Annotated in this window: 88 protein-coding genes and 1 tRNA gene (2 of these 89 only partly in view); 33 read left to right on the top strand and 56 right to left on the bottom strand. The window is 39.3% G+C overall.

What is annotated here, in order from left to right; translation table 11 throughout:
- A protein-coding gene (locus UABAM_RS09635; protein WP_151967791.1) for an alpha-amylase family glycosyl hydrolase crosses the window boundary here: on the top strand, nucleotides 1-849 show its final stretch. It extends 1371 nt beyond the left edge of the window; the window shows 849 of its 2220 coding nt (coding positions 1372-2220); its start codon lies off the left edge, out of view; the stop codon is at nucleotides 847-849.
- A gap of 552 nt (nucleotides 850-1401) precedes the next feature.
- Here UABAM_RS09635 and UABAM_RS09630 read toward each other — a convergent pair.
- The 8 genes from UABAM_RS09630 to UABAM_RS09595 form a co-directional block, all read right to left on the bottom strand.
- Entirely contained in the window at nucleotides 1402-2538 is a 1137-nt protein-coding gene (locus UABAM_RS09630) for a GNAT family N-acetyltransferase (RefSeq protein ID WP_151967790.1), read from the bottom strand.
- Complete coding sequence (locus UABAM_RS09625; RefSeq protein ID WP_151967789.1) at nucleotides 2532-4079, bottom strand: hypothetical protein; 1548 nt, start codon at nucleotides 4077-4079, stop codon at nucleotides 2532-2534. The genes UABAM_RS09630 and UABAM_RS09625 overlap by 7 nt, the downstream gene beginning before the upstream one ends.
- An 11-nt stretch (nucleotides 4080-4090) precedes the next feature.
- Complete coding sequence (locus UABAM_RS09620) at nucleotides 4091-4522, bottom strand: ExbD/TolR family protein (RefSeq protein ID WP_151967788.1); 432 nt, start codon at nucleotides 4520-4522, stop codon at nucleotides 4091-4093.
- A complete protein-coding gene (locus UABAM_RS09615) occupies nucleotides 4506-5237 on the bottom strand; it encodes a MotA/TolQ/ExbB proton channel family protein (protein ID WP_151967787.1) in 732 nt (243 codons plus the stop codon). Before UABAM_RS09615 ends, UABAM_RS09620 begins: the two co-directional genes overlap by 17 nt.
- A gap of 113 nt (nucleotides 5238-5350) precedes the next feature.
- On the bottom strand, nucleotides 5351-6178 hold the full coding sequence (locus UABAM_RS09610; protein ID WP_151967786.1) for a hypothetical protein: 828 nt from the start codon (nucleotides 6176-6178) through the stop codon (nucleotides 5351-5353).
- Complete coding sequence (locus tag UABAM_RS09605) at nucleotides 6178-7269, bottom strand: coiled-coil domain-containing protein (protein WP_151967785.1); 1092 nt, start codon at nucleotides 7267-7269, stop codon at nucleotides 6178-6180. Before UABAM_RS09605 ends, UABAM_RS09610 begins: the two co-directional genes overlap by 1 nt.
- Before the next feature lie 82 nt (nucleotides 7270-7351).
- Nucleotides 7352-8191 carry a tetratricopeptide repeat protein gene (locus tag UABAM_RS09600; protein WP_151967784.1) on the bottom strand — a complete coding sequence of 280 codons (840 nt, stop codon included), beginning with the start codon at nucleotides 8189-8191 and terminating at the stop codon, nucleotides 7352-7354.
- 405 nt (nucleotides 8192-8596) lie between these two features.
- The gene (locus tag UABAM_RS09595) at nucleotides 8597-9325 is read right to left on the bottom strand and encodes a TrmH family RNA methyltransferase (protein ID WP_173013228.1); all 729 of its coding nucleotides are present in this window, start codon (nucleotides 9323-9325) and stop codon (nucleotides 8597-8599) included.
- 251 nt (nucleotides 9326-9576) lie between these two features.
- Between UABAM_RS09595 and UABAM_RS09590 the strand changes: the two genes are divergently transcribed.
- The 5 genes from UABAM_RS09590 to UABAM_RS09570 all read left to right on the top strand — a co-directional run bounded on the left by UABAM_RS09590 (nucleotide 9577) and on the right by UABAM_RS09570 (nucleotide 14404).
- Nucleotides 9577-9885 (top strand): DNA-binding transcriptional response regulator, encoded by a 309-nt coding sequence (locus UABAM_RS09590; RefSeq protein WP_151967782.1) that lies wholly within the window; start codon nucleotides 9577-9579, stop codon nucleotides 9883-9885.
- Between the two features lie 115 nt (nucleotides 9886-10000).
- On the top strand, nucleotides 10001-10387 hold the full coding sequence (locus UABAM_RS09585; protein WP_151967781.1) for a hypothetical protein: 387 nt from the start codon (nucleotides 10001-10003) through the stop codon (nucleotides 10385-10387).
- Nucleotides 10388-10400: 13 nt separating this feature from the next.
- Entirely contained in the window at nucleotides 10401-12326 is a 1926-nt protein-coding gene (locus UABAM_RS09580; protein ID WP_151967780.1) for a CBS domain-containing protein, read from the top strand.
- Nucleotides 12327-12332: 6 nt separating this feature from the next.
- On the top strand, nucleotides 12333-13271 hold the full coding sequence (locus UABAM_RS09575) for a succinylglutamate desuccinylase/aspartoacylase domain-containing protein (RefSeq protein WP_151967779.1): 939 nt from the start codon (nucleotides 12333-12335) through the stop codon (nucleotides 13269-13271).
- Between the two features lie 137 nt (nucleotides 13272-13408).
- Nucleotides 13409-14404, top strand: coding sequence for an FHA domain-containing protein (locus tag UABAM_RS09570; RefSeq protein WP_151967778.1), 996 nt, complete (start codon nucleotides 13409-13411; stop codon nucleotides 14402-14404).
- On the opposite strand, the gene UABAM_RS09565 is transcribed toward UABAM_RS09570, so the two are convergent.
- The 12 genes from UABAM_RS09565 to UABAM_RS09510 all read right to left on the bottom strand — a co-directional run bounded on the left by UABAM_RS09565 (nucleotide 14399) and on the right by UABAM_RS09510 (nucleotide 33611).
- Nucleotides 14399-15076, bottom strand: a complete 678-nt coding sequence (locus UABAM_RS09565; protein WP_151967777.1) for a hypothetical protein — start codon at nucleotides 15074-15076, stop codon at nucleotides 14399-14401. The two genes, UABAM_RS09570 and UABAM_RS09565, sit on opposite strands and share 6 nt — an antisense overlap.
- A gap of 220 nt (nucleotides 15077-15296) precedes the next feature.
- Nucleotides 15297-16445 (bottom strand): methionine adenosyltransferase, encoded by a 1149-nt coding sequence (gene metK / locus UABAM_RS09560; protein WP_151967776.1) that lies wholly within the window; start codon nucleotides 16443-16445, stop codon nucleotides 15297-15299.
- Between the two features lie 13 nt (nucleotides 16446-16458).
- Entirely contained in the window at nucleotides 16459-17724 is a 1266-nt protein-coding gene (locus UABAM_RS09555; RefSeq protein ID WP_151967775.1) for a 3-deoxy-D-manno-octulosonic acid transferase, read from the bottom strand.
- A gap of 6 nt (nucleotides 17725-17730) precedes the next feature.
- Nucleotides 17731-19935, bottom strand: a complete 2205-nt coding sequence (locus UABAM_RS09550) for a hypothetical protein (protein ID WP_151967774.1) — start codon at nucleotides 19933-19935, stop codon at nucleotides 17731-17733.
- Nucleotides 19936-19951: 16 nt separating this feature from the next.
- Complete coding sequence (locus UABAM_RS09545) at nucleotides 19952-21787, bottom strand: tetratricopeptide repeat protein (protein ID WP_151967773.1); 1836 nt, start codon at nucleotides 21785-21787, stop codon at nucleotides 19952-19954.
- A gap of 3 nt (nucleotides 21788-21790) precedes the next feature.
- A complete protein-coding gene (locus UABAM_RS09540; RefSeq protein ID WP_151967772.1) occupies nucleotides 21791-23278 on the bottom strand; it encodes a hypothetical protein in 1488 nt (495 codons plus the stop codon).
- Nucleotides 23279-23325: 47 nt separating this feature from the next.
- Nucleotides 23326-24114, bottom strand: a complete 789-nt coding sequence (locus UABAM_RS09535) for a hypothetical protein (RefSeq protein ID WP_151967771.1) — start codon at nucleotides 24112-24114, stop codon at nucleotides 23326-23328.
- 534 nt (nucleotides 24115-24648) lie between these two features.
- The gene (locus UABAM_RS09530; RefSeq protein ID WP_151967770.1) at nucleotides 24649-26037 is read right to left on the bottom strand and encodes a serine/threonine protein kinase; all 1389 of its coding nucleotides are present in this window, start codon (nucleotides 26035-26037) and stop codon (nucleotides 24649-24651) included.
- Between the two features lie 7 nt (nucleotides 26038-26044).
- On the bottom strand, nucleotides 26045-28393 hold the full coding sequence (locus UABAM_RS09525; protein ID WP_151967769.1) for a serine/threonine-protein kinase: 2349 nt from the start codon (nucleotides 28391-28393) through the stop codon (nucleotides 26045-26047).
- 5 nt (nucleotides 28394-28398) lie between these two features.
- The gene (gene polA, locus UABAM_RS09520; RefSeq protein ID WP_173013227.1) at nucleotides 28399-31062 is read right to left on the bottom strand and encodes a DNA polymerase I; all 2664 of its coding nucleotides are present in this window, start codon (nucleotides 31060-31062) and stop codon (nucleotides 28399-28401) included.
- A gap of 5 nt (nucleotides 31063-31067) precedes the next feature.
- Nucleotides 31068-32447 (bottom strand): exodeoxyribonuclease VII large subunit, encoded by a 1380-nt coding sequence (gene xseA / locus UABAM_RS09515; protein WP_151967767.1) that lies wholly within the window; start codon nucleotides 32445-32447, stop codon nucleotides 31068-31070.
- Nucleotides 32448-32456: 9 nt separating this feature from the next.
- Nucleotides 32457-33611 (bottom strand): peptidylprolyl isomerase, encoded by a 1155-nt coding sequence (locus UABAM_RS09510; protein WP_151967766.1) that lies wholly within the window; start codon nucleotides 33609-33611, stop codon nucleotides 32457-32459.
- A gap of 143 nt (nucleotides 33612-33754) precedes the next feature.
- Here UABAM_RS09510 and UABAM_RS09505 point away from each other — a divergent pair, with 143 nt between their 5' ends.
- Both UABAM_RS09505 and ftsY read left to right on the top strand, forming a co-directional pair.
- On the top strand, nucleotides 33755-34996 hold the full coding sequence (locus tag UABAM_RS09505) for a leucine-rich repeat domain-containing protein (RefSeq protein ID WP_151967765.1): 1242 nt from the start codon (nucleotides 33755-33757) through the stop codon (nucleotides 34994-34996).
- Between the two features lie 240 nt (nucleotides 34997-35236).
- On the top strand, nucleotides 35237-36148 hold the full coding sequence (gene ftsY, locus UABAM_RS09500; protein WP_151967764.1) for a signal recognition particle-docking protein FtsY: 912 nt from the start codon (nucleotides 35237-35239) through the stop codon (nucleotides 36146-36148).
- Between the two features lie 72 nt (nucleotides 36149-36220).
- Here the strand turns inward: ftsY and UABAM_RS33920 are convergent, their stop codons facing one another.
- The 13 genes from UABAM_RS33920 to UABAM_RS09435 all read right to left on the bottom strand — a co-directional run bounded on the left by UABAM_RS33920 (nucleotide 36221) and on the right by UABAM_RS09435 (nucleotide 49476).
- Complete coding sequence (locus tag UABAM_RS33920; RefSeq protein ID WP_151967763.1) at nucleotides 36221-37450, bottom strand: GTP-binding protein; 1230 nt, start codon at nucleotides 37448-37450, stop codon at nucleotides 36221-36223.
- A 150-nt stretch (nucleotides 37451-37600) separates the two neighbouring features.
- Complete coding sequence (locus UABAM_RS09490) at nucleotides 37601-38431, bottom strand: glycosyltransferase family 2 protein (protein WP_151967762.1); 831 nt, start codon at nucleotides 38429-38431, stop codon at nucleotides 37601-37603.
- Nucleotides 38432-38445: 14 nt separating this feature from the next.
- Complete coding sequence (locus tag UABAM_RS09485; protein ID WP_151967761.1) at nucleotides 38446-38802, bottom strand: STAS domain-containing protein; 357 nt, start codon at nucleotides 38800-38802, stop codon at nucleotides 38446-38448.
- 198 nt (nucleotides 38803-39000) lie between these two features.
- Nucleotides 39001-40680 carry a PP2C family protein-serine/threonine phosphatase gene (locus tag UABAM_RS09480; protein ID WP_151967760.1) on the bottom strand — a complete coding sequence of 560 codons (1680 nt, stop codon included), beginning with the start codon at nucleotides 40678-40680 and terminating at the stop codon, nucleotides 39001-39003.
- A gap of 70 nt (nucleotides 40681-40750) precedes the next feature.
- A complete protein-coding gene (locus UABAM_RS09475; RefSeq protein WP_229759377.1) occupies nucleotides 40751-41041 on the bottom strand; it encodes a DNA-directed RNA polymerase subunit omega in 291 nt (96 codons plus the stop codon).
- 21 nt (nucleotides 41042-41062) lie between these two features.
- A complete protein-coding gene (gene gmk, locus UABAM_RS09470; protein ID WP_173013226.1) occupies nucleotides 41063-41626 on the bottom strand; it encodes a guanylate kinase in 564 nt (187 codons plus the stop codon).
- Between the two features lie 7 nt (nucleotides 41627-41633).
- On the bottom strand, nucleotides 41634-42506 hold the full coding sequence (locus UABAM_RS09465; protein WP_151967758.1) for a YicC/YloC family endoribonuclease: 873 nt from the start codon (nucleotides 42504-42506) through the stop codon (nucleotides 41634-41636).
- Nucleotides 42507-42639: 133 nt separating this feature from the next.
- Nucleotides 42640-42975 carry a preprotein translocase subunit SecG gene (gene secG / locus UABAM_RS09460; protein ID WP_151967757.1) on the bottom strand — a complete coding sequence of 112 codons (336 nt, stop codon included), beginning with the start codon at nucleotides 42973-42975 and terminating at the stop codon, nucleotides 42640-42642.
- A gap of 290 nt (nucleotides 42976-43265) precedes the next feature.
- The gene (gene tpiA, locus UABAM_RS09455) at nucleotides 43266-44039 is read right to left on the bottom strand and encodes a triose-phosphate isomerase (RefSeq protein WP_151967756.1); all 774 of its coding nucleotides are present in this window, start codon (nucleotides 44037-44039) and stop codon (nucleotides 43266-43268) included.
- A gap of 9 nt (nucleotides 44040-44048) precedes the next feature.
- Complete coding sequence (locus tag UABAM_RS09450; RefSeq protein ID WP_151967755.1) at nucleotides 44049-45113, bottom strand: type II secretion system minor pseudopilin; 1065 nt, start codon at nucleotides 45111-45113, stop codon at nucleotides 44049-44051.
- A 12-nt stretch (nucleotides 45114-45125) separates the two neighbouring features.
- Nucleotides 45126-46706 carry a nicotinate phosphoribosyltransferase gene (gene pncB, locus UABAM_RS09445; RefSeq protein ID WP_151967754.1) on the bottom strand — a complete coding sequence of 527 codons (1581 nt, stop codon included), beginning with the start codon at nucleotides 46704-46706 and terminating at the stop codon, nucleotides 45126-45128.
- Nucleotides 46706-48847: a GreA/GreB family elongation factor gene (locus UABAM_RS09440; RefSeq protein ID WP_151967753.1), complete on the bottom strand. Its 2142-nt coding sequence runs from the start codon at nucleotides 48845-48847 to the stop codon at nucleotides 46706-46708. Before UABAM_RS09440 ends, pncB begins: the two co-directional genes overlap by 1 nt.
- 17 nt (nucleotides 48848-48864) lie before the next feature.
- Nucleotides 48865-49476 (bottom strand): methyltransferase family protein, encoded by a 612-nt coding sequence (locus UABAM_RS09435; RefSeq protein ID WP_151967752.1) that lies wholly within the window; start codon nucleotides 49474-49476, stop codon nucleotides 48865-48867.
- A gap of 152 nt (nucleotides 49477-49628) precedes the next feature.
- Between UABAM_RS09435 and UABAM_RS09430 the strand changes: the two genes are divergently transcribed.
- The 5 genes from UABAM_RS09430 (at nucleotide 49629) to tatA (ending at nucleotide 54851) form a co-directional block, all read left to right on the top strand.
- Nucleotides 49629-50963, top strand: coding sequence for a hypothetical protein (locus UABAM_RS09430; RefSeq protein ID WP_151967751.1), 1335 nt, complete (start codon nucleotides 49629-49631; stop codon nucleotides 50961-50963).
- Complete coding sequence (locus tag UABAM_RS09425) at nucleotides 50960-51814, top strand: PIG-L deacetylase family protein (protein WP_151967750.1); 855 nt, start codon at nucleotides 50960-50962, stop codon at nucleotides 51812-51814. The genes UABAM_RS09430 and UABAM_RS09425 overlap by 4 nt, the downstream gene beginning before the upstream one ends.
- 13 nt (nucleotides 51815-51827) lie before the next feature.
- Nucleotides 51828-53063, top strand: a complete 1236-nt coding sequence (locus UABAM_RS09420) for a cation:proton antiporter (RefSeq protein WP_151967749.1) — start codon at nucleotides 51828-51830, stop codon at nucleotides 53061-53063.
- A gap of 144 nt (nucleotides 53064-53207) precedes the next feature.
- On the top strand, nucleotides 53208-54584 hold the full coding sequence (locus UABAM_RS09415) for a hypothetical protein (RefSeq protein WP_151967748.1): 1377 nt from the start codon (nucleotides 53208-53210) through the stop codon (nucleotides 54582-54584).
- Nucleotides 54585-54629: 45 nt separating this feature from the next.
- The gene (tatA, locus tag UABAM_RS09410; protein ID WP_151967747.1) at nucleotides 54630-54851 is read left to right on the top strand and encodes a twin-arginine translocase TatA/TatE family subunit; all 222 of its coding nucleotides are present in this window, start codon (nucleotides 54630-54632) and stop codon (nucleotides 54849-54851) included.
- On the opposite strand, the gene UABAM_RS09405 is transcribed toward tatA, so the two are convergent.
- A tRNA-Ile gene (locus UABAM_RS09405) sits at nucleotides 54833-54905 on the bottom strand. The genes tatA and UABAM_RS09405 overlap by 19 nt on opposite strands.
- A 203-nt stretch (nucleotides 54906-55108) precedes the next feature.
- Here UABAM_RS09405 and UABAM_RS09400 point away from each other — a divergent pair.
- From UABAM_RS09400 to UABAM_RS09375, 6 genes are all read left to right on the top strand, one after another.
- Entirely contained in the window at nucleotides 55109-56530 is a 1422-nt protein-coding gene (locus UABAM_RS09400; RefSeq protein ID WP_173013225.1) for a protein kinase domain-containing protein, read from the top strand.
- Between the two features lie 271 nt (nucleotides 56531-56801).
- Nucleotides 56802-58115, top strand: coding sequence for a 3-hydroxyacyl-CoA dehydrogenase family protein (locus UABAM_RS09395; protein ID WP_151967745.1), 1314 nt, complete (start codon nucleotides 56802-56804; stop codon nucleotides 58113-58115).
- Nucleotides 58116-58126: 11 nt separating this feature from the next.
- On the top strand, nucleotides 58127-59374 hold the full coding sequence (locus UABAM_RS09390; protein ID WP_151967744.1) for a thiolase C-terminal domain-containing protein: 1248 nt from the start codon (nucleotides 58127-58129) through the stop codon (nucleotides 59372-59374).
- Nucleotide 59375: 1 nt separating this feature from the next.
- The gene (locus UABAM_RS09385) at nucleotides 59376-60452 is read left to right on the top strand and encodes an Mrp/NBP35 family ATP-binding protein (RefSeq protein WP_151967743.1); all 1077 of its coding nucleotides are present in this window, start codon (nucleotides 59376-59378) and stop codon (nucleotides 60450-60452) included.
- A 10-nt stretch (nucleotides 60453-60462) separates the two neighbouring features.
- Nucleotides 60463-60801: a DUF971 domain-containing protein gene (locus UABAM_RS09380; protein ID WP_229759376.1), complete on the top strand. Its 339-nt coding sequence runs from the start codon at nucleotides 60463-60465 to the stop codon at nucleotides 60799-60801.
- A gap of 92 nt (nucleotides 60802-60893) precedes the next feature.
- A complete protein-coding gene (locus UABAM_RS09375) occupies nucleotides 60894-61634 on the top strand; it encodes a methyltransferase domain-containing protein (RefSeq protein ID WP_151967742.1) in 741 nt (246 codons plus the stop codon).
- An 86-nt stretch (nucleotides 61635-61720) separates the two neighbouring features.
- Here UABAM_RS09375 and recA read toward each other — a convergent pair whose 3' ends face one another.
- The 6 genes from recA to UABAM_RS09345 form a co-directional block, all read right to left on the bottom strand.
- Nucleotides 61721-62791, bottom strand: coding sequence for a recombinase RecA (recA, locus tag UABAM_RS09370; RefSeq protein WP_151967741.1), 1071 nt, complete (start codon nucleotides 62789-62791; stop codon nucleotides 61721-61723).
- A gap of 252 nt (nucleotides 62792-63043) precedes the next feature.
- Nucleotides 63044-63424: a response regulator gene (locus tag UABAM_RS09365; protein ID WP_151967740.1), complete on the bottom strand. Its 381-nt coding sequence runs from the start codon at nucleotides 63422-63424 to the stop codon at nucleotides 63044-63046.
- Nucleotides 63424-63780 (bottom strand): YraN family protein, encoded by a 357-nt coding sequence (locus UABAM_RS09360; protein WP_151967739.1) that lies wholly within the window; start codon nucleotides 63778-63780, stop codon nucleotides 63424-63426. The genes UABAM_RS09365 and UABAM_RS09360 overlap by 1 nt, the downstream gene beginning before the upstream one ends.
- Nucleotides 63781-63900: 120 nt before the next feature.
- Nucleotides 63901-64320: a 50S ribosomal protein L19 gene (gene rplS / locus UABAM_RS09355; protein WP_151967738.1), complete on the bottom strand. Its 420-nt coding sequence runs from the start codon at nucleotides 64318-64320 to the stop codon at nucleotides 63901-63903.
- Nucleotides 64307-65017 (bottom strand): tRNA (guanosine(37)-N1)-methyltransferase TrmD, encoded by a 711-nt coding sequence (gene trmD, locus UABAM_RS09350; RefSeq protein ID WP_151967737.1) that lies wholly within the window; start codon nucleotides 65015-65017, stop codon nucleotides 64307-64309. Before trmD ends, rplS begins: the two co-directional genes overlap by 14 nt.
- 99 nt (nucleotides 65018-65116) lie before the next feature.
- Nucleotides 65117-66412, bottom strand: a complete 1296-nt coding sequence (locus tag UABAM_RS09345) for a DUF3754 domain-containing protein (RefSeq protein WP_151967736.1) — start codon at nucleotides 66410-66412, stop codon at nucleotides 65117-65119.
- Between the two features lie 277 nt (nucleotides 66413-66689).
- Between UABAM_RS09345 and UABAM_RS09340 the strand changes: the two genes are divergently transcribed.
- The 6 genes from UABAM_RS09340 to UABAM_RS09315 all read left to right on the top strand — a co-directional run bounded on the left by UABAM_RS09340 (nucleotide 66690) and on the right by UABAM_RS09315 (nucleotide 75331).
- Nucleotides 66690-67859, top strand: a complete 1170-nt coding sequence (locus UABAM_RS09340) for a M24 family metallopeptidase (RefSeq protein WP_151967735.1) — start codon at nucleotides 66690-66692, stop codon at nucleotides 67857-67859.
- 102 nt (nucleotides 67860-67961) lie between these two features.
- On the top strand, nucleotides 67962-69560 hold the full coding sequence (locus UABAM_RS09335) for a leucine-rich repeat domain-containing protein (RefSeq protein WP_151967734.1): 1599 nt from the start codon (nucleotides 67962-67964) through the stop codon (nucleotides 69558-69560).
- Nucleotides 69561-69566: 6 nt separating this feature from the next.
- A complete protein-coding gene (locus UABAM_RS09330; protein ID WP_151967733.1) occupies nucleotides 69567-72473 on the top strand; it encodes a PAS domain S-box protein in 2907 nt (968 codons plus the stop codon).
- Nucleotides 72463-73281 (top strand): class I SAM-dependent methyltransferase, encoded by an 819-nt coding sequence (locus UABAM_RS09325; RefSeq protein WP_151967732.1) that lies wholly within the window; start codon nucleotides 72463-72465, stop codon nucleotides 73279-73281. The genes UABAM_RS09330 and UABAM_RS09325 overlap by 11 nt, the downstream gene beginning before the upstream one ends.
- A 99-nt stretch (nucleotides 73282-73380) precedes the next feature.
- Nucleotides 73381-73977: a TetR/AcrR family transcriptional regulator gene (locus UABAM_RS09320; protein ID WP_151967731.1), complete on the top strand. Its 597-nt coding sequence runs from the start codon at nucleotides 73381-73383 to the stop codon at nucleotides 73975-73977.
- Nucleotides 73978-74074: 97 nt separating this feature from the next.
- Nucleotides 74075-75331 carry a hydroxymethylglutaryl-CoA reductase, degradative gene (locus tag UABAM_RS09315; RefSeq protein WP_151967730.1) on the top strand — a complete coding sequence of 419 codons (1257 nt, stop codon included), beginning with the start codon at nucleotides 74075-74077 and terminating at the stop codon, nucleotides 75329-75331.
- A 204-nt stretch (nucleotides 75332-75535) separates the two neighbouring features.
- Here the strand turns inward: UABAM_RS09315 and UABAM_RS09310 are convergent, their stop codons facing one another.
- The 10 genes from UABAM_RS09310 to UABAM_RS09265 form a co-directional block, all read right to left on the bottom strand.
- Entirely contained in the window at nucleotides 75536-76318 is a 783-nt protein-coding gene (locus UABAM_RS09310; protein WP_151967729.1) for a SagB/ThcOx family dehydrogenase, read from the bottom strand.
- Nucleotides 76297-77529: a YcaO-like family protein gene (locus UABAM_RS09305; protein ID WP_173013224.1), complete on the bottom strand. Its 1233-nt coding sequence runs from the start codon at nucleotides 77527-77529 to the stop codon at nucleotides 76297-76299. Before UABAM_RS09305 ends, UABAM_RS09310 begins: the two co-directional genes overlap by 22 nt.
- Complete coding sequence (locus tag UABAM_RS09300) at nucleotides 77526-78347, bottom strand: TOMM precursor leader peptide-binding protein (RefSeq protein WP_151967727.1); 822 nt, start codon at nucleotides 78345-78347, stop codon at nucleotides 77526-77528. The genes UABAM_RS09305 and UABAM_RS09300 overlap by 4 nt, the downstream gene beginning before the upstream one ends.
- 10 nt (nucleotides 78348-78357) lie before the next feature.
- Nucleotides 78358-78675, bottom strand: a complete 318-nt coding sequence (locus UABAM_RS09295) for a hypothetical protein (RefSeq protein ID WP_151967726.1) — start codon at nucleotides 78673-78675, stop codon at nucleotides 78358-78360.
- 6 nt (nucleotides 78676-78681) lie between these two features.
- Nucleotides 78682-79323 carry an SRPBCC family protein gene (locus UABAM_RS09290; RefSeq protein ID WP_151967725.1) on the bottom strand — a complete coding sequence of 214 codons (642 nt, stop codon included), beginning with the start codon at nucleotides 79321-79323 and terminating at the stop codon, nucleotides 78682-78684.
- Between the two features lie 19 nt (nucleotides 79324-79342).
- Nucleotides 79343-80203 carry a hypothetical protein gene (locus tag UABAM_RS09285; protein ID WP_151967724.1) on the bottom strand — a complete coding sequence of 287 codons (861 nt, stop codon included), beginning with the start codon at nucleotides 80201-80203 and terminating at the stop codon, nucleotides 79343-79345.
- A gap of 84 nt (nucleotides 80204-80287) precedes the next feature.
- Entirely contained in the window at nucleotides 80288-82006 is a 1719-nt protein-coding gene (locus UABAM_RS09280) for a trypsin-like peptidase domain-containing protein (RefSeq protein WP_151967723.1), read from the bottom strand.
- A gap of 114 nt (nucleotides 82007-82120) precedes the next feature.
- Complete coding sequence (gene rfaE1 / locus UABAM_RS09275; RefSeq protein ID WP_151967722.1) at nucleotides 82121-83572, bottom strand: D-glycero-beta-D-manno-heptose-7-phosphate kinase; 1452 nt, start codon at nucleotides 83570-83572, stop codon at nucleotides 82121-82123.
- Between the two features lie 141 nt (nucleotides 83573-83713).
- Nucleotides 83714-84658 (bottom strand): alpha/beta hydrolase, encoded by a 945-nt coding sequence (locus tag UABAM_RS09270; RefSeq protein ID WP_151967721.1) that lies wholly within the window; start codon nucleotides 84656-84658, stop codon nucleotides 83714-83716.
- Between the two features lie 57 nt (nucleotides 84659-84715).
- Nucleotides 84716-86569, bottom strand: coding sequence for a serine/threonine-protein kinase (locus UABAM_RS09265; protein ID WP_151967720.1), 1854 nt, complete (start codon nucleotides 86567-86569; stop codon nucleotides 84716-84718).
- 168 nt (nucleotides 86570-86737) lie between these two features.
- Between UABAM_RS09265 and UABAM_RS09260 the strand changes: the two genes are divergently transcribed.
- Nucleotides 86738-87460 (top strand): arginyltransferase, encoded by a 723-nt coding sequence (locus UABAM_RS09260; RefSeq protein WP_151967719.1) that lies wholly within the window; start codon nucleotides 86738-86740, stop codon nucleotides 87458-87460.
- Entirely contained in the window at nucleotides 87441-87857 is a 417-nt protein-coding gene (locus UABAM_RS09255) for a hypothetical protein (RefSeq protein WP_151967718.1), read from the top strand. Before UABAM_RS09260 ends, UABAM_RS09255 begins: the two co-directional genes overlap by 20 nt.
- 87 nt (nucleotides 87858-87944) lie before the next feature.
- On the opposite strand, the gene UABAM_RS09250 is transcribed toward UABAM_RS09255, so the two are convergent.
- Both UABAM_RS09250 and UABAM_RS09245 read right to left on the bottom strand, forming a co-directional pair.
- Entirely contained in the window at nucleotides 87945-89522 is a 1578-nt protein-coding gene (locus UABAM_RS09250; RefSeq protein WP_151967717.1) for a coiled-coil domain-containing protein, read from the bottom strand.
- A gap of 259 nt (nucleotides 89523-89781) precedes the next feature.
- Nucleotides 89782-90060: a hypothetical protein gene (locus UABAM_RS09245; RefSeq protein WP_151967716.1), complete on the bottom strand. Its 279-nt coding sequence runs from the start codon at nucleotides 90058-90060 to the stop codon at nucleotides 89782-89784.
- A 164-nt stretch (nucleotides 90061-90224) separates the two neighbouring features.
- On the opposite strand from UABAM_RS09245, the gene UABAM_RS09240 reads away from it, so the two are divergent.
- Both UABAM_RS09240 and UABAM_RS09235 read left to right on the top strand, forming a co-directional pair.
- Nucleotides 90225-93335 carry a tetratricopeptide repeat protein gene (locus tag UABAM_RS09240; protein WP_151967715.1) on the top strand — a complete coding sequence of 1037 codons (3111 nt, stop codon included), beginning with the start codon at nucleotides 90225-90227 and terminating at the stop codon, nucleotides 93333-93335.
- Nucleotides 93336-93689: 354 nt separating this feature from the next.
- Nucleotides 93690-97556, top strand: a complete 3867-nt coding sequence (locus tag UABAM_RS09235) for a DUF11 domain-containing protein (protein ID WP_151967714.1) — start codon at nucleotides 93690-93692, stop codon at nucleotides 97554-97556.
- 10 nt (nucleotides 97557-97566) lie between these two features.
- Here the strand turns inward: UABAM_RS09235 and UABAM_RS09230 are convergent, their stop codons facing one another.
- Complete coding sequence (locus UABAM_RS09230) at nucleotides 97567-99066, bottom strand: RtcB family protein (RefSeq protein ID WP_151967713.1); 1500 nt, start codon at nucleotides 99064-99066, stop codon at nucleotides 97567-97569.
- A 19-nt stretch (nucleotides 99067-99085) separates the two neighbouring features.
- On the bottom strand, nucleotides 99086-99670 hold the full coding sequence (locus UABAM_RS09225; RefSeq protein ID WP_151967712.1) for a hypothetical protein: 585 nt from the start codon (nucleotides 99668-99670) through the stop codon (nucleotides 99086-99088).
- A 114-nt stretch (nucleotides 99671-99784) separates the two neighbouring features.
- Between UABAM_RS09225 and UABAM_RS09220 the strand changes: the two genes are divergently transcribed.
- From UABAM_RS09220 to UABAM_RS09210, 3 genes are all read left to right on the top strand, one after another.
- Nucleotides 99785-104827, top strand: coding sequence for an MG2 domain-containing protein (locus tag UABAM_RS09220; RefSeq protein WP_151967711.1), 5043 nt, complete (start codon nucleotides 99785-99787; stop codon nucleotides 104825-104827).
- A 153-nt stretch (nucleotides 104828-104980) separates the two neighbouring features.
- Nucleotides 104981-110101, top strand: coding sequence for a translocation/assembly module TamB domain-containing protein (locus UABAM_RS09215; protein ID WP_151967710.1), 5121 nt, complete (start codon nucleotides 104981-104983; stop codon nucleotides 110099-110101).
- A gap of 12 nt (nucleotides 110102-110113) precedes the next feature.
- The gene (locus UABAM_RS09210; RefSeq protein ID WP_151967709.1) at nucleotides 110114-112201 is read left to right on the top strand and encodes a BamA/OMP85 family outer membrane protein; all 2088 of its coding nucleotides are present in this window, start codon (nucleotides 110114-110116) and stop codon (nucleotides 112199-112201) included.
- A 332-nt stretch (nucleotides 112202-112533) separates the two neighbouring features.
- Here the strand turns inward: UABAM_RS09210 and UABAM_RS09205 are convergent, their stop codons facing one another.
- Nucleotides 112534-112998 (bottom strand): GNAT family N-acetyltransferase, encoded by a 465-nt coding sequence (locus UABAM_RS09205; RefSeq protein ID WP_151967708.1) that lies wholly within the window; start codon nucleotides 112996-112998, stop codon nucleotides 112534-112536.
- A complete protein-coding gene (locus UABAM_RS09200; RefSeq protein WP_151967707.1) occupies nucleotides 112995-114692 on the bottom strand; it encodes a hypothetical protein in 1698 nt (565 codons plus the stop codon). Before UABAM_RS09200 ends, UABAM_RS09205 begins: the two co-directional genes overlap by 4 nt.
- A 246-nt stretch (nucleotides 114693-114938) precedes the next feature.
- Here UABAM_RS09200 and UABAM_RS09195 point away from each other — a divergent pair, with 246 nt between their 5' ends.
- On the top strand, nucleotides 114939-115343 hold the start of the coding sequence (locus UABAM_RS09195; RefSeq protein ID WP_229759375.1) for an amino acid permease. The gene runs 1446 nt beyond the window's last position; 405 of the gene's 1851 nt are visible here — the first part of the coding sequence; the start codon lies at nucleotides 114939-114941; its stop codon lies off the right edge, out of view.

The following is a 115343-nucleotide window of genomic DNA, read 5'->3' as shown; positions in this document are numbered from 1 at the left end:
AGTCTGTTTAAAAGACTCATCGAAGGTCGTGGAGCGACATCAACCGCGGGAGAATCCGCTTCCTCTAAACCGTGGCGTTCTATCAATATGCTAACCTGTCATGACGGATATACTCTTCGCGATGTCGTCTACTTCAACGATGCCGACGGATCTCACAACTGTTGGGATAGTAATGGCGATGAGAACTTGCGTCGTGAACGCGAAAAGCTGATGATGGGGGTTTTATTAACCTCACAAGGTGTACCACTTATTCTACAAGGCGATGAGTTTGGCCGTACCAAATCTGGGGCACAAACACAAAGTGATGCACATAACACATATAACTACGAGTCGAAAAATGGCGCGAGTTATATCAATAATGTGAACTGGATTGACTGGAACCTCAAGGACGGCAATACCAATAAATCTCCTAATGGTCCACGTTATGGACGCGAGTTGTTTCATTGGACAAAGAATCTAATTTCACTGCGCAAAAAATGGACACATTTTCGCCGTGATCACTTTCCTACATACGCGGATAATTCACAAAAAGGTAGTAGCAACAACGCGAAGTATACCTACACTTGGGAAAATAAAGCGTTTAATACACCAACACAACTTTCTGTTGTCTGGTGGGGAAAACAAGGTGAACCAGATTTGATGCTCATTTACAATGAAAACTGGGAAGATTTCACCGTAGGTAACCTTGGCGATTGGTCGCAAGGTGACTGGAAAGTATTGGCTCGTTCGTGGTATGGAGAAAAATCCGACTTTGTGAACTTAGACAATTGGCAACAACAGCCAAATGTCGGAGGTAGTTTTACGGTAAAGGCGAGATCTATGGCGATTCTTGTTAGTGATAACGACTAAACCATAGTTGCCTGTTCTGTAAAAATAATATGACGCATCACTTGTTAACAAGACGAGTGGTGCGTTTTTTTGTAGTTATAGGTATTTGCCGTGTGTGATACCTCATTATGGCATTCTTTGGTATTCGATGGTGAGGGCATCGCACACCAGCGAATTTAAGGTTTTAGCTTCGCTGTAGGTATTCACTGGTGTGCGATGCCCTCACCATCAAATAAGTAGTTACAGCTTCGCTGTAAGCTACTATTCTCATGCCTCTCCCACAGGGAGAGGCGTAACACGTCCAATCCACTGTTATTGTTTTCTTTTATGCACGTCAACAAAAACCAAAATAAAGTACATCACCTACAAAGACTCGCAACTCAAGTGAATTTTGTTTTTTACAAAAGAGAAGCATTACGCCTCTCCCTGTGGGAGAGGCATGAGAATTAAGGCTTTTAGCGAAGCTAAAACCTTAAATTCGATGGTGAGGGCATCGCACACCAACGAATACCTATACCAAAATCATAATCGCGCTATTTGATGGTGAGGGCATCGCACACCAAAAGAACTACTTTAATTTTCGCAACGAAAAGGCGAGAGCTGGTTTAACTCATCTATATCGTCTTGCGCGTGCCGGTTGCCCTCGCTGACGATCGTTTCGATCACTTGTGAAAACGCCGGTTCTTTGATCCAGTGTGCGCTATGTGTGTAGTTGGGTAAAAAACCGCGAGGAATTTTGTGTTGACCTTGCGCTCCCGCTTCGTAAAGACGGATGTTATTGTTGATACAGTACTCAATCGACTGATAATAACAAAGTTCAAAATGCAAATCGTAGAATTTCTCCGTACACCCCCAATAGCGCCCATACATATGCTCTCCTGCGCGAAAATTTAGTGCCCCCGCCACATACTCCTCCTCTTTTTTTGCCATGAACAACACCACATTGTCTCTAAAGTTTGTGGCGATATCCTCAAAAAACGCGCGTGTTAAATATGGGTAGGCCCATTTTTTTCCTATGGTGGATAGGTAAAAAATGTACATGTGATCCCAATGGATCGGGAGTAGATCTTTGCCACTTAAGGCTTCGATCTCTACATGGTTTGCGACACGTCGTTCTCTTTTAATTTGGTTGCGTTTTTTTGCCTTGAGTTGCTGTAAAAAGTGCGAGAAACTTTCATAGTGATTATTTTGCCAGTGGTATTGGTACGTAAGTCGTGGAATGTAATCATGTTTTTCGAGAAAGTCGCTTTCTGCGGCAGTGATAAACAACCAGTGAATGGAACTTGCTTTGCGTTTGGCTTCACGCATTAGCAGGTCTAACATTGCCTGGGCAATTTCCTCAAAAGGCTCATCATTATGTACGAGAATTCTTTTTCCCGTAGCAGGAGTGAAGGGAATGGCAATGACAAACTTGGGGAAATAGTTCATGTTAAGCTGTTCGTATAGTCCAGCCCATTGCCAGTCGAATATATATTCACCTAGAGAGTTGAACTTGAGATATAATGGTATGGCACCAACAAGTTTACTACCGCGCTTGGCAATGATGTAATGTGGAATCCAACCGCTTTTTCCTCCTACACTTCCTGAAGTTTCTAGTGCTTGGAGAAATTCGTAGCGTGTGAAAGGATTGCTTGCTTCGACTAGGGCGTTCCACTCATTTTTTTGCGCAAGAGTAATTGAGTCAATTACCCTTGCTTTTACTTTTACCATCGTTCTTCAAAATCTTCCACACTAACGGTTCGTCCACCCTTTAGAACTAAACTACGGACGATTAAACTCCAATGTCCATGACGTGTTTTGCTGAAGTAGCTGTTACAGATGCGCACGTTTTTGGGATCATGACCGTGTTTTTTACATACGGTTGTCTCTTTCCATGCTAAGTACTTGGCAGTACTGTGCGGTAATAACATGAAGAAATTCAGCTTTCCGTCACTGTAATTATATACTCCTGCGCGTTTAACTTCGCGTGCGATTTTCGGTAGTATCTCAGGAGAAATGTCAATGGTTCTTTCGTTAAATTTACGAAAGTAGTTTTCATCCTTCATTTTTACATAGCGTCGCGATAAACTTCTCTCATCGAGATTTACTTTTATAAAATACGACATACTCGATGGATAGGCAATAAGTTGCATCTTGTGGAACCTGGTGACTTCTGGCATATCTTTGAGAAAACGATTGTCGAAAAAGTTTAGTGCGGGAACAACCGTGTCTCCCTTGGAGGTTGTCGAAAAGTTGCGTATGTATTTTTGATGTTCCTCAAGAGAATCAACACGTACTCTTTCGAGAAATTTCCATTGTTTATTGATGATTTCACGCTCTTTTTTACGACGATTTTTCTTAGACAAACGCTGTGCTTGTTCCAACATGCGTTTTTGTTGGAGAATTTCTTTTTCGAGCCTTGTTTTCTCCAAAGCTAACTTCTTGCGTTCTTCATCAAGAGTTTTTTGTATTTTCTCGCGATTTTCTTTTTCTTGTTCGCGCATTTTGTTTTTAACAGCTTTGGCTATTTTGCGTTTATAGTCTTCGAGGTTTTTGCGATTTTGTTCGCGCTCTTCTTTGGTCTTTTCGAGCTCTTCTTTTTGCTTTCTCGCTAACATGTCGAGTTGCTTTTTTCGATTTTGCAGTTTACGTTGTTCGTCGTTGACTTTTTTTTGCATTTCGTTCATTTTTTCGCGATTTTTTTGCTCTAAATTGGCGAGTTTTTCCTGCATTTTTTGTTCGTTTTTGCGCTCGACTTCTTGCATTTTCTTCGTAAATTCGCGTTGTTGTTGCTGTTCTTGCTTTTTTATTTCTTGCATTTTCTGGTTGATCTGCGTCAACTTTTTCATCAGTTCTTGGCTGATTTTTTGTTGTTCCGCCGTTTGTTGTTCTAACTCTTTGCGTTTTTGTATTTGTTCCTTGGTGAGTTCTTTTTTTATTTCGTCGATTTCTTTTTTCTTTTCCGCTTCGATTTTCTTGAGCTTATTGATTAGCTCATCACGTAATTTTTTCTCTAGATTTTCGCGATAGCGGATTAACTCTTCTTTGTCTTTTTTCTTTTGTAAATCGACTTGCTTTTTTTGCGGTTTTTCTTTTGGCTTTTCTTGTGGTTTTTCTTCTTTTTTCTTAATCGCTGCTTTGACAACAGCAGCAACATTTACTTTCACCTTCTTCTTTTCCCAAGGTAAAAAACACAGAACATAGTGAATGACACCGGAAACCGCTAAAAAAATAGCGTAGTATTTGATATTTGGTTGATGTAAGATTCTCATGTTTTCTCTCACTACGATTTACTATCTATTTCACATTGGACATTATCTGACAAACCCGCTTGGTCAAGATAGAGAAATACTTCCAGCAAATTACCACTAGAAGAACTCGCATCCGTACGTAACATAATAACAGGATTGTGATCTTTAGGTGTGTCTTTCTTCGCTTTTTTCAAAGAAGCGAGTAACTCTTTCATCGATATTTTTTTGTTATTGAAGTAAATGTTATTCTTTTTATCTATGGTTAAAACATATTCTTTGGTTTTTTTATCGGAACCTGCAGATTTCTGTTTGTCTACCTTTGCTGCTTTGATCTTCACACTATCTTTCTTTATGTTTGAGATGAGAATAAAGAAAATTAGCAATATAAAGAGTACATCCACCATCATTTCGGTGGACATGCCTGCTTGCTCTTGTGCTTGTCTGTGTCTACGCTTCTTTCTCATAAATCTTTACTTTTTCTTCTACCACTTCCGAAGAGGGAATACTTTGCGGTTGCGGTTCTTCTATAGAGGGAATTACTTCCTGTTCTTGGAATATAATCGGCTGTGATTTTTCTTGGTCCTCTAGTAAGTCTTTGACCCGTTGAATATTCTCATCAATATCATCTTCGAAACGATTGGAAATTTTGTTAAAGAAAAACAAAAATAAATACGACATCAAGAATAGAATAATTCCACCAATGGTGGTGTACATCGCCGTGGAAAGAGAAGATGCTAGTCCTTTGGGATCTTCACGTGCAAGTGTTTTAAAACTTTGGGAAATACCAACAACTGTTCCCATAAGCCCAAGTGTTCCGGCAATGCTAGAAATTAGACCAAGAATATCGAGAAATTGGCGACTCTCGTTTATTTTTTTATCAGCAAACATTTGCGTTTTTCTCTCGGCCAATTCTAAAGTCATGGCATTGTAATTCATCACAAACTGGCCAATTACTAGTAGCAAATTGTCTTGAGTGTTGCGACAAATCTCAGCAACTTTGGTTGCGGAAAATGGGTCGGCAAAAATCTGTTGAAGTTTCTTTTTTCTTCCAAATGATTTTTGCTTTTGGGTAATCCAATAACAAATTCTCTCTATTGTGATTGCTAGGCCGATAAAAGAAAGAAATATAATCGGCGACATCCACAGTAAGCCAGCCTCTTGAATGTAGGGGTATAACATAGTAGAAAAACCATTCTAAGTAAAATACTGTTTAGAGTGCACTTGTGTTAAACAAGCGCACTCTATAATTTTCCGAAATTAAGGAGTATAACAGTTTGCAAAATAACAGTACTTTAGTTGCGGTCAGGTGCATCCCACACGTCTTTTACATCAAACCAGTCGCCTGTAGACTGAACTTTTTTCATCATTTTTTCTAGTTCAGTAAGAGGCTTTTTCTTTTTTGCAGTTTTGGCGCGTGCTTTTTTGGGATTCATAATACGGTTGATACGATTTAATTCGTCTAGAGCCTTGACTCTTTCCGCTGTTTGCTTAGTTTGTCCTCTGTAGTAGTCTTTATCTTCTACAAGAGAACGAATCTTAAATTCATAAGATTTTGCAAGTTTTGCTAGCTCTAGGTCATAAGTCTCTTTAGTGAAAGCACCTCTCTTGTAAGAGTTTTTCAAAATTAGAAAACGCTTAATATAGGCTAACTTTACACGGCGTAAGTCGCTTTGGCTGGTGGCCAGTTTGTCGCGATTATCTCTAAGAAGCCCTTTATTCGCTTTTAAACGCTCTTCGTTTGTGCGCATTTCTGCTTCAGGACGATTTTCTAGAATATCATTATAATTTTTCGCTGCCTTTTCAAAAAGACGGCTGATTTCTTTGCTTTCATCCTCATTTACTTTTGGAAGAGAATCAAGAGCAGACTTTTTGTCGCTGTCTAGTGTTTCCGCAAATTCGCGAATGTCTTTTTCTTCTTTGAAATTTTCTTCGCTTGCCTCTTCGACATATGGCTCCATTGCTTCTTCATCGGTTTTCTCATCAGCTTTTTCTTCTGTAGCACCATTGTCTTCTTCTAGTCCTACTTCTTCAAAAACATCAGAAAGGTCTTCTTCTTGTGCCCAAGAGGTGCTAAGACCCACAAAGAAAACTAATAACATCATCAAAAATAGATTTCTCATTATTCATTCTCCTCTTCATCATCAGATTCTTCTTGTTCTGCAAAATGATCAATTGCATCATTCAAAGGTTGATTCGCTTGGAAAGGTGCTCTTTCAAGTTCGTCGACAACAGCAGATAGTATTCTACTGGTATCAGAAAATCTCGCCATATCACGGTTGATTTTTTCGTGTACTTTGGCAAATCCTTCTACTTGAGCGTATAAAGTGGCCAATTTTTTTGTGACATTCACAACTGCACGGCTACCATCGGTGATCCCTTCGTGTACCAATCTTTGTACGTGTAGAGAATCTGCTTGTAGGCGAATATTATCTAGTAAATAATTTTTCTCTGCTTCTAAATTCTCAATCAATGAGCTAAAAGATTGATGGAGAATAGAAAACATTTTAACTAGTGATCCAAGATTTTTTGTTAATGACTCATAGTTTTCTTGGTTACGCGAAAGCCCTTGCTTGTAACGTGCGTTTATATTGAATTTGCGGTAGGTACGGCGAAATGTACGTGTCAGTTTTTCTTTTTCTTTTGGATCAGTTGTTGACTTTATTTGTTTACTCAAGCGTATAAGCTGGTTATTTAGTTTTTTTTCTTCTTTTTTATGGCGATTAACTTGTTCCTTTAAGTCATTATTCTTGTATTCTAGTTCGCGATTGAATTTATTCAGTTTGCGATTTAGTTCGGTAAATACAGATAGTAGTACATCTTGAGAACTAGTTATTTTGTCCACATTCCATACAATTTTTTTTGCATACTTGGACATTTTGTGGGTAATTTTGGCTGCAAGTACTTTATTATTTGGGTTTTTCAAATAATTTGCCAAATCTGTTTTTAAATCGCTGTTTGCTTCTTCCAATGACTCGATAAGAGGGTTGTAACTATCCAAAGATTTCTCGATAGTTTCCACTTCTTTTTTGATAGACCATTGCTTGGGAATGACTCCAGAGCGTACATTGTTTAGTTTACCTAGCGCCTTTTCTTTCTCAAAATCTCTTTTTCTACGATCTAGTTCTTCACGAATCGTATCTTCTTGAGCAAATGCAGATGTAAGAGAGAGGCATAGAAGAATAGGCAGACATACATTCAACAAATACCGCATTTTAAACTCCTTAGTTTCGTAGTTAACGTAATTGATATTCTACTTTGCAATATTGATATGTCGGTTATGAACGAAATGATACTTAGTATTCACTGTCCAAAAACATATCATCCTCCAAAGTTTGAGCTAGCATCTCTCGGTCTTTAGGAGAAACGAGTTTTAGAACAGCTCTACATTTATCGTACTCTTCAGCCAGATAGTAAGCAATGGCCAAGCGTGCGTAGTCTTTCGAACTAATGCGTATTTTTGCTTTTTGACTGATTTTTATGTACAGTTCCATGTCATCGGCAGCCCGAGGATAGTCACCCATTTTATTGAGTACAACTGCACGGTTGTATACGACTAAACGATTGATAAAAGGGCTGTTTTTTGCAACAAAAACATGAGTGTTACTATTAAATGTGCGTAGTGCGTTGTTTAGAGATGGCAAAGAATCTGTGTGCAGTCCTGCTTTGATTTTGAACTGGCCATCTAAAGAGTAAGCCAAGAACTTTTCATATGGTGATATTTGCGAAAAGTTAGGGTCGGACATTACCTGCTCTAGCAAACCTCGCGCTTCGCCTTCTCTTCCCATTTTCGCCAGCTCGGCGCATTTGTAAATACGAGGTCTCAGGGCATTAGGTAGCAATTCGGTTGCTTTGGAAAAATCAGAAATTGCCGATTCACTCTTGTTTAGTTTGCTATTTACTAATCCTCTTTCAGTAAAAGCGTACGCGTCATCAGGATACTTGACAAGCCACTGAGTTTGGTATTGTAGTGCTCGCGAATAATCCCCTTTGGCATATGCAACTTTGCCCAGTTCGTGTTCATTTACACTAGACAAAGGCTTTTGTGGTGTTGTTGCATCGCCATTTGTAGAGTTGAGAAGAGTGCAACCTGTCAATAAGAATGCTACAATTATTGCAAGTACCAGGTGCTTCATATTACGTCCTTTCATCGATTTGTAACAAGGGGACCCCATACAATTTTATTATGTGGGGAGGAATCATTACTCGATGTGATTTTGTATAAACACAAATCGAAAAACTTGTACTCAAATTTTTGAGTAGTATTTTTAACTATTCCAAAAGCAGTTTGCCCCAACAGCCTTGTTACTGTGCAAAAATGGTTCCAAACTTTAAAAAAAATATGAAACGCTTTTAGTGTAGTAATCTGTCCTAGACTTAGTAGTTTGCTAAAAATGGTTTAATTTTACACGGACTAATTTTAGCTTTAAGAGTTAATTCTCTTTGGGAATACTACTATACCCTCATCCCACAATGTGGGATTGCTTCTCTAAATGATACTAAAAATAACTTCTCTTTGTTTGAAAAAAAATTTTTTACTGTCAACAATATAGGTATAATAATATTCCTCCGGCGATAGCTATATTAAGAGATTCAACGTTTTGCGTCGGTATTTGCACTTTGTGGTGCGCTTTTTTCTCAATGTTAGAACTTACGCCGTGTGCTTCACTTCCTAAAAAAACAGCCCTTTTCGTAGGTACTTCAATTTTCTTAGGGTCAGAACCTCCATCAACAGAGGTGACTATATAGGATACACCCATGTCCTCAAAACAGGACAATAAGTTGGGTATGGAAGAATAAAATACTGGTTGACGAAACAAAGATCCCATTGTAGAACGTACAATTTTGGGATTATATAACTCCACACTTTCCCCAATAAGAATCACTGCGTCCCAATTAAAAGCTTCTGCCGTTCGGATAATAGTTCCTACATTTCCTGGGTCAGATACGTTTTCTAAAACAACAAATTTTTCGCTTGTTCCCAATGCTAGTTCATGTCGTTTTTGTTTAGCACGTGCGATAATCGGTGATGGTGTTGTTGTTGTCGATAGCTTTGCTAATTTTTCTCTAGATATTGCTGTTGCGAGAACATTTTTTTGTTGAAAGTTATCCAACAACTTTTTTCCACGAGAGTTTTTTAAGAGTTCTTCGTTAAAATAAACTTGTTGTACTTTGTAATTTGAGGCAATTAGCTCTTCGCAAATACGAATACCTTCCACTAGAAATTCTTGTGATAATCGGCGGTATTTTTTTTGGTGCAGTTGCTTCAAATATTTTTCGTGTGTTTTTGTCAACATTATGTATAATGAATACTAAAATATATTGTGAGTTTTATCTGGAAAAATATTGCAATATTTTTTAAATTAAATCCTAGTGAAATTCTATAACAATGCGCTAGTAAAAGTCAAGTTATGATTTCCCATAATTTTGTGGAGTAAAATAGTTATAGTTTGTATACTGGAGTACATTTACAGTGAGCCAACTGCTTCTTTATAGTTCAGATAAAAACTCAGGAAATGCATTGTATAGGTTGTTAAACAAACACAACTTTGACTTGATTTTATTGCAAAAAACACAGGAATTGGTTGAACGAATTAGGTTTGGACAAGCGGATGTCGTTGTACTTGACCTCAATTCTATTGGATGCTTATACAGTGAACTTAGCAATTTTTTTGAAATGGCAGAGGATATACCGGTTGTCATTCTTACTCCATATGATTTGTGTGCTCAAGAAATTCAGAATATTCCGCAAAATGAACTGTGCTATTTTATGTCAAAACCAATATCGACAAAGCAATTAGAAGAATTGTTGACAAAACTTCTTCACTAAAAAGTTGTATTGTCAAAGCCCAAAAAATACATCAAAATTAATTTAGATTGAGTTGAAAACAAAACTACCAATAAAAGGGAGTACTCTAGTTGTCATGATTGTTAGAAATTTATTGATGCTTTTTATACTTGTTTGCCTAGCCGCTTGCTGCTTTAAACCCAATAAAAACATACAAGTAGCGGGGGTGTACGCGTATCCGGAGCAAGAGGATAATAAGGAAATTTATGAGCTTATTATTTCCCTAACATCTTCAAATTTCTTTGAGTATACGCAGGCTGCGAGAAAGTTAATTGCCCAAGGAGAAGAAGCTCTGCCAATGCTGTGCAAATACAAACATTTGACTAGAGAAGTTGATGGAATAAACCTACTTGTTTGCCCACCAACTATAAAAATTATATTGCAACAAAAAAGTACGGTATGGTTAGATGAAAAAAGGCAAATAGCTTCGCAAGAATTACAAAAATTCATTGAACAAGAATTAAAAAACAGAACAAAAAAATAGGTGAGGAAAAACAATGGGAGAGCAAGATGTTCGCAACGAAAATAATCCCAAACAACTACGTCATTTTATGAAACATGTCTTGGAGGATCTTCGAGCACTAGAAGAAATGCTCAATACTCCTGATTTTTTTGAGACAAACATCCGTAGGATTGGGGCAGAACAAGAACTTTTTCTGGTGGACAGTGCGTGGCGGCCTGCCCCTGTAGCTGAAAAAGTATTGGCTTCTGTTGAAGATGATCACTTTACAACAGAGTTAGCGAAATTCAACATAGAAGCGAACCTAGATCCCGCTATTTTCGGTGGCGATTGTTTGCGAAAAATGGAAGAACAACTCCTGGGTCTTCTAAACCATTTACGAGAAGTTACCGGTCCATTAGATACCGATTTCATAATGACCGGTATACTTCCTACACTAAGAAAGTCCGACTTGGGGCTTGAGAACATGACCCCTAATCCGAGATATTTTGCTCTGAATGATGCGATGAATCGTTTGCGAAAAAGCGAATATCAATTCCAAATGCGTGGTAAGGACGAATTAATTGTACGTCACGACTCCATTATGCTTGAAGCGTGCAACACGAGTTTTCAAGTGCATTTCCAAGTGGGCCCCGATGAATTTGCTAAATTATATAACTTTGCCCAAGCAATCACCGCTCCTATCCTTGCCGCAGCGACAAATTCTCCCATGTTATTTGGGCGTAGATTATGGAAAGAAACAAGAATAGCTGTTTTCCAACAAGCCGTAGATACGAGAAATCCAGGCTTGGAACTCAATAACCGCACGCCACGGGTTAGTTTCGGGGAAAAGTGGTTAGACTCTTCTGTCCTCGAAATTTTCAAAGATAATATTGCCCGCTTCCGCGTTTTATTGGGCGCAGAAGATATAGGCAAAGAAAAGCCATTTGAAAAATTAAAACAAGGTATACCACCGCGTCTCAAGGCATTGATGCTACACAACGGAACTATATATCGTTGGAATCGTCCCTGTTATGGTATTAGTGACAGTGGTAAGCCGCATTTACGCATAGAAAATCGTGTAATTCCATCCGGTCCAACAGTGATAGATGAAATTGCCAATGCTGCTTTTTTCTTCGGCCTGATGAGCGGGATAAGCGAAAAATACGATGACATTACCAAAGTAATGGATTTCGATGATGCCAAGGCAAATTTCCTTGGAGCATCGCGTTTGGGTTTAGATGCACAGTTTACCTGGATAGAAAATCGCATTATCCCGGCACAGAAGTTAATATGTGATGAGCTTTTGCCTCTTGCCAAAAGTGGTCTGGAAAAATACGGTGTAGCAGCGGAAGACATTGACCGCTACTTGGATGTGATTGACAAACGTGTTACAAAGGGAACAAATGGTGCTGAGTGGCTTCTTGCATCGCGGAATAAGTTACAAAATCAGGGAACACCTGATCAAATACTTGCTGCCGTTACTTCCGCCACGGTTAAAAATCAAAAAACCGAAACACCTGTCCACGAATGGCCTCTTGCAAGTATAGAAGACGCAGGGAAATGGAAAGATAACTACATGACGGTAGAACAGTTTATGACCACTGATATTTTTACTGTACATGAAGACGATCTTATCGAACTGGTGGCTAATTTAATGGACTGGCATTTCATTCGACATGTCATTGTCGAAAATGACGAAGGAGATGTCGTTGGAATTGTATCCTACCGAAGAATCTTACGTTTGCTCAGTCATCATGAGAGTGGCATAGATATTTATTCTTCTCCTGTTAGCTCAATCATGCAAAAAAACCTTATCACAGTTGCCCCTCAAACCTCTACGTTAGAAGCAATAGACTTACTACGTAAAAACGGTATTTCCTTTTTACCAGTAGTAAAGGACAAAAAGCCATTAGGTGTTGTCACTGAGAGAGACTTTGTGAATGTAGCTGGACAGCTTTTGGAACAAATATTACGGGATTAAGTTTTAATGAATAAGAAAATAGAATACGATACATCAAAACAATTCAATCGAGTGATAACTCATGTTAAGAGCGATAAAGAAGGCCCAATTGTCATTGCAATGTCTGGCCTTCATGGTAATGAACCTGCAGGAGTCATCGCATTAGAAAAATTTGGAAAACAGCTACAAAAAATTAACTTTAAAGGTGAATTTGTAGGTATTGCTGGCCACCTAAAAGCTCTATCTCTCAATAAGAGATACATCAATCGCGACTTAAATCGCATTTGGCATATGGAAAATGTCGAAAAAATTAGGGCAAAATCCATTGAGGAAATTACTTGTCCAGAGGAAAAAGAACAAAAAGAAATTATTGATGTTCTCGACAAAATACTACTTGATAAGAGTCGTAAAGCTATCTTTTTTGACCTTCACACTACATCAGCACAAGGTGCACCTTTCACACTGATTGCCAATGAGGCCGATAGCCGAGAATTAGTGGCCAACTTGCATGTGCCGAACATTTTAGGATTGGCAAAAAAGCTCAAAGGAACTTTCATATACTATGTATATTCGTTAGGGCATATGATTATCGCCTATGAAGCTGGGCAACACGAAGCATTTGACTCTATCGATAACAGTTCCGCTTTTTTGTGGATTATGATGAGTAATTTAGGACTCATTGATCCTGAAGAGGCTCATATCGCCAAATGGCAAGATATACTTGCAAAATCTAGTTACAACCTTCCTAAATATCTTACTATACACTATCACCACCATATCGAAGAACGCGATAAGTTTACCATGCTTCCAGGATACAGAACTTTTCAAGAAGTTGAAGAGGGCGAGATACTAGCAAAAGACATCAATGGACCGATTCGCGCTCCACTTTCTGGAAGAATATTATTTCCTTTGTACCAAGGTCAGGGAAATGATGGCTTCTTTATCGTAAAAACAGCCAAACAGTAAAGTCTATCTAAGGTTTAAGGTTTGTTTTAAATATCAAACAACAGTATGTATTAGAGTACAAAAGGAAGCGTGATTTTTACAGGTCAACAGGCGAATTCTCACAGATAGATTTCAACTAATGCTAATGGATTATCGAGATGGCAATATTTTTTAGGCTACCAACAAGTGGGTATCAACCACTCTTTCAAGAATCGCACATTACTGATATAAAAGTAGCCATTGTTTTTGCAAAGAGATTTAATGAAAGCGTCGCAGCTCTTTCAGAGGAGGAACGTGCTCAAGTTCCACATTCCATATCCTGTATTTATTATCAGGATACCGACTTTTTTATTGATTTAGAACACCCAACGATTACCAAAGAAGAGCAACGGCTTTCACCTCCTGAAAAAGACGAAAGTTTTCCGTGGCGTAAGTCTCCTCAACGTTTGATATTTTTAGCAGTACAAATATTTTATAGTCTGGCTGTGGGGCGTCTTCCTGCCTCTGAAATAAAGTTTCTACCCTCAAAACTTTTGTGTAATCTATCTGAGAGTAACATGATTCTTATCAAAGAATTTTTAACATATGGTTTGGCCCAGGATGTAGGAAATCGCTACCAAACGTTTGCTGAGTTTTCAGATGTGATGGATATTATTATAAAGAGGTTAGCAACACAAAATACAAGGCGAATTCCTACAACAAAAGTAAAAGCTCGCTACAGTTATGTTAGTAAACTAACACTATTTAATTTTAAGTCGTCTTTGGCAACTACAATAAATATCTGTGCTCCATGCGAAATTTTAATTGGCAGAATACTGGATATTGAAGAAAAGAAAATCGTAAAAAAAACAGATGTTGCGACTATTTATGAGAACTACTTTAATGAAGGACAAAAATCAGAATACTACATCGTCATTGATAACGACAATTGTATCTCACGAAAACATGTGCAAGTTCATATGGCAAAAGAACTCGAAAATTCGTCGATACAAGATTTAGGTAGTACTCATGGAACAATGATATTTACAGATAGTTCTTGTAGTCCTGTGGATGGTATGTCGATTCAAGGTTCGAAACGGTTGTTTATGATTCCGTACGATCAGTATTTTCAGATTGGTAATACGCGTATAAACATTTCTACAAAAAGATCATAGTAAGTTATTTATAGCCCATATAGCACCAAAGGCTAATCCAACCGTACCACCAAGCCCCAGAACGAGTATGAGCAAGTCCCAGAATACACTGGTTTCGATTACAGTTCCTCCATCTTCATCTTTATTTACTAATAAGCTACGTGCTATTTTCTCTGTCAATCCGAGTTGCTCTCCGGTTTGCCATTTTTGTGCCAAGCTCTTCTTTATTTGGGCCGTAGGGCTAATGTAATCGTTCCATACACTTCTCGAACCACCTCTGGTGTCTGAGGAGGCGCTTGTCGCACTTATTTTATCATCTTCGTAGCCATAGCCATATTTATCGGCAAGATTGTCATCTTCGTCTTCCTGAGCACCTTCGATTCCCATGCGAATTTTTGCTGTGAGACCAATGTCACTTGTCTCGCACATTTGCTTAATCTTATCTCGTCGAGATTTTTTTGTTTCAAGATCTCGTTTTATTTGCATTGTTAGACTTGCTTCTTGGGAGAGTTCTTGAAACATTTCACGCTGTTTTTGTACGTCTTCTTTTGAATTTTCTTTCTCTGGTGCAGCAGATTGATCTTTCTGTGGTGCACTAGATTGATCCTTCTCTGATGCAGTAGATTGAACTTTTTCTGGTGCAGCAGATTGATCGTCAAAAAACTGAAAAGGGTCTTTTTCTTTTGATTTCATTTCACATTTCCCCACCTAAACAAACTTTCAAGAAGACATGGTGATTGTTTCCAATCACCACGTTTGGATAATTACTAGCTTCCTTTTTTGCCTGCACCGCGTAGTCTCTTCTTACCACTACCACAACCAGGTCTTGCGCCATGGTTTGCTTTACTAATACGCTTACGGCGTCTACTTGTCTTTGGCATAATTTATTCCTTTCTATTATTATAGAAACTATCTAGCTGTTTTTCAAACTGTCAACTTTATCTGTTTTTTCCCAAGGAAGTTTCTCAGGATCCCCACCGAAGTGACCATACTTAGCTGTATGTAAAAATATGGGGTTTGTCAAACCAAGATTTGTGACAATATCTTTTGGCTTTAAAGAAAAATTCTTTTGTACAATTTCCGTTAGTTGTTGCTCCGCAACTTTACCTGTACCAAAAGTATCAACTTTAATAGAAACAGGGGCAGCTACTCCAATGGCATAGGCTAGTTGCACTTCACAACGATCTGCTAAGTCTGCTGCAACAATATTTTTCGCAACATATCTCGCCATGTACGCCGCTGAACGGTCTACCTTGGATGAATCTTTTCCTGAAAAAGCTCCACCGCCGTGACGTCCCATACCACCGTAAGTATCTACGATAATTTTGCGTCCGGTAAGGCCACAGTCACCATGAGGACCTCCCACTTCAAAAATCCCTGTAGGATTTATATGGTAAACAGTATTTTCTGTTAATAATTCCCCTGGGATAGTCGGCTTTATTACTTTTTCAATAATATCTTCGCGTAACTTTTCTTGCGAGATTCCTTTAGCGTGTTGTGTAGAAAGAACTATAGCATCGACAGAAATGGGCTTACCATCTTCGTAATTGATTGTTACCTGTGTCTTTCCATCAGGGCGCAAATATTCTAGCTCACCTGATTGTCTTACATCTGCTAATTTATTCGCTAGCTTACGAGCCAAACTCATTGGTAAAGGCATGAGTTCAGGTGTTTCTTTGCACGCATAACCAAACATCATACCTTGGTCACCCGCACCTTGTTCTTTGTCATCACCTTCATCTACACCCGCAGCGATATCTGCAGATTGTTTATCTAGAGTAACCATGACACCACAGCCTTTGTAGTCAAAACCAATATTCGGGTCTGTGTAGCCGATGTCTTTGATGGTATTGCGTACAACTTCCTGATAATTGATTTGTGCGTTTGTGGTAACTTCACCTGCAATTACTACTAATCCAGTAGTAACCATGGTTTCACATGCAACGCGTGAGTTTGGATCTTGTTCTAAAAGAGCATCTAATATGGCATCTGATATTTGATCTGCAACTTTATCAGGATGTCCCATAGTTACACACTCGGACGTAAAAAGATATTTAGTCATTCCTTTAGCTTTCTTACAAATCTAACAATTTTCTACAAAAAACCAGATTTTTTTCGACACTACCCTGTAGCTCTTTTACTTGGAGAGCAGCCTGGTTTCCCATATCTGTAATTACGGAAGGAGATTTTAGCAAATCCCACAGGGTTTTGTATAGTTCTTCTTCACATTTTATCTGCAATATAATTTTTTTTTCGACAAACAACTTAACATCAGGAAAGTTTTGCATATGTGGACCGCAAATAACCGCTTTTTTTTGAATGGAGGGTTCGATAAAATTTTGCCCACCGTGTTTTATTAGACTCCCACCGACAAATACCACATATGCTAACCCGTATAGGTTTACGAGCTGCCCCATTACGTCGCCAATGATGATTTGATTGGCGTTTAAGTTTTGTGTATGGAGGGAACTCAAAAATAACGCTTCTAAGCCAGACTCTTTGGCATAAGCGGCGACACGATCTTTTCTTTGTGGTTGACGCGGTACAATCAACAAACGCAGTTGTGGAAAATCATCTATCAATTTCTTATACGCTTGTACAATAAATTTTTCTTCCGGGTCATGAGTACTTCCACAAACAAGGAGGTGATGGTTTGTTTTGATACCACACTTCGTTCGTAATTCATCTAATTTTTTCTGTTCGGGAAGTTGTAACGAAATCGCATCGTATTTCAAATTTCCGGTAATAGAGATACGTTGTTCTTCTATACCAAGCTTTTGTAAACGCGAAGCATACAAAGAGCTTTGTACAGAAAAAATGTCAATGTTACGCGTCATTCGATAGAATAGCTTTCCCAGATAACTATATCTCGTAGAAGATTTCTCGGAAAATCGACCATTTACTAAAAGTACAGAACTGTTATACTTTTTAGCATAGTGCAAAAAATTTGGCCAAATTTCTAATTCCACCAAAACAATTAGTTGCGGAGACAACTTTCGTAAATAGCTTTTGACAGACCACGTAAAATCCAGAGGAAAAGAAGATATCGTATCTTCTTTGTATAGTTCCCTGGCAATCTTTAGGCCATTATTGGATGTTGAAGAAATAAAAAAACGTTTATTAGGATAGATTTCTTTTAGAGAGGCAATCAATCCCTGAACGGCTTTTATTTCTCCAACAGACACTCCGTGAATCCAGATATCAACAGATGGATATTTGCCAAATCCCAACCTGGTAAGTAGCGTTCTCCAATCTTTTCCTTGGATAAAAATTCGATATAGTATAAACGGAAATGCGCATATTAAAGCTGTCAAGTATACTAAATTCAGAAGATACGGCATTCGTGACTACTTAAAGGATTCCAAAAATTTCTTAAAGTTGTCCAGTTCTGCGTCGAGTATCTTCTTTGGTGCAACTAAACGGAAAAAATATGGACCTTTGTCTGTATCAATTAGGCCATTTACTGCAGCATAACCTGCTGTTGGTTCGCCGCTTTGCGCCATTGGCGAAGCTTTCACCACAAATGTTCCACTAAGATACAGTAGTGCCGCATTGTCTTTTTTGAGTTTGATCATTTCCTTTTTGTCAACCTTTTGGAATTGACCTTCCCAACGGCGTACATTTTGTGCTACGCGTTCGTCAAAGGAAGAAAACTGATCTGTCCCAAAATTAAAAACAGGTATATTGTACTCTGGGTACTTACGCAAACGAAATTGTGCTTTGCGCATACTAGATTTCGGAGGGACTTGCTCCCAACTTCCTGGGATCACCATTACATGCCCATCTACGTTTACATTTTGGCTCTGCCCACTGCTATGCGTTTCGCGTTCGTCACTTTGTTCACGCTCATCGCTTTGCTCACGACCATTGTTTTGAAATTCGGAAAAGGCGTCGTTATCTTCCATCAAACTGTCATCATCACTGTCATCGATGTCATCATCACCTTGGTTATGACCTCCGTGATTATGGGTCTCTCCGTGTTTATGATATGAATTCAAGAAAAGTTTGAAGTCTTCGAGGTTCGCATCGGCAATCTTTTTGGGAGCAGCTAGCCTAAAAAAGTAAGGGCCATTTGCTGTATCAATAAGAGCGTTTAAAACCACGTACCCAGGTTCCTTTTTTCCTTCTGCTTGGGGAAATGGCTTGACAAAAAAAGTTCCTTCGAGATACAACAGCGCAGAATTGGGAGCTGTTAACTCAATTTCTTTTTTTGCATCCACTTTGTCAAACTGCTTTTCCCAACGCGCAAAGTTTTCTTTTTTGCGCTCTGTTAGGCCAGAGAATTGATCTTTACCAAAATGAAAAACCACAACCGTATGCTGCGGGTTATCGCGGAGACGTAGTTCTGCTTTACGCATGTTGGAAGTTGGTGGTATTTTCTCCCATGAACCGGGGATACTCAATGCAAATTCACCAAAGTCGACTTCTCCCGAGCTTCCTGCTTGTTGTGTCGCTTTTGCTTGATACGAGTTCAAAAAAGAAACCATATTTGGTAATTGTTTGTCAATAACATCCTTTGGAGCTTCTAGACGAAAATAAAAAGGTCCTTTCTCCGAGGGAATCACTACGTTTAGTATACAGAAATTCTCTATCTCTTCTCCTTCTTCCGCGAACATATCTTTTTTCTTGAAAAAAGTACCGCGAAAATACAGGAGTGCGATGTTGTTTTTTTGGAGAGTAATCGGCTTTTCTTCTTCTAATTTTGTAAACTGCGAGCGCCACCTTTGGATGTTTTTGCTAACAATTTCTTCAGCATTAAAGTCCATCTTACCAAAATTGAAGGCAATCACGGTGTATTCGGTGTTGTCTTTCAACGAAAATTCGGCGACACGCATCTCTTTTTGCGGTTTAATTTCCAACCATGCATCGGGAACTGCTAAAGTAAACGGACCGAAATCAAAACGGTCTCCGACATTTTCATTTCCCGCAACCTCAATAGAAGTTGTGATTCCTTTTGCCGCAGCTTCGACCAACTCATCTTTGTCAGAGGCCGACAAATGCAAGTTCTTCTTCGCGGTGACTTCGCGATACGAATTTAAAAATTTCACGAAGTTGGATTGTTCTTTTTGCACTTCAGCAGCTGGTCCATCAATCCAAAAGTTTAAAGTTTCTGCTGATGTAGTGACGATGGCACTCAACACCGCATAGTTATAAAATTTGTTAAAACTTTTCGATTTTGCATATGGTCTTTTTAGCAAAGTACCGCTAATGGAGAACAGTGTGATTTTACCATCACATAGCGATGTTTGTTTTACTTTTTCTTTATCAACAATCGAGGTGAAACGCTTTTTAAGCTTTACGAAATAAGTCTCGCGTAATTTTTCCACGTCGGCTACTCGACCAAATGAATGACCCAAGATTCGCAAATTGTTTTTCGAATTTACAAACTCCAAAACATGAAGCGTTGTCATTTCTTGCCACTCACTAGGAATGTCCATCACGATGTTTGCGTATTCAAATTTCGACACCGTTGTTCCTTTTGAAGTCTCCTCTTGTTGTTTTGCACAAGCGGAAACGAAAAGTAATACAATACATAGTATCACTAGACGCATATAAACCCTTTCTGTGTTATTTAACTGTAGGCAGTTGTAAATCTACAGGTTTTAAAACCTTTGCTTTTTTATAGTGAACTTGGAATTTTTGCATTTGATTGGTTTTGTAGTATAGCACTGCCAATAGATAGTGTACTCTATAGTTGCTTTTATCTTGGCGATAGGCTTGCAATAAATATTGTTGAGATTTTTGATATCGAAGTTGCATTAAACAACCATAAGCATTGTTTAGCAACAACTTAGTACTTATGTTGTTATGTTCGATTGCTTTGTCATAAAAAAAACAAGCTTTTTTCCAGTTTTTGTCGTAAAAAAAACAGTGCCCTATTTTAGCATATATAGTGCCATAATCAAACGTCCATCTATTTTTATTTTTATTTTCATAACGCAAGAAGTTGTTAAAGTAATGCAGACCTTGTTTATAGCGTTTGTGCACAATGGCATTTTCTGCCAAAAGTAGCCATAACGGGACATAGTGTGGGATTATTTTTATGACCTCATTTGCGTAATAATTCATGCGGGGTATATCGCTTTTTATGTGATAAATCACCGCCAAGTTGTAATACAATAATACACGGTTATTTGCATTTGGTTTCAAAGCCAGGGCCTGTGAAAAGTAACTTAGGGCATATTGCGTATTTTTTCTGCGTAAATGATAAGAACCCTTAAAAATCTTTGCGCGATAGCTGCGGGGTTTTGTACACAATGTTTTCATCCACAGTGTTTCATTATTACGCCAATCATAGCAACGCCAAAAAGTAATCATCGCAAGTAGTATGGCGCTACAAATAACAATGGTGCGTCCGCGCGTTTCGACGACAAAAGAAATCATAAACGCGATGCCAATTCCTGAAACCAATAAAAACCTTTCCGCAAATATAACGGAGATCGGTACGATATGTAATACCGGCAAAAGTGGTATCAAAAACAAAAAAAACGCACAGGCACAACTTCGCTTTCTGTATGAACCATACCACAGAGAGTAGGTCATATATAAAACCACGATTGGAGTAACCACACTTGAAATATGAAAATCGACGATAGCAAAGTTGTAGTCGCAACTGAGTGACAGCGGGAAAATGCTTAGAGATATGTATTCAAAGAATAAACGACAAATATTTTGGTATTGGCTGTACAAATTGACAGAAGTCAAGAAACCTTCTGTTCCAGGCATGAGCACAGACCCTAATACGTTTAGACGTACGATCAAATAAACTATACACGCACAACATTGTATGAAAAATACATAGATGGCTTGTTGGTAACGGCGATGTTGCGCATACAAAATAATGATGACAAAAAGCGCCGGTGTTACAATTCCACTTTCCTTACATAAACAAGCGGCAAAAGTTGACACACCTCCAAAAATAGCATGAAGGCGTGACGACCTATAAACGGCTTTTAGTGAATAAAGGAGTGCGGAAATAACCATAATCGTGCACAGAATTTGACTGCGACTATATATGTTGATGACCGCTTCACTGTAACCTGGGTGGATGACAAAAATAATACAGGCTGTTAGAGCAGCTCGATGTGAAAAAAATTCTTTCAGCAATAGCAATAGCAAACAACCACAAGTACTCATTAGAAGTACATTTGTCAGATGATAGCCAAAGGCTTCTTCTCCCCATAATTTATAATCGATATAAAAGGTAGCAAAGGTAATGGGGCGGTAGTGGTCCACCAAACGGTGAGGCATGGGTTTGTAAAGTAGGGGCAAAATGTTTGGTAAATTTTTGCAGTTGGAAAAAATAACAGTATCGTCCAAGCAGAAGTCATTGGAAAAAGTTGGCAAGTATACCAACGCGACACACGCGCAAATTGCGATAAATGTAAGGATGTTTCGCTGCATAAGTTATTCTTTCCACCACAAGTATAGCAGTAGCAGAATACATACGCCCAATAAAATGGGTCGTATAATTAAGGTATATTTTAGAGAGAAGGAAGAGGGGATTTCAACAATGTCAGCCGTTGACAGCCCCACATTATTTGACTCTGTCTCGTTGATATGGTTGTAAAATTTTTGTTGGTCGTGTTGCACGGTAGTTTGGGATTCATCGACCAATGCACAATAAAAATTGTCGCGGTGTGGAAAAAGATAATCGAAATAATTCACCCAAAAAATGGGAAATGAAGGTAGTGTTGGCCAATTGCTTTCATGTAATGCAAAGCCAATATACAAATATTGCGGACTATATGTGATAATAGGTCCTTTTGCCGTTTGTAGCAGTGCTTCACCTTGGAAATTTTGCAGCGGAATGGCACGCTGTATACGAATATTTGGCAAAACCCAATCCCAAAGTGGGTGGGCGATAAAAAAAAGCTCTGGGGAGTTTTCTACAGGTTTTTTGTTCGCCCATGGAGGCTTTTGATTTAAAAAAACCGTGGTTTTCTTTTGGTTGTATTCGCAAGTGAAATAATCTGTGGGTTGATTATTTTCCACGGTAGCAATACCGGGAATTTTTGAGAATAGACGCGCGAAAATACGATGATTCTTGGGGATTTTCGTCAAAACCATTTTGGTCTTCGCAACGCGAAGGGTATTATCGAGAGAGAAATTATCTTTTTCCTGCACGGAAATACGTATTGTTTTGACTTGGGGAGAGTTTATCAAAAAAGATTGCGAAGTGATTTGTTGTGCGGCAATGAAAATTTTTTCTTGCCAGAGTACCGTTTTCTCGGTGAATGCTGTCACAAGTGTTTTTTGGTTACGAGTAGAAAAATTTTTGATCGCAAAAAAAACACGCCATTTACCGACGGCAATTTGTTGGGAATGAAAGTGAATGATTCCCAAATTGTTGGTTGTTGTGTTGCCTACGAAAATTTTCTTTCCTGGCCAATTTTCTATTTTTTGCGTACCGTCGGTAATGATGAATACATCGTCAAAAGCTGAAAAATCGATGTTTGAGAGCATTTGGTTTATATTCGCCGGAATATGAGTACATTTAGTTTGCGCAAGTTTTTTTGTAATCTCTTCGCGTGTACCTTCTATATATTGTTTTTGTGGAAATACAAGTACTTCTATGTGATCAAAGGTCGAAAAGCGTTGCAAAAGTTTTTGTGTGTGGCTTTTGCCTCTATCAAAAACGGTGGTGTTTTTTGTGGAAATTGTCATCATACTTGATGAACGGTCAAGTACAATGAGGTACTTGTTTCCCTTGACAAACCAAGCTGGATGAGCCAAAGTTATGACTAATAGTATGTATATAATGAGAGCCAGTAATGTGAATTTTTTGTATCCCGCTGTTTGCGAGGTCAAATTCCATAATTCTAGACTAGAAACCTTTTTCTGTGGTACACGCAACGATAACAAATGCCACAGAAAAAAAATTGTTCCCAGCAATAACCATAATCCAGGGGTAAATAAAAATCCAAACAGATATATTTCCTCTAAAAGTCCTCTAATTGCCGCAATATATTTTCTAGTTGAAAACTACTACGAGCAGATAGGTCAAAAGACAATAAGTAATCAATTAACTCTTCAACATGTTCACTTTTTTTCAAGTAACTTTGGTGAGAACGAACGAAACGCGCCACTTTATTAATGATATAACTTCCACCGCGTTTCTCTAAAGATTTCAGATGCCTAATATAGGCACGTACATCAACATCTTTGATTCGGTAAATATTTATCTTACGGCTTGTCGCAGGGAAAAACTGAAAATAAAAGCCACAACTAACCTTTATTTTATCGGTAAAGCGCGGAACAGCAATGGTATAATCAACACCTTTTTTCGTTGTGGTTTTGTTAAAGAGATGCGTTTCTATTCTTTCCCCGTTAGCGAAAAATTCGTATGCATATCTTGCACCATCAATAACGCGATAATCTTTCTCCACAAAAAAATTCTGCTTGCGAAGTTTTGTCAAACGTTCACACTTTATCAACATAGCGCCTATACCTGGTTGAATGACCACATCACAATCTACAGTTTCAAAAGTAGCAAATTTTATTTTTAGATTGAGTTCAACGCCTACGGAGAACAACGTTTTTCCTGTAATTTCTTTACGAAGCCTTTTGTCGATAATTTGGTAAGCATTGGCCTTAGATCCAAGGGAATCTTCAATGGAAAAACTTAAGCTCCGCACAGGCTTGTGTGGATGGAGAACATATTCGGTATCCGAAACCTTATCAGCGGCAACCCACGTAAACATCATTAACGCAATTATAATATATCTCATCACTGTCTCCTTTGTTGTGGTTATAGGTAATATTTCATTGTTGCTACATACCTAGACAGTAATGTGTTTTTTTTATTCAAAAAAAATTAAGAGATTCGTTTTCATATTGATGCCCTCACCATCGAATTTAAGGTTTTAGCTTCGCTAAAAGCCTTAATTCTCATGCCTCTCCCACGGGGAGAGGCGTAACACGTCTTAATTTGCATCCATTTGTGTTATGTTGTGCTGTCGCATACACAACCTTAATTGTACAAAGATAGTAACGCTATACTCTTGCCTCGCAAATCAAACGAATTTTGTTTTTTACAAAAGAGACGCATTACACCTCTCCCTGTGGGAGAGGTATGAGAATAGCAGGTTACAGCACCGCTGTAACTGCTAATTCGATGGTGAGGGCACCAATCGGAAAACGAATCTCTTTTCTTAACCAGAGCTGTGATCTGCGATGGTGAGGGCACCAATCGGAAAACGAATCATCTGCGATGGTGAGGGCACCAATCGAAAAACGAATCTCTTTTCTTAACTCACCCAAATCTAAGACCAATACAACCACTTGCGAATGCGAGTGACCACTCGTAATAGATAGAACCGACTCCACGCGATCACTACCTTGTCGCACACTCTTTCAAAAGCACTGCGTTTTTTGGCATCCAACAATAATTGTAAACTCTTTTGGCACGTCGCGCGAATGCTTGAATCGGATGCGGTATTTAAAATCTGTCGAATCGGCTCTACGGCTTCTGTTGAACCTAGTTTTCCCAAAGAAACAATTGTGGTATTAATGAGTGAAATATTGCTATGCTCTTCAGGATCAAGCATTATTTTTAATAGTGGCTTTAATGCACGTTTGTCGCGAAGCCTTCCGAGTAGTTTTGCGCCTTTGCGCCTTTGCCTTACCCTCTTTTTTTTGAGAAAAGATAGCACCTTCAAAAAATATAATTCATCGAGGGAAAGTTGTTTGGTAATACTTAGACCAAATGATGGATTAAAGGACGAAATATTGGATAAATGAGCAATTAAACGTTGCCGTAACTTTTCCAGCTCTTGTGCTAAAGCCGCTGCACTTGGATATCTCTTTTTGCGATCTTTCGCCAAACATTTTATAACGAGTTGCGATATGTCTTCGGGAATTTTATCGTCCACTTCGTGAGGCGGGCGCGGAGACTTTTCTTGTACCTGTACCATAAACTGTACACCACTACCCTCAAAGGGAAGTTTTCCCAACAGTATATAGTAAAACGTCATGCCAAAAGAATAGATATCGGAGTGGAAAGTTAGGTCTGTGCGTCCTTGAACTTGTTCTGGGCTCATAAATTCGAAAGTTCCCGCAATAGAACCTGAGTTCGAATTGACGTCAGCATGACATGCCAAACCCAAGTCGAGTAATTTGACAACATCATTTACACGATTTACCATGATATTGGATGGTTTTAAATCACGATGAATAATCCCTACAGCATGAACGGCTTCTAGTCCTCTAGCTACTTTTGCCATGATTGATACCAATTCAATATGCGAGAGCGCTTGAGTTGTTCCGTGTATTTCGTCGGTCATCTCTTTGAGATTTTGCCCATCGATGCACTCCATGACTAAAAAATAAAAGTGGTCAAGGATAAAGGCATCGCTGACTTCGACAACGTAAGGACTGTATATAGCCTGTAGAAAGGCCGCCTCTTGCAAAAAACGACTTTCTACTTTTTTGCGAAGTTCCTTAACATTTGGTGGAATCAGACGCTTGATTGCCACAACTTTCTGTTCTTGAGTATCATACGCCTTGTAGACCTCACTCATTCCGCCATGGCCAATTTTTTTTTCGACTTCATAGCGTTCATGAATGGTCGTACCTTCTATTTTTTTTGGCTTTACCATACTGTACAGAGTGTCAAATCCTCTGAATTCATCTTTGTTTATTTCGTGATCCATCACAGTCCTAACGTTGGAGGTAGTGCAAATGTTTGTTATATAATTTTTCAATTACGTCATTTTTTTTTGCAGCTTTGCGCAACATTTTTTCTGCTAGAGTAAAATTTTTTTCAAATAAATAGAAAAAACATATTTGCACGATATCAACTTTATATTTGTATTTTTTCTTATTTTTTACAATATGCCGTACGATTTTGTCCGCGGCAACATCTTTGATTTTAATTTGTTGCCCCGCTTCCAAGTAGTCATAGATGTTATTTTCAAATATACTCCACAAATCCCAGACATTCTTTATTATTTTTTTCTCAATGACATACATTTTGCGAATATTTTGGTAGCTTTTTGCTTGGGAATAGCTGTCTATTTCGCTCTCGAGATTCTTGAGATATAAGTAGGCTTCTTTGTAATACTTCTCTTGGGTGTACTCCTGCAATTCCGCAAAATGCGCGCCCCATATTTTTAGTAAACGGATTTCGGCATTCAATTTGTCAATATAATGGGCAAGCTCTTTGGATTTTGCGGTCTTATATAAGTTTACCGCTTTTTCTTTGGCAAGGTGAATATTATTTTTTTCTGTAGCGCGTATATGGATAATTTCACGAACGGATTTTTGTAAAGAAGGCCACCGTCTGTCATTTTGTACTAAGATGCGTATTTGATTCTGTGGTTTAAAATTTTCGGGATTTGGATTATCTACTAATAGTAAAGACCAACGCTTTTTTGTCACTTCCTGTATGTAGGCGTTTACCTTATCCTCTAACGCACGACGTTTTTCTATTCGGTCTTGCAATTCATCCACAAGCTTTTTGGCTTTTAATTTTACATCGGGACGTGTCTGCGGGCCTTGTATAAGCTGTTGTAGTATCTCAAAGGCTTTGTTGACCGGCATATTACCATTCGTTACTTCTCTTTTCGTCCTTTTTAATATCTTTAGGTCATTATTATTACGCTTTTTGTCGACTTTTTGTTGATTTTTGGGAAGCATGAACTTGGGAACGTTTTTTTTGGGTGTTGTTTTGTTATGCTTCACTTTCTTGTGTTGAGGTGCCTCTTTTTTTTGCGACATTTTATTCTTATTTTGATGTCGTTGGCGTCTTTTTTTACCGACAAGACTCAGTAATACCAGAACAACGATCGCAATGACAATGTAGCGTTTCTTTTTACTTTTTTCTCTAACAATATAGTCTTTTTCCGTTAGCCCCATGAGGTCATTATTCAGCTCTTCAACCGATACATAGCGCTTTTCTGGATTTTCTGCAACCATTTTTTGATAGATTTTATTTAGCTTTGGTGATAAATCTTTTTGCAAATCTGGAGAAGGATTATTGATGTGTTGTGTGATGATCTCTAAAGTCGTGTTTCCAGAGTAAGGTACTTGGCCTTTCAACATGTAATAAAATGTAATTCCCAATGAATAGATATCACTCATCTTCGTTGCCGCTTTACCAATACATTGTTCTGGAGACATGTAGTTTGGTGTACCAATAATTGCCCCACATTTCGTCAGGTAGTCACTTCCTCCCTCTTCTGACTTTGCTAGGCCAAAATCTGTCAGTTTGACTTGACCATCATTGCCAATCATGATGTTGTCGGGTTTGATGTCGCGGTGAATGATTTCTTTGTCATGCAGGCTTTTCAAACCTTTTACGCTCTCACGTAAATAATGTATGACGGTTTGTAAAGGTATACCTGTATTTTTGGGCACTTTTTGTTGCAAAGGAATGCCATCGACATACTCCATCACAATATAGTGATACTCTTCAAAGGTTCCCACATCGTGTATCTGGACTAGGTTGGGATGATTCAATTGCGCTGCGAGTTTCGCTTCGCGTTGAAATCTTTGGACTAATTTAGGGTTATTTGCCAAATGTGGGGCCAAAATTTTTATGGCAACTGGACGATTCAAACCTTTCTGCAAGGCTCGATATACTTCGCCCATGCCGCCGCTACCCAAGCAGTATTGGATACGATATTGATGTAAGTCGCAACCTGTCAGTTTTTGCATCGAAGCTGTTGTGGAATTTTTACGTTTGAAAAAAGGATAACGCAGTGGGAAAGTATAGAATTTTTCGCAAGAGGAACACTGGGCGCGCACCACCGGTTTTTCCATGCGACTTTCACTGTGACAATATGGGCAGTGTAGCACGCCGGATTTTAAATAAATCCCCGCCACCATTTCATGGGTCAAGTAGTTTTTATGAACAAAAACATCCGCAACAAAGTCTCGTTGGGTATCGACATCAACAAGACATTCACTCAGCATTTCTTCGGTGATGAATTTTTCGTTCATCAACAAACGTACAAAAAGTCGGTTGCGCTTTTCCATGTTAGGCGCAGGAGATTCATTGACATCCATATTGTTTACTTCGCATCTTTCCAATTAGGACCACTATGTGCTTCTACAATAAGAGGTACGTTTAGCGAAACAATGTTTTCCATGCTTTCCTTTAAAACATCAATCAATTGTTGTTCCTCTTGTCGTGCACATTCGACAACCAATTCGTCGTGTACTTGTAAAAGTAAATTCGCTTGCAACGCTTTTTCTCGTAAGTTTTTTTGTAACTCAATCATTGCAAGTTTGATGATGTCGGCAGCTGTCCCCTGAATGACCGTGTTGACCGCCAACCGTTCTCCCTGCTTCTGTCTGGTTTTGTTACGCGAGGTAATTTCCGGAATTTGTCTTAATCTACCAAAATATGTGCGTACATGTCCTAACTCTTTGGTTTTCTCGATAATCTTATCGCGAAAAATCTGAACGCGTGGCATTTTCTCAAAATATGACGCTATATAATTTCGTGCTTCTTTACGCGAAATATTTAGCTCTTGTGCTAAACGAAAATCTCCCATACCATATAACAAACCAAAGTTGATACTCTTCGCCGCACGTCTTAATTCGGCGGGAACTGATTCAATGGGAATGTCAAACACTTCACTTGCGGTGCGCAAATGGATATCTTCACCTTTAAGGAAAGCGTTTACCAGTGTTTCATCTTCGGAATAGTGTGCCATAATACGCAATTCAATCTGTGAGTAGTCAGCACTAATAAGCGTGTAGTCTTCCTTGGGAATAAACGCTGCGCGAATTTCTCTACCCATGTCGGTGCGAATAGGTATATTCTGCAAGTTGGGATTCGTAGATGATAATCGCCCTGTTGCCGTGACCACTTGGTTAAAACTAGTATGTACGCGATCTGTTTGGTGATGAACTAGTTTGGGAAGAGCATCGACATATGTTGATTTTAATTTGGTAACTTCACGATAATCTAGAAGTTTGATCGGTAGATCATAGCCCTTGTCTGCTAACTTTTCTAGTACGTCGTGTCCGGTACTGTAGGACTTTGTTTTGGACGTCTTTTTTAACGGAGGAATTTGTAACTTTTCAAAGAGAATGTAGCCGAGTTGTTGCGTACTCTTTATATTAAACTCTTGTCCTGCAAGCTCATATATTTCACTTTCAAGCGCATCTATGTCGCGTTGCATATTTTGTGACATGTTGTTTAATAATTCACAGTCAATGCGAATACCACATTTTTCCATTTCTGCCAAAACACGTACCAAGGGCAATTCAATTTTTTCACAAACTTCTTGTAAGTCGTTTTCCGTAACCTTTTGCTGCAAAACGTCGTAGAGTTGCCAACATATATCGGCGTCTTCGCTGGCATACTGTTTTGCTTTTTCGAGGTCTGCTTCGGCAAAACTAATTTGTTTCTTTCCCGAGCCACACACGCTTTCAAAGGAAATGGTTTGGTATTTTAGTAATTTCTCTGCTAGGTGATCAAGACCATGTCGGTTTTCGTTTGGTTCTAACAAGTAGGAGAGTATCATTGTGTCAAAACATATATTTGCGCACTGCCAACCGCGATTTGTCAAAACTGCGTAGTCAAACTTAACATTGTGCGCGCCTTTTTGAATCTCTGCATTGGCAAAAATGGGCTTGAGATGTTTTTCCACAACTTCTTGCCACGCTTTTTCTTGATGAATATGCGCTACCGGTACATAACAGGCATCGTTTTTTTGTGTGCAAAAAGAAATTCCCACGATGTTTGCATCTAGTGGTTCTAGCGAGTCAGTTTCAATGTCAAAGGCAAACATCTTGGATTTGCTAAGTTTTTTGCATAGTTCTTGTAGCTTCTTTTCATCGTCAATAAGTGCATAATCGACAGTACACTTATCAAGCTCTATGGGAATGTCTTTCAGAAGACGCTTAAAATTTAATCGCGTAAATATTTCCTGACAACGCGCGTTATCGATCCCCGAAAATTTAAATTTTTCCATAGAAAAGTCTATCGGGACATCCTGACAAATAGTGACGAGTTCGCGTAGCATTGCGATATTATCGCGGCTGTTTTCTAATCCTTCACGGTATGACTTACGTTTGATTTTATCGATATTTTCATATATACCGTCTAGAGATTGATATTCTTCTAACAGCTTCTTAGCACCCTTTTCGCCAATACCTGGTATGCCTGGTATGTTGTCTGAACTATCTCCCCATATGGTCAAAAGATCTATCACCTGATTTGGTTTACAGCCAAAGTAGCCTGGTATATCTTTTTCTTCGAGATACTCGCTCGTGCGTCCGGGGTCAAAGATGACCACATCGTTACCTTTTACCAATTGCAACATATCTTTATCCCCGGTAACGATGACTACTTGTACACTCTCCTTTTGTGCTTCACGTGCAAGTGTACCGATGATATCGTCTGATTCGTAGCCGCTTTTTTCAATTAGGGGAATATTGAAAGCGGAAACTACCTCTTTAATGAGAGGTATTTGTGGTCGTAAATCTTCGGGTGGCTCTTGTCTATTTGCTTTGTATTCACTATAAATTTCATTGCGAAAAGATGGTTCTACGGAATCGAAAGACACGGCAATATATTCGGGTTTTTCTTCATCGATAATTTTTTTTAGTGTATTGGTAAAACCGTACACAGCATTGTAGTCGATATGTTTAATTGCGTAATACGATCGAAAAATGTAAGCAAATGCATCTATAATAAAAAAACGTTTGTATAGGCTGTCCAATGCTGCTACTCCCTTGTATTTGATGAATTGTCCGTAATGCTCTTTGTTCCCGTTTTTTCCACACGAGAACGAATCCAGGTATTGGCAAGTCTTGTCCACATGTGTTCACCGGCATTGACATCATTTGCGTCTTGGAGTATCTTTCCTCCTTGGTTGTACGTTATACTATATCCGCGGCTGATTACCGATAGAGGAGACAGCGCTTCCAAATGTCCTGTCAGGTTTTGAAGGCGGCGTTGTTCCCATTCACATCTTTTATTCATGGCTCGTTCGATACGACCAGAGAATTCTTTAAAGCGTTGTGCGTAGAAATCTATTTTTTTTGAAGGCTCTTTCGCCATCAATTTTCCGTGCATTCTGGTCAGTTGATGTTGTTTTCGGCTTACATTACGCTCACATAGGCTCTTCATTTTTTGAAAGAGCATATGCAGACGTTGCTCTGAGTAGCGAACACGCTCCATGGGTTTCGTTAATGCACGGTGGCTACCCAAGCGCATTACATGGGCCCTTGCTTTGTCTAAACGATTATCCATCGCTTTTTTTAGGCGATTTTCCAAATAGCGCAGTTGATCTTTTAACAGGTCAAAGCGTGGTAAAACTAATTCGCCTGCCTCTGTAGGAGTTAAAGCTCTTTTATCGGCAACAAGATCGGATATGGTAAAGTCAACTTCATGGCCTACGGCAGAGATTACCGGTATTTTACTCTCATAAATTGCATAGGCTACGGGTTCTTCATTAAATGCCCACAAGTCTTCCGGACTACCACCACCGCGTCCGACAATCATGACATCGATTTTGAGTTGTGGCTCAGAATTGACGAAACGTATTGCGGCAGCAACTTGTTCTGCGGAGCCTTCTCCCTGAACACGAACCGGTATGACGTAAATCTCTACATGCGGATAACGACGTGCGATTACATTTAAAATATCTTTGACCGCCGCTCCCGTAGGGGATGTAACTACCGCTATTTTTCGTGGTAAGTATGGTAACTTTCTCTTGCGCTCAACAGAAAAAAGACCTTCTTTTTTCAAGCGTTGCTTTAATTTCTCGAAAGCAACTTGCAAAGCTCCCGATCCCCTAAGTTCTATTGTTTGGATGATCACTTGGTATTTGCTCTGTGGACCATAGATGGTCATGTCGGCACTTACTAAAACCTGCTGGCCGTTACGCAAAGCAAAATCTAAATTCTTCGCTGTATTGCGCCAAATAAGGGCACTAATCTGACTTTCTTCGTCTTTTAGTGTAAGGTAAGCGTGACCCGAAGAATGCGAGGTGTATCCCGATATTTCTCCGGTAAGCCATACGCGCCCCATTTGTTCTATGCGCGACTTAATGTGCTGGGTTAGTTCTGTAACAGTGTATGCTCGCTGTTCACTTTCTGGCATTATATCGTCCTAACGAAAGAATCTTGTTATTTTGGCATCTCCATACCACTTTTTGAGTATTTTTTCTTTTTTCATCGCTACATAACGCTCAATTGCTTTCTCACGCAATTCACTTGTGGGAAGATCTTTACCTTTTTTTACATCTGTTACTTTGATTAGGTGGTAACCGAATTCTGTTTTTATGGGACCTTTTATCTCATCTTTTTTTGACTTGTAAGCAACTTCTATGATTTCTTTAGCGAACATTCCCCAGCGCGGTACGAAACCCAGGTCTCCGTTCTTGTACTTTGTGGTTTCGTCATCTGAATATTTTTCCGCCATTTTTTCAAAGTTTCCCCCTGAGACGATTTTCTTTTTCATTTTGATCATTTTTTGATAAAGCTTTTTTTGTTCTTCGGCAGGGAGTTCCTTTTTGCTCACAGGGTCTATGGTGAAAAACAATATATGACTCAAGCGAATAATCCCCCCGGAAAGAGGAAAGGACTCTTTATCCATAATTTCTTGGATATCTTTGTTGCTTTTGTTTTGTATAATGTACTTACGCAGCATTGCATTTACTTTAACGCGTGTCTTGAAATTTTTCATTGTAATACTGTGATGTTTAAAAACATGCATGCGCGCTTTTCCATGCAAAGAAGATTTTTCTACAGCACTCCAAATTTTCAATATTTCTTTACGATCTTCTACGGAAAGGCGAAATTTTAAACTTAAGTTTTTTACCGCGGGACCATATTTGTCGTTTAGCTTTTTATCACCTTTGAGTATTTTACTTAAAGAGTCGAGAAAACTAATGGGATTACTAAGACCCCATTTGGCATACATTGTAAAAAAAGGTTTTTCCGCACGTTTTGCTTCTTCTACATATTCTTTAGGTACACACTTTACTTTTAATTTTGTTAATTTTGATTTTGTTAACCGCAGTGTAATCAACTCCTCTAAAGCGGCTAGCACAACGCGTTTTTGTAAACTATTGATCACTTCATACTCGGCAGATTTGTCACGCTTAACTTTTCCTTCGAGTAATTGATAGCGGTCATTGAGTAACTCCGCCAACTCATGACGCGATATTTTTAGAGAATCAATCGATGCCACAACTTTGGGAACATCTTCTGCCCACACACTACACATAAAGATCACAAGGGCCACAACATATTTCTTGTACATAATAAATTTCTCCTATATCCTATTTTAATTAGGATCTGTGTTGTTTTTATTGTAAAATCTGCATGAAAAAAAAGCAAACATAAAAGACAGTAAGAACGGCATGCCCTTACTTAGAAAATGATATAAAAACGCGAAAAATCAAAATGATAGACATAAAAAACGAAATAAAGAACCGTAGTTTACAAAAAATACAACCGCACACCAACTATAAAGCGTGTGTTTTTGACTTTGGTCAACCTTATAATAAAGACAAGGTCAGTATTTTAGACTTTGAGCTAAATAAACACAATGTGAGTCATTGTATTTTTGAAAATTGTAGTTTCCGTACACCTGCGTTTTTTGAGTCCCTCGATTTTAGTGAATTTCATCAATGTAATTTTGTCGAACTAACGATAAACCATAGTTGCGCCGGGGAAGAAGTACATTTCTACAACGGCTACATTGAAACGTTGAAAATAGTCGAGCATATCACGTATGTCCATGTTCTCGATAGCGTAGCGGAAAAGGACCCACTATTTTCTTCGGTAAATGTAAAAAATGTCTGTGTGGAAAATATTCCCAGACCCATTCCCACACCGCTGTATCATTTTCCGCAAATGCAAACACTCAAAATTCAAAATTCTGCGTGGATCGCCGATTATATCTTAAATGCGAAAACAAAATTTTTGGCATTTTGTGTAGAACGAAATCGTCCTTTTCCACCTAGTGGACAAATTATTGATATTTCCAAGTTTAAAAAATTACAACTTGTGGATGTCAGCAACAACCGTATTCAGCGTTTGCCAGCGGTCATGGGGTCTTTGTCGGAATTACGAGAGCTAAATGCCGGGGTGAATTTACTGAAAGAAATTCCACCGCAAATAGGGAATTTGACTAATTTACACACATTGTCTTTGTATAACAATCAAATATTTGAACTAACGCAACAAATTGGTAAACTTTGTTGTTTGCAAAACTTAAATCTACGCTACAATACGCTAGAAAACCTTCCAAGGGAGATAGGTCAACTACAACAGCTGACCTTTTTAGATATTAGCGAAAATCAAATTGTGACGCTTCCTCATGAAATAGGTGACCTCATAAACTTACGTACTTTTTATGCCAGAGAAAATGGTTTGACAACATTACCTGATTCCATGGAAAACTGGCAAAATGTTACGCATATCGATTTGTACCACAACAAAATAGAAGAACTACCATGGCAAATTTGTCATCTTAGTAACTTGTCCACGCTAAACCTCGAAGGAAATCCCATTAGCGATATGCCTTACGAAATCGATCATTTGTGCAATCTGCGCTATTTAAATTTAGTGAATACAAATGTCGATGAGCGAAAAGTACAACAATTGCGCAAACAACTTCCCGACTGTGACGTATTTTGTTAGAGCTCAATGTGTTGTAGATTTTTGCTTCTGCAGAAATGACACCTAGTGTATATTTTCATTTTTTTTTTGACTGTTTAAATTCCCTTTGTATGATTAGGCAAAAGACAATTATACCTGACGCATAATAAAAGTTAGAAATCATACAAAATGTGTTGTAGGGGCGGGTCTTGTGCCCGCCCGTCCCTCAAATACCGTTAGATAAACTATATCTAAACCCCCAATAAAAATTCTGGAGTAAACATGTTTTTCAAAAAATCTATCGATAAGATTAAGGCAGCTTTGGCGAAAACCAAAAAAATAGCCGAGTTGTTTCAAATCGGACGTAAAATAGACGAAGCGTTTCTCGAAGACCTTGAAGAGCGACTCATTATGGCTGATGTTGGTCTTGATACCACAAAGTACCTCATTGACGCCTTAAAGAGTTCCTACAAAGACAAAGAAATTAAAGAAAAAGATCAAATACTGACCTTTCTCAAAGAAAATTTAAAAGAACGTTTGACCCAAAAAGGCAATGAACTGAAGCTAAACGAAGACGGACCAACTGTGATATTGGTTATTGGAGTAAATGGTAGTGGTAAAACAACATCCATTGCCAAACTCGCGCATCATTTTGTACAACAAGACAAAAAAGTATTGCTGGGAGCAGGAGACACATTTCGCGCTGCGGCAATAGATCAATTAGAAATATGGGCTGAGCGTATTGGAATTGACATTGTAAAGCATAAAATGGGTTCTGATCCGGCAGCCGTGGCATTTGACGCTGTTCAAGCGGCTTTATCGCGGGAAAGTGATATTATTATCATCGATACCGCGGGACGATTGCATACGCAAAAGAATTTGATGAAAGAATTGCAAAAAATCCACAATGTTCTTAAGAAAAAAATTCCCGAGGCACCTCACGAAGTTTTGCTTATTTTGGATGCAACTATTGGACAAAATGCGATAACCCAAGCAGAACTCTTTAGTGCTGCGACACCTATTACTGGAATATTTTTGTCTAAGTTAGATGGTACGGCAAAAGGTGGTGTTGTGCTGGCGATTCAAAATCAATTGGATATTCCTGTCAAATTTATTGGCCTGGGGGAGAAATGCGAGGATATGGAGGCTTTTGATAGCGAACAATTTGTAGATGCGCTTCTTTCAAAGGATTGATTTGGCGATGTGATGCGATGTGAGGGCGGATTTTTCCGCCCAACCTTCGCAAATCATTCAATGATCGATTTGTTACTGCTCGTCCATCTTTTTTATTTTATCAAATCCAATTCTCTTCAAACGATCTTTTAATCCACCTCCATCGCTTGACGAATCTGACTTGGTTTTTTGATTGAGATTTAAGTGGCTACTTTTTGTGAGAGAGCCACGAAACAATGTCGTTGTTTGCTTAAACTTCTTTTTTGCTTGTGCTTTTGCTGCTTCAGAAAATAATTGATCTGCTTCGCTTTTTTCTTCAACTGGTACAGTGTTTGTATTGGTGTTTACGTTCGTATTGGTGTTTACGTTTGTGTTGGTGTTTACGTTTGTATTGGCGTTGACGTTATCAATACTTTCTGTTTCGTTAACAACATTGCTACTTCTGCGCAGACTAATTTTATCCGTCGCTGTAATGCTCTTCGTCTCTGCTTGACTCTCAGTTACAACTTCTTTTTTTACAGCGAAAGGCAAATTGGGTTTGGGCTTTTTTTCGCCAAACGTAGTTTGAAATTTGGGTTTTGCCGATGCGGTGTCACCCTCTTTTTTGAAAGAAAGTTGAAATTTCGTCTTACCAGGCATCTGGATACCTGAAGGTGTCGTTCCACCCATCTTTCGAGTTTTATCGTTTGTTTGGTGAACAGGTGTTACGTTACTTCTTGGGCGCTTTCTTTTGTTTTTTATGTTCTCTTCTGCTTTTTTCAAAGTTTTAGAGGCAATACATTTCAAAGTTTGGAAAACACCTTGTCCCTTTATTGCAATTGCTTCAAAATGGTCTGCTTGTAATTCGTAATTGATTGTTTGGTTCATGTACTCTACAGACATGATATTTGAAAGATCCCTTTTGTTATATTGCATAACAACGGGGATAGAGTTGGCATCAATTTCTAGTTCACGCAAATTTTCGTACAAGTTTTGCAGTGATTCCATGTTTTCTTGATTTTTTCCAACTTGGCTGTCTGCGACAAAAACAATACCGTCCACACAACGAAGTACTAACTTTCGAGTTGAATTGTAGTACACTTGGCCAGGAACTGTAAAAAGACGCAAACGTATTTTCAGTCCAGAGATTTCACCTAATTCTAGCGGCATGTAGTCAAAAAATAGAGTTCTGTCTTGGTCTGTTGCCAAAGAACTGAGCCGTCCCTTATTTGTATTGGGTGTTTTTTCGTGTATAATTTCTAGATTAGTTGTTTTACCAGATACCCCTGGACCGTAGTACACAACTTTTATACTAACTTCTCTACTCTTGAGATTAATTTCCATACTTGTCTCACCAAAGAAAAATTTGATTCGCGATTATACACGTTATATACATTTTAGCGAATTGGCGAAGAAATTTCAATTTTATTTTTATGAATAGGTGTGGACATTGAAATTTTACTTCTATTTCGACAATGTATCTGATCGCCCAAATTAAATTAGAGAACTAACTTCGCCAAGTATTTTCGTGTACTTTTCTTCTTGGTTTCCTCTTTTTTTTGCGCCTTGAATGAAGATTTCACATTTTTTGATAATGGCCAAGGCAATTGCTTTTTGTTGCTCGGGTGTTAATTTTTCGTTGTGCAAACACTTGTACAACGATTGAATGCGAAAGCGGTCCATACCCCAATATTTTTTAGACAGTTGGTCTTCATGACCACCGTTTTTGATGATTAAGGGTTCTTCTAAGTAGTAAAATGGATAGCGCAAGGCACCGCGAATCCATAGATCATAATCTTCGCAAGCTGGCAGATCTTCATCAAAGTTACCAACTACATCAAAAAATTCACGACGCATTATAATGGAGGAGGGGCTGACCGTACACATATCTAGGCATTTTTCAAAAATGTCACCCGAAAATTTTTGGTGTTTTTTTTTGGGGTTTACTCTTTTACCGTTGCGTATCCAAATTTCGTTTGTATGACAAAGCATGGCATCTTTGTTTTGTTTGAATACTTCTAATTGCAAGGTTATTTTTTTAGGTAACCAATAATCATCAGAATCGCAAAAAGCAATAAAATCACCTTTTGCTTCGCGGATTCCCACATTTCGTGCACAAGAAACGCCGTTGTTTTCTTGGGTAATTATTTTTAATTGATGTTTATATGTGGATAGTACTTGTGGTGTGTTGTCTGTAGAACCATCGTCAACTATTATGATTTCTATACGTTTATGTAACTGTTCTAACACAGCGGTTATACATTTTTCGAGAAATGACGCACGATTAAATGTTGGGATAATTACGGTTACCAAATTGTTTATCATAGATAATAATACAATTATAGATTATTACGAAAAAAGTTCGTTGCTTCATCAAGTGACTGTGCAGAGGGAAATATTTCAAGAAGCCCCAATACATCAAAAACATCATGAACCATAGTACTTGGACGCAGAAGAAGTATGTGCCCGTTGTTTTCTTGCGCAGTACCCACTACTCCGATAAATACACCAGCGCCCGCACTAGATATGTAAGACACTTGTTCTAGATTTACAATTAACTTGTAGAAACCTTTGGAAAAAAGATTTTTGATCGTCTTATCCATTTTTTCATATGTTTCGGCATCGAGGGTTCCCATAGCTTTTACATGTGCTATTCCTTCCCCGACTTGTTTTGCCTCGATGCGTAACTCGCCCATTTTAACCTGCCTTCTAAAGAATTGTATTTATTTTCTATATGTACTCTAGGGGTGCCATTATTCAATGGTATGGTGGTTAGACAATGAATAAATTTAGTTGGCGACACACCCTAGAAAGAATATATAATAATTTATTGAAATAAACAATACACTTTTCATTTTTTTAAGTAAATTTTCTTTTCAAAAAAATGTAAAGAATCAATGCTTTAAAGTAACTATGGTAATATCGTCGCTTTGCGGGGCATTTCTTCGCCATTTAGCGATACTGCCAACAATATGCTCGACAAATTTTTTCGATTCTAAATTACAACATTTACTAGCTAGTTGATAGAATTTATCATCTCCAAATTCTTCGTTTCTTGGACTCATTGCTTCCGGTATACCATCGGTAAATAGTACCAAGCGGTCTCCGCGGCTCAGTGTTGTGGTGATGGTTTGGATTTGTCGTGCAAAGATTTTTCCCTTATCCAAACCCAAAGCCAAGCCTTTAGTGTTGAGTAGTTCATGTGAGCCATCTTGTTTAATCAGAATTGCGGGGTTGTGGCCTGCGGAAGATAGTCTTAACTCTCCGGTATTTTTATTGAGAACACAATACATTGCTGTCACAAACATACCACGGCGAATATCTTGGGCAATGACTTTATTTACTTCTGTCATAACATCTGAAGGAGACAAACTGCGTTTGGATTCCATACGAATAAGTGACCGTGCCATTGTCATTACCATAGATCCTGGGATTCCTTTTCCAGATACATCGGCAATGGCAATTGCAACATGATCGTTGTCGATATCGATAAAGTCGTAGTAGTCCCCACCTACCTCTTTCGAGGGGTGATAAAATGCCGCAATGTCATAACCTGGTATATCGGGTATTTGTTTTGGCAGCAAATTGGATTGAATTTCTGTGGCAATTTGTAATTCATGTTCTCGCGCTTGGTTTTCCAATTCTGTGTTGTGCGCCATGCGCAGGTTTTGGGTCATCACATTAAATGTGTGTGCTAAAACGCCAATTTCATCTTTTGAAGTAGCATGTGTACGGTGTTCTAATTTACCACGAGCAACAATTTCAATATCCTTCATCAACTTGCGTACCGGTCCGGTGATGAGTGATGTGAGAAAAAAGGATAGACCTGTTCCCACAACAATAGCTAGTAGAGAAGCGAAAAGTATACTGACGAGTATTGCGCTTGCCGTGTTGTTGATTTCATATTCCGAAAGAGTAACATAGACCGTCATTTTGCCATTGAGGATTTGTTTTTTGTATGACCTAGTTCTGTATTCTCTTTTGTCTGATGTTTGCATGCGGCTATGGACGATGGTTATGTCGGTTTCAAAGAGGTCATCTCCACGCTTCTCATAGTAAGTTTCGTTGGTTCCTCCTGATATACCGTAGTCCGCTAAACTTCTAATCTTACCTTCATTATTACTTTTTAGTAATACACCGAGAATTTCCGTCGATTTTTTTCCATCACTGGTTTTTTCCATGTTTTCCAAGTACTTGGCAAATCGTACGCGTATTTCATCCTCATTGTCAGGATTTTTTTGTACTTCGTGTACATACTCTACGGCGATATTTTCTACGGCCTTTACTAGAGCAGCCCCCTTACGATTGATTTCTTCATTGAGGGAGTTTTTTGTTTTAAAATAGACAATGAATCCAGAGAACGCGCATATGAATACCGCGAGTGTACTAATCGCAATCGCAAATTTTGTGCTAAGTGAAAATCCCTTGACGCGCTGCGCTGTTTTGCCGGTTTCTTTCACTTTTTCTAGTATGACGGTACTGGGACGCTCAGGAACTTTTACTTTACTAGCAGAAGCCTTTACTTTACTGCGGGATAAGTTTTTTTTGCGAGAAGATGGTCTTTTTGGTCGCATAAACAATACCTTTCGCTTTTAAAATCGCGCTTAGGCAAAATCATAAACGCGATTGTTTTTGTAGCAATTCTTATTTCAAAGAAGGTAGTTGGAAATTATTTGATTTACCTTTGCTAAACAGATCTTTAACCGCATCTGTTCTTTTTTCTTCTACTTCGACTACATGAGAATCATCTGCTATTAACTGAATTTTTCCTTCCAGAATTTCTTTATACACGGTATCTCTTAGATTTTTAGACTCTACCTTCACAAGCGGTCTTGCTCCACTATTGAGTTGTTTGAGTCTTTTTTGAACGAGAACTGTTAAACGAAATACTCCACCTACTTTTTGATATAATTCTTCCATATCAAAACGTTCCATATGATCCCTTTCAACTGAAATTTAGGCATTTAGAATAATTTTTTTGATCGCTTCTATACTATTTTCTAAAGAGATATTTTCTACATAGAAATCGTATTCATTTTTCTTTTCCAATTCACGCAACATGTTGTTCATTCTTGTGTCAATGGATGTTTGCGTTTCACTACCACGTTCAATAAGACGTTTCTTAATTTCGTCTAGATTTGACAATCCAATAAAAATAGAAACAGTTTCAAAATCGCGGTTTTGTTGAATTTGTTTCGCTCCTTGGACATCTATTTCTACAAGACAATGTTGCTCTTTGCGAAATGCTTCTTCTATATTTTGTTTTAAAGTACCGTAGTAATGATCGTGTACTTTTGCATACTCTAAAAATTCGCCACACTCTATTTTTTTTACAAAGTCGTCGTGTGCTAAAAAATGATAGTGATGCCCATCAATCTCTCCGGCGCGTTTTGACCTTGTTGTTGCAGATACCGAGCGGCGAATGTTTGAGATTTTCGTGTAAATAGCTTCGCATATACTGGTTTTTCCCACACCTGAGGGACCAGATATTATGATAATTTTTGGAGTAAATTTTGACATCAAATACTCATTCAATATTTTGAATTTGTTCGCGTATTTTTTCCAAGTAAGTTTTAATTTCAACAACATTTTGTGAGCACTGAGCATTATTGGCTTTTGATGCAATGGTATTTGTTTCTCGCAACATTTCCTGTGTTAAAAATTCAAGTGTTTTACCTATGGGTTTCTCAGACAATATTTTATGCTCAAATTGATTTAAGTGACTGTGAAGACGCGATAATTCTTCGTTGATGTCTACTTTTTCGGAAAAAATAGCGAGTTCTTTCAGTACATCTTGGTCAGAAACACTAATATTTTCATTTTCTAAAAACTGTTGAATACGTACTTGTACTCTTTTTTTGAAATCTTCAATTACCTGAGGAGCACAAGCCTCTATTTTTTTTATTAGGTCGCGAATTTTTTGGGAAAAGCCCTGTAATTCTTTTACGAGCGATTGTCCTTCTTCTTCGCGCATACCGATGACTTGATTTAAGGCTTTATCCAACAATTCTTGGGTTTTCTGCCATAGTTCTTTCGAGATTGTTTTCTCTGTCTCTGGAGTAATGATCTCCGGTAGTGCTAGTAATGCTTCTATCTGAGGAGCTGGAATCTCAAGCTCTTTACACGTCTCCAAGAGAACTGTATAGTGTTTTTTTAAAATTTCACGATTTATTTTGGCGGAGGGCTCTTTTGTGTTTTTGAATTCGATGTTCAAATTTACTGTCCCCCGTGAGATTTTCGTTGCCACTATATTTTTAATATCTATCTCATGAGAATTGTATTCTTGCGGAATACGTGAAGAGAATTTAAAAAAACGACCATTTATCGTACGAACTTCTATTTCCAAGTTGTACTGATCGTTATTCCAACTAGCTCTTCCATAACCAGTCATGCTTTTCATATTATGTATTTCTTCAAGGGTCTAAATTATGTTAGGCGTATTCTCTAAACAAAGAACACGCCCAAAATATTTGTAATTCTCTATATCGAGAATGGTCAGGTTTGGGTGAATACACCTAATCATTTCAACAGAGTTACTTATCTTTTTTCTCTTCACTCTTATTTTGCTCGTTAGTGCCTTGCTGCGTATTTTCTTTTACATCTTTATTGTCAATCATTTCTTTACCATGATTGCGTATGTTTGGCATATTGAGTAAAACGGCCGATGCAATAAAAAAAGCAGCAACGTAAGTAATTAGTTTGTCTAATTGCTTTTGTGCACGTACCCCTAGCAAATCAGCGCCACCTGCTCCACCAAAAGCACTGGACAATCCACCTGATTCACCTTTACGAATAAGTATCAGCAGAATCAACACGATTCCACCACCATTAAATACTATTGTCGAAAGAGTCTGTATAATACCTGTCATGTGTTTTATTGTAGCACTTGCATATCGTGTTGCAGTACTTACAATCCTCCGTACGATTAATTCTCATTTGGATTATATTAAACTTACCCATTATCATAAAATCGATTACAAAGAATACAAACTATTGCTTTTGGTAGTTTTGTTGTTGATGTATAAACTCAACAGCCAATCCGTTTGAACGGGAATAGTAATTTGTGTCCTTTACAATTCATCTTGTTACGAAATCGATAATTAGGATTAAGCTTATAATACTATAATTTTTTATTATTTTTTTCAAGGCAAAAAAACATCTATGCTGAACAAATGCTAATAATTTCCGAAAATGAATCCGCCTTTAGACTTGCTCCACCGATTAGTGCGCCATCAATATCCGCCTGTGCAATCAAGTCCTTAATATTCTGAGGTTTTACACTTCCGCCGTATTGGATACGCACTGCTTGGGCAACATTATCCCCATAGTTTTGAGCGAGCATTTGACGAATAAAAGCATGCATGTCTTGGGCCATTTCAGGACTTGCCGTTTTCCCCGTACCAATCGCCCACACTGGTTCATAAGCAACAGTGCATGTTTCGACTTGCGAAGGAGACAAATCTTTAAGCCCCATGGTTAATTGTTCGGTGATGACTTCTTTTTCTTTACCACTTTCGCGTTCTTCTAGAGTTTCACCGATACATAAAATAGGGAGTAAACCTATTGCTAAGGCTTTGTGTATTTTTTTATTGATGTTTTCGTTTGTTTCTGAAAAAAGAGCGCGTCTTTCCGAGTGTCCTAAAACAACATAGGTGCAACCTACATCTTGTAGCATTTGCCCCGAAACTTCTCCGGTAAATGCCCCTTTGTCTTCCCAGTGCATGTTTTGTGCACCTAGTTTGATTTGCAAGTTTTTACGTTGCTCATTGCTTTTTATATAACTAGATACCGCAGACAAATAGACTGTCGGCGGGCAAACAGCGATATCCATTTCATGGTCATTGGTTTGTGCATAGATTGCTTCGATAAGTTGCTGTGCTTCTGTTGAACTGGTGTTCATTTTCCAATTTCCAGCGATAAATATCCGGCGCATTTTTGCTCCTTACTTTATTTCACAGTAAATGGTGTATACCTTTTTTTCCTGGCGATGGACTACCGCAACGAGTTGTTTGGTTACATTTTCGGTTTTTGCGGTTGCCGTAATTCGGAAATATTCAGACGACACTCCTATTTTGTCTTGAATTTCCCCAAAAACATTTTTTGTTACTTCTGAAACTTTTTGTGGTAACTCTGCCGTTTTTTTGAAGACATCTTCGCGATTTTTTCTTTTGGCAATAATCGCTTTGGCAATGTCAGGGGTCATTTTGTCGGACAGAGAAAGTAGTACCTGTTGCGAAGCCGTGTTTATATTGACTTTGCCCTGCGACCAAATTGTAATATAGTTGGCAAACCCCGTAACTTTACGCTTTTTTTTGTCTTCGCCGCCTAATAGAGTGGTTTGATCTATGCCTTTGGCAAATAAAAGTTCTTTCAAGGAATATATCGCCACTTTCGTAGGGTATTTTTCTTTCATTTTGCCTTTTTTTTCTTTTAACCATGCAACAATTCCATCGTGCATTGCTTCGGCAGTTTTACCATCTTTTTTACTAACGACTTTCAACAATTTGGTAAACACTTTTTTGTAGCTTACCTTCTTTTTATTGTTATTGTTCGGTTTTTTATTATTGTCGTTATTATTGTTGTTATTGTTATTTTGGTTGTTATTGTCTTTGTTCTCGGACTTTTTCTCTTTTTCTATCAGCTTGAGCAGAGGAAATTTGCGCTCTTCATCTATGATAAATCCTTCAACCGTTGTATCCCCTAGTTCAACTTCTAGCTTTTGTCCTTGTAATGCCCATGGATCAAAAATCGTATCGTAAGTTTTTTCTTTTTGAGAATTTTTATCCTGATTGTCATTGTCGGCGAGAGCATCAAGTTGTATGCGAGCAATTGCTCTATTCAAAAAAGAAATAAGCGCATAACGATTTTGTAAATCGTGTGCCTGGTTGTAGGCAACATATGCGTCAACTTTGCATGAATAGGCGAATTCACTCACGACAACCACTAAAATGGTGCATAGCATCAATACCATCACTAATGCAATACCTTTTTTAGCTTTTTTTATCATAGGTTTAACTCCTTATGTAATTTCAAGAATCGGAGCTTCTACTTCCCATAAATTGTGGAAAAAGGTATACAAATCATCACTTAAGGATACTTTGTAGGGGGTTGGGTTTAGTTGACGCAAATGATCAGGACGAAAGTGCGCAAGTTGCTCAAGAACGTATTGTCGTGACTCGTGGATGGAGGGTAGTTTTTTGACTAGTTTTCCATCCCAATAACATTCTTGCAATGACACTACTTGCTGTGGCGTCACATATACACGCTTAGCCGATTTAAAAGGGTGACGACAAAGAATTTTCTTACCTGGTTGCGGAACAATATCTTGCTCTTTTGTCATCAAATCCAACAAAGGGTAACCTTGTTTTCCGATGATACGATATACTTTTTTCCGCCCTGGTAAGGTTATCTTAGCAACATCTTGAGATAGTTTCATGCGCGGTATTCCCGACAATTCGACGAGTTTGTAAACACCTCCCAAAGCGGGTTGCGCCTGACAAGTAACAAGGTGCGTGCCAATACCAAAAGCGTCTATTTGGTGCTGCTGTTGTTGTAAAGATACGAGCGTGTTCTCATTGATATCGTTACTTGCAATGATCGTCAACTTCGGTAAACTTTCTCCGTGCTCTGTGAATCTTTTTCGCGTTTCCTTGGAGAGATATGCTAAATCTCCAGAATCTAAGCGAACTCCGATAGGCCTATAGCCGAAGTCAACGAGAGCAAGGGCCACAACGATAAAATTTAATACGCCAGAATGTAGAGTATCATAAGTATCGACAAGTGCTAAAAAATTGTGTGGATAGCTAATGGCGTATGCGATAAACGCCGCAAGCTCTCCTTCATGAGTTTTATAGCCTAGGCGTTCTTTTATTTCGATCACCCGCGCAACAAAATCAACTTTTTCTCCGTTACTATTTTGTAAATGACGTGTTTGAAGATCATCTAGTCCTGTAAAGGAAGAAATAAACGAATGTGCATTTGTTCCTTTTACAGGTATAGAGAATAGTTTTCCCGCAAGAACATTACTCGTTCCGTCAAATCCGCCCAAATAAGCATAGCGCGAAGCCGATATGCCTCCGTCAGGTCCTTGGGCGCGACGTAAACCAAATTCGAGTAAACTTTTGTCGTGGCCTGCCGCCAATCGAAAACGTGCGGCATTTGTCGCCATTAAACTTGCATAGTTTACCAAGTTGAGGAGCGTCGTTTCCATTAATTGTACAATGGCCAATGGACCTTCTACACGAAGTAGAGGTTCTCGCGGAAAAGCGAGACTCCCTTCGTGTAAGGCATAAATTTTTACTTTGGAACAATCAAGGGTTTTTAGCCACTCAAAAAACTGCGGATTCGGATTTTTTCCAAAAAAGTTTTGTTCTTTCAAATAAGCAATGTCATTGTCGGTGAAGCGGAAATTGGCTGTAAAGTTTAACACTTCTGCTAAGCCAGCAAAAATCGTAAATTCTCCTTTGAATGGATTCTTGCGGAAATGTAAGTCAAAAACCGCGGGCATATTCCATTTATTATGACACCAATAGCCATAAACCATGGTCAATTGGTATAAATCCGTCAAAAGAGGCCCAACAATTGTATTACTATTTGTCATTAGGATGCTTCTTTGTAAATTTCGGTAGATTCTATTTTGTATTTGCCCGTTGGCAGTTCAACTTCTTCACCTACGGTACAACCAATTAACGCTTCCGCAATAGGACTCATGTACGAAATAATTCCCTGATCCACTGCAACATCCCATGGACCGAGAATGGTATAGGACAGTTTTTTCTTGCCGTCACTTATGGTGACAATGGAGCCAATAGCAACTTCGTTCTTTGGTATGTTGTAATCGATAAATTGTACGCGCTTCATGTTGTTTTTCATATCATTGGCTTTATTTGTCAACTGCAACTGTAGTTCGCGTGCAGCATCCAATTCTGCGTTCTCACTGAGGTCACCAAACGAAAGCGCTTCTCCAATCGCTTTGGAATTTTCGGGGATTTTGTTTTCCATAAGATCACGATATTCGTCTTCGTATTTTTGTAGTCCCACTTTGGTTGTGTAAATCGGATCGACTTCGCTGAATAGTTTCGGAAAACGTTCCTTTAAAGTTAGACGTATGGTTTCGCGAAAGTTATTAGTAAGCCACGAGGCACTATCGGTATTGTTTAGTGTGTCTACCGCTTCTTCTTCCTCAACTTCCTTGGAAATTTTATTGGCCATGTTTAGGGTAAAAAACTTTGCTGTTTTTTCTATGTCCCACTCGCCCATAAACTGTAAGGATGTTGTTGTTTGGACCAAAATATTGTAAAGTTCTATCAAAGAAGGAACTTTTTTGCCTTTGGGAAAACGCTTACTTGCAATTTGTTTGGTAAACCACAACAATGCGTCGGGGTAGGACAGTCTGTAGTTCATGATACTTTTGGTGATGGTATCAACATAGTCCGGTAATTTCTTGGTTTTTTTGAGGTGCTTTAGCATTGTGTCGCGTGCGAGATCTTGTCCTATTTGGAAAATTTTCCCGATGTGCTCTTCCCAGTCAGGAGTTTGTGCGATAAAGTGTGTAAGTGTTTCTTGTGCAAGAGAAGCGATACGTATTTGTGAAAAAGTTACGGAGGGCTCTTCTTTGAATATTTCTTCGATGGTTGGTAAGTCTTGTGGTAACTCTGCACCTTCTTTTACAAGTTCAGCGATGACCATAAAGTTTTCTAACGCGATGAGGTTGTCTTTGCCAATAAATTCACGACAATTTTTGGCAAGCTCTCCGGCAAAAAAAGTTACGCGTTGTTTTTGCGATGAGTTTTTTAGGTATTCCAATATGAAGTTTGCTTGATTTTCTTTTTCTTGTCCTGCAAATTCTTTTTGAATCTCTTCTTCCCAGTCAATCGCGGTTTCACGTAATTCATATTTTCCTTGCCCACTTCCAATAATTTCAATATATGGATCGGTAATCATCTTTTTACGCGTTTTAGGCCACCACTTACTCCATTGTTTATCGTCGATGACAGCAGGACATAAGTATTTCTTTAAATCTTTTGCCCCCAAAGGACGATCGACAAATTTTAGAAGACGGTATACCAAATTCATTGGTTTTTCTTCCGCCTCTTCTTTTAGTTTATCAGAACTAAAAAATACCATGGCTTCAAAATTCTCTGGCTCAATTGTTTTTAGACACTCGGCAGCGGCATATGCGTCCATACGGTGTTTGGGTTTGTGTTGCAAATCCATATATATGGCCATCTCTTCTTCGCCTATACCTGTGACCTTGCCTATTCCCCAACCACTTCTATGCTTAACGATCGTACCTTCCTGAAAAAGTACCAATTTGTCCAATGTCTTGCAAAAATCATCACGTGATAGATTTTCTTCTTTCACGCGCTCAACCCAATTCGAAAGGTAATCGCAATTTGTGTAGGTTTTTATAAAAGCTTCTGCATATTGATTTTTGAAGTTTTTGTAAGTAATACCGTACTTTAATGCTAGTTGTAATGCACGAAGCCATAGTTCGGCGTAATCATTACTTCGGCAAGTTTCAATGGTTTGTTCTAACAACAACTGTGCTCTTTCGCGCTGCCCTCTACGCCACAATTCTTGCATTGCTTCACGCAATGGTGATATGTCGATTGCTCCAAGTTCAAGTATGTCTAACCATAAATTTTCACCTTCCTCCCATTTTCCTTCCTTTAAAGTTTGGATAAGTGAAAGACTTTTTTCCTTAAATTCTTGTTGCTTATTTTCGTCTATTGTCGTCATGCGCACTACAACCTTTCTTATTTTGTGGAGAATTTTGGAAAAAATCTACCGCTTTGTTTCATATATGTAGCATAATTGTTACCAAATTTTTCCAAATTTTCTTTTTCTTCTTGTAAAGCTAATCTATAATAAACAATTATCAGTAATGGCGCAGATAAAAATGTAATAATCGTTGGCCAGTTTAACATACTACCAAAAATAAATATGATAAAACCCGAGTATTGCGGGTGGCGTATGTAGCGATAAATTCCTTGTGTTGCAATTTCATTGCGATGTGGCCATAAATGTCTCCAACCAATAATCGCAAGTAGTGTACCAACAAGTACAAATGTTTGTCCTGCTATGGTAAAAGCGAGATTCCAGTTGTCTCCCAAACCAAACAGTGGGGCCCAAACATGTCCATTTTGAAACTCTTGGGGGGATAAGTGTGGACCAAATATGTTCGACAGAACATACAAGGTTAGGGGAAAACCATACATCTCACTGTACAAAGCAATTGCCCATGCACCGGTAATACCAGCGGAGCGCCATTCTCGTTTTTGCCGCGGCCGTAATATGCCATATAACAATACCAAGACAAAAACAGTATATATAATTACTAGATCAATTCGGTAAAAACCAACGTTCATTTTGTGTGTCTTAATTTGAACTTAGGGGAATGTGTTATGAGGTTAGGGTATTTATATTGAACCCTAGTTAGATTATTTTATTAACATAAAACATTTAGATAAAGATAGCAATAACAATTCACAAAATTTTGCAAAAACTGGAGGAGGTCTCAATGAGGGGTAAAAGTCTATTGGTGTTTATTTGTGCCGTATGCTGCGCGGTATACGCGGATGATATAGAAGACATCGATCAGTGGCTAGATAGTTTGGACAATAAACCAAGCCAGTCGCAAAGTAACTTGCAACAAGAATCATATCAATTAGAAAACTCCGAATCTCAACTCAACGAATATAGCAATAATACTACCAATGCAGATGGTAATATCGAAGTGTGGCTTGAAGGAGTTGATGACGACACGTATAGCGAGGCATCGTTTAAAGAAGAAGAGTCGATACGTAAATGGGCTTGGGATTTACCAACGTATTCAAAATTGTACCCGTGGTTAGGTACTGTTCCATGGTTAGAACCTAATGGAGTGGCAGATATAACGGTGATTGGTAGCCGTAAGCGCGAAATCGACAACTCCGACACATATGGTGCTTCTGTTTTTGCTTCTTTTCGCCCATTTGCTTTGGACTTTGGATCGTACTCTTTTGCCTTTGGCTTATCTTTTGTTGGTAGGATTGGTCGCGTAGAAGATGTGGGAAAAGCGTTCAACGCGGAAGCGTTTGATGAGTTTGTTGTGGCGGATATTACAGTAAATGGTGGTCAAAACCACGTGAACCAGCTATTTGTCAATTTTTCTATCCTCGGAAGTTTTCCTGAGTGGGGCCTGCAAATTATGCTAGACTTAGGGTTTGGTCGTTCTAATTTGCGAAACACCTTTGAAGAAGCGCGTGGTGAAGTACAGCTCTTGGGAATTCCTATTGTAGATGCACTTTATGAGAACTATCAATACAAACAAAATGATGAAGCATTGTTTGGTGGCTTTAATATACTAAAGTCTTTCGATAGACAATATCTAAACTTTTTCCGCCTATTTGTTTATGGTGTTTACCGGTTAAATACAAAAACCCGCGATTCTAGTGCAACATTGACAGATGAAATTTTAGGTATTGAATTTGGAAAACAGGATTTGGCTTTTGATGACCTAGCAAATACCGGAAATTTCTTTCCTGACCCTGCTTTTCCTGACGAATTTAATATGAGTTATTTTGGGGTGGACTTGACAGCACGTCTATGGACGTTCTACACTCCGTTTATGAAAAACCGCGGTATTTCACTAAACGCCGTAGGTGGAATTCGCCATGTGAGTGGACAACTTCTCATCGAAGATTTCCACGGTCTACATAGTGAATTAGGTGGCGAAATTGGTATTTTTGATGCCATTAACTTTCGCGTAGTGGCTGTTTTCGAAGAAGGAAACCAACAAGAAGACGGTTATGCTTTTTCGCTAACTGTTCAACTATCGGCAATCATGAGAGAAATTTACAAAGCAACACAATGATAAAACTAAGTAGCGATTCACATAATGATATATTTATTCCCGACGGAACAAACATAGGGGAAGCTCTAGAGCGTACAACACATATGTGCATTTCCGCTCATCAAGATGATAACGAAATTCTGGCATATCACGGTATTGCAAACTGCTTTCAGAGTAAGGATAAGTGGTTTACTAGTGTGATTGTTACAAATGGTAGTGGTAGTCCACGTGCCGGAATTTATGCAGATACTTGCGATGAGGAAATGCAAAAAATACGCGTGATAGAGCAACGTAAAGCAGCGTTTGTGGGAGAATATGCGGCGCAAATTCAACTCGGATATCCCAGCTCACAGGTAAAAGATGCCGCGCAGGGTAATGTAGTCGACGATTTATACGAAATCTTACGTATGGCAAAACCGCGTACTGTTTACCTACATAATCCTGCAGACAAACACGATACGCACATTGCGGTACTGTTGCGTTCTCTCGATGCTTTGCGACGCATACCAAAAGAGAATCGCCCAAAGAAAGTCTATGGTTGTGAAGTCTGGCGTGGATTAGATTGGCTTGTCGACGAAGACAAAGAAATTTTAGCGGTAGATGAATACCCTAACATCGCACAAGCACTTGTAGGTGTTTTCGACTCGCAGATTAGTGGTGGAAAACGTTACGACCTTGCGACAACGGGGCGTAGATTGGCAAATGCCACATATTTATTTCCACACCAAGTAGATCAAGCGCAGGCGGTTAGTTTGGCAATGGATTTAACACCAATTGTTGAAAATGAAAAACTGTGTATCAAGCAATACACTCTCGAATACGTACAACGTTTACACAATGATATATGTACGCGTTTTGATAAATTTATTTAATAGGAATTAACACATGGAACTGTTTAATATAATAGCGATTTTGCTATCTTTATCCGCTATTTTTAGTTATATAAACTATCGTTATTTACGACTCCCGACGACAATTGGTGTCATGCTTATTTCCATAGTGATGTCGTTGTTCTTGGTAACAGGCGACGCTATGGGAATGGGTATTAAAGAGCAGGCAAAAAACATTGTTGACTCTATTGACTTTGATGTAACTCTTTTACATGGTATGTTGAGCTTTTTACTTTTTGCAGGCGCTTTGCATGTCAAATTGGAAAATCTCGTTGAACAAAAGTGGATTATCGGTTTAACGGCGACTATTGGAGTGATTTTATCCACATTTTTCATCGGCACTGTAATGTACTTCATTTTGCAAGCGATGAATATGCCTCTTACTTACGCGTACTGTTTGGTGTTTGGTGCGCTCATTTCTCCCACAGACCCCATTGCCGTCTTGGCCATTCTCAAAGAAGCCAAAGTACCTAAAAGTATCGAAACAAAAATAACCGGCGAATCCCTATTCAATGATGGTGTGGCTGTTGTTGTTTTCTTGGTAATTGCAGGCGTGGCAACCGGAGAACAACAAGCAACATTCCTTGGAATCACTACCTTATTTGTTGAAGAGGCTTTAGGTGGGGTGGTCATGGGTTTAGTCCTTGGTTATGCGGCGTATTACATGTTGAAAAGCATCGACAATTACCAAACGGAAATACTCATTAGTCTCGCTGTTGTTTCCGGTGGTTATTCTTTGGCAATGGCTTTGCATGTATCGGGTCCTATTGCCATTGTGGTTGCTGGATTGATGATCGGTAACAAAGGACGCATACTCGCGATGTCCGAAACGACAAGTGACCATCTCGACAGTTTCTGGGAGCTAATAGACGAAATTTTAAATGCAGTACTTTTTGTGTTAATTGGCTTACAGATCTTATCTTTAGATTTCAGTACAGCCTACATCCTGGAAGGTTGCATTGCGATACCTATTGTTTTGATGAGTCGTTTTATCACCGTGTCGATTCCGGTGATGATTTTACAGCGCTACCGTGAATTTTCTCCTGGGGTGATTAAAATGATGACTTGGGGAGGTTTACGCGGTGGTATCTCCGTGGCACTTGCTTTGTCTCTTCCACAACAAAACGGTATTACTGTGATGACGTACATCGTTGTTCTTTTTTCTATCGTAGTACAAGGGCTCACGGTGAAAAAATTAATTGTTTCTATACAAAATCAACAGCAAAACTAACGTCGGATCCTGTACAAAATTTGACCTTGAAAAAGTTTTTTGCTATAGTAAGGCGTGTTCTGGAAATATTGCTGTTGGAAACAATGGCAATATTTCGAACATGCCCTAAATTACAACAACTACCCACACTTCGATGAGGAAAATATGTCAAATTTAATTGAAGTTCCCTGCAATAAATGTGATAAATCATTGAAAGTCCCCAAAAGTAGAGCAGGACAGAGTGGCAAATGCGCTTATTGTGGAGAAAGTGTGTACATACCGTACGAAGACGAAGTGAAAAGGTCTACAGGTAGGACAATAGACTCAAATTCTGATTTTCAACAGCAGCAGCAAAAACGTCAACAAGAGTACGCCATTCCTAAAGCACATTCTTCCGCAGCTTACAAGCAACCTAAGTATAAGAAGCCCAAGAAATCTAATGCACCTATCATAGCCGTATGTTCCTTACTCGCATTTGTTGTTGGAAACGTCTCTGGTTACCTTTTTTCAGAACACATTGACCGCTTTTTGGGAATTTCACCTAATATCGCCAATACCGACAACTCCATTGTTCATGTAACGCCTAAAAAAACAATTAACAATACAACAGATCCAGATGTCGTGGATCTAAATGCTACCCAACCACAAGATAATGAACCACAAATTTTACAAGCACGACAAACTTTACAGAAAACGCAAACAGACCTTGATGAGTTGGAAACCGCACTGAAATCGTTAGACAAAAATTCAACGCACCTTTTTAGTAAATATCGAGTCAATGTAGAAGAAGCAGTCTACGATTGTATCGAAAACGGCAATAAAGAGATAAAGCTTGGGCGCAGTTTATGTGAAAATGCGGAAAGAGTTTTGCAACAAAAAGATGTAAATAAACTCGTTGAAATAACAGCGCAGTTAGAAGATGCGATGCGTCGCAAACAGCAACTTTATGGCGAAATACAACAAAAAAACACGGAACTCAAAAAGCAGTTGTCTAAGTTCAATAAAAGTTCTTCGCGGAAAAAAGGGAAAATTTCTAGTAAATACATGGGAAAATGGTATATTAAGCTACTTAAAAGCACCAAGAAAGTAGATGTTATCTATGGACGTATCAACATAACAACTCTTTCTGCCTCTATCAAATTTCGCGCAATTAAAAATGAAATAAAGACGATAAAAAACTATGGTAGGGATGTAGAGAAAGCTGTCAAAAAACTTTTTGAAAAAATAGACTCCGGAAAAGATCCTTTTTCGTGGATCGAAAAACGACGGCAAACAGCACGTAGTATACCGCAAAAACAGCAAGCGGATATACTCGAAGATTTCTTGAAAAAAGAAAAAAGATTTATCGTAGATATCGAGTCAGAATACAACCAATTGGCACAGGCAGTAAGAAATATTCATAAGCAAAGTGAAAAACGTTTGTTGGCAGAGACAACTTTAAGAAAAATTTTGATGTCTTTGCAGGCAATTAATCGCAAGTGGCAAGAAGAATATCAGACATTTGATAGTGCTATTACAAACTTTACAATTAAAGATGAATAGCCTTATGTTCTAAAGGAGATGCGAGTTAAAACTCGTAGAAAAAAAATGAATATTTTATTTTTAGGTATTCCAGGTGGATACGAATGGTTTGTTATTTTGTTAGTGGCCCTGTTGTTATTTGGTAAGAGATTACCAGAAGTGGCAAGATCTATGGGGCAAAGTATAACAGAGTTTAAAAAGGGAATAAAGGGAGCTGATCCTGATAATGAAATTAAGAATGCAATTGATGAGGTAAAAGAGGAGGTGAATGGATCCACCAGGACTTGAACCTGGAACCGACCGGTTATGAGCCGGGCGCTCTACCGATTGAGCTATGGATCCAATTTATGCGTGGTATTATAATCATAATCAGTATCGGAAGCAACTAAAAAATAAAAAAAAACCACCCCGCATAAATCATTTTGAAGCCAATACTTATGCAGTTCTGTTTCATTTTTTGCGATTTTTTTATCCTCAAATTTTGGTTTGATTTATTGTTTGCTATGTGAAATTTAACTATCCCCAAAACGGTTATGGGTGTGAATATGGAAAATAAAGTTGTTGCCAAGTTTACAGTGTTTGTCAATAAGAAAATGATTTCGAGCTTTCACTTAATGGAAAATACTTCCATTGTTATAGGTCGCGGCAATGAAGCGACCTATCAAATAAAATCAAGCGCTCTTTCAAGACGTCACTGTCAAATACTATCAACACCTCAAGGTGTTTTTGTCAATGATTGTGGAAGTTTAAATGGAACATACGTAAACTATGCACAAATCAAAAAACCAACACCTTTGCAAACAAACGATCAAATCCAACTAGGACCTATCACTTTTCGCGTAGAAACTTTTGTAAAATATCATACAACGCAACATCAACACCACCAACATGTCGTAAAAGCGCCGACAATTCCACCAACGAGTTTGTCGGCAAATGCCCTTGTTCCGATTGCCGATGACGAAGCCCGTCCAACACAACACATGCAAGATTTTTCGCCGTTAACACCGGTAATTCCTTCTGGTAAGTGCCTTGCGTGCCAATCAGAGGTCTCTGCAAAAGATATTCGATCGCAGATGGGCGTTTTTAAAGGCAATGAAATCTATTGCATCAACTGTTTCAGTAAAGGGGCGGGAAATTTTCCGACAATTGCTGGCTTTCGTATAGTAAAAAAGTTGGGAAGTGGTGGAATGGGTGATGTCTATGAAGCAATTCAACTGTCTATGCAACGTCCAGTAGCGTTTAAACTAATGAGAGGTTTAGAAAACGCAAGCGAACAACAAGTGTTGCGATTTTTTCGCGAAGCACGTACAGGTGGGAAATTGCACCATCCCAACATCGTAAGCTTTATTGATGCTGGAAAGATGGAAAAAGCCTGTTATATTGCGATGGAACTCGTTTCGGGAACTAACGTACGCAGTGTACTGGAGGCAAGAGGCCCTATTGATTATCGCGAAGTGATGCGCATCGCTTACTACGTGGGCAAAGCTCTCGACTATGCGTACAGTAAATTTACTGTTGTACATCGCGATGTAAAACCAGAAAACATTCTTATTGATACCGACAATGTTGTTAAGTTAACCGACTTTGGCCTTGCGAAAAATCTAGAGGAAGCCGGCTTGTCAGGTATTACAAAATCACAAACAGGTGTGGGAACGTTGTTCTATATGTCACCTGAACAAATAGCCGATGCGCGTTTTGCTGATCAGAGAGCAGATGTGTACTCACTTGGCATTAGTATGTACGAAATGATTACCAATGAAAAACCTTTCTTCGCAACACAGATGATGCCGCTAGTTAACAAAATCCGCTATTCGGAACCACGCCCCATACAAGAAATCATTCCCGATGTTCCCGACAATGTATGTAATATTATTGCAAAGTCTATGTCAAAAGAGCCCGATGATCGCTATCAAACTTCGGGAGAAATGATTAAAGTTATTAAGCAATATGTACAAGAAGAACTGTAGGTGAAAACCTAAAATGTGTCATCAACTAGAGCATGATACTAAAAATCCGTAACTGATCCTAGTCGGTGACAATCACGACTACGATTACGGTTGCGAATGCTACGAATATTTAGCCTTTAGGTGCTATATAGTTTTGATGAATTGATGACAAAACCTAAGATTTTGACCAAGACACACAATAACTCTCACAAGCACAAGTCGTAACCACAAGACAAACAACCTGGGTGTTTTGGCACCCTTCAAGATATTTCAAACTATTTAGGAGCGGTTTATGAATTTAGATGAGCGATTGTCGAATGTCGCAATAGTAGGTGCTGCTGGAAAAATGGGTAGCGGTATCTCTTTACTACTTGCACAACAATTAGGAATGGCAAAAGCAAAGAATCCTGACAAAGATATCGTTCTACATCTCATTGATACACGAGACCAAGGTTTGTATGACCTCGTTCAGTATATTCGTGGTCAAATTTTAAAAATGGCAGAAAAACAAATTGTTAAATTACGCCAGATCTACAAAGACCGTAGCGACCTCGTGGAGAATTCTGAAATAATAGATGAGTTAGTAAACACAACTCTTGGCATCTTGCGTCCGACAAAAGAACTATCTTCAGCTAAAGACAGTTCAGTGGTTTTCGAAGCTGTTATCGAAAGCGAGTCTTTGAAAATCGATATATTCAAGCAACTCAAGTCTATTTGCAAGGACGATACTTACTTTTTTACCAACACGTCTTCTATTCCAATTAAAGTAGTTGACGAAGGTGCAGGACTACAAGGTCGCATTATTGGCTACCACTTTTACAATCCACCTGCGATTCAAAAACTCTTGGAAATTATTACGTCAGAAAAAACCCAGCAAGATCTACAAAATATTGCAGAAGAACTCGCGGGTAGATTGCGCAAAACCGTTGTATGCTCTAATGACGTAGCTGGTTTTATTGGCAATGGTCATTTTATTCGCGAAGGTTTGTACGCCTTGCAAAAGACAAAAGAACTTCAGGAGCAACATTCATTCACCTGTGCTGTTTACTTAATGAACAAAGTAACCCAAGATTTTTTAATGCGTCCGATGGGTATTTTTCAGTTATTAGACTATGTTGGAATCGACGTTTATAATTTCATTTTGCAAATTATGGATAAGTATATTGAAGGTGAAGAATTCAAAAATGAATTGATCGACACAATGATCAAAAATAATGCTCTTGGTGGGCAACGAGGTGATGGTAGCCAAAAAGATGGTTTTTTCCAATACGAAAAGGGAAAAATGGTAGGAGTGTACTGCTATAAACAGGACAATTACGTACCTCTAGATTCCACAGAAGAGTGGGATAAACTGCTAGGGGACTATCCTGCGTCATGGAAACCATGGAAAAAAATGCTGAAACAAAAGCAGGATGTCGTTGCACAGATCTTTTCAGAGTTAAATTCCGGCGAATCACTAGGCTGTCAACTCGCATCTAAATACGCGCAAGCGTCGAAAGAGATTGCCGAAAACTTAGTCAAGAATGATGTCGCACTGTGCAATGGAGATGTTGATAAGGTATTGTTGACAGGCTTTTTCCATGCATATGGAATTACCACCATCTAGAGGAGAACACAATGAAAAAGTTAAGAAAACCTGTTTATTTTGCATGTGGTTACAATACGATTTCTCTAGGGACAGGTCGTAGTGAATTCCATCCCAAAAAACCACGTCCTGGTTTAGAAGAGTATATCAAAGAAGCTGGACAGGGAGTCATTGCACAAATAAGCGATGCTCAGCATATTGATGAAGGAATTATCAGTAACTTTATTGCAGCACGCTTCAATCGTCAAGCTCACCTTGCCGCAATGATCCCGATGATTGATAAAGCTCTGGTTCATAAACCTTGTTCTCGTGTAGAAGGTGCTTGTGCTTCAGGTGGATTAGCTCTTAGTAATGCTGTACGTTCTATTCTGGCAGAGACCGCGGATGTCGTGTTGGTCATCGGTGTCGAAGTTCAAAATAGTGTAAAAGCGATATATGGTGCTGATTACCTTGCTGCTGCAGGACATTACAAGGCAGAACGTAAAAGTGGACATGCCTATTTCTTCCCGGGTAAATTCTCGGATCGTGCGGGAGCATACTATGAAAAATTTGGTGAAGAAGGCGCACGTGAAGCAATGGCGCATTGGTATGTACAGGCTGTTGAAAATGCGCGAACATGTGACAATGCACAAGAGTTTGAAAATAAAACATCTGATTTGCTGTCTTTGGGGATGAAGTCACCAAATCCAAAAGGTTTTGTCGATCACTTAAATCTTTTCGATTGTTCGAAAGTTTCTGATGGTGCTTCGGCAATTATCTGTGCATCTGAAGAGGGTTTACAAAAGTTAGGTATTGCAAAAGAAAAGGCAGTACAAGTCATTGGCGTGGGTCAATCGGAAGATGACTTAACGAAAGCTCCTGAAGATTTAACTCGTTTGACAACGACGAAAGATGCTGTAGAAAAAGCCTATCAGATGGCTGGTATTTCAGTGGATGAGGTTGGTGTCGTGGAACTTCACGATTGTTTTTCGATAACAGGAATACTCGCTCTTGAAGCCGCTGGATTTGCAGAATACGGAAAAGGCGGAGACATTGTAAAAAATGGAGATACTAAGCGCGACGGAAAAGTGCCTGTGAATACTACCGGTGGACTTGTGGGCTATGGTCACCCTACGGGAGCTACAGGAATTCGACAAATGATCGATGTTTGTAACCAAGTTACTGGCCAAGCAGGTAATTCGCAAATCAATATGACCAATGAAAGACCATATGGACTCACAATAAATATGGGTGGAAACGATCGAACTGTTGTGTCCATGGTCGTAAAGAAAGCAGAGTAATATGAGCAAAGTAACAAATGAAATTGTGCTGAAAGCTCTAGCAAACGTTACAGAACCGGAACTAAAAAAAGATGTGGTTTCTCTGGGATTTGTTAAGAACGTGAGCATAGAAGAGGGGCGTGTATCATGCCAAATAGAGGTAGCAACATCGTCATCTCCTGCACAAGAGCAGCTAAAAAAACAAGCCATAGATAGCATATTGGAGATTCCTGGTGTAAAAGAGGCCCATGTACAAATCGTAACCCGCGTACGCAACACCTCTCCAGCGAACACACCAATTCCAGGTATCAAAAATATTATTCCGATTTCGAGCGCCAAAGGTGGTGTGGGAAAATCGACAGTAAGTGCGAATCTGGCGATGGCTTTGAGTAAAAAAGGTGCCAAAGTAGGGCTTATGGATGCTGATATTTATGGTCCAAGTATCCCGACGCTTTTGAATGTAACGGAAAGTCCAACGCCAAAAGAAAATAATATTATTGTTCCTGTCGAAAAATATGGATTAAAAGTCATGTCGATGGGATTTTTTCTTCCTGAAGATAAAGCTGTCATTTGGCGTGGGCCGATGCTCAACAAAATGATCACTCAATTTCTCAAAGGTGTGGAATGGGGAGAACTCGACTATCTCTTGATTGATCTTCCTCCAGGAACAGGAGATGTTCAGCTTACGCTCTGTCAACAGGTTCCGTTGACAGGAGCAGTAATTGTCTCAACTCCACAGACTGTGGCTCTTAATATCGCGAAAAAAGGTATGGCAATGTTTCAGCAACTCAATTGCCCTATTATTGGCGTTATAGAAAACATGAGCTACTATCAAATACCCAACGGTGAAAAGGATTACATCTTTGGTGAGAGCGGAGCTAAAAAATTTGCTGAGGAGTTACAATTGCCTTTCCTTGGAGAAATTCCTATCGCAACAACCATTCGCAAACAATCTGATGAAGGTATGCCAATCGTTGAAGCTGATATGGACAGTCCTCATGCTCAAGCATTTATTGCTGCTGCGGAAAACTTGGCATCTCAAGTTGAGTCAATGCATACCTCTGGTGATGTACCTCAAGAAATCAAGTTAACTTTTTAAGGAATTTTTTGTGAATGAAAAAGCAGCTATTCCACGAGAAGTTACGCGAGCAAACGAGCACGACATAAAAATAATATGGGGTGACAATCACGAGAGCGTATTTATCGCTCGCGAATTGCGCCTACGTTGCCAATGTGCACAATGCGTAGAGGAAATGACCGGAAGAAAGCTACTAGACCCTAGTACAGTTCCTTTAGATGTGAAACCTGACGAAATCAAATTAGTTGGGCGTTATGCTATTCAAATTTGGTGGAGTGATGGTCATTCTAGTGGAATTTTTCCGTTTGTGTTTCTGCGCAAACTCGATGCCGAGATGAAAAAGTTAGAGTCTCAAAAATTTGAGATTTAAGAAATTTAGACAGGATTAATAGGATGAACAGGATAGCAAATTTGTTATCCTGTCATCCTGTTAATCCTGTCTAATTTTAGGAGGTAAAAACTTTGATACGTCGTATTCTTTTCCCAAAGCGTAGCTATCTTATTCGCGATTGTCGTAGTCATTTTCATTGTGCAGAAGGCTCGTTTTCTCCCGAGGATCTTCAGAAAGAAAGCGGTTCTCAAATTACGACAACAACAGGTAATACCGCCTATATTTTAGACGCTGACTTTTTAGATACTTGGGAATGTATTAAGCGCAAAGCACAAATAATGATTTCTAAAGATCTTGGGTGGATTGTTTGCAATACTAGTATTGACAAAACGAAAGTTGTGGTAGATGCGGGAACTGGGAGTGGTGGATGTTGCTGTTTTTTGGCTTACTATGCAAAACACGTCTTCTCATACGACTTACGCGATGATCATGTACGCTTAGGAGAGAAAAATGCCCATATGTTAGGTCTGGACAACTTGACAATAAAATGCCATGATATCACCAAAAGTATACCGCAAAAAAATGTAGACGTGATTATTTTGGATATACCACAACCATGGGATGCAATCGAATTGGCGAGTGAGGCACTAAAAATAGGAGGTTATGTTGTTACATACAGCCCTTCTACACATCAAGTGCAGGAAACGGTGGTTAGTGCGCGTTCTTTGTGCCTATGGCACTTAAAAACAATAGAACTACAAGAGCGAGAGTGGTGTGTTGACCACAACAAATGTCGACCTGAGTATCGTGGTTTGGGACATACGGGCTTTTTGTCTTTATTTCGTAAGTATCGACCTTATCGCAGTTCATAAAGAATTAGTTCGATTGTGACGATTCCTCCCCAACTTGTCAAAGCCGGGGTGTCCTCATCACAAATTAATCAGCAAGAAAAAGACCTCTATTTTTCCTCATCTTCTTTTTTGGTTTGGGGTTGCGGAGACAAAGTTTCCATTAATGTTTCGGTAATTTTTTCCATAATATCTTTATGATCTTCCAGGTAGGCCAACACATTTTCTTTTCCTTGGCCTAGTTTGTTGCCTTTGAAGGAATACCACGAACCGCTTTTGGCAACAATTTTATGGTTTACCGCCAACTCTAAGATATCACTCTCTAAAGAGATTCCTTTACCGAAGTATATATCAAATTCCGCTTCGCGAAAAGGTGGAGCAACCTTGTTTTTTACTACTTTTGCTCTTGTGCGACAACCAATTACCTCATCTGCTTTCTTGATACTTCCAATACGTCGAATATCCATTCTGACAGAAGCGTAAAATTTTAAAGCTTTCCCCCCTGTTGTTGTTTCTGGATTTCCGAAAAAGACGCCTATTTTTTCTCGTAGTTGATTGATAAAAATAACAGTCGTGTTCGTTTTGTTAATCACTCCAGTCAGTTTACGCAAAGCTTGGGACATTAAGCGTGCCTGTAACCCCATGTGTGAATCTCCCATTTCACCACTTAACTCTGCTTTAGGAACTAGCGCCGCTACCGAATCAATAATAATAGCATCTAAAGAGTTGGATGATACCAATAGTTCTGTAATTTCCAATGCTTGTTCACCGCTGTCGGGTTGTGAAATATATAGGCTATCAAGATCTACCCCAAGGCCTTTTGCATAATTAGGATCTAATGCGTGTTCCGCATCAATAAACGCTGCCCGCCCACCATTTTTTTGTGCATTGGCGACAATGTGTAGGGCCAATGTGGTTTTTCCGGAGGACTCTGGGCCAAAAATTTCGACAATACGTCCACGTGGAACCCCTTTGATTCCCAATGCGAAATCTAAAGAAATCGATCCTGTAGATACAGAATCAATAGGCGCTATTTCCATAGACCCTAGACGCATAAGTGAACCTTTTCCAAACTTACGGTGAATTTGGTCTATTGTTAACTTTAAAGCCTCATCTTTTGGATCTCTTTTTGCTGTTTTTGTTACTGGTTCTTTCTTTTTTTTCTTTTTATCATCGCTCACTTTTATGGCCTTTCTAAAAATCGTATGTTAACCGTAGTGATCACAGATAATAATACATCACTAAATCATAAAAATCAAAGTTTTTTTTAAAATTTTGCGGTGTGTAGGGCTTCTATTGAATCTACGGGATACTTGTGCGTATATATACCGTATCTAAGATACGAACCTTATATATATTACAGTAAATCACCCATGAGCTGTCGGTAAAATAATTATGCTGTTATTTTACTGATAGTGCAGATGATTTACTTGTTAGCCACCTAATATTTTGTGAATCATCTTCACAAGTTCGTTAGGATCAAATGGTTTTTCTAACCAGCCAACTACGAGTGGTTCGCTATTGAGTTCTTGAAGTGTTGCGGAGTCTAAGTAGGCAGATATTACAATGATTTTTTGGATTTTCTGGACAAAGTCTAATGAACGAATGGCTGTAATACCATCCCATTCTGGCATCTTTATGTCCATCAATATTAAATCATATGTATTTTTCATGACAAAGCCAAATGCTTCTTTTCCTGTTTTGGCGATGTCAAAATCTAAACCTTCTAACTTCAAAATTTCTGAAAGCAATACCTGTAAACTAGGATCGTCGTCGACAATCAATATGTTATTTTTTGTTTGTTCGTCTGACATTAGAAATCAAAAAACTCTCTAGTAAAATGGTTTAGCTTTTTGGTTTTTACGTTCACACAAATTATTTCGAACGCAAATTTTTTGTACATATTTTTCTTTTGGTGTATAAATAGATTTGCAATATTAAATATACGGCGACACTTCTGTGGAGTAACTTTTTCTAAGGCTGTAATATTTTCACTGTAGGTACTTTTTACCTCAATGAAGGTCAAAGTATCATTTTTGTAGGCGATAATATCTATCTCACCAAAAAAATTGCGATGGTTTTGCTCTACTATGGCGTAGCCTATCGCTTTTAAGTAATTTTGAGCGATTTTTTCCGCTAACTTGCCTTTTTCACTTGAACTTTTGTTCATGTAAACACCTCATATCTTTATACTATGCATTATTATACATCATGCTTCGACAAATTAGCGTTATGATATGAGAGTTTTATGGAGGCCAGTTACGGCTCTCCATAAAATAAGGCGGAAAATTTAGGCCTTATTCATTGCTTCAGCTTCTTTTTCGGCTTCTTTTGATTCTTTGGCCGATTGTTTAGCAGCTTTGGCACTCCAAATTCTTTCTTTTACTTTTGTAGCTTTACCCACACGGTCACGGAGGTAATAAAGTTTGGCGCGACGCGCTTTACCTTTTCTTTTTACTTTTATCGTAATCACTTTACTTGAATGAATAGAAAAAGTTCTTTCGACACCTTCTCCTTGAACAATACGTCTTACGGTAAAAGTTTCATTCAATCCACTTCCTCTGCGACCAATCACTGTACCGGTGAATGTCTGTTTACGTTCCTTTTCACCTTCCATGATAAGAACTACGACATCTACAGTGTCACCTATTTCAAAATTTGGAATATGCTTTTTTGTAAATTTTTTGCTGTATTCATCAAGACGATTCATCGTGCTCCACTTTCTTATTTTGTTTCAATAAATCTGGACGACGTTTTTGTGTGCGTAGCTTTGCTTGTTGATGTTGCCACTCACAAATTTTTTTGTGATGTCCCGATTTCAATATGTCGGGGACTTTCATGTCTCGCCATACTTCTGGCTTTGTGTACTGAGGATATTCCAACAAGTTGCTTTGAAACGATTCTAAATGAGTAGAATCCTTACCTCCTAATGCTCCCGGTAGGAGTCTAGTGACAGCATCTGTTATAATCATTGCTGGAAGTTCTCCTCCCGTCAAAACATAGTCCCCCACTGAGATCTCTTTGGGAGAAAGTCCTTGACGTACGCGTTCATCGACACCTTCATAGTGTCCACATATCATAATCAAATGTCTTTCCTCACTTAGTTTTTTAGCCAAGTGCTGATCAAATACTTCACCTTGAGGAGACAATAAGATTAGAAGAGGTTTAATATCTGGAGGATGCCAGATCGATTCGACTGCACGGAATATGGGCTCCGGTTTCATGAGCATGCCCGGCCCACCACCATAAGGTTTTTCATCTACCTTGTGGTGTTTATCATATGTGAAGTTTCGTATGTTTGTAACTCTAATGTCCACAATGTCTTTTTGTTGGGCAATGTTCATCATGCTTGAATTAATGACATTGTAAAACATCATGGGAAAGAGGGTTAAAATATCTATTCGCATTTTCCCGAGACAAGAAAGTATAGCCAGTTATTAAGGTTTGTCAAGATTTTTTTTAGTTGAGTATTAAGAACTTCCTATGGAAGTTCTTAATATAATACATTAATCATTATATTGGAAAATATTATCCCAAACATAATCTATGATGGTCTTACTATCATCGATATCGCGGACTTTCAGTTTGTCATCACCACCTTTGGCGAGCATGTGTACATCCGGTGCATCGTCGTTGTCTTCCAGTTTACCAACAAGTTTTTCTAACTTCAGAACGGCTTTTTCTACGTCGAAGTCAACTTGTGCCTGGAATTTTTCTTCTAGCCAATGCTCAATTGTATCATCCAGTTCATCCTGGGTTAGGCCTTGAGGATTGGTGAGTAGGTGATAGTATGCAAGAATAACTTCTTTGCTTTCTTCTTCTTCCGCAGCATCAACTAGCATGTTAAAAACACCGGCGTTGCAGTCGAGACTTTTGAAAAATAGCGTATCGGTAACGCTCTTGAGGAACTCAATGCGCTTATTTTTGTATTTAACATACTGCTTGAACATGAAACCACCAATAACAGCGAGGAGTGATAAACCAGCAATCGCTCCTTTCATTAGGTCTTGGTCGTCCACGGCTTTTTTACCAAAAACTAAGGTCATGACCAAACCGAAAACGATAATCACTGTGGGGATAATCTTTGGGATCATGGCCAGACCAGCACCAATAGCTGGAAGACCCAACATCAGTTTATCTTTAAAGTTCATCCCAATTTCTACGTTGGGGAATAAAACTTCAATGTCGGCTTTCGGAATACTTTTGTACATATATACGTACATTTTGCCAGGAGTAAAATTCAATTTTTTGATTTTAACACCCTTTTGCTTAAAGTATTCTTCATCTTTGAATTTAATGAGAAGAACAACGCGTTCGTACATCTCCATGGTGAAATCGATTTTTTTGAACAGTTTTTTGATTTGAACAGTTTCTTCCGTGTCGCCACGATGAAAGAAAACCATTTGTTCATAATCATCAAAATCGACGTCCATGCGCAGGGTAATGAGAGACTCTTCGTCAAGAGCTTTTTCTAAACTCTCTTGGCTTAATTCGCTGTAATTTGCTCTCTTTAGAACTTGGCGCAGTGTATCCGCCAAGTCGTGTTCCATTGTTTTTAATTCAGTTATTGTTGGTTGAACTCTTGGTCTTGTATCCGCATCAGGGTTAAAAGGAGCAAAATTATCCTTGAGCTTTTCCAATAATTCATGGAATTCAAAGTGATAGTAAGCGCCTAATATTTCACAAAATTCACGAAACTTTTTTTGTTGTGTTTCGTCAAGTTTACCATCTTCTATACATAGTTCAACAACATCAGCTTTGCGATAGGGAATAAACGCTTCCCGATCTTCATAATCCGCCATGCTTGTGCCTTTCCTACAATACTAAGTATTTACAAAAACTTAGGACTATATTGAAAAATTGAATTATACGAACTTGTAATTCATTTACCAATAAATTATTTATTTTTTGTAGAGTTTTTAGTTTTTGTATCCAGAAACAAAATCTTCGTAAGAAAGAATACCCGCAAAGTTACGGGATGTTCCACACAAAAAACTTTTTTCTACGCAAAAAACTTGCTAAACTATAACAAATAGCTATTTCACAATACACATTAACCTTTATGATTTTGAGGGCTCTATGATAGAAAAAATACAAGAGGCTATTTGTAAGGAAGAGGTTGATGGTTGGCTGTTCTATAACTTTCGCGATATAGATCCGTCGGCCAATGCCATTCTACAGATACCGGAGGATACATTTGCTTCACGACGCTGGTTTTACTTTATCCCTGCTTCAGGAACTCCATGTAAACTTGTCCACAAAATAGAGCCTCATACTCTCGATCATTTGCCAGGAGAAAAATATCTCTATGCTGGTTGGCAAACAATGGAAACGCATCTTGCACACCTGTTAAAGAATCACAAAACTATTTGTATGCAATATTCCCCCAAAGCAGCCGTTCCCTATGTGTCTTATGTAGATGCTGGTACATGCGAATTGGTAAAAAGCTGTGGTGTCGAAGTGGTCTCTTCGGCAAATTTAATACAACTTTTTGAAGCGGTGTGGTCGCAAGAAGCGATTGATTCTCACAACCGCTCAGCGCAATTTTTGCGTACGCTCGTTCTTGAGGCTTTTCAGCACATCCGTAAATGTATTGACGCACAACAAGGTATTAGTGAGTATAAATTACAACAATTTATTTTAGAGCGTATTGTGAAAGAAAACCTTGAATATCACCATGCTCCGATTGTTGCGGTAAATGAAAACGCGGGAGATCCACATTTTTCTCCTCAGGCAGAAAATAAGCGTAGTATCCAGGACGGCGATTTCGTTTTAATCGATTTATGGGGGCGAGAAAAGTCAGAAAATGCCGTATACGCAGATATGACGTGGATGGGTTATGTTGGCAGTGAGCCTACTACGAAACATCAAGAAGTTTTCAATATTGTGAAACAAGCCCGAGACGCTGCGATTGCGTTTATAGAAACGCGTTTTTCGCAAAACGAAAAAGTCTATGGTTATGAGGTGGATGATGTAACACGCAATGTCATCAATGAAGCGGGCTATGGTGAGTATTTTGTCCATCGAACAGGGCATAGTATTGGTCGTGACTTGCACTGGAAAGGTGTTAATATTGATAATCTGGAAACCAAAGATGAAAGGCAGCTTATCGAAGGTGTAGGGTTTTCTATTGAACCGGGAATTTATATGAAAGATTTTGGGGTGCGTTTAGAGGTCAACGGCTATATCCATCACGGGAAGTTATGTGTTTCTGCACAACCAATTCAACAAAAAATAATTATGATTTAGAGTCCTTAGATCCCTCGTTTAGGGAAAAAACGTACAAGGTAAGGTCGCGAGATTTAAAAATTGCGTAGGGTTAGCCCACGCACATGTGAACAGGAGAGCACTATGAAAAAATTTGCGGTTATTTTTGCAGTTGTTTTGTCGATATTTGCTATATTTTCAACGCTGATTATCCCTCAACAACAAACGAAGGTAGAGATTTCTTCGCAAATTTTAAAGTCGGATGTATATGTCAACTTTTTTCACGTAGGGGAAACGCCATGTACGGTCGGTTTAAAACGCGGAGATGTAGTACATGTAGTGAACGAAAAGTTTGTCGATGGCAAATTTTATTACGTATACGATGATGAGAAACAACTATATTTTTCGCACAAAGACAAAACTTTTTTTGTGAACAACAAACCTTATGGCATAAAATTTCGTCCAGCCCAGGATAAAATAGAAATCTCCGTAAAAAGGAAAGAGTTACAATATATTCAGTTAGATGGAGATTTAGACGCCACACTTGTCAAAATTTTATCCAAAAGGGCAGATCTTAAAGTTTTGTATTGTGAAAAGGTCACAGACGAAGGACTAAAATTTGTCAAAGATTTACCGAACTGTAGAGTGCTAGACATTTCTGAATCTAAAATAACGGGTTCTGGTTTGCAGTATTTAAAAAAATGTAGGAATCTTTTGCATCTTAGTTTATGGGGGGTTGTTACGGAAAAGAAACACCTACAACATTTAGAAGCTTTGCAAAGCTTGAGAGGGCTAGATCTGTGGAATGCTCCCGCTGACGATGAAACGATGAACTATTTACAAAAACTGTCTAACTTAAACGCTTTATCACTTGCCTATACAAATGTGGGGAATGAGGGGTTAAACAAGTTGTCTGCGCTTAAGAATCTTCGCTTTTTGAACCTGTGGCGCACACAAGTTGACGACTCAGGATTCTCAAAAATAGCTGATCTTACCTCGTTGACACATTTAAATTTAAACAACACAAAAGTGACAGAAAAATCTCTATCGGCGCTAAGTCGTTTAAAAAATCTTCGACATTTATGTCTGACGCGTAGCAACTCTAGTAATGAAGCCCTCAAACATATTTCTACACTACCAAACCTGAGGACTTTGAAAATTTGGTATTCCGATGTGAATGATCAAGCTGTGGAAAGTCTCGCAAAGTTGAAAAAACTGGAACGTCTGTTTTTAGTGGGATGTAAAATTAGCAATGAGGGAGTTAAATCTGTCGCACAATTAAAAAATCTTCGTTTTTTAGCATTGACCAACAATCCACAGTTAGGCAACGAGTGTGTCAAGCATTTGCGATTACTTCCTCACCTACAGCATCTTGAAATAGATGGTACTTCTATTGGAAATGAAGGTGTGAAAGAATTAAAACATTTACAAAGACTGACACGCCTAAATTTGTATAATACCAAAATCAATAACGAAGGTCTTTTTCATCTACAAAATGTGCTGAATTTACGCTTTTTAATCTTAACTAGCTGCAAAATTGACAATGATGGGATGCCGTATCTCGCTGTACATAAAAACTTAGAGTATTTAGCTTTGGGTAGTACAGGTGCGACATACGATGGCTTGAAAAAGCTAAAGCCGCTGCGATCGTTACGTATGTTACTAGTAACAGGAATCGATATAAACGAGGATGGGATAGAATCCGTGGCGAAATTATTATCAAATTGTCTTGTGACAAAGTAAAGCCTTATGTTACTTGCAAGTATTGATTTTTCAAATATTTATCATATTGTAATTACCATATTTTCTCTACTGCTTTGTTGTGTGGTATGTATTTCTTTGTACAAGAGAAAAGATAAAGTTCCTAACATTATTGGTCATCTGTTGATCCTGATGTTGGTTCTTTTGATCATTAGCAGCTTAATGCATATTGAGTGGATCCAACGAAAGCCGCTATGGTTAGTAGATGTTGTGGTGATGATAGTTTTGATGATTATTGTTGTAAATACACGCAAGCAAAGTAATCTATTACCTCCAGATGTTATGGAGGAGTATGATATATTTTTTAACTCATCTCCCGATTTATTTTGTATTGCAACTTTGGATGGCTACTTTAAAAAAATTAACTATCGTTGGGAAAAATTGTTGGGGTATACGCAAGAAGAGCTATGTAGCCGTCGGTTTATTGAGTTTATCCATCCGGATGATCACCAAGCAACCATCGAGAAACTTTCACAACTAGGGACAGGAAAAGAGGTAATACACTTTGAAAATCGATACCGTAACAGAGATGGGAAATGGTATTACTTGCGTTGGAACGCCAAAGCCTACCCTAAAAGAGGTCTATGCTATGCCACAGCGCGAAATATAACAAAGGAAATCGAAGATTCCGCGAGTCTTGATCGCGCAAAGTCGCAAATCAAAACTATCTTCCAGGCTTTTCCCGATGCCATCATTTTACAAGGTATCAACAAAGAAATTATCATGTTTAACGATAAATTTTCGCAAATGTTTGGCTACAAGGGAAAAGAAGCCTTGGGAAAAACGCCTTCGTTTTTATATCCTGATAATGATGTTGAGTCTGATATTTTCGACACGAACAAAAATATTCAGCCTCGTGAGGTAAAATATCGCAGTAAAGATGGCTCAGTTTTTACTTGTGAAATAGTGGCGACAACGGTACAAAACTCTGTGGGGAAATTGCTCGGATATCTCACTTTTCTGCGTGACATCAGTCAACGTAAAAAAACAGAACAAGAGCTTAAAGATGCTAAAGAAGCTGCGGAAAAAGCCAATTCAGCCAAAAGTGAATTTTTAGCGAATATGAGCCACGAAATACGCACACCAATGAACGGTATTATGGGGACAACAGGCCTTTTACTAGAGACAACTCTTAGTGATGAACAAAAAGAGTGCATTGACATTATCCGAATTAGTAGTGAAAATCTTCTCACGATCATCAACGATATACTTGATTTTTCGAAAATTGAAGCGGGGAAAATGCACCTGGAGATCCACGACTTTGACTTATTAGCCTGTATAGAGGATGCAATAGACCTTTTTTCCTCTAAATCTATCGAGCGCAACCTAAAGTTTGAACACAATATCGATATTTCAGTTCCTTACTATCTTCGCGGAGATATCACGCGAATTCGTCAAATTCTTGTGAATTTGTTAAGCAATGCCGCTAAATTTACCGAAGATGGGATAATTGAAGTTTCGGTAACAGCGGAGGAAATAAAGCATGATTATCTTCAACTCCTTTTTGCTGTACGCGATGAGGGGATAGGGATTAGCGAAGAAAAAATTTCTCAAATATTTAGCCCATTTTCCCAAGCGCATTCTGGGGAGTATCAAAGTGGCACAGGTTTGGGACTTAGTATCTGTAAACGCCTTACGCAGATGATGACAGGAAAAATTTGGTGCGAAAATAATGCCAGCAGTGGGTGCACTTTTTATTTTTCTATACGTGTAGAACACGCACAAAGTGACAACCATGATTTTTGGTATTTGCGCGAAAATTTTCCACAAACACTATGTTGCAGTATTATCATTTTTGATGAAAGAAGAGAGTTAGAGAATATTTACCAACGCATGAAATCATGGGGATTCTCTGTTTATTTGACGACTAAAGAAACAGAGTTGGATAAAGTTTTACAAAAGAACAACATATGTTTATATGTAATGGCAACAGATAACGCCGCAATGATTCAAAAAATTGGTGATGAAAATAACCCTATTGTGTGGATTTGTAACGAAGGTAAGAAGGCAAACAATACCTATGTTCTGCAATCCCCTGTTAAATATAGCCATTTTTTTAAGCTTTTCTTTGAGCTATGTTTGGTTTCTAAAGGAAAACCAAAGTTATTTACATCTGTAGAAAAAGAGAAAAATCGAAAACTTGCCAAACAATTGCCTTTACGCATTCTCATTGCGGAAGATAATTCTGTCAATCAGGTTATTGCAACGCGAATTTTGCAGAAAATGGGATATATTCCCGATGTGGCCGCCAACGGTTTAGAGGTACTTTTGGCGTTGGAGAAAAAAGAATACGACATTATTTTTATGGATGTACGCATGCCAGAAATGGATGGCGTACAGACAACACAGAAACTTTCGGAAAGAAAGACGCGTCCCACCATCATCGCAATGACTGCAAATGCCATGAGTGGAGATCGCGAAAAATATTTAAAAATAGGAATGGACGATTACATAAGCAAACCAATTACCCTAGAAGCGATTGAAGAAGTTTTATGTCGTTGGGGTAGAAAAACAAAGCGTTGGAAAAGGGTAGAATACGAAATGCAAAATACTACTTTAGAAAAAGAAAAATTACTTGCCTTAAAACAAATTAGTGTATCTGCCGTACACGAAGTTATTGATTTGTATTTACAAGATAGTAAAAAATATATCCAGGAACTTAATACCGCTTTGCAGGAAGCAGATAGAGAAAATATAGAATTGATTTCTCATAGTTTAAAAGGCGCAAGTGCTAGTGTGGGAGCTCTAAATATGGAGAAAATTTCGCATGTTATTGAACAGAGCATCAAAAGCAATGATGTTTTGCCAATAGCATCTTTGCTGCAAGATTTACAACAAGAGTACAATAAGGTATACCATCAAATGACTCAATTTAAAGAAGAAAGTGATCATTAACAGGATGTACTTACGAAATTTATGGCATGTATTATGCACCGCGGTGCGCCATCCTGGTAGTTTTGCAAAGATAGTCAAAAATATTCCCACGATGAATGAAGCTCATATGTATGCAAACAATTATTGCTGTGAGCATCATTCACATAAAGAAGCTCCTGTACTTGATAATCCTCTCTGGGACTATTTCCAACAAAAGAAAACCGGAAATGGCATCTGGAAGTGGGAGCATTATTTTGATATTTATCATCGACATCTCAAAAGGTTTATCGGGCAAAAAGTGTCTATTCTTGAAGTTGGTGTGTACAGCGGAGGGAGCCTGGAGATGTGGAGGTCTTACTTGGGAGATGAGAGCCACATCTACGGTGTTGATATTGAACCATCTTGCAAAAGCTATGAAAATGAGTATACCTCTATTTTTATTGGAGATCAACAGGACCGTGGTTTTTGGCAGCACTTAAAAAAACAGGTAGCAGGGGTAGATATTGTCATTGATGATGGTGGGCATATGCCTGAGCAGCAACGTGTCACTCTCGAAGAGCTACTACCATTTATCAATCCAGGAGGCATATTTGTATGCGAAGATGTGCACGGACGTTTTAATCGTTTTTCTGCGTTTGCTGCATGTCTAGCAAGTGATTTACATTGCAAAGCAACAAAGTCACCTTTTTGTGGAGAAGTGTCTTCTTTTCAAAAATCTATAGCTGCTGTGCATTTTTATCCTTACATGGTTGTGATTGAGAAAAAACAATCTCCACAACAAGCTTTTACTTCGCACAAACACGGAGAAAAATGGCAACCTTTTTTGTAAAAGTTATGAATTGCATCTGCTTTTTTCTTGACACCCAATCATTCATTTTGCTAAAAATGCTTAAGAAGTCAAAGCGATGTTTATAATAAAGGACACTCTGTGAAAGAAAACGAACAAACACGCTCCCACATACTGGATTCGGCTATTCACTCTTTTGCAGACAGTGGATACCAAGCAACATCTATGTCGAAGATCGCCAAAAAAGCTGGGGTGAGCAAATCTCTGATTTTTTGGTATTTTGAAAGCAAAAGCAAGCTTTTTGAATCCCTAGTGGATAGATTTGTTGCACAGTGTGCCATTAGTTTTGTTCGTTTAGACGCAAAGACAAAGTCTCTAGAAAAAATGCATGAAATTATTGATATGTATTGGGCTTTTGTAAAAAACAACATGGAATTTATCCGCATTTTTATGAATTGGTTTTTGCAAGCAGAAACGAAAGAAAAGAGAAAAACAGAGCGTCTACGAAAAATTCATCGTAGTTTTGAAGAAATATTTGTTCAGTGCCTTCAATTGGGTATAGAAGAAGGTATCTTTGATGAAAATTTAAATATTCAAAACACCGCACTATCGATAGTTTCTAGTTTAGAGGGACTCTTGGTGCAAGTAATTATGCTTGGACAGTCTCCCGAAGATTTTGATGAAACTTTTTTCAAAAACCTAAAGCAAAGCATTGTTCATGGTATCATGAAAAGGTAGTGTTTTTTTATTTTGCCTATCGTTGACCGAACGGTCAGTGACACAATGTGTCATTATTACCACGTGTTTTCAGATATTTTAAGACGTAAGCGGAATCATGAAAAGTTTAAATACCAAACAATTTTACAAACTTTCGCCACAAGAACGTTTGACGAGAATTCAAGAGGCGAAAGAACTTAGTGATGATGAGTTATTAGCTCTTCAAAAGTGTGGTTTATCGTTAGACCAAGCAAACAGAATGATTGAAAACGTAGTTGGGACGCTAGAAATACCTGTAGGGATTGCCGTCAACTTTTTGGTGAATAATCGAGAGTACACAATTCCTATGGCAATCGAAGAGGCATCTGTTGTTGCCGCCTCTTGTAAAATGGCTAAAATAGCTCTGATAAAGGGTGGTTTTCATACAAACCACACCGCTCCGGTTATGATAGGTCAAATTCAGGTTACGAATGTGGCAGATCCTTTCGCAGCGAAGATGCGCATCTTGCAAGAGCGAAAAAGACTCCTAGAGCTTGCCAATCAACAAGATCCCATTTTAGTTGGGTTAGGTGGTGGAGCCTGTGATCTCGAAGTAAAAGTGCTGGACACGGCTTCCGGACCGATGGTTATTTGTCATCTCCTTGTAAATTGCAAAGACGCTATGGGGGCGAATGCTGTAAATACTATGGCAGAAGCTCTAGCTCCAGAAATAGAGAAAATCGCAAAAGGCAAGGTTTATCTTCGCATTATCTCAAATTTAGCTACTAAGAGAATGGCACGTGCATATGCTGTTTTCGATGCAGATGCGCTAGGCGGAGAGGATGTTGTTGATGGAATGGTATTGGCCTATGAATTTGCCGACGCCGATCCATATCGGGCTGCAACGCACAACAAGGGAATTATGAATGGTATTTCGGCAGTTGCTTTGGCTTTGGGACAAGATACAAGAGCAATCGAAGCCGGTGCACATGCTTACGCGTCGCAAACGGGACGCTACCGCTCACTTACCAAATGGGAAAAAAATGTTCAAGGAGATTTAGTGGGCTCCATAGAACTTCCGATGGCGGTAGGGCTTGTTGGTGGGGCCGTAAATGTTCATCCTACGGTAAAGACAAATTTAAAAATACTAGGTATAAAAAATGCCAACCAACTAGGTAGTATTATCGCTGCCGTTGGACTTGCACAAAATGCAGGGGCAATGCGCGCGTTAGCCAGCGAAGGTATCCAAAAAGGACACATGTCATTACATGCACGCAATATTGCGGTAATGGCGGGCGCATCTCCAGAAATCGTTGACACTGTAGTTGAAAAGCTCGTGGCGACAGGAAAAGTGAGAGTAGACGTTGCGCAGCAGATTATCAAAGAACTCGTGTAAATTTATCTTATTCATGTTCACGCACAATTAACTCAAATGGAAATTTATCATCACACCTTTTCGTTTGTAATTGCCATCCTTGTTAGAGGGTGGCAATTTTATAGGTAGTAGATGGTTTGACTCCAAATGTATATCCACTTGTATTTGAGGGAACGGGCGGACACTAGGTCCGCCCCTACATTTCCACCTCAATTCCTTCGTCAATTATTTGCCCAAAGCCATAGCGTAGACAACCCATTCACTTTCATGGTCCAAATGCAAAAGTTTTGCGATTTTGTCTTCCATAAATCCACCGATGGGACATGCCCGTATACCAAGAGCCGTTGCTAGTAACAGTATATTTTGTGCAATATGTCCCGCCTCTAAGAATAAAAATCGATAGCCACGTTCACCGTATTTTATATAAGTTCTCTCGCGAATAGCTGTAAATATTAGAATAGCAGCGGTCTTTTCACAGGGAACACCAATGAACATTTCGCCGATACCTTGGATGCTTGTCTCTACATTTTCTAAAACCTTATCCTTTGCATGATAATGATAACAACCTGATGGTAGATTTTTGATGTTCACACAAAGTGGATAAATTTCGATCGGATATAAGGCTCCTCCTGAAGGTGCAGCGCGAAGATGGTGTTGTATTTCAGGGAAACGTTCATCGCAGACCGTAGAGGTAAAACCATAACCACGTAGTAGTAAAGTTGCCAAGTTTCCTTTTGAGATAGGTTTTCCCTGAAAATGCATCGATGAACGGCGCTTTCTGAGTAGCGAAGTCAATCTTTCGCGCCATAGCCACTGCGGTTTTAGTGAATATCTTTGGGCGCCTGGATACGTTTTGTATGGATAACAGGAATCTTGCAGTGCTTCGCGGTTTTGACTAAACTGTGCGATACTTTGTCCTAGATACACGCTATTTGCCGGAGTAATTTTGGAATTGAGGTAGTGAAATTCAGATGGAGAAACTGTTGTTACGGCATCGGATGTGGCCATGGATTGTATCCTTTTTTGTATAGAAACTTGCTGTTGGCAAAAACTTGTGAAGTGCAGTCGAGTCGTGGATGTCCGAGAAAAGGCAAAAGATGATGGCCATGAAGTGGCAATAATTTGGGAACCCAAGTCTTGACTACATAAAGACCTAATTCGCGTATTTCAGGAGTGGTTAAATCGCGTACATATGCGGGAAATTTTATATTCATTTCCACTTGGTACGATGTATATGGAATTTTTTTTCCCGCCTTTAAAAAAGCCAGTCGTTTGTAATATTTTGGGTGCAAACTGTAAAAGGAGGCGTGGCGATCAAACGTATTGACATTGTGAAATTTATAACCCGCTTCCCATGTACCACGACTTTTAATGAGTCGTTTTACATAAATGCGTCCTAATGCCGCTTCACGAACCGCTTTATACAAAGCATCATCAGAATTTTTATGGCAGGCAGCACCAAAAGAAATAATATTGCCGCAGGGAGAGTTGCCTTCTAGTAAACAAAAGTATGTGGGAACTTTTTGATCAGAGCTTAAATCTCCTACGGTGACCTCTCCATGAAAATCTTCCAACAATTTTGCGACGCGTTTTTCGTTTTTTATATTCACCATTTGTGGAGGAATTACTCCGCGTAGCCACATTAAACTAACGGCATCACGCTCGATACATTCGCACAAACCACGCACGTAAGCTTCTTCAAACGAGGTATGACAAGCCAAACCTGTCGAAATGGGGGGAGAAATTTGTTGATCGTGTTGGGGACTAGGTAGCAAAAAAAAACATGCCGGGACCCAAACTTCTGAGGCACGGTGATAATGTTGTGCTTTTATCCATGGTAATGTAGTTCGTTGTGAAATAGGTACATAAGGAAAATGATATTTACGATACTGTTTCTTTGAGAATAAAACTAGGTCTTGTATAGGAAATACTTCACCACGCAATTCATCAGCGCGTGCCCATGTGATATCATCTTCGTTCCACACCCCGGCACAATAGCGCTCTATGGCTTCGCCTAGGCAACAGTATTTTGCTTCTTCATCTTCAATTCCTCCGCCTCCGCATTTTTGTGTGGCTTTTGTTGCGGAAAAAGCACTGGTATCGCAAAGTGAGGCACCATAGGCGTGGATGGCAGGATCATCAAAGTCGGTTTTCGCTTTTCCCAAACTTTGTACAATGCCACAACGTCTACCCACTAGTTTACTCTCGATATTGTTCAACAGCAACTCCCCATACAATGCGGAATGCGTAAAACTTGCTCGATAAATTGCTGGGAAGTATCCCACTCCATATACAATAAACGACCACACAACTGTGAATGTGTGCCATAACGCAAAAGTTCCATGGCAACCTGTGACATACACCATAAAAAGCTAGGAACAAAGGGTTTTAAAGGAATACCTTGTTGCTCGATAATTTTTTGGTATTCACCGTAAGAGTCGCGAAAGCGGCGGTTGGAAAGTAAACGTTGTTGAAAGCACTGGTAGCAAGCGGTCTGTTGCGGAATAAATAGCGGACCAACTTCTGCACAACTCGTTGTCCAAGAAACACGTAGCCATGAAACGCGATGATCCTCATTCCATTTTTGTATAAAAGATGGTGTCAGACCCGGTTCGCAAACAATAGATATGTTGGCTTCGCGTGGTATGGTCGTAAAGTGGTTAACACCAAGTAAAGACAGGTTGTCGCGAATACGTTTTGTGTAAATCTCATGACTGAGAATACAAACAACAAGTGTGCTGATGTCTTTTTGTGTTGCTGTAATTTCCTTCCACGCACAAGAATGCAGTGTCTTTTCAATAACAATGCCTTGTTGTTGTAAATCTTTGAGTAGTTCTAATACCATTGTTTTTGGATAGTTAGGTAGTGCTTTAAGTATTTCTTTTGTGGTATTTTCTCCATTTAAAAGAGGTAACAAATCACTGAGAAGAGAATTGTCCCCGCTGACAAAAATGGCTTGTTGATCATCACGACGAAATTGAATTTGTGTTTTTTCTTTTATTAAGGTGTATAGAGGTGAAATGACAGGATAATCCACAATTTACCTCTTAGAAATTACCCATGATCAAATCAATGCAAATTCCCAGTCCTGCTCCGACAAGAAGTCCCGCAATGGTAAAACCAAGTCCCAAAGCAATCATCGCCGTGACAATCGTCACAAATTTCTTGAGTCCCGTTGCTTCTCCGCTCCACTTTGTTCCTTTGATAAAACCACGGCAAAAGCCATAGATCAGACCAATTGCGCCACCAAGGCCACCGCCAATAATGACCATGCAACAACACGTCGATGAACCGCCACAAGCTAGAGTCACCCCGTCATTATTTCCAAAATCCCCAGGAGTACTTTTTATAGAAGTCTTTTTCATTCATTCTCACTTTTTAAAATATTCAGGGTTTGTTTCTTCGATATTTTTAACGTGCTCGCGCAATTTTTTTACGACAACTTTTAGGCGTTGCCTCATATAAGCATTTCCAAACCACAGTGGAATCCACGGTGCTTCAAAACGTATTTTGTATTCCATTAACGTTTTATTTCCCGCTTTGTGTATCGTCCATGAACCACGATTTACCTCTAAGATTCCCTGTTGTTGATGCCAATGTGAAACATAAGTGTTGGGTTTTTCTTCGTACCACAGCTTATGTTTTAACTGGTACGTTCCGAAAGGAAAGTCAAAAATTTGTTCCTGCTCATAATTGTTTTCATCTACTTTTTTGACAACGCTTTTTCTTACATATGGTAAAAATTTCTCAAAATTTTCTTTGTCGCGGATTACTTTCCACACATTTTCTGCAGGGGCATCAATAACACCCCAAATTGCCACAGCGTTACCATCAAAAGCTTTTACGATATGTCCTTTGACTTTTTGCCCTATTTGGTCTGCCGTATATGACACCTCTACAACGTTGTTGCCATCATAATATGCCCAGCCGACAGTTACAAAAACAAAAACGGTAAGTACAATCGCAATTTTCTTCCATATACTTTTTTTCGGTTTCTGTTTTTCTTCAGCCATATCCGTATCCTTAATAAAATTATTCTTTTGCAAAGTGCGCAACTAAGTCTCCGCCAGCACTAGGAACAAAAGAATATTCTGAATCTAGGCTCAACAGATTTCCCTTGTACTGCCAGTATTCGAATTTATGTCCTGGTGCTGCGGTAGCTTTGATGGTAATCTTGTATCCGCTTGGAATGACAAAGTGTGTACACCCTGTCGTTGTACTACATTCGTCTTTAGAACCAAAGGGTTTTGCCGATACAAATCCCATTCCTTGTGGCTTTAAGAATATACGCCAATATACACCTCTGTTTTCGAGTTGTTCATTGTTAGCAAGAACACACGACACTACATCATTTGCACTTTGTCCAAAAGCGGCATCAAGCACACAGTCCACTATATTTTTTCCGGGTGCTGTACATTTCATTATATCGGGAATCAGAGCGGCACTTTGTTTTGTTGTGCACTGTAGAATTACATCAAAATACTGCTCCTCAAATGTCGAAGCTTGACGATCAATAACTACTTTAGAGCTGACAGAGGACTTTTGCTTGTGGAAAAACAGAGTATATTGCAATGTTTGTGTTTTCAGGTTATGAGTAAATTTATAAATGTTCAGAACTTCGACATTTTCTCCTTCTACATATACCATTACGCTATGGTACAATTCCCAATCGTCTTTTGTCCAAAATTCAGAAAAAGCGTTGGCCACTTTGTAGACAGAGTGTAGGGTACTACCATTTTTTAATTTGTGATGACGAAAAGAATGTTCACCTGATAGAAAAAGACTATCGCCAAAAAAATGAGCTGCGGCATTGTGCTTTTGCTTGAGAAGTTCTTGCGTATCTTGTGCAGCAATAGAAACGAACATTACTATGGATAAAAGTATTACTTTCATAAAATCTCCCCTAATATAATATGCAAAATAGCAAAGAATATTTTTCGACTATGTATGCAAAATTTTTACCGTAGAATTATGTGTTTATGGACTCCAAAAGCGCAATTTACGAATATTTTGTCCTGTTTGTACGATAAGTCGCATAAATTTCTTTCGTGGTAAATTTTGATATAAATCAATGAAATCAGAACTTGTTTTAAAATTTTGATTAATTCCGAGCAATAAATCGTTTTTGGCAACACCCGCTTTGAAAAGTGGGCTGGTAGGATGAACGTCGATAATCCATATACCAGCTTGCTGTGGCGTTTTTAAATACGCTTGTAAAGAAGGCGAAATAGGTATTCCCCAAAATTTAAGATGGCGGAAAAAAATAACTTTATTGTGAAAAGGTTTACGCAAGTCGGGAAACAAACGCGCTTCGTAGAGCTTTTCTTTTCTGCGAAACTTGAGTATGGTTTGTTCGTCAGATGAAAGTTCACTTTCTATTTTTCTGAGTGCTGGCAAATCGCTGTGATAGCGACACGTAATCGGTTGTTTGTTTATCTCGAGAACCACATCTCCCGATTGCAGTCCTGCCTTTGCGGCGCTAGAGTCCGGAATGATGATGTTGATTATCGCCCCTTGTTTTTCTTGAATATGCCACTGTGGACGCCAGATCACTCCCAGGGTGTTGCGTATAATTTGTTTAAAACTCAACAATTCATTTACAACTTCCCGTGCGTGGTTGCTAGGTACACAAAAGCCCAGACCTGGATATTCACTGCGTCGCGTATTTACTCCAACCACTTCGCCGTCTAAATTAAAAAGAGGACCGCCACTGACACCTTCGGTAATCGCCGCGTCTACTTGAATCCAGCAGTGAAAAAATCCACCGCTAGAGTATTCTTTTTTGGGTACGTAGGCCGCTAAATAACGATGGTCGTGCGAAACGAAGCCTGATATCAAACTAAAAAAAAGTCCACGGGGATGTGCCAGAGTCCAAATATGACTACCCGTTTTTAATACTTGTGAGTCGCCCCATTCAATCCTACTTACTTCACCTTTCACACGCGAAAAATCAATTATTTTTAATATGGCGATGTCGGAAATTTCATCGTAAGAATGAAGTAAAAAGTTGACGCGGCGGCGATTGTGCAATATTCCCTGTAGATTGCCTAAGTTTTGGCTAATGACATGATGATTGGTGACCACATGTCCTAACTCATCGATAATAAAGCCCGTGCCTTGTTTAAAAGAGTTTGCACGAAGAGAGGTCGTATTCTCAATTATGACAACACTTTGCACCACTTTTTGCGTACGTTCTATACGTAAGCTCTCTAAAAGTCGTAGTTGTTCTAAAGGAGAAACTTCTTCCGCCACAACCTTTTTCTCTACGATGACAGAACGTGTAGTTCTCTGTAAAAAATATACAATACAAATAACACTCACCACTGTGCATAAAAAAAATACCACTAGAAAAAACAAAAATGGGTTGCGTCTACTGTGATCGTAAGCAGCGTCCATGCTATCATAAAAATCAGGCCGTGAGATAACGTCAGAAATTTGTTCTTTGGCAATATCCTTTTGAGTAAAATTTTCAGATTCTGCGCCAATATCGATGACTAGAGGTGTCTTTTCCGCTTTGGCTTCTGGTTGTTCGCCAAAAACAATATCTTCGTTGCCCGATTTGGCAACAGGACCGTGTGCTGCATCCTGTCCCAGACATTCATTGCATACCGCACATAGAATTTTGCCGTTGAAAGGATCGATGATACATTCCTGTTCTTGGGAACACTGCGCACAAAAAATCTTTTTTTCTGACATAGTAATCTCTTTTTCTTACTGATTTTTTAAAGATCCGGATCGGGGTTGATCTGCTCTTTTTAATAGCACAAGTCATAAACTTGGATATCTTCATCAATGGCTCGAAATTTCGGCTCATTTTTTGTTAATAGAACTAATGATATTCGTTGTCGAATAGCCTTCTTGGTATGGGTAAAACTCGACGCTTCCGCCGTATGACTCTATGAATTTTGCTCCGGCAACCTCTTTTCCCTTCCAGTCGGCACCTTTGACTAAAACATCTGGTTGCAAGGATTCTATGAGCTTTGTCGGTGTATCTTCCTCAAAAATAACTACATAGTCTACGGAACTCAAAGCGGCTAACATTTCACCGCGGTCTTTCTCTTTAATCACAGGCCGTTCGGGACCTTTCAAACGCGAAATAGAAGCATCGCTATTAAGACCTATTATGAGCATATCTCCGCGGTTACGGCAGTACTCTAGGTAGCGAATATGACCTGGATGCAGTATATCAAAACACCCATTGGTAAATACAATCGTGCGTCCCTGGTTACGGAAAAGTTCTAATTCGACAATAACTTCGGGCAAGGTTTTTAATTTTCGTAAATGAGTATTTTCGCTATAAATGGCTTTAGCATAGAGGTCTTCTGGAGTAACTGTAGAAGCACCTACTTTACCAACAACAATTCCTGCGGCGATATTTGCTAGAGAAATAGCGCGTTTCCAGGAGCATTGTACCGCGGTGCACAAACTCAGCAGTGACAAAACGGTATCTCCGGCTCCGGTTACATCAAAAACTTCTTGTGCATCGGCCTTGATATGAATTTGTTGCTCCTGTGTTGCCACAAATATTCCTTGTGGACCTAATGTAATCACTGCGACCTTAATTCCTAGTTTTTCTAGGAGGTGTTGTCCTGCTTTTTTTACATCTTCCATTGAGTTCAGTGGGAATCCAACAATAATTTGCGTTTCTTTGCGATTTGCCGAAATCAATGTAGCGTTTTTGTAGAGTGACCAGTCATCTCCTTTGGGGCCTATGAGTGTCGGTTTATCGTTTTTGCGGGCGATATCAATAATTTTTTGGCATAACTGTGCAGAGAGAACACCTTTGGCGTAGTCAGAAATAACGACAACGTCGTATTTGTCGATGTTGTCAACAACATATTGCTCCATTTTTGCGTTGAGTTGTGCCGAAAGAAAATCTTTCTTTTCGCGATCGACGCGTAATAAGTGTTGTCCTTGCGCAATCATGCGCGTTTTTACTGTGGTCGGACGATCATTATCGACAAATAGAGCGTCGTTTATGTTTTGCTCGCGTAGTGCTTTACGCAGCATATTGCCGTTTTCATCGTTACCGATCACACCAGAAATAGTCACTGTCGCTCCCAAGGCGACCATATTATTAGCGACATTGCTCGCACCTCCCAAACGATATTCATCTCGTGAAACATCGAGAATTTGAATGGGAGATTCCGGAGATATTCGATCTACACTTCCAAAGGCATAATGATCTAAGATAATGTCGCCGATAAGCAGTATATTCGTGTTGCGAAATTTAGACACAATATCGTGAATATAGTGGGCCATTACTAAACTTTCTAGTTTCTGGAGAAGCGGGATACTTGTTGCTTCCCTCAACCTAAATCCAGACTTTATTGCCTGATCATGAAAATAAAAGACTACTAAAAAATGCGCCGTAAAGTACAACTACGGCGCAAAATATTAATATTAACGTGCGATTTTTTTTGCTGCCATACGGATTACTGTGCTATTTCCCCAGTAAGAATGTCCATCGACAATGTTGCTAACTTCGATATTTTCTACTTTACGCAATTCGTTAGAATTACCGCGGAATGCACCGACAAGCCCCATCGCATCCTTTTCGGCGATGCGAATCTGGCGTAACAGTTCGCGGTCAAATTCACTTCGTGCAGTAAATTTTCCATTGTCTAGGGCATCCATATAGCGCAACTGCTCTGTTGTACTTAAGCGCAAAAACTTTTCTGCTCCTGGTAGTTTTTGATTCTTACGATCAAATAACCAGTAGTAAAGTGAATAGAGGTATTTTAAAACGCCGTCATTCTTTGAAAAATACACGTAGTTGTACTGTGACACTAGATTGGTATTCGCGAAAGAAGTGAAAAAAATATTGTTATGGACTGCCGCAGCAAGCAAACAGTTTTTTCCCCAGCGAACATAGCGTGCTTCGTTTTGTTGTAAAGTACTGAGTAAAACGCGCCCACCTAAACTGTGACAAATGATGTGCACGCGTGTCGTACGACATATTTTGGAAATTTCACTGAGCATATATATTAAATATTTTCCCGCCGCATTGGCGTGCTTTACCGCCGTTCCAAAACTCAACCATGTGTTTGAAGGCCAATAGAAGCCAACATAATTCCTGTTTCCCAACTCCGAAACTAAAGCGCTACATGCGGTGGTGTAAGAACTTTTTGCGCTACTATACGAAGTGTTGAACCCATGGACAAGTACAACTGTGTCGACGTTGGGATTTAAATTAGCTTTGAGTGTACTCAGTTCCATGTCTTGTGGAGATGGCAAAAAACCATCTTCTGATCCATTGTCGCAGCGTACCATTACAAGAGAATTTTCTGTCTCGGCATACAGACAAGCACTGCACATGATGAGTACAACGATAAAAATTTTATACACAATAACCTCCTACGTACTGTTGTGGCCCAATAACCACAAACAAAAAATTAACAAACATTAGCGTTTGAGGGCCGCCAGGCGTTTTTTTGCTGGCTGGTAGTTAAACTTAGATGCTTTTTCATACCAGTAAATAGCTTCAGAAATACTTCTTTTTACCCCATGACCATGTTCGTAGCAATATCCCAAGCAATATAGAGCAAGGGGGCGTTCTTTGGCTGCCGCCTTGCGAAACCACTGTGCTGCCAACACGTAGTTTTTATTTACCCCAAATCCGTTGTAGTAACAAACACCCATTTGTTCTATCGCCTGAGCATGTCCATTTTCTGCCGCTTTGCGAAAAAGAGATACGGCTTTTTCATAATTACGCACAACCCCTGAGCCATTTAGGTAGCGCATCCCTAAATTTGTTTGTGCTGTTGGTAAATTTAAATCTGCTGATTTTTGTAACAGTAGAAATGCGTCGACGTATTTGCGTTGTGCATTGTAGTAAATAGCGAGATTGTTCATTGCGACAGGATGATTCTTTTTTATGGCCTTACTATACCAGCTCGCTGCGAGCTGTTGACTTTTTCGTCCGCCCATTCCAATGCTATACGCGTACCCTGTCATATACAAACTAAATCCGTCTTGATTATTTTTTAACTTAAAGAGTTGTCTTTGTGTGATTGTATGTGCAGTGGTGACGTCTTTTGTAACACCGTGACCTAAAAATAGCATTTTTGCTTTGTGAATAAGATACCTGGGGTCTACGGAATTAAGACTCAGTGCTTTTTCGTTGTATTTCCAAGCATTGGAGTAGTTATTCTGGAAATAGTAATAATCCAAAGACCTGTCAAAATAAACTTCTGCTGAGGGTTGCTCCACTACTTTTTGTATATTTGTGGTGGGGGAAAGATCGCTATCATCCATGGTAATTCCAATTCCCACCATACCTATGATCAACATAATGATGACGGCAATTGTATAACTCAAGGCACGTACATCACTGAAAAAAGACATTTTTTGTGTACTACTTTTTTTGTTTATGCGCGTGACATCCACGAACCACTTACTGCCGATATGCGGAAATTTAGAATAAAGATTTGATAATTCTTTGCAGAGTCTTTGCGCACTCTGTGTTCGTTGTTGTGGGTCTTTTTGCAGAGCTTTGTTGAGAATATTTGATAGATGTTCGTAGTGTCCTTCATCGGGACTATAAAGATAATTTGTAATCGGCGGTGGGAAATATTTTTGAACACGATCTATCGTTGAAAAAACATTGTTTCCTTTAAACGGAGAACGTCGTGACCAAGAGAATAATTGATATAGAACTATTCCTAGAGAAAAAACGTCGCTGTTGCTATATTCTTTTCCATTGATTCTTTCAGGACTCATATACGCAACATTGCCTTGTATCGCTAATGTTTTTGTTAAAGTGTGTAGGTTGGAATGCAACGATTTGGAAAGACCTAAATCTAGAAGTTTTACCGTACCTTCCTCAGGATCAATAAAAATATTTTGTGGTCTTATATCGCGATGTAGTAAACCAAGAGCATTGACTTGTGAAATGGCTTGGCATATTTGAATGGCTATTGCAATTTGTTCTACTAAGTCCAAGCTCCATGGATGATTGACAATAAAAGTGTCAAGTGCTACTCCTCGTGCATGCTCCATAACAAAAAAACATTGGTCGTTTTCTTCAAAAAAATCGTATACTTTGACAATCGCAAAATCGTTAAGCTCACTCAATAAGCGATATTCGCGTTGCAATCTTTTGACAATTTTTTGGTAGTTAGCCGCCGTATTTGAGATTTGCTTGATCGCAACATAACGTTTAATACGCTTGTCAAAAGCAAGATGTACGACACTCACGCGTCCTCGGCCAATTATTTCTTTAATTTCATATCTATTGCGGATACAATATGGTTGCATACGAGCTCTCGTTATCGAACAATGTAAAAAAGTTAGTGATCTATAATAACATTTTTTTTTTCACTATTTTACTTTTTTATTTTGATTGGGCAGAATTATTTTCCCAATTCGCTCTGAGGGGAATATGCTGTTAAATAGAATGAACGCAAAAAGATATAGGACTTTTCGGTGATTATACTTCAAGAAAAACGTTTTGATAGTCTAGACAGCTGCTCTTACCTACCCGAAATGCAAAAGCGCTTTGAATATTTTTTCGCATATGAATTGCAGGAAAAAGAGATTTCTGAGCTATTAGAAAAGGGATGGCGAAAGTTTGGCATGTATTTTTTTCGTCCTCGTTGTCCAGGTTGTCGTGCATGTATACCAACACGTGTTGTTGTACAAGATTTTTCCCCTAGGAAAAGTCAAAAGCGCGTTTTAAAAAAGGCTCAAGATGTCGAGGTGCGTTTTGTTTCCCTTCGTTACGACGAAAAAATATTTGAGCTTTACAAGAAACACTCTCAAAATCGTTTTGATCAAAAGGAAGGTTCGGAAGAAGACTTTATTCATAGTTTTTACTTGCCTTCATGTCCTGGACTACAGTCGGAATTTTATATCGAAGATAAACTTGTTGGTGTTGGTTTTTTAGATCGTGGACATAACGCCCTTAGCAGTGTATACTTTGTATATGATACCGATTATCAAAATTTGAATCTCGGAACTTTTAGCATACTCAAAGAGATTGAATACGCTAAAAATTTAGGTTTATCCTACTACTATTTAGGTTATTATATTGAAAAGTGTTCGAGGATGGCATACAAAAACAAATTTCATCCACAAGAACACTTTAATTGGCAAACACAATTGTGGAAACAACAGATAGGAGACACGAATGCCAAAAGCAAACACTAAACTAATCCAGGCTCTACGTGAAGCCGCTTCTAACTTAAAAGGTGGTGTCAAGTACGAATGGGGCCACATGGGAAGATGTAACTGTGGACATTTGGTTCAAACAGCAACGCAAATGACCGATGTTGAAATCGTAAAATCCATCGACCATGAGTTGGACGAATGGACAGAGCATGCGAAAGACTACTGTGCTGTTACCAATCATAAGGTTGATGATTTATTTGCCACAATGGAGTCTATTGGTTTTGATCGCTACGATATGTCAAATCTAGAGTATCTTTCCGACAAAAACGTACTCGATGCATTGCCCAATGGACGTTATCTCCACCGCAATAATCCGCAACATGTTAGTCTATATATGGACACCATGGCTGATCTTTTGGAAGAGCAGTTGGTCTAAAATCTATCTATCTAAAGTTTGCTACAATTTACAACCTATAATTCCACAAATGGTGTATGGTGATGCCCGATAGGGCATCACATACAACTAGTGCCGTGCACGCGTGGCAATTTCACTGACAATTTGTTGTTGCACTTGGTGTTTCCCACGTTTGGTGATTTCAATGTCCAAAAGTTGCGCAATGGCACGCAATGAGTTCTCATTGAATTTATTTTGGGTAAAAATATCTACCACTTCCCCCTCGATCGAATAGTAAGTCATGTGGTGTTTTTGCCATGGGTAACCATTGTTCACAAATTGTAGGCTTCCGTGTTCAATCACATGGGCCAACTCGAAAGCCACTCTTGCTTCTTTTAAGTCTTCACTCTCGCAGTACTGGTCGGCAAGCTCATGTAGTTCTATGATTGTTTGTGCGCCGTTTTCGTCAAACGCCGCTGTAATCTTATGTGCCTCTTCTTGAAATTTTAACAGCCTTTCACCAAATTCGTCGCGAAACTCCTGTGGAAGTTCCCCTTCACTTTTCAACTTGCTTTTCTGCACCTTTTTCTTTGCGGTGATTCTCACACCTTTGATTTCCTCACGGTGTTTTTCCTTCATCTGTTCGAGTTGTCGTTTATGACTTTCTTGGAGTTGTTTGTTTTTTTGCCGCTCAATTTCAAGTAATCCTTGTAGTTTGATTACTTCTTCTTTGTTTTTTTCTTTGTCTTTTTCCAGTTGCTCTTTCACTTTGTCTTTTTCGCGTTGTAATTGTTCTTTCGCTTTGGCGCGGTCTTTTTCAAGAGCTTCTTTTGCTTTGTCTTTTTCGCGTTGTAACTGTTCCTTAACTTTGTCTTTTTCCTTTTGTAGTTGTTCTTTTGCTTTGTCTTTCTCGTTTTGTAACTGCTCACGCAATTTTTCTTTTTCTTTTTGCAATAGCTCCTGGTTTTTCGCCTTTTCCTCGCTAAATTTTATTTTGTATTTCTCTTCAATTTCCTTATTTTTTGCTTTTTCTAAGGCGATCAATTCCTTATTTTGCTCAACAGTGGCTTTGTTTTTTTCTTTTTCCGTAGCAACTTGTTCTTTGTATTTCTCCACTGTTTCTTTGTTTTTTTCTCTCTCAGTAGCCAATTTTTCGCGATGCACTTCTTCTTTTTCTTTGTGCTTTAACTTGATCTCGTTGATTTGCTCTTTCAGCGCATCATTTTTTTCTTTTTCCACAACGAGTTGTTCGCGAACTTTTGTCTTCTCCAACTCTAATTTCTGTTGAGACTTTTCTTTTTCGTTTTCGAGTTTTTCTTGCAACTTATTTTTTTCGTTGTCGAGTTTTTCCTGTAGCTTTTGACGCTCAGTGGAGAGCTTCTCTTCTAATTTTGATTTTTCTTGCTGTAGTTTCTCTTGTAACTTTGCTTTCTCTTGCGCAAACTTTTCTTTTTCTGTTTGCAACTTGGTTTGGAACTTTTCTTTTTCACTTTCTAACTTAGCGCTGATTTTTTCCTTTTGTTGCTCCAGACGCTCTTTGTTTTTCGATATATCTTTTAGTTCCTTGATTTCTAGCGGATCAATTTCGCGGAATGCGGCGGCTAGCTCCAGCAATTCCTTACAAAAAGGAGCAGAATATTCGTCATAGACCGCAGCTTGTTTTTCCAAAAACGCCGCCAGCTCCACATTGTTATTGATCTTCGCCATTACTGCAATCTCCTTATTAAGTTCATTGGGCTACCAAATCTAAACACAAATACGGGTAATATACAGAATAGCATTATTATTATTGTTTTGCCGACAAAATCCAAATTTATTTTTTCTTTTAGATGTTGTGAAGTGAGAGATGTTTTATGATTGTAAAATGGAGTGTAGTTAAGAGTATGTAACACTTGGAGTCTTTTATCCCTGGTCAAACCAGGGATTTGGGAAATAGACATATCGTTGCCACGACTGAATACAATCTTTAGGGAAGACGTCCACGATTGTAGTAGTGAAGACGATTGGTATAGTCGCGATGATAATCGTAGTTGTAGCGATTACGTTTGTAGTCAACATCTTTTGCCTTGTCATGATTGTGATCATGGTTGTGAGCATGACCGTTGTCGTCACTGTGGTCGTCATGATCGCTATGATCAGCATCACTTTGTACCACCGGACTTACATTCTGTTGGCTGTCATACTTTTTACATGTACAACCAACCAACATAAACATGGCGCACAGAATTATTGTAAGATATTTCATTGATTTGATCCTTTGTTTCACAGGTTTGTGTTTTGTCTGTATATTATAGACATATTTTGCGCGTAAAATCCAAATTTATTTTGCTTTTAGATGCAACCAAGCGCAAACAAAGTTATACTATTATTAGTACCCAAAGGCTAAGATTATTATAAAGGTAAAAAATCATGTTGGAAAATGTTTGTCGTTTATTAAAACAACGTAAACTCGCTGTGTTTACTGGAGCAGGGATATCGATTGATGCACCTTCCTCAATTCCAGGATGGCAGCAGCTCATCAATGCAATGGTGCACGCGCTCACCACGCATCATGAAGATTTAAAAGGTTTGGATGAAGATATTGTCTCGGCGAACATTGCCCCAGAAGTGATATCGCAAATTTTATACGAATCGATAGGCGAAGAGTATTTATCCACCTTTGAAGTTTTAAAAAATCGCAAACCAAACCATCATCATATTTACCTTTCCAAGCTTGCCAAGAGTGGTTTTGTGTCGTTTTTTGTCACCGCCAATTTGGATACTTGTTTGGAAGATGCGATGGAAAACGAGGGGATGGAGCGTGACAAAGACTATTTTGTGTATGCCACCGAAGCGGATTTTGAAAGTTTTATGGACTTTCCACAGTACTCAGGGGTGCGCATATTCAAAATACACGGTTCCGTTGAAAATCTACACAGCATCATCACTACCTTTAGCAAGGAAGGCCAAGGACTATCGAAAAACAAAGTGCGACTACTACGCTGCTTATTGTTAATACGTCACTTTTTATTTATCGGTTACAGTGGCAATGATCTCAATGCCAACCCCAACTACATTATGCTAGAAGACTTGACCGAGGAGGCAAAGGGCTTTTACTGGAACTTTCTGCCGGAAGAAGATATTCACAAACAAGTAGAGCGCCTTATTGACCTTTATGATAAACGCAGTGCGGCGTTGCAGTTTTCAGGGGTAGATTTGTTACAGAAACTTTGGGAGTACGTGGACGGGGAATCATTCGTTGTTGTCGAGAAGAAGGACGAGGGCTTTGATTACGCCACTGAGTTACAAAAGTGGTGTGCAGCTTCTGAAGTTACCGGAGGCGTTTATCATGCACTTGGTGCACTTCTTCGCCATGTCGCGCAGAACGACAAAGCCACACAGTGTTATACAAAAGCCATTGAACACTATCGTGAGCGAAGTAATATCAACAAACTATGCCAGGCCACCTGTGATTTGGGTAGTTTACTTCACTTTCAAGGTAAAGACAGCGAAGCAGAAAAAGTTTACAAAGACTTGTTGCGGGAATTTGAAAAACAGCAAACTGCGGAAAAAGCTTTTATTTATGAAGGTTTAGCAAATTTGGCTTTGGACAATGGTAGTGTCGCGAAAAGCAAGGAATACTACGAACAAGCTCTCGAAATTGTCGAGGAATCAGGTCATTTTGCAGGTACTGCACATTTACTCATCCGTTTGGGGAATTTTCATAAATCGCAAGGTGAATGGCAGCTTGCACGTAAGTACTATCAACAAAGTACGATTCTCGCGGAAGAAATATGGAGTTACAAGTTACTTGTTGATATCTATTCGCGTGTAGGTGATTTAGAGCTACATCAAGGTAAGTGGAATGTTGCAGAACAAAATTATCGTAAGGGAATCAAAATTGCGGAGGAAACAGGTTATGAACTAGGTTGTGCCGACTTGTATAATAGCCTGGGAATGCTTAAACGTAAATCTGGTCAGCTTGATACTGCGCGCGACTGGCTAGAAAAATCTTTGCAAATGCGCGAGAAGTTGGCTTCGCCTTCGGGCATTATCAATTGTCATATCAGCCTTGCGCAGCTGTACGAACAAAGTGGTGAATGGGAGAAAGCGGAAGAATACATTCATGCGGCAATGTCTACCGCAGAAAAATATCAAATTACGGTTGGACTAGCGCTATGCTATCGTGCATTGGCAGCCATTATGCAAAAGCGCGGTGAATACGAACAAGCTTTGGAAAATTTAGCGAAAAGCGAAGATATTGAGCGCAAATTTAATCGTCTGCCGTCGTTGGCAAGTGTCCTTAGTCAACAAGCAATTGTTTATGAAAAGCAGTCTTTGTATGAAAAAGCCCACAAACTGTACAACGAATGCCTTGATATCTTTCGTACCATGAATAATCGTCCGGCCATGGCAGCATCTTATAATAATCTTGCGGTTCTTGCCTCGAAACAACGTGAAACTGATACGGCGTTTGAGCTTTATCAAAAGTCACAAAAAATTAGTGAAGAAATCGGAGATAAAGTTTCGCTTTCCTCTTGCTTTATTAACATGTCGGTTATTTTGCAAGTGAAGGGGGATTGGCAGCAAGCGGAGGAATTCTTGCATAAGAGTCTAGAGTATTCCAAAGGAATTAACCTTCTCAATGAAGGCAACGCATATTCTAATCTCGCGATCCTTCACCAAAAGCGCCAAAAATTGCAAATAGCCGAAGACTTTTTACACAAAAGTGTCACTATTTTTGAAAAACTAAACAATGCGCCGATGCTTTCGTCTATATATCGTAAAGTCGCAACACTACATCAGCAAAAAAAAGAATGGTCAACAGCAGAGGATTTTATAAAAAGAGCTTTGGAAGTGTCGCAGGATAAAAATTTACAAATGGAAATCGCCGAAAACTATCGCACGAGCGGTTTGATTTATGCGGATCAAGACAAACTTGCGGAAGCTCTGAAGGAACTGAATTCTAGCTTACAAATTTACCAGGAAAAAAATAATGCCGCGCAAATTGCGCAAAATTATCGCTTGATTGCCAATATTCACCGCCGTAAAGAAGACTGGGACATCGCCAAAGAGTTTTATTTAGACGCGATTAAAATACAAGAACAAATCAAAGATAAAACATCCCTAGCGCACACTTATGTGCAAATGGGACACCTCCATCGTGAGCAGGGAAATATTGAAGAAAGTGAAAACGCGTTTGTTGCGGCAAAAGATATTTATGAGCATACGAACAACAAGCGCAAAACTATGGATACGGTCGCACACATTGGTAACTTAATGGTGAAGTGCAAAAATTTTAGCGTTGCCTTGCAAAACTATCGCCACAGTTTAAAAATAGCTAAAGAACTGGGAGACGAATTGGAAATTGCCAATGCGCAGTTTAACATGAGCTTCATTTTGCGCAAATCGGGAAACAAAGATGAGGCCATTCGTTTGCTGGAAAAATCTGCAAAAGTATACGAAAAGCGCCAAAAAATTGCGAATTTACGCAAGGCAGAAAAAATGTTACGCATGTGGAAAAAGAAAAAAAATGAATAGTTTGCCTTGACGAATGTCTTAAAGGTATGTATAAATAACAACAAGTAAAGTAGTTATGAAGAAATAACTAATCTTCACTGTGCTCTAATCGCAGTAGGACCGCGTATTTTTCTACAAACGAAAATTTCGTGGTTATTTCGGTGACGATAACGGTTAGGGACAGGGATCACGGTGACGATTTTTAGAAGTGCTGGAGCCCTGCTTTTTTTAGGGATGAAAAGCCGGTTTGATTTTGTGGTTCCAGAGAACAGATTGTATTAGGGATACAGTCATGTAAATGGCTACCGGTCATGTTGATGACTAATTATAACTACTTACATTTAAAGGGATTGTCTTAGATATAATGGAGAACAAATGCGTCTGTTTGTACTAACACTCTTTTGTATATTGCCTATTTTTGCTCAAGTTAGTTCTAATCGCAATATCGATAAGTTCTTGCGCGTAATACAAACGCCAAGTCAAGTCGAGGCTGTTGTTGGACAAATTATTAGTTACACGATTAAAGTGAGCAACATCCACTCCAATGCGGTGATTGATGACTCAGAACTTATAAACATACTACCGCCAAAATTGCGTTACATTTCCTCTTCTTTAAAACGCAGTTCCTTTACAACCGTAAGGCAAAAGCAAAAAATTACGGTACAAATAGGAACTCTTTCTCCTGGTGAAACGGCGACTTTTTCTTTTAAAGCCAAAGTTCGCGCCCGCGCACACGGTGTACTCGAAAATGTTAGTTTTGCTCACGGACACATCGTGGGAATACACACCGTGGAGTCCTTTGCTACCAAAAGCCAGCTAAAAATTTTACAGCAGAGTATCTTTAATAGCAAAGCATGGGTTTTTGGCTACGCTTATGTTGATATCAACCGCAATAACCAATATGATGAGGGGAAAGAGCCTGTCATTCCCAATGTGAAAATATACATGGAGGATGGACGCTATGCGATTACCGATAGTAGCGGACGCTACTCTTTTGACAATGTGGAAGATGGAACGCATGTTCTCGCAATCGATCTGCATACTCTGCCTTCACAATTTAAACTTTCCGAAAAAGGACGCAATGGACGTACGCGCTTTGCGCACATTAAAGGCTCCGCTCCGTGGCGTACAGATTTTACCTTACATTTTAATCGCCACCTCTATATGCCTGTGCAAAGCATGTTGCAAATTCAGTATGAAAACAAAAGTAAACTGTGGCAAGAGAGCATTCCCTACACATTTCTGTTTGAACGAAAAACGCGTACGATTTCTGTTTTGGATAAATGGAATCTAAAACAATTGTTTGTCGAAGATTTCCCCGCAAATAAAATAGAACTGAGTGTGATTATCGGTATTGATCACGAGCAGTTACAAGAAATTTCACTGCTCAAACTTTTTCTTGAGCAACGTTTTGGATTTCGCGAAAATCTACAAATTGTTTCACCCATGGGGATTCCATACAACCTACAAACAAGTTTGCCACCAATGCAAACACCAACTATTCATAAATTATTTGTTGTGAAAAATCCGCATCAAGTTTCTGCCGATGGCAAAACCGAACCCAATATTTTTATTCATGCATTGGACCAAAACGGCGAGTTAATCAACGAAAATGGCTTGTTGACGGTCACTGCCGCAGAAAGCAAAATTATCAATAGCGATGCTGATGAAAAGCTAGAAGGTACACAAATAGCAATGAACGGTGGTGTTGCGGTGTGTATCCTCGAAGCGCAATCTGAAGTAAAAAAAGCGAAACTGACCATTGGTTACAAAGAAATTTCTCAAGAAATCGAAGTGGAATACATTCCCTATTTTCGCGATTGGGTAGTGATTGGTATTGCCGAAGGGACAGTGGGAATCGAAAAAGACCACCAGCAAGAGGGTTTGTACGTCGATGGGCGTTTGGCGTTCTTTATGCGTGGCAAGATTATGGGAAAATATTTACTCACGGCATTGTACGATAGCGGTAAAAAAGAGGAACAACGCCTGTTTCGCAATATTCAGGAAAATCAATTTTACCCTGTTTACTATGATCCGAACTTGTCGGGCTACGAAGTGAACAGCAATAGCAAAATATATGTAAAACTCGAACAAGACGAAAACTATGTGATGTATGGTGACTACAATGTACAATTCAACAATCACTTAGTCCAATACCAGCATGCATTTCGCGGAGTCGCCGCACAGTTTAAAAACGAATATTTAGATGTCAAGGTTTTTGGTAGTAAAGCAACGCAAGTTCTTGTACGCGATGAAATACGCGGGCAGGGAATTTCTGGTTTTTATCAGCTTTCACGCGAAGATATTGTTGTGAATAGTTTGAGCATTGTTATTGAGACGCGTAGTCAATTCAATGCCCAGGAGATTATTGCTGTAGAAGAAAAACAGATATACCGTGACTACGATGTCAACTTTGATCGTGGACGTGTATTATTCGATTTTCCTATTTCTCCTAGCGATTTGTTAGGTAACCCGGTGTATATTATTGCCACCTACACTTCCCAGGAGGCCTCTTCAGAAGAATTGATATGGGGAGCGCAAGCGAATGTGAAATTGTTGGCAGAAAAAATATTGTTTGGTGGTTCTTATATTCAAGAGACAAAAAGCAAACACAGCAACCAAATTTATGGAGCATCGTTGCAAGTAAGTCCAATGGCCGGTCTTTCTATAAACGGTAATGTAGCGCACACATCGATTCATGACCCCCATCGCGATATCACCAAACAAGGGTTGGCGTATTCGCTCTCCACAAACCTACAGTGGGGAATCATGGACACCAAAATAGGTTACCACAATGTTACAGAGGACTATTATTCGGCTGTTCTACCAAATATCGCCACTGGAAGTGAGAGAGTATTTGTTGAATCGCAAATTAAGGCATCGGAAAATGTCACTGTACAGTTGAATGGCTCTGTGGAAAAAGTCCAACAAAACGAGTTTCGTCAGTTTGGTGTTCACTCGTTGATCAATACCGAAAACACGCAAAACATTGTGGGCTACCAGTTTATTGAACAAAAAAATAAAGATGAAAAACATCACGTCCACGTGGCGAGTGTTGGTAGCAAGGTGAATGTGGATAAAGGTCTAATCATAAGTGCGGAAAGACACCAAGTATTTGCTAGTAAGAAAGCGGCCACTAAACCAAAAAATGTGGGAAATATCTCACAAATGGACAAGAACACCAAACAAGATTTTCGGTACAAGGCAGGTAATATAAACGAACGGTTGTCATCAAAAACCATCCTGGGAGCAGAGGTGGTGCCAAATGATTGGATGAATTTGTGGGTCAACCAAGAGTTAGAGGACGATAGTGGCCTTGAATCTTCGCGAACATTTGCCGGTATCAATTTGCAAGTACACGAGACAACTCTATTCTACGCAAAATATGGTTTTCAAAAGTGGAGTGAGGAAGACCAAAATCAAGCTCTTTTAGGAATGAAAACCGATTTACCTATCAATGAGTGGCTATCAGGACATTTTTTCGCGGAGCATTTACAGACATTCGCCGAAGAAAACCCTGAGGATTTTACGACCAACGGCTTTCATTTGAAACTATTTACACTTAAGCATTCGGGAAATTTTCGTGGTGAAATGCGCTATCAAAATGGTGACTATCAATTGCTCTTTACTCCCTCGCTAACATCATACTGGGATGAGAGTATAGTTACTTTTTGGAGTTCACAATTTACACCGCGTCAACAATTTTCCGTTTTTGAAAACACCAATTTGTTGGGGATCTCCTATCGGCCGCATTTTTTGCAAAATATAAATCTTGTCGGAAAAACTCAGTTCAATTGGGAGCGCAACTTACAAAGTGAACTACAACAAATCACATTGGTGTCAACACTAGACGTCCACATACGCCTACCAAAATCAATGGACCTAATGTTGCACTATGCATACAAATACCAAGAAGAAGAAAATTTTGCACAACAAGACCTATCAAGCGCAATGACCGATTTACTCGCGATGCGTTGGCTCTACGAAATCAACGACAAGTTTGATATAGGATTTCATCTTGGTACGGTAAATGAGTATGACCAAGAAGAGTTAGAGTACGGATATGGTGTGGAAATGGGATATCGCATTGCCAACGACCTATGGTTGTCTTTAGGGTACAATATCAAAGGAGTTTCGGATAGTTCATTTGGTGATGGAAATTTTCTCAACGAAGGTATTTTTATTAGCATGCGCTTCAAGTTTGATGAAAAAATATACGATACCTTTTCCAATATGTGGTAAACACCAAATCTTAGCCTTTTATGGTAAATATAGGTTGTAATTCAGCAACTTTATTTACCATATCTGCCTGAACTTGACTGTCAATAACTCCTGATATATCTTTATAAGCATATGGGGCCTCTTTTTTTATCTCTTCCTCCCATTTTTTCAAAATATCTGGTCGTGACTTTAGGTCTTGTCTTGTCGGGTCTACGGGAGTAATGATTTTAAATTTTTCCATAAATTCACGAAACTGTTTCTCCTCGTGGCGTACTGCCTGACCACGCGACAAACTACGCCCCGCTCCATGACTGGCGCTCGATAAAATTTTTTGTTGTCCTTTGCCGCACATCAAGAAACTCGAAGATCCCATGGAGCCCGGGATCATCACCGGTTCACCGTAGTACGCAAATGGTGTATTGACCATTTGTTCCACACCACGTGCTGGATTGGCTCCTTTGCGATGAATAAAATACCCATCCATTTCATTGACAATATTGTGCCCGGTATCATAGACCAAATCGAAATTTGCACTGCCCAGTGCTTCATGCATACATTTCTCTAGCATTAATCCTAAAAATAAACGATTGGCAAAGGCAAAATTGGCGGCATTGTACAACGAAGCCCAAAAAAAATTCCAATATTTTTGATATTTTTCGGATTGTGGTAGTATAAAGATTTTGTTATGTGGATAGGGTAATTTTTTGGGATATATTTCTTGGGCGATTTTGCTGAAAAATGTTCCTGTTGGGTAGCCGATACTTACGCATCCAGTGTGTATCATCACCACTACTTGGTCTTTTTTTACTCCCCACGCATAAGCGGTTTTGTTGTCGTATATTTTTTTTACCTTTTGCACTTCGACAAAGTGGTTTCCACCGCCAATCGAACCAATTTGATCGTCGTAGCTCAATTCTTTTTTGCCAAGAAAGTCTTGTAAAGCGAAGATGTGCTCTGTGATTAGGGAGCCATTTTCGTTTACACGGTTGAGTTCTTGCTCTTGTTTTTGGGCGCGGTAGTATTGCCAAAGACCTTTGTCGTTGGCGATTTTGTGAGTGTTGAGTAGACCGAGTAAACCTTCTTTGAAAATGCTTTCGCGTTGCGTGCGATTCATCGGAATTTGGCGTCCGCCCTCAAAGAAAACATGGCGTATTTGTTGTGAGAGTTTGCCAAAGTTTTCGCGGATTTTGTTAGGACAAAGATCTGTGGTGTAAAAGCGTATGCCACAGTTGACATCCTTACCTATTGCTTGCGGAGAAACAAAGCCTTGCGTTTGCATCACTGTTCCAATCGGAACTCCGCGACCTTTATGGAAATCGGGAGTGATGGCGATTTGGTTGATTTGCGGAGGAGTATCAAAGAAACTTTTATCTTGTTTTTGGATATTTTGTACACTTTCCGCTAGCTCTAAAAGTTCACATAGCTCCTGTACAGCGTTTTTTTCTATTTTTACCTGTGCATTTGCGCAAATGTTGACAGGTATATCGTGTTTGTTTTGTAGAGTTAATAGATATTCATTGATTCTTTCCATTCCCACCTTTGACGATCTCCTATGATATTTGTGCTTTTTGCAAAACAAAATGTTCTTTGACATAGTACAGAATAAAGCCAAGACCTGCTCCAGTACCTAAACCATAGGTAATTCCCCATAGAATCATTGTTTCGCGGCTAGGGGCCATCGCGAATACATTACTACCAATGAAGTAGCCTATGGAATGGAGAACAAAGAAAAATAGCGTCCATCGTGCGATGTATTGTGGCAAGGCAAAAAAAACAGCAAAGGAAATAGCGATAGCAAAACTACCAGTGAGTGAGCCGACCCATTCTCCGGTACTATTGCGCATATTGTAATAGCTCATCATCCATGCTAAGGAATATAAAACGAAAGAAACGCTATACGCAATAGCAAAACGAGGCAGTGACATGATGCGACGCACTAAACGATATAAAAGTATGGTTCCACTGCTGATAAATAGAATAATCCAGAATATGTAAGCACCAAGTAAACCGAGTAACTGATATAGTTGGCGTTCAGCAAAAGCAACTGTCACGAAAACGATGATACTTGCAATCGTAAAAGCAAGAGCACCACTTAAGATTGAATACAGTAACGGTACGTAATTTTTTTTCGACATCTGTACTTCCTATAAATAAAATTTGCTAAAATGTGGGAACTTTTTCTTTTGTTGTGTTACTAAGACAGTATCAGTCGTAGGCAACACTCAATTTATACTAGTAAGGATTATCACATGAAAATACTTATGTGGAGTATGAGCATTTTTTTACTACTATTTGTTAGTTGTGATTCAAATATAAACAACAACGAAGCAAATAACAAGGCGAAAAATGTACAACGTGAAAACGCAAATCAACCACAAAATCCACTTGTGGCGAATATGAATTTTAACGAAGACGGTGAAGACGACAACGAAAACGAAGACAATAACGAAAACAGCGAAGACGCTGAACAGGTAAATGCGCAAAATAAAAATATCAATATTCCCGATAAGTGGAATATTCGTGATTCTTTTGCAAATTTGCCGGTAATCGATTTTCGCAAATTCAAGTCGGTGAATAATTCGGCGGTTTCTAAAGAAGAAAAGCAAAAAGATAAAGAAGCACGCGAATTATACAACACTCTAGTAAACGCTCTTGGTCGTAAGGATAAATCCCAAGCAAAATCTCTACGTGAGAAGTTACATAAAAACTACAAGAATACCAACATCGCCATAGATGGTGCCTACAAGTATGCGCAGTACTTGGAGAATGTGGATCGAAAAGAGGCGGTGAAAGCGTATGAGTGGATTTTAACACATTGGCCAGAATCTTATCGCAAATGGAACGCGATCTATCGTTTACAAAGCTTGCAAAATATGTACATGTATTTGTATGCTTCGGGAAACTATCACAATCCTGACTCCACAAAGATCAGTTTTCAGCTATCGGGAACCAATGTCGACAAGGTGAATTTAACGATCTACAAAGTTGATCTAGTAAAAATGATTGAAGAAGGTCTCAATCCCCAAGCGCCCTCTATTCCTGACCATGCTGAGGAAGTGAAGTCGTGGACAGAGGATGTCGAGGAAAAAGCACGTGGACGCTGGTTTTACCAACAAATTCGCATGCCGAAATTAAACGACCCGTCATATTACATACTTTCGGTGGGTTCTAAGTACATTACCATGAATACACTATTTTCTACTTCACGTGTATCTCTCATGACAAAGTCCGACGACCGTATGTTACTGTGCTGGGCCAAAGACACCGATAACAATACATTGAAAGACACGAATATTATTGTTCTTAAAGCGGGAAAAATTGCCTATCGTGGTACGGCAAACGATCACGGTTTGTTTGCGGCAAAGATGCTAATGCGTAAGAACGACTCCGACAATATTCATGTGATTGTCGATACTCCTAAGGGGCAAGCTGTTTCGGGATCGTACTACTATTGGTACGGTGGTTACTACCAGAGAATCAATTATGCTTATACAGATCGGCCCATTTATCGTCCTGGACAGAAAGTGCAATTTAAAGGATTTTTTCGTGAGCGAAAAGCCGATGATAGCATTGGAGTCACCGCCGGAAATGTACGTTTGACGATTTATGATCAACGTTGGCAAAAAGTACACGAAAAAGACTACACCATGGACAAATTTGGTGGAATTCATGGTGACTATACTATTCCTGCGACCGCTAAACTGGGCTATTACTACATGCAGTTTAATGGCAGTGGGTATTACCACTCGACGAATTTTGATGTTCAAGAATACAAAAAACCCGAGTATGAAGTTTTTGTAAAACCAGCCAAGGCAAACGTATTACAAGGCGAAAAAATGCAGGTTGTGGCAAATGCTGTTTACTATTTTGGCGAACCTGTTAAGGAAGCAAATGTAGAATATAAGATTTACGAAAATAACTACTGGTACAATCCGTACCGTGTTTACGACCGATGGGGATGGTTTCACGACTACCACGATGACCGTTGGTTTCGACCTCACCAAGGCCGTGGGCGTTTAATCAAACAAGGTACCGGAAAACTCGATGAACAGGGCAAAATTACTCTTGATATTGACACACGTAAAAACAAAGGCCAAGATTTAAAATATGTTGTTGAGGTAGGAGTGATTGACAAAAGCCGCCGCAAGATTAGTGGCTCCGGTAGCTTTTTAGCGACGCGCTCTACATTTACTCTAGCCATCAATACCGACCGTTGGTCGTACCGTCCCGGTGAAAATGTCAACATTGAAGTACTTGCGCAGGACTACGGAAAAAAAGGTGTCGCTGATTTAGATGTTACCCTAAAAGTAACCAAACACAACACCAAAGATCCACGCGAATTAATGGTCAAAACACTGACCACAGGCAAAAACGGTTCCGCGGCATTTGACTGGAAAACTTCGGAAAATGGTTACTTGTATTTGCAAGTGGAAGCGAAGGATAAAGATGGACGTTTAGTACATGCCACACGTAATGTATGGGTTGCCGATAACAGTTGGCGTTCTCCGTATTCTTATACAGGACTTAATCTTGAATTAGAAAAGAGTACCTATGCTCCTGGTGAGGAAATACGTGGGGTTCTTACGACGGGCTTTAGCAACTCTTGGATGCTTCTCACCACAGAAACCAATCGCGTGGAAAGCTACCATCTCGTTAAAATGCAAGGTAGTGTTTACACTTATAGCGATGTTGCCACAGAAGATCACCAACCATATGTCGACATTAAAGCGACGATGATGGAAAACAATACTTTAGTACAGAAACACAAACGCATTGTTGTACCTCCGACACAGTCGTTTCTTAACATTAGTGTTGCCCGTGAAGCGACATATGAACCAGGTGAAAAAGCCACATACACAATTAAAGTTACCGATGCAGAAAACAAGCCGGTTGTTACGCAGTTTTCTTTTGGACTTGTGGACGAAGCAATATATAGTTTGCGTGCCGATAGCACTCCCGACATTCGCAAAGCGTTTTTTATGACACATCGCGGTGCGGTGAGAACCAACTCTTCTTACTATTTCTATTCACTAGGTTATGGCGGACGTTCCGATAGTTCGAAGAAAGAAAAAAAAGATGCCAAAGGTAGTGTGGCGCGTCGTCAGGCACAGGCCCCTGCCGCAAAAGCAGAAGAGGCCGAAGCGGATGATATGGAGGCGGGAGATGTTGCGGGCGGTCAGTTTGGATCTAGATTTGGCGGAAAAGGGCAAAAACAGTTGCAAAAGCCACGTGTACGCACCGAGTTTGCCGACAGTGCAGTGTGGAAACCCAATGTAGTTACCGATGAACTTGGTATGGCTAAGGTATCGTTTACTATGCCGGACAACTTAACCACATGGCGTGCGACTATTCGCGGGGTAACTGTTTCCGGTAAGGTGGGACAAGCGATTGACAAGGTAATTACGCGCAAAAATCTCATGGCACGATTACAATGTCCGCGTACATTTACCGAGCGCGATGAAATTGTCATTTCCGGTGTGATCCACAATTACCTGGCAACGCCAAAAAATGTTGTGTGTCGCCTCAAGGCCGACGGGGTAAAGTTACTTGATGCTCCAGAACAGCAAGTCGTTGTTGCCCCTGGACAAGACAAACGCGTTGATTGGCGTGTAAATGTCAACACCCTAAAGAAATCAACCCTTGAACTAGAAGCTCTAACCGATGAAGAGTCAGATGCGATGCGTCTTACGATTCCGATTGTTCCTTACGGTATTGCATTACGTCAATCACACTCAGGAGCAACAAGTGATCAAGTAACGTTAAAATTTAACTTACCAAGCTCCAGTAGTGAAGACCGCGCCAAGTTAGTGGTGAGTGTGAAACCGACGTTGGCAGGCTCAATGCTAGAATCGTTAGAATATCTAGCGGGATACCCCTATGGCTGTGTGGAACAAACAATGAGCCGTTTCTTACCTTCGGTAATTGTTGCACAAACATTACAAAACTTACAGATGCGCCACAAAGAATTGGAAGAGAATCTTCCCAAGTATGTTGCAAAAGGTACAGAACGCCTGTACAAATTCCAACATAGCGACGGCGGATGGGGATGGTGGGAAAGTGATGCGACCAATCCACTGATGACCGCCTATGTGATGTATGGTTTCGCCCAAGCACAAAAAGCGGACTTTGCGATTAAGAGCGATGTGATGTCACGTGGACAACAGGCTTTGGCAAATCTCATCGACAAAGAGAAAAATTTTGAACACAAGTGCTATATGGTGTTTGCATATTCCGAGGCAAAAAAACCTCAGAGTAAGTGGATTGATGACCTGTATGCTAAAGTGGATGAAATGAGTGATTACTGCCGTGCGCTTTTGCTTATCATGGCCAAGAAAGAACGCAAAATGGATGTGGCTCAAGATCTGTTAAAGATGCTGGAAAAAAATGCAAAAATCCAAGGCGGGCATTGTCACTTTTCTGGAAAGACAGTGCGTTATGGTTGGACAGATAACCCTGTGGAAACAACCGCTTATTGTTTAAAGGCGATTGTTGCCATGAATCCAGAACACACATTGATCCCACAAATTCTCAAATGGTTGGAAATCAAAAAACAAGGTAAGCGTTACCAGTCGACAAAGGACACCGCTGCTGTTGTTTTCGCTTTCTGTGATTACTTGGTGCACTCGAATGAACTGAATCCAAACTATACGGGAGAAGTCAACATCAATGGAGAGAAGAATGCAATTGCTTTTCAATCTGTTGATAATACAGCGCTTCAAGAATTTTCTGTAAAACCACAGATGGGCGAAAATACTATCACCATTAAAAAAGATGGACGTGGTAAGGTATACTATTCTGCGTATATCGAGTATTACTCCAAAGAAAAAGAGATTCCTGCGGTTGCCGAAGGCATAGAAGTAAAACGTAGTTATTTTCGCTTAACTCCAAAAACCGATACAAACGGTACGATTACTTTTGAAAGGTCTCCTCTTGAGGGTGTCATTAAACAAGGGGAAGTTTTCGAGGTAGAGTTGGAGATTTCGGCGACACGTAACTACGAATATGTCATGCTACAAGACTACATTCCGGCAGGATGTGAGTTTGAGAAAGATAAAGAACAACGTCGTGGATACTACTACTATTGGTCCAACAAAGAGTATCGCGATGATCGATTGGTTGTATTCTTCGGCAGTTACTCTTCAGGAGCGCGTAAGATTGTGTATCGTCTACGTGCAGAAACACCTGGAAATTACACGGCGATGCCTGCGAGAGCAGAAATGATGTATTTTCCCGAGATTCAGGGAAATTCAACACAACGCAGTTTACAAATTATCGAAAAAAGTGCGCGATAAGTAAATTTTGCAAATAGACAAACATCTGTTATAATTACAACGGAGCCTAATATATCATAATAGGCTCCGTTTTTATTTTGGGACTATTACATTTTATTTTACATCCAGATTGCTTTACTCAAAAGCATCTGGGCATGGTATAGGGTATAGGCTATGTCACCTAAAAAAAAGCGCAGAAGCAAACTAAAAATTTTTGCAATATGCTGCGGTTGTTTTTTGATGTTGCTCGTTGCGGTGTATATTTTTCGCGAAAGTCTATTTTCGCGATTAGTTTGCCAACAGATCGCGGGAGCAATCAAAGATAATACGGGAATTGAAGTACGTATCGATAATTTTTCCGGTACGTATTTTACCAATATACGCTTAGAGAAAATGCGCCTCGTTGATGGTGGTGGCGTTGTTTCGGAATTACAGTTTGACGAGATATTTGTTTCCTATGACCTATGGGGAGCTTTGACTGGTGAACAAATTGTGCAAAACATCATCGTGAAAAACTTACGCACCACAGTCGTTGGCCTACCTCCTAGTCAAGAGAAAGCAGCACCTCCCAAAAAGGAAACTCCTGCGGAAATTGATGTCGATTTTATTTTAAAACAAATTCCCGACGTCAATGTGAGCAACTTACATTTCGTGTACGATGTCGGGGGGCAAAAGCTCCAGGTCGCGAACTTGAATTTTACCAATAAAGACCATGCCAGTGAGTTACGAATTAAAGGTGTATATGCCAAAAATAACGATACCGCGCAAAAAATCTCTGCGATAAAAGTCAATACCGAGATTAGCAATAAAATATTTGCCATAAAAAGTGTCAATGCACACATCGATGAATACGATCAAGACTTGGTCATACCCAATATTTTCAGTCTCGACTTGAATAATTTGCAACAACTGCCGGTTTCTTTTTCGTTGCCCACTCCCGGAGGTGTCATCGACGGTACCATTGCCGTTGCCAGTGGCAAAAATATTAAAATTGGCAATGGCGAGGTTGACTTTAATAAAACCATTGACCTTGTTTCTTTACTACAGGGAAAGAAATTTAAAAATGCGGCCATGGGAAAACTGGGTTTTCAGGCACAAATGGATCTTCCTGATTGGAATGTCAATGAAATGCAAGGGGTAACCCAAATCGATATTTTCAACGACAAACCACGTGTTTGGGAAAAAGAAACGATAAAAAAGGAAGGACTAAACACGCTTTTCTACATAGAAGACTTTGCGATTTTGGAAAATGTTGCACGGACATTTGTCGAAGACTTGGACGAGTTAAACAGCGAAGGTAAGGTTGCTTTGGCGAACGTTCTCAACATTGATAAGGAAAATGTGTCTATTTCCGGACAAATACACGAAGGAGATATTCAAACAAAGTTTTTTCCTGAGCAGAGTATTGAAGGTCAATGGCAAGGTTCGTTTAACACCAAAGAACTGATTTGTGATATTCCCAAGGCAGAATTAAATATTGGGGATATAAAGAGTAACCTAAAAACATTTTTGGACTTTAGCCAAAATAAAGAAAGTTTTGTCGAAGCACAGTTAAGTATTTTATCTGTGGGGCAGTATGTAAATTTAGTACTTCCCAAAGAAAAACACAATGCATACAACGGAGATATTTTCATTAAAATTTCCGGAAGCGGCATACTTCCCAAGAGTAGCGAACTCAAGAATGAATTTCGTGGTAAGATCGAATGCGAATTCAATAACCTTATTCTTGAAAAAAAGAAATTAGGTAATATTCAAGTAATTGTCGATTTTTCCGTGGAAAACAATAAGGTCAATGTGATGAGTTTTGTCGGGCGATGGAATGAGAAAAAGATATTTCATTTTTCAGGGAATTCGGGATGGGAGCCTCTCTCTGATTTCCATTTGACCGGGCGTTACCGCTTAAAAAACATTGCGCAGCAATTGCAAAAATTTGTTCCAGATCTGCAAAAACAATTCACCGGAAATATTGAGGGAAGTTTTGATGTTCGTGGTAAAATTCCTCAAGGGCAAAACCTCGATATTACACTAAAACACCACTTACAGCTACAACGCGTATCCTTGTTAGAAAAGCTAAAATACAGCTTAATTTCTATACCTCTTAAAGTAAATGTGACTCCCGGTTCTGTTAAAATTTCACAGTTAAAGGTGAAGGTTGGTAAAGAAGATTGGTTGTCGGTGCGCGGACGCATTGCCTTGGAGAAAGAAAAAAGTTCTGTGGTGTACTGTGATGTGAACTTGCCACAGCCATTAAAACATGTGGCAAAACTTTCCGGGGAATCGTTAGGTATTGAATTAGAAAAAATACAAGTGCGCAATAAAATCTGGGGAAAATTGCTTGCTGTGACAGAAGGTGAATCTATATATCTTAAATCACGCGTTGAATTGAACAACGGAAAACACGAAAAAGTTAACTTTGAAAAATTACAAGTCGATGTTTTGAGCCGGGCGAATTTACAACGATTGTCGCTACGCTCTTTGTCGATGAATATGGACGATCAGTTACGTTTAGCTTTGCAGCCTTTACGCGTCGATTTTTCAGGAAATACTCTTCTTGACATTCAGGGAAAAGTTTTCGCAAGCGGCAAGACAATTCGCCAATTCGTACCACAGTTGGAGATGGCAGACGTTCATAGTAAATTTTCCGCATATGCGCATTGGAATTCTGTAGAAGTTGTCGATTCACAGCAAGGGAAGCAACAACTAGCGACTCTCTTAAGTCTTTCACCTAAAGATATTTGGGAGCATGCACGAAAAAATTTACATGCGCGTTTTTCTTTTGCTCTCCAAAGTAAAAGAATACAAGTGGACAATTTCGTACACCGTGACGCTGTCATTGCGGTGCGTAGTCAATTAAAAAAAGGACTATACAACACTACGGCGAGCGTAAGTCTTGACAAATCCAAAATATTAGATACCTCATTGTCAGGTGATGGAAATAACATTACAGTACGCAATAAAATTCGCGTGGCGAATGTAAAAAGATATTTAACGCAGTTTGCTCCTGAGTTGGCAAATATCAATACCGATATTGCTGTCGACATGTCTTTGAAAACACCAATTCCTAAAGATTTCAAGACCATACCGTCGCTTAATATGAATTGTGTGTTATCGTTGAAAAAAGGCAATATTCGCGATGAGTTTCGTTTTGAAGAACTAAAATTCACGAGTAAAGTAAATACTCATAGCGACAAGGTTCACGTAAATACATTTTTGCACCTTGACCAGGAGAAGCTAATCGATAGTCATGGTGATGTTGGCTTGGTAAAACCTTATCGTGGTAAGCTCACCACACAGATACGCGTGCGCGGTTTACAAAAGTATCTTGCGCTTGCGGGACAAGAAGGTGTGTTGAGTGGAGATTTGACAGTAAACAACACGTTGGACGCGACTGTTCAGGATGATATTTTACAAAGTGACATATTTTCGGCGACGCGTATAGAGCTACAAAATGGTCATGTTACACAGAAACCCTATAAAAGTATCGCGCTCAACCAAGAAATTCGCTTGCGAAATACTATCGCTGATTTGCAAACGATGAATGCGGCATTTGATGGACAAAAGCTGTTGAATATTTCTGGGAAATGGCATCTCCAGGAACAAAAACTCATCGAAAGTGAACTATCAAGTAATGTTGACTTACAGCAATTGGCACAAAAGTTTGTTCCTGAGCAAGAAATCGCTGGAAACAGTGCTCTAAAGATAAAAGCGCATGGTGGTTTAGATGGCGTCAATTGTCGTATCGATTACTCGCTGACAAATGGACGCCATCAGTCGCAAACACTAGAACCAGTGGTTCTTCATTCTGTATTTCAAGCACAAAAAGATGTTTTTACCTTAGACACAATGAATGTAAAATATGCCGATAAGTCCATTTTTGACTTAACGGGAAATACCGGTTATCAGCCGCACAGTCCTTTTCGCGTACTTCTTACCAGCGATATCGGAGGAGCAATAAATGATTTTGCACCTCTTATCGGTCTAGAATCGCCCATTTTTAATGGCGAAAGTAAGATTGAAATAGAATCCCGAGGCAAAATACCCGGTGCGAATGGTGATCTTGATCTTGGCGTCGAAATAAAAATTCCCTTTACCAATAAGCCAGACAGCACTTTTTGGCAGATAAATTTGGGAGAAATTTCACTGTGGGGCAATAAAAAAAGTGCGCCACATGGTTTTGGATGTTTACTGAGGATTGCAGGAACGACGCAACAGCCGATTGTCAAAGCTCTATTCAACTACAAACAAGATTTAGTGCGCATTCCCCAAGCGAATACGCGTGTCAACGATATCGTTGTCGATGGCTTGGTGGAAGAACAAAAACTCAGTTTGAGTTTGCGTTGTTTGGTGGGGGGCGGATCTATAGAAAGTACGACCACTATATTGTTTGACCAACAATATTTTCCGACCAAAGTGGATTTCAATATCAAAGGAAAACGCATTTTGCTCATACGAGATGAGATGTTGTATGGCCGCGCTGACATGGATGTGTACGTAAAGGGAGATATTGTCAAAAACGACAAAGGTCAACCTAAGTTTGTTGGTAAACTCGGTGGTGTGGTAGATATTACCGAATTTAAAGTAACAGCAGACGTGACAATAGATGCGGTTTTGCAATCTTCTCCTGAACGGGCATCGGCGGGAGGAAGTCAATTGGGTGTTGACTCTCCTTTCTTGGATATGAAGTTAGATTTGCAGGTGAAGGTTTCGCAGGTCGCTGTGTATAGTAGTTTAGCACGGATCAAAATGCGCGGGGATATTTACGTCAAAGGTAGTGCCGCAGCTCCTAAAATTTCGGGGGGGATACGCACAACGTCAGGAAAGCTGTTTCTACCGCAAGGAAATATGGATATTCGCCAATGTATTGTGAGTTTTAGTTCCAATCGGCCCTTGGTACCACAAATCAACATAATTTCGGAATCGCAAATCCGCGATTATGTAGTTACGGTAACGATCACCGGTACACCGGGAGATATGGCGATCGAATACGCTTCTGCCCCGGCGCTGCCAAAAGAAGATGTGTTGACATTGTTGTTGACTGGCGCTACGCGCAGTGAATTACAGCAGTCCGGAGGAGGACAACAACTTCAAGATTTAGGGTCGTCTGTGTTGTTACAGCAAATTCTCGATGCCCTGGGGATTGGGGGATTTGTATCCGCACAAGTGACGGTAAATACTACAATTGTTACCGTGGCACCTGAATCATGGGGGGGCGTTGGTATACAAGGAAAAACAGAACGGACTGATACAGCAAATACCTCTGCTTTGAACTTTTTATATCGTATTCAATTAAAATAGGAGCTATTTTTCATGCGATTTTTATATGTGCTACTGTTGTTGTCATACATTACAGCACAACCAATATATGAATTTTCAGGAAATAAAGATTATAGCAACAGTTCCCTGGAAAGTTTGATTGGCGAGGACTGGCAAAAATATTTAGAGAACGACAATGACGTTTCGTATATCGATGATGCTGCGTATAAGATTTTACAAAACTATCGCGACAATGGTTATCACTTTGCAATTGTAGACTATCAAATCGAAAAGTCTCCTGAAACGGATGAACATGAAAAGATACTCTTTGTTATCCAAGAATACAAATCAATTGTTGTGAAAGAAGTGCACATCAAAAGTACCGAAGAGCAACTTTTTTTTGAAGAACAGCGTTTGAAAAAATTTATCACTCCTCCGCCTGCATTGGGGGAATACTTGTTCAAAAAGAACACCTTTCGTTCTGATGCGGCAGCAATACAAACTTTTTATCGCTCAAAAGGTTTTTTAAAGACGGAGGCCCAGGTTGATTTTATCTTTTCACCGGAAAAACCAAACGCCGAAAATGTAAATATCGAAGTGACGATTAACGAAGGACCTCGTGCATATCTTGAAAAACTGGAATTTATCAATAACAATGCGTTTGCGGAAGCAGAATTGTTAAAAATCGTTCCTTTCGAAAAAGGACAAATTTTTACTCCAGGAACCAACCAAGATATGGCGGCAAAGTTACGTGATTTTTATCGCGAAAACAGCTACGCGCAAATTAAAATTCGTTCGCGTATGGTGGTAAATTCTCAAGATAAAAAGCGTGACAACATTACCATTCAATTTTTAATTGAGGAAAAGAAGCCCAATTACATCCATAAAATAACAATACAAGGCAATGACATTAATGACGTAGAACTTATCGCACAACAACTTGACGTTGTGGAAGGCCAACTGTTTCGTTTAAGTGACATTATTAGTACGGAGCAAAATTTACAGCGTTGTGGGTTGTTTTTGTATACGGAGATCGAAGAAGTTGCCGTTGCCGAAGATAAAGTGGATTTAAATATTCTTGTAAAGGAACGCAATCGCCAAACATATTCATTTTTGGCGGGATATAATACTATTTATGGAGTTGTAGGAGGCGTTCGTTATGAAAATATTAGCTTTTTGGGATCAGGTTGGGTGTTTATCGCCGATGTCGAGTCGACTATTTTTGCTGGAGATTTAGAGAAGTCAGAACTGGAGATTTCCTTTACTAATCCGTGGGCTTTTGGCCGCCGCGACTTAGCCTTTACTGCAAAAGGGTTTGCCCTTTTAGAAGAAACGCCGAGTTTTACAATATTCAATCGTGGCGCGGATTTTTTCTTTACCCATTATTTGTGGTCGAGTGTCAGTGAATCGGGTCTCGTTCGTCGTTTATTAACCGCGGAAGCCGGTTATCGTCTAGATTTTAGTGAAATTATAGATGTCGAAGATACGGATATTGAAGAAGAAGAAGGACTCGTGGTATTTTCGACAATACATCAAAAGTTGACTCTTGATCTACGCGACAATATCATATATCCACTGTGGGGAACATACAGCTTTATTGAATTTGAAGAAAGCTTTCAAGGCTTAGGTTCTGATGTGGATTATTTCAAAATGTACATACACAATGCATGGTACTTTAACGTTTTTCTCGATTGGGTTTTGGCGATTGCCCTGCGTGGGGGGGTGGTGATTCCTTTTGGCGACACCGATGAAATTCCCATCCAAAAGCGTTTTTTTGGTGGTGGTCCAAATAGCGTGCGCAGTTTTGCACAAAACGAAATGCCGCCTTTAGATGATGAAGATAATCCCATAGGTGGAGAAGGTATATTTCTCGCCTCTGCGGAATTGCGCATACCGATATTTTATGGTTTGGGGATAACATTATTTGGCGATTGTGGCGAAGTCATTGAGAGGGTACGCACATTCAACGATTATCGCATTTCTCAAGTAAAATATGCCATAGGAGGTGGGATCTGGTACAACATTCCTCACCTGGGAGCTTTACGCGTCGATTACGCCTACAACCCCGACCGCGACGTAAATCCATCGGGAAGCAAAGAAGATGCCTCTCAGGTCTTTATCTCTATCGGATTTGCTTTCTAAGCTATCGCTGTCTTTTTTTAATCGTGATAGTAGCCGTAGTCGTGACCGTGACCGTCAATGCCATTGACTTAAGCGTAAATACTTTTTAATGATAAACTTACCTTGCCGTGTCATCCCTGACTTGATCAGGGATCCACGAACAGAAGTCGACTTTATATTGCTGGATCCCGTATCTTTCCAAAAAACAAGGGTTTTTGGGTACGGGATGACAAGTATTGTAAACCTTTTTCGGTTTTACACTTACCTCCTAAGTCAATGGCATTGGACCGTGACCGTGACCGAAATTACGGTTACTATCACGATTTAAACTGACCTACCTCATCCTTCTGAACCTAATCGCTTTTTATATTGTGCGTCATGCGATAGAAACAGATGCCATCTTTTGTCTGTCTATCTCCTGGGACAAATCCAAAACTCTTATATACAGGCATGGCATATGTCGATGATATGACGCGAAATGCACCGCTATGGTTCTTGTCTAGACATCTTTTTTTTGCCGCAGCCCATAGTTGTTTGGCGATACCTTTTTGCCATGCTTTGGGCAAGACGTACAGCTGATCAATACTTTCGTATTTTTTGATGGTAATAATACCGAGTATTTCCTGATTTTTTTCATAACACAGCGTAAAATAATTTGGATTGGCGAGCCTATTTTTCGTGGTTGGGTAATCATTTGATTTCTCAAAGGCACGCCATGCTGTTTCTGTAAAATCGTCGTTTTTATGTGGAATCACAGATGTGATCACTAAATGGGAAATTTGTTCTACGTCTTGTAATGTGGCATCGCGAATACTCATTGTAGCTCCTGTAAAACGGTTTGTAGTTGCCTCTTCTCGCGTGAAGCCGTACGCCAACGTGATATCTTATACCATAGACCACTGACACGAAAAAGACGATCTTGTAGTGTACTGCGCACCAAATTTTTTTTCGTAGAACGCCAGTTGTTGTCGAGCACATCTAACGTGGCGAGTGCAACTTCGCGAATACCAGGGTCTACATGTGCGATGAGAACAACGACTTTGGTAAAACTATCTGGTTGTTGCATTCTGGCAATGGCCTCTAAAGCACAACAAATTTCCTCTGTGCCTTGTTGTTTTAAAATGTCATATAGTATAGGCAGAGACTGCGTCGCATTGTTGCCTAGAGAAGATATCGCGTATTTTTTTATTTTCATACGCTTGTCTTTGAGATGTTCGATAAAGTATTTGGTCAATTGGTGTATCGCCTCACCATTGCGCCAATTGGCGTCGATCATTTGCAATACATTTACGGTGCGGTCATGGCGATTTTCCTCGAGTAATTCCTTCATCAACTCTATTAGATTTTGCGGATTTCCACGCCAAAGTGGATGTACTTCTTCTAGTATTTGTAGTGCTTCGCGGACAATTTCCTCATTTTGAACAAATACCAAGTCACTTACGAGTTCCGGTATACTATCGCGAGAGCGCGTGAGCATTTCATGCATTTTATTACGCGCTTGTTGACGGATTGTGTCGTCGGTATGTGACATGTTTTGTAATAGCTCCAGAGGCTGCATGATAACTCCACCGAGGTACTTCAAGCGGATTCTGCCCACAAATGCCGCTAGGGGAATTCCAATGAGCACACGAAAACTCAGAGCGAGTGTGGCTGGCCAAAAACCTTTGGGAACGCTGTGTAAATGCCAATCCATAATTTGAAAAGTGTCACCGATATCAAGTAGGCGAATGATATTGTCTAGAGGCCACCACAACAATGTGTCGATTACCGACCACTTTTGCGATGAGGCAAAAAGGGCATACCATAACAAAAATCCGACTGAGAGAATAAAAAACGTGGCACTGGTCATCTTTTTTGTATTTGCTTTACGAAGAGCAGTAATAATGTTGGCAATGACCGAAAAGACGAATATAAAAGCACATATAAATAGAATTAAAGCAATCGGTGGAAAAATGAGTACGCCAAAAAAACTGAAAAAACCGATGGCAAGAGACGGTTTCCATAAATTTAAATAGCGTTCGAGGCTTTCGACAAAGCGTTTGTTTAACACCCATGTTAACAGAAAAATGTCGAGCATCCAGTGCATGGCAATTAAACAACCACTGGAAAAACTACTGGCACTTTTGACTGTTTGCAAATTGATATGGTAGGCTTCTAAAAAATCAAAAATATCTGCTGCGCGAAAGCCGTGGTATATGACCATCCACAACCAATCAAAAAATACAGCGGGACGAGCGAGACCTTTGTAATGGTGAGTTCCATAACCGTAATATATACTTTGATGTAGTAAACAAAACAATAGTAGTTGGTATATGATGAGAAATGCAGATACGCGTTTACTCAGGATAAATTTGCGCAACGAAATGATAAACATGGTGAGAATACCAAAAATAGCGACAGCGACACCTTGCCGTGCGGGGATGTTGGCAAACAAAATAAACGTTGTGATGATGGTGACAATGGGAATAAAAACATTGACTTGGTATTTACGCTGCCCTATATATAGTTTCACGGTTTATTTCCTCCGACATTTCCACGTAGGGTGTCATCAATTAAATTACATTTTTTGCATTGTCTCAATTTGCTACAATGGTCTTGTTATTTTGGGAAATAACAAATAAGATTTGCACTTGCTGTTCAAAAAATGATACCGCATTTGGGGCTTTCAGGTCCATAAATTTTTCTGTAACAATATGTAAGTCTTTTTATCTTTGAAGTTGGGCATCTTGTGTTTGTGGTCTATTTGGGAGTCAATTTCGTGTTGAAAAAAAACCTTAGAAGTTTAGATGTTTTTTGCCTGGCAACAGGGACAATGATTAGTTCTGGATTGTTCGTTTTACCAGGTATTGCTTTTGAAAAAATTGGTCCGGCAATCATTGTCGCTTATGGACTGGCCGCTTTATTTGTGATCCCAGCGATGTTTTCAAAGATAGAGCTTGCCACCGCTATGCCGAAAGCGGGCGGTAGTTATTTCTTTATTGAACGCAGTCTTGGTCCACTCATGGGAACTTTTTCTGGTTTTCTAAATTGGCTTTCCATTGCTTTAAAAGCAGGGTTCGCTTTGATTGGAATTGGCACAATTGGTGCTCAATTTTTGCCGTTTTCACAAGAAGTTGGAATTAAACTTGTCGCGATTTCGAGCTGTATCGTTTTAACCATTATC

Source organism: Candidatus Uabimicrobium amorphum (assembly GCF_009002475.1).
GTDB lineage: Bacteria > Planctomycetota > Uabimicrobiia > Uabimicrobiales > Uabimicrobiaceae > Uabimicrobium > Uabimicrobium amorphum.
The sequence above is the reverse complement of the archived record's forward strand: the minus strand, read 5'-3'. Positions and strand labels throughout refer to the sequence as shown.

Excerpts from the sequence above, each read along its gene's own strand:
- UABAM_RS09390 (WP_151967744.1), top strand. The coding sequence starts at position 58,127 with ATGAAAAAGTTAAGAAAACCTGTTTATTTTGCATGTGGTTACAATACG.
- UABAM_RS09600 (WP_151967784.1), bottom strand. The coding sequence starts at position 8,191 with ATGAAGCACCTGGTACTTGCAATAATTGTAGCATTCTTATTGACAGGT.
- UABAM_RS09280 (WP_151967723.1), bottom strand. The coding sequence starts at position 82,006 with ATGTCAGAAAAAAAGATTTTTTGTGCGCAGTGTTCCCAAGAACAGGAA.
- UABAM_RS09235 (WP_151967714.1), top strand. The coding sequence starts at position 93,690 with ATGCGTCTGTTTGTACTAACACTCTTTTGTATATTGCCTATTTTTGCT.
- UABAM_RS09530 (WP_151967770.1), bottom strand. The coding sequence starts at position 26,037 with ATGGATCACGAAATAAACAAAGATGAATTCAGAGGATTTGACACTCTG.
- UABAM_RS09290 (WP_151967725.1), bottom strand. The coding sequence starts at position 79,323 with ATGGCTGAAGAAAAACAGAAACCGAAAAAAAGTATATGGAAGAAAATT.
- UABAM_RS09525 (WP_151967769.1), bottom strand. The coding sequence starts at position 28,393 with ATGGATGTCAATGAATCTCCTGCGCCTAACATGGAAAAGCGCAACCGA.
- UABAM_RS09555 (WP_151967775.1), bottom strand. The coding sequence starts at position 17,724 with ATGCCGTATCTTCTGAATTTAGTATACTTGACAGCTTTAATATGCGCA.
- UABAM_RS09230 (WP_151967713.1), bottom strand. The coding sequence starts at position 99,066 with ATGGAAAGAATCAATGAATATCTATTAACTCTACAAAACAAACACGAT.
- trmD (WP_151967737.1), bottom strand. The coding sequence starts at position 65,017 with ATGCGAATAGATATTTTAACCCTCTTTCCCATGATGTTTTACAATGTC.
- UABAM_RS09575 (WP_151967779.1), top strand. The coding sequence starts at position 12,333 with ATGAATAAGAAAATAGAATACGATACATCAAAACAATTCAATCGAGTG.
- UABAM_RS09565 (WP_151967777.1), bottom strand. The coding sequence starts at position 15,076 with ATGAAATCAAAAGAAAAAGACCCTTTTCAGTTTTTTGACGATCAATCT.
- UABAM_RS33920 (WP_151967763.1), bottom strand. The coding sequence starts at position 37,450 with ATGGAAATTAATCTCAAGAGTAGAGAAGTTAGTATAAAAGTTGTGTAC.
- xseA (WP_151967767.1), bottom strand. The coding sequence starts at position 32,447 with ATGCCAGAAAGTGAACAGCGAGCATACACTGTTACAGAACTAACCCAG.
- UABAM_RS09585 (WP_151967781.1), top strand. The coding sequence starts at position 10,001 with ATGCTTTTTATACTTGTTTGCCTAGCCGCTTGCTGCTTTAAACCCAAT.
- UABAM_RS09310 (WP_151967729.1), bottom strand. The coding sequence starts at position 76,318 with ATGGCCACATCCGATGCCGTAACAACAGTTTCTCCATCTGAATTTCAC.
- UABAM_RS09340 (WP_151967735.1), top strand. The coding sequence starts at position 66,690 with ATGATAGAAAAAATACAAGAGGCTATTTGTAAGGAAGAGGTTGATGGT.
- UABAM_RS09510 (WP_151967766.1), bottom strand. The coding sequence starts at position 33,611 with ATGTACAAGAAATATGTTGTGGCCCTTGTGATCTTTATGTGTAGTGTG.
- UABAM_RS09250 (WP_151967717.1), bottom strand. The coding sequence starts at position 89,522 with ATGGCGAAGATCAATAACAATGTGGAGCTGGCGGCGTTTTTGGAAAAA.
- UABAM_RS09545 (WP_151967773.1), bottom strand. The coding sequence starts at position 21,787 with ATGCAGCGAAACATCCTTACATTTATCGCAATTTGCGCGTGTGTCGCG.
- UABAM_RS09285 (WP_151967724.1), bottom strand. The coding sequence starts at position 80,203 with ATGAAAGTAATACTTTTATCCATAGTAATGTTCGTTTCTATTGCTGCA.
- UABAM_RS09395 (WP_151967745.1), top strand. The coding sequence starts at position 56,802 with ATGAATTTAGATGAGCGATTGTCGAATGTCGCAATAGTAGGTGCTGCT.
- UABAM_RS09535 (WP_151967771.1), bottom strand. The coding sequence starts at position 24,114 with ATGAGATATATTATAATTGCGTTAATGATGTTTACGTGGGTTGCCGCT.
- UABAM_RS09490 (WP_151967762.1), bottom strand. The coding sequence starts at position 38,431 with ATGATAAACAATTTGGTAACCGTAATTATCCCAACATTTAATCGTGCG.
- UABAM_RS09450 (WP_151967755.1), bottom strand. The coding sequence starts at position 45,113 with ATGATAAAAAAAGCTAAAAAAGGTATTGCATTAGTGATGGTATTGATG.
- UABAM_RS09580 (WP_151967780.1), top strand. The coding sequence starts at position 10,401 with ATGGGAGAGCAAGATGTTCGCAACGAAAATAATCCCAAACAACTACGT.
- UABAM_RS09505 (WP_151967765.1), top strand. The coding sequence starts at position 33,755 with ATGATAGACATAAAAAACGAAATAAAGAACCGTAGTTTACAAAAAATA.
- UABAM_RS09295 (WP_151967726.1), bottom strand. The coding sequence starts at position 78,675 with ATGAAAAAGACTTCTATAAAAAGTACTCCTGGGGATTTTGGAAATAAT.
- UABAM_RS09415 (WP_151967748.1), top strand. The coding sequence starts at position 53,208 with ATGTCAAATTTAATTGAAGTTCCCTGCAATAAATGTGATAAATCATTG.
- UABAM_RS09330 (WP_151967733.1), top strand. The coding sequence starts at position 69,567 with ATGTTACTTGCAAGTATTGATTTTTCAAATATTTATCATATTGTAATT.
- UABAM_RS09625 (WP_151967789.1), bottom strand. The coding sequence starts at position 4,079 with ATGAGAATCTTACATCAACCAAATATCAAATACTACGCTATTTTTTTA.
- rfaE1 (WP_151967722.1), bottom strand. The coding sequence starts at position 83,572 with ATGGCCCACTATATTCACGATATTGTGTCTAAATTTCGCAACACGAAT.
- UABAM_RS09435 (WP_151967752.1), bottom strand. The coding sequence starts at position 49,476 with ATGAACGTTGGTTTTTACCGAATTGATCTAGTAATTATATATACTGTT.
- tatA (WP_151967747.1), top strand. The coding sequence starts at position 54,630 with ATGAATATTTTATTTTTAGGTATTCCAGGTGGATACGAATGGTTTGTT.
- rplS (WP_151967738.1), bottom strand. The coding sequence starts at position 64,320 with ATGAATCGTCTTGATGAATACAGCAAAAAATTTACAAAAAAGCATATT.
- UABAM_RS09365 (WP_151967740.1), bottom strand. The coding sequence starts at position 63,424 with ATGTCAGACGAACAAACAAAAAATAACATATTGATTGTCGACGACGAT.
- UABAM_RS09440 (WP_151967753.1), bottom strand. The coding sequence starts at position 48,847 with ATGACGACAATAGACGAAAATAAGCAACAAGAATTTAAGGAAAAAAGT.
- pncB (WP_151967754.1), bottom strand. The coding sequence starts at position 46,706 with ATGACAAATAGTAATACAATTGTTGGGCCTCTTTTGACGGATTTATAC.
- UABAM_RS09615 (WP_151967787.1), bottom strand. The coding sequence starts at position 5,237 with ATGTTATACCCCTACATTCAAGAGGCTGGCTTACTGTGGATGTCGCCG.
- UABAM_RS09420 (WP_151967749.1), top strand. The coding sequence starts at position 51,828 with ATGGAACTGTTTAATATAATAGCGATTTTGCTATCTTTATCCGCTATT.
- UABAM_RS09430 (WP_151967751.1), top strand. The coding sequence starts at position 49,629 with ATGAGGGGTAAAAGTCTATTGGTGTTTATTTGTGCCGTATGCTGCGCG.
- UABAM_RS09315 (WP_151967730.1), top strand. The coding sequence starts at position 74,075 with ATGAAAAGTTTAAATACCAAACAATTTTACAAACTTTCGCCACAAGAA.
- UABAM_RS09265 (WP_151967720.1), bottom strand. The coding sequence starts at position 86,569 with ATGCAACCATATTGTATCCGCAATAGATATGAAATTAAAGAAATAATT.
- UABAM_RS09360 (WP_151967739.1), bottom strand. The coding sequence starts at position 63,780 with ATGAACAAAAGTTCAAGTGAAAAAGGCAAGTTAGCGGAAAAAATCGCT.
- UABAM_RS09605 (WP_151967785.1), bottom strand. The coding sequence starts at position 7,269 with ATGCGGTATTTGTTGAATGTATGTCTGCCTATTCTTCTATGCCTCTCT.
- UABAM_RS09335 (WP_151967734.1), top strand. The coding sequence starts at position 67,962 with ATGAAAAAATTTGCGGTTATTTTTGCAGTTGTTTTGTCGATATTTGCT.
- UABAM_RS09245 (WP_151967716.1), bottom strand. The coding sequence starts at position 90,060 with ATGAAATATCTTACAATAATTCTGTGCGCCATGTTTATGTTGGTTGGT.
- UABAM_RS09215 (WP_151967710.1), top strand. The coding sequence starts at position 104,981 with ATGTCACCTAAAAAAAAGCGCAGAAGCAAACTAAAAATTTTTGCAATA.
- UABAM_RS09400 (WP_173013225.1), top strand. The coding sequence starts at position 55,109 with ATGGAAAATAAAGTTGTTGCCAAGTTTACAGTGTTTGTCAATAAGAAA.
- UABAM_RS09630 (WP_151967790.1), bottom strand. The coding sequence starts at position 2,538 with ATGGTAAAAGTAAAAGCAAGGGTAATTGACTCAATTACTCTTGCGCAA.
- UABAM_RS09220 (WP_151967711.1), top strand. The coding sequence starts at position 99,785 with ATGAAAATACTTATGTGGAGTATGAGCATTTTTTTACTACTATTTGTT.
- UABAM_RS09485 (WP_151967761.1), bottom strand. The coding sequence starts at position 38,802 with ATGGGCGAGTTACGCATCGAGGCAAAACAAGTCGGGGAAGGAATAGCA.
- secG (WP_151967757.1), bottom strand. The coding sequence starts at position 42,975 with ATGACAGGTATTATACAGACTCTTTCGACAATAGTATTTAATGGTGGT.
- UABAM_RS09550 (WP_151967774.1), bottom strand. The coding sequence starts at position 19,935 with ATGCGTCTAGTGATACTATGTATTGTATTACTTTTCGTTTCCGCTTGT.
- UABAM_RS09610 (WP_151967786.1), bottom strand. The coding sequence starts at position 6,178 with ATGAGAAATCTATTTTTGATGATGTTATTAGTTTTCTTTGTGGGTCTT.
- UABAM_RS09240 (WP_151967715.1), top strand. The coding sequence starts at position 90,225 with ATGTTGGAAAATGTTTGTCGTTTATTAAAACAACGTAAACTCGCTGTG.
- UABAM_RS09210 (WP_151967709.1), top strand. The coding sequence starts at position 110,114 with ATGCGATTTTTATATGTGCTACTGTTGTTGTCATACATTACAGCACAA.
- ftsY (WP_151967764.1), top strand. The coding sequence starts at position 35,237 with ATGTTTTTCAAAAAATCTATCGATAAGATTAAGGCAGCTTTGGCGAAA.
- UABAM_RS09620 (WP_151967788.1), bottom strand. The coding sequence starts at position 4,522 with ATGAGAAAGAAGCGTAGACACAGACAAGCACAAGAGCAAGCAGGCATG.
- UABAM_RS09345 (WP_151967736.1), bottom strand. The coding sequence starts at position 66,412 with ATGGCGGATTATGAAGATCGGGAAGCGTTTATTCCCTATCGCAAAGCT.
- UABAM_RS09475 (WP_229759377.1), bottom strand. The coding sequence starts at position 41,041 with ATGGAACGTTTTGATATGGAAGAATTATATCAAAAAGTAGGTGGAGTA.
- UABAM_RS09570 (WP_151967778.1), top strand. The coding sequence starts at position 13,409 with ATGGCAATATTTTTTAGGCTACCAACAAGTGGGTATCAACCACTCTTT.
- UABAM_RS09255 (WP_151967718.1), top strand. The coding sequence starts at position 87,441 with ATGCCAAAAGCAAACACTAAACTAATCCAGGCTCTACGTGAAGCCGCT.
- UABAM_RS09425 (WP_151967750.1), top strand. The coding sequence starts at position 50,960 with ATGATAAAACTAAGTAGCGATTCACATAATGATATATTTATTCCCGAC.
- UABAM_RS09385 (WP_151967743.1), top strand. The coding sequence starts at position 59,376 with ATGAGCAAAGTAACAAATGAAATTGTGCTGAAAGCTCTAGCAAACGTT.
- gmk (WP_173013226.1), bottom strand. The coding sequence starts at position 41,626 with ATGTCAAAATTTACTCCAAAAATTATCATAATATCTGGTCCCTCAGGT.
- UABAM_RS09465 (WP_151967758.1), bottom strand. The coding sequence starts at position 42,506 with ATGAAAAGCATGACTGGTTATGGAAGAGCTAGTTGGAATAACGATCAG.
- metK (WP_151967776.1), bottom strand. The coding sequence starts at position 16,445 with ATGACTAAATATCTTTTTACGTCCGAGTGTGTAACTATGGGACATCCT.
- UABAM_RS09205 (WP_151967708.1), bottom strand. The coding sequence starts at position 112,998 with ATGAGTATTCGCGATGCCACATTACAAGACGTAGAACAAATTTCCCAT.
- tpiA (WP_151967756.1), bottom strand. The coding sequence starts at position 44,039 with ATGCGCCGGATATTTATCGCTGGAAATTGGAAAATGAACACCAGTTCA.
- UABAM_RS09225 (WP_151967712.1), bottom strand. The coding sequence starts at position 99,670 with ATGTCGAAAAAAAATTACGTACCGTTACTGTATTCAATCTTAAGTGGT.
- UABAM_RS09480 (WP_151967760.1), bottom strand. The coding sequence starts at position 40,680 with ATGCGACCAAAAAGACCATCTTCTCGCAAAAAAAACTTATCCCGCAGT.